Here is a 115343-nt window from a genome sequence, read left to right on the forward strand (position 1 = left end):
CACGCGACGCGCGGCATCGTCGAAGACGCGCTGGTCGATACCTTCGTAGCGGCCGCACGCAAAGACGATCCGCTTCTCCTTCGACCAGCGTTGCGCGGTGGCCTGATCGAAGCGGCGACCGGCGGGCGTCGGGACGACGAGCAGCACGTCGGGATCGGTCCCACCGTCGGGTCCGGCGAGCACGTCGTCGAGCGCCGGTCCCCACACGGTGGGTTTCATGACCATGCCAGGGCCGCCCCCGTAGGGCGCGTCGTCGACGGCCTTGTGCACGTCGTGCGTCCAGTCGCGCAGGTTGTGCACACCGACGGAGATGAGCCCCTTGTCGATCGCCTTGCCGAGCAGAGCGACGCGCAGGGGTTCGAGATATTCGGGGAAGATGGTGACGACGTCGAGCCGCACGGACTACTGCTTCCCCTCGGTCGACTTCTTCTTCTTGGACGGCGGTTCCCCGAAATCGGGGTCGAGGAGCCCGTCGGGCGGATCGATCTCGATCACGCCGTCCCGGACCGACACCGTCGGCACGATCTCGGTGACGAACGGGACGAGCAGCTCCCCGCGTTCCTGGCCGGCCGGCCGGATCGACAGCAGTTCGCCGGCGGCCGTGTGCAGGACCTCGCGGACGGTGCCGACCTCGGTTCCACCGTCGGGACGCCCGGCGACGATCCGCACCGTCAACCCTTCGAGTTCGTGGTCGTAGAACTCGTCCGGGTCGTCGGAGGGCGGAAGGTCGGCGCTGTCGACGACGAACAGCACCCCGCGCAGTGCGTCGGCGGCGTCGCGACCGTCGATGCCCTGCAGGCGCAGCAGAAGCCGCCCGGAGTGTTCCCGGGCGGCTTCCACTGTGTACTCGTGCAGGTGCTTGTCGCGAGGCTTACGGCCACGCAGGACCGCGCCGACAGCGAAGCGCTCCTCGGGTTCGTCGGTGCGAACCTCGACGACGACTTCGCCTCGGATGCCGTGCGACTTGGCCACACGGCCCACGACGAGCTCCATCGACGCTCGCCTAGCGGTCGGTGTCGACGACGTCGACACGGATACCCCGGCCACCGATTCCGGTGACGAGGGTCCGCAGCGCGGTCGCGGTGCGACCGCCGCGGCCGATGACCTTGCCGAGGTCGTCGGGGTTGACGTGCACCTCGACGGTGCGGCCCCGACGACCCGCGATCAGGTCGACGCGGACGTCGTCGGGATGGGCGACGATTCCACGAACGAGATGCTCGACGGCATCGGCGACCACGGCGCTCATTACTCGGCGGCCTCGGTGGACTCGGCCTCGGTGGACGCCTCGGCGGACTCTTCCTTGGCAGCCTTCTTCTTCTTGGGCGTGACGGCCTCGGCAGCCGGCTCGTTCTCGGCCTGCGCGAGGGCGGCCTGGAACAGCTCGAGCTTGGACGGCTTCGGCTCCGCCTTCTTCAGCGTGCCCTCGGCGCCCGGCAGGCCCTTGAACTTCTGCCAGTCACCGGTGATCTTGAAGAGGTTGAGGACCGGCTCGGTCGGCTGGGCGCCGACGTTCAGCCAGTACTGCGCACGCTCCGAGTCGATCTCGATCAGCGAAGGCTCTTCCTTCGGGTGGTACTTGCCGATGGTCTCGATGGCCCGGCCGTTGCGGCGGGTGCGCGAGTCCGCGACGACGACGCGGTACTGCGGGTTGCGGATCTTGCCGAGACGGGTGAGCTTGATCTTGACAGCCACTGCTGTGTTCTCCTTCGGGGTGCGCCGAGGCGCGTGTCACGTGCAATTCGGACGACGCGCCCTTCTGGCACGCCCGGTTTTGCCTCTAGCCTGTGACCGCCGCGCGGTACGTAACCGGATGCGACGACAGCGAACCATTCTGCCAGACGCGTGAGCCAGGACGAAACCGGCACCCGGTGACCCCACGCACCCTCTCTACAGGCGCGCGGGACTGCCCGAGACCACCCGGCCGCGGAGAACCACGAGATCGGGACGGGCCGCCGCCGGGTCGCTGCGCGGATCCTCCCGGTACACGACGAAATCCGCCGACGTCCCCGGCTCGAGACTCGGGTGCCCGAGCCACGCGCGGGCCTTCCAGCTCGCCGCGGCGTACGCCTCGGTGGGGTCGAGACCCACGCGCACGAGCGACGCGATCTCGTCGGCGATGCGCCCGTGCTGCACCTGACCACCGGCATCGGTGCCCGCGTAGATCGGGATGCCGGCCTCGTGGGCGGCGCCGATGGTCTCGTCGAGGCGCGCGTACAGGGCGCGCATGTGCGCTGCGTACACCGGGAATCGCGTCGCCGAATCAGCGATGTCCGGGAAGTTCTCGATGTTGACCAGTGTCGGCACGAGCGCGGTGCCGTGAGCGGCCATCGTCGCGATGGTCTCGTCGGTCAGGCCCGTGCCGTGTTCGATGCAGTCGATCCCCGCCGCGAGCAGTCCGGGCAGGGCGTCCTCACCGAAGACGTGCGCCGTCACCCGCGCGCCCTCGCGGTGGGCCGCGGCGATCGCCTCGACGAGGATCTCGTCGCTCCACAGCGGAGCGAGGTCGCCGACCTCACGGTCGATCCAGTCGCCGATGAGCTTGACCCAGCCGTCGCCGGCCCGGGCCTGACGGGCCACTTCGTCGGGCAGCTGCGACTCGTCCTCGAGGTCGACGGGCAGCCCGCGGATGTAGCGCTTGGGCAGCGCGATGTGCCGGCCGGCCCGGATGATCCGGGGCAGGTCCGCCCGCTGGTCGAGGGCCCGGGTGTCGACGGGCGACCCGGCATCGCGGAGCAGCAGGACACCCGCATCGCGTTCGGTGACGGCCTGCGCGAGCAGACCCTCCTCGTCCTCCGCTCCCCCGCCGAACCGGATACCGACGTGGCAGTGCGCGTCGACGAGACCCGGCAGGATCCAGCCGTCGGCGCAGAGCACCTCGGCGTCGCGGCCGGGCTCGTCCGTGAACGCTCCGTCGGCCCCGACGAACAGCTCGACGGGTTCGCCGTCGGCCAACGACCGGCCCCGCACGACGAAGGAACGCGCATCACCCTCGGTCACGGTCATCCCCCGGCCCGGCTCAGTTCTTGGGGAACTTCAGCTTCGACAGGTCGAAGTTCTCGAGACCCGGAGGAAGCTCGTCGAGGCCCTTCGGCATCTTCGACAGGTCGGGCATCCCGGCGGGCATGCCACCCGGGAGACCGGGGAAGCCGCCGGGCATACCGCCCCGCACCTTCGGCGGCGTCGGTCCGCGACCGCCCTTCTTCCCCTTCTTGCCCTTCTTGCGCTGGTTCTTGCGTGCGCCCGGCATGCCCATCTGGCCGGCCATCGCCGTCATCATCTTCCGGGCCTCGAAGAACCGGTCGACGAGCTGGTTGACGTCGGAGACCTTCACACCGGAACCGTTGGCGATGCGCAGTCGCCGCGAGCCGTTGATGATCTTCGGGTTGGCGCGCTCCTCCGGCGTCATGCCGCGGATGATCGCCTGGATGCGGTCGAGCTGCTTCTCGTCGACGTTGGCGAGGGCGTCCTTCATCTGCCCGGCTCCGGGCAGCATGCCCAGGAGATTGGCGATGGGGCCCATCTTCCGCACGGCCATCATCTGCTCGAGGAAGTCCTCGAGGGTGAGCTCGCCGGAACCGATCTTGCTGGCGGTGGCCTCGGCCTGCTCGGCGTCGAAGACCTGCTCGGCCTGCTCGATGAGGGTGAGCACGTCGCCCATGCCGAGGATGCGGCTGGCCATGCGCTCGGGGTGGAAGACGTCGAAGTCCTCGAGCTTCTCACCGGTGGAGGCGAACATGATCGGCTGGCCGGTGAGCTCGCGGACGCTGAGCGCGGCACCACCGCGGGCGTCGCCGTCGAGCTTGGTGAGCACCACGCCGGTGAAGCCGACACCCTCGCGGAACGCCTCGGCGGTGCTCACAGCGTCCTGACCGATCATCGCGTCGAGGACGAACAGCACCTCGTCGGGCTGCACGGCGTCGCGGATGCCCGCGGCCTGCGCCATGAGTTCCTGGTCGATACCGAGGCGACCGGCGGTGTCGACGATGACCACGTCGTACTGCTTGTTGCGCGCCTCGGCGATGCCCTGCTCGGCCACGGCGATCGGGTCGGCGGCGGTGACTCCGAGTTCGTTCTCGCCTCCGCCGATGGAGGTGCCGGGATGGGGCGCGAAGACCGACACGCCGGCACGCTCACCGACCACCTGCAGCTGGGTCACAGCGCCGGGGCGCTGGAGGTCGCAGGCGACCAGCATCGGGGTGTGCCCCTGCGCCTTGAGCCACTTCGCGAGCTTGCCCGCGAGTGTGGTCTTACCGGCACCCTGCAGACCGGCGAGCATGATGACCGTCGGCGGGGTCTTCGCGAACTGCAGACGACGGGTCTCACCGCCGAGGATCCCGACGAGTTCCTCGTTGACGATCTTGACGACCTGCTGGGCCGGGTTGAGCGCGCCGTGCACCTCGGCACCCTTGGCGCGCACCTTGATCTTCTTGATGAACTCGCGCACCACGGGCAGCGCGACGTCGGCCTCGAGCAGGGCGAGGCGGATCTCACGGCAGGTCGCGTCGATGTCCGCGTCGGACAGCCGCCCCTTGCCGCGCAGGTCCTTCAGGACCCCTGTCAACCTGTCGGAAAGGGATTCGAACACCGAATGCGCTCCTGAGCTCTGACGAAGATGCGGACAATGCTGCGAACCAGGGTAACCGCTCCCGATCCGTCGCGACCGCGGGTGGCCACGCCACAGGGCGGGCCACCCGCGCGGTCACGATCCGTCGGTCACGATCTGTCGGCGGGCGCGGGCGGCTCGGGAGCAGGCAGGACCGACAGCAGTTCCTTCTCGAGATGTTCCCGAGAGACACGGGTGTGGGCACCGGCGAGATCGACGCAGAACGAGTCGATCACCGTCGAACCCAAGGTGCTCACCCGCGCCCACCGCACGTCGGCTCCGACACGCTCGAAGACGTCCGCGAGACGGCACAGCAGACCGATCCGGTCCTCCGACCGGATCTCGAGCACGACCTGGTCCGATTCGGACCCTTCGAACCAGATGATCCGCGGCGGCGCGAGAGCGGCGCTGACTGGAACCGCCCGGGCCGTTCGCTCGGGAAGCCGGCTTTCGCGTTCGGCGCGGTCCTTGGCCTCGAGGGCACCGAGGAGGTCGAGATCGCCGGAGCGAGCCCGCACGAGTTCCTGCCGGAGCAGGGCCGCTTCGGGCGGTGAGCCGAATCTCGGAGCCACGACGAAGCTGTTGACCGTGCTGCCGGCGTGGCTGCCGATCGAGGCCGACAGCACCCGCAGACCGTGCAGCGAGAGCACACCGGCCTCGTCGGAGAGCACGCCCCGCTCGTCGGGCGCGACGAAGGTCGCGGTGAAGCTGCGGCCGTCCTCGCGCGGGTCGAGCGCGACGTGCAGGGCACCGTCCTCGACGAGGTTCGCGAGGACGGGATCGATCGGATCCGGCGCCGGGAGCTCGTCGCCCGCCATCATCATGCGGCAGCGGCGTACGAGTTCCCGGATCAGCGACGCCTTCCAATCCCCCCAGACTCCTGGGCCGGTGGCCTGCGAATCCGCTTCGGCCAACGCGTGGAGCAGGTCGAGCAGCACCGGATCGCCGTCGAGGGCGTCGACGACCGCGGCCACGGTCTCCGGATCGTCGAGGTCGCGGCGGGTCGCGGTGTGCGGCAGGAGCAGGTGGTGCCGCACCATAGAGGTGAGCAGGGCCAGATCCGAGGGCCACAGGCCCATCCGCCGCCCGATCTGCAGGGCCAGTTCGGCACCGACCACGCTGTGGTCGCCGCCGCGTCCCTTGCCGATGTCGTGCAGCAACGCGCCGAGGACGAGCAGGTCCGGCCGGGCGACCCGCGTCGTCAGTTCGCTCGCGTAGACGGCGGTCTCGACGAGGTGCCTGTCCACGGTCCACGTATGGACGGCGTCGCGGGGCGGCAGGTCGCGCACCGCACCCCATTCCGGGAGCAACCGCCCCCACAGTCCGGTGCGGTCCAGCGACTCGATGACGTCGACCGCGCGACGTCCCGAGCCGAGCAACACCAGGAAGTCGTCGAGGGCTTCGCGAGGCCAGGGTTCGCGCAGTTCCGGTGCGTGATCGGCGAGCCGGGTGAGCGTGGCCGCCGAGACCGGCAGTCCGGCCTGCGCGGCGGCCGCCGCGACCCGCGTGATCAGACCCGGATCGCGACGCGGATGCGCGTCGCGCGCGAGGGCGACCTCTCCCCCGTGCTCGACGACCCCTTCGTCGAGGGGACGCCGCACCGGTCCGCGGCGCAGCCGCGACAGGCCCTTGCGCGGCAGCGAATTGGCCGCGGTGCGCAGGCCGACGTCGACGGAGTAGCTGATCGTGCGGGCCGATTCGGTGAGCACCCGTGCGAGATCGAAACGGTCGCCGATCCGCAGCGCCGCGGCGATCTCGTCGGCGTCCTGGGCGCGCAGCTGGTCGCGGGAGCGGCCGGCGACGCGGTGCAGCTCGGTGCGTACGTCGAGCAGTCGCCGGTGGGCGGCCGCGAGGCCTCCGCCCGGGACGTCGGGTCCGAGTCCCGGCATGCCGTCGGTGAGCTGCGCAACGGACAGGGCATTGAGCAACTGCACGTCCCGCAACCCGCCGCGACCGCTCTTGAGGTCGGGTTCGGCCCGGTGGGCGATCTGCCCGCTGCGCTGCCATCGCACCTCGGTCATCTCGATGAGTTCGTCGAAGCGGGACCGGATGCCGGTGCGCCACTGACGTCGCACACCGCCGATGAGCAGATTGCTCAGCTGGGCGTCGCCCGCGATGTGCCGGGCCTCGAGCATTCCCAGTGCGGCTGTCAGATCGGAGGAGAACACCTGGAGGGCCTGGGGCACCGTCCGGACACTGTGGTCGAGCTTGATGTGCGCGTCCCACAGCGGGTACCAGAGCTCGTCGGCGACCTTCGACACGACGGACGGCGCCATGTCGTCGTGGAGGAGGATGAGATCGAGATCGGAGTACGGGAGCATCTCGCGGCGTCCGAGACCCCCGACGGCGACGATGGCGAAGCCTCCCTCGCGCTTGATGCCGAGTTCGGAGCCCTTCGTCGTCAACCAGAATTCGTGCAGGTCCACGAGGGCGTGACGCAGGGCCACGGTGTCGAGGCGGCGGCTGCGGGGGCCGCCGGAGAGCAGGGTGTCGCGGGCTGCCGCGAGATCGGCGGCGCCCGCCGGTGCGGTTGTGCGGGCCGAGGACACCGAAGGCCCCGACCCCGCTGCCGAAGCAGCGGGATCAGGGCCTCGAGTGCCGGACCCCTGGGGGTCAGAGCGCATCCGAACCTCGTTCTCCGGTGCGGACCCGGACCACCGCTTCCACGGGCGTGACCCACACCTTGCCGTCGCCGATCTTCCCGGTACGGGAGGCCTCGACGATGGTCTCGACGACCTTGTCGACAGCGGAGTCGTCGACGACGACCTCGACGCGGACCTTCGGCACGAAGTCGACGGAGTACTCCGCTCCGCGGTAGACCTCGGTGTGGCCCTTCTGGCGGCCGTAGCCCTGCACCTCGCTGACTGTCATTCCGAGCACACCGGCCTGCTCCAGGCCTGCCTTGACGTCCTCGAGCGTGAACGGCTTGATGATCGCCGTGATCAGCTTCATATCCTCATCCTTCCCAGAGCCCGCTGGCCGCTGTCATCCCTGCTCGCTGTCGTGGTCTTCTTATCACTTGAGAGCCGGCGCGAAGTCGTATGCGGATTCCGCATGTTCGGCTTCGTCGATACCGCGGGCCTCTTCCTCGTCGCTCACACGCCAGCCCATGGGCTTGAGTGCGAAGGCGATCACTGCGGTGACGACTGCGGTGAACACCAGGGCGACGACTGCGATGACGATCTGGATGACGAGCTGCTTGTAATCGCCACCGTAGAACAATCCGGTCTCGGTGCCGAGGAAGCCGATGGCGACCGTGCCCCACAGGCCCGACACGAGGTGGACACCCACGACGTCGAGCGAGTCGTCGTAACCGAACTTGTACTTCAGGCCCACGGCGAGGGCGGACAGGATGCCGGCGATGACGCCGAGGGCGATCGATCCGACCGGGCTCAGCGAGCCGGCAGCGGGGGTGATGGCGACCAGGCCGGCGACGGCACCGGACGCGGCACCGAGGCTGGTGGCCTTGCCGTCACGGATGCGCTCGGTGACGAGCCAGCCGAGGATGGCGGCAGCGGTGGCGGTGGTGGTGTTGACCCAGGCCAGACCTGCGAGACCGTCGGCCGCGAAGGCGGAACCGGCGTTGAAGCCGAACCATCCGAACCACAGCAGTGCAGCGCCGAGCATGACGAACGGCAGGTTGTGCGGTCGGAAGGCAGTGCGACCGAAGCCGGCGCGCTTGCCGATGACGACGGCCAGGACGAGAGCGGCGATACCGGCGTTGATGTGGACGACCGTGCCACCGGCGAAGTCGATCGGGGCAACCGAGGCGACCGTCTCACCGTCGACGTCGACGGTGCCGAACAGTGCGGCAGCGATGCTGTCCTCGGAACCCGACAGCAGGCCGCCACCCCACACCATGTGGGCGAGCGGGAAGTAGGCGCAGGTGACCCAGATGGCCGCGAACGCCATCCACGTGCCGAACTTGACGCGCTCGGCCAGCGCACCGCTGATCAGCGCGGTGGTGATGATCGCGAAGGTCACCTGGAAGCCGATGTCGATGATCTGCGGGTAGTCACCGAGACCGGGGAGGAAGCCACCCTCGTCGTCGTAGATGGCGCCCTGCAGACCGAACTGTTCGAACGGGTTCGCGAAGATACCGAGGACGTTCTCCGTGCCGTAGGACATCGACCAGCCCCACAGGACGTAGATCACCGCGATGATCGCCATGGAGCCGAACGACATCATCATCATGTTGAGCACGGACTTGGAGCGGGACATCCCGCCGTAGAAGAACGCCAGGCCCGGGGTCATCAGAAGCACGAGCGACGCTGCTATCAGCATCCACGCTGCGTCGCCGGTGTTCACCACTTCCTCCACTTGCAACCTCCCTGTAGGCCGCGCCGATCGGCGCGTTGTCGAGGGAAAGCTTGCTGCCCGGATGTTTCCGTGGAGGCGCCGTGCTGTTTCGTGGGCGTGAACGCAGGAACCGACCTTGTTTCATCCTTGTTTCACACTTTTCGGACACCGTATTCCCACCGACGGAACCGGCCGCTGCCCGCGTGAGCGGACAGCGGCCGGAGCGACGGAATGCGGTGCGGATCAGCCCGACAGGGCAGCGTCGATCAGCCCAACAGGGCGTCCACGAAGGCTTCCGGTTCGAAGGGGGCGAGATCGTCGGCGCCCTCACCCAGACCCACCAGCTTCACCGGGACGCCGAGTTCGTGCTGCACCTGGAAGACGATGCCGCCCTTGGCGGTTCCGTCGAGCTTGGTGAGCACCACACCGGTGATGTCGACGACCTCGGCGAACACGCGGGCCTGCATCAGCCCGTTCTGGCCGATCGTCGCGTCGAGGACGAGCAGCACCTCGTCGACGGCGGCCTTCTTCTCCACGACGCGCTTGACCTTGCCGAGCTCGTCCATCAGGCCGGTCTTGGTGTGCAGGCGGCCGGCGGTGTCGACGAGGACCGCGTCGACGCCGTTGTCGATGCCCCTCGCGACGGCATCGAACGCCACCGCGGCGGGATCGGCGGCCTCCTTGCCGCGAACGACCTCGGCGCCGACGCGTTCGGCCCAGGTCTGCAGCTGGTCGGCGGCCGCGGCACGGAAGGTGTCGGCGGCACCGAGCAGCACCCGGCGTCCGTCCGCGACGAGCACGCGGGCGAGCTTGCCGGTAGTCGTGGTCTTGCCGGTGCCGTTGACACCGACGACGAGCAGCACGGCGGGATGGTCCTCGTGCGGGAGGGCCCGGATGGAGCGGTCGAGCTCGGGGCGGAGCTCGTCGACGAGCACGCTGCGCAGCACGGCGCGGGCGTCGGCCTCGCTGCGCACGTTGTTCACGACCATCTCCTCACGCAGACGGTCGACGATCTTGGTGGTCGTCGCGGCACCGAGGTCGGCGACGAGCAGCGTGTCCTCGATCTCCTCCCAGGAGTCCTCGTCGAGGTCGCCGCCACCGAGCAGACCGAGCAGGCTCTTGCCGACCGCCGACTGCGAGCGGGCCAGACGGCCGCGCAGGCGGACGAGGCGCCCCGCGGTGGGTTCGATCTCCTCGATCGGGGCTGCCGGAGGAACAGCGGCCGGTCCGGCCGGTTCGACGACCTCGGGTTCGACGACCTCGGGTTCGGTGACCTCGGGTTCAGCGACGGTCTCCGTCGCCGGGGCGGGCTCGACCTCGGGTTCCGGTGTCGGTGCGACTTCCGGTTCGGGGGCGACCTCCGGCTCGACGGACTCGGGAGCGGGACGCTCCGGCTCCGGGGCGACCTCGGGCTCGACCGGCTCGGGTTCGGCCGGCTTCGGTTCTGCAGGCTTGGGCTCGACCTTCGGCGCAGGCGCCGGTTCCGCCTTCGGCTCCGCGGGGGCGGGTGCGCTCGGCGGAGCTTCGGTGATCTCCTCCGGAAGCGGCACCGTGCGGGGCGCGGGCTCCGGCTTCGCCGCAGGCTTCGGTGCCGGTTTCGGCGCCGGCCGGGGGGCCGGCGCCGGTGGCGCGGCCGTGCCCTGCGAGAAACTGAATCCGCTCTGCGCCTTGTAACCGCCCGAGCGGTCCTTGGTCTCGGCGGAATCGAGCTGCGGGGTCTCGGGCGCCTTCAGCGACACCTGCCGCCGCCGGTAGAGGGTCAGACCGACGACGAGCGCGACGAGAACGACCGCCAGCGCGGCGGCGATGACTATCCAGGCTCCGGTACTCACGCACCCATACTGTCAGGCCTGGAGCTCTTCCTCCGGTTCGGGGACCGGTGTCGCGATCTCGCGTCCGCGCAGTCGCTGCGAGATGACCCGGGTGATGCCGTCGCCCCGCATGCTCACGCCGTACAGCGCGTCGGCGACCTCCATCGTCGGCTTCTGGTGCGTGATGACGATGAGTTGGGACTTCTCGCGCAGCTGCTCGAACAGCCCGATCAACCGTCGCAGGTTGGTGTCGTCGAGCGCGGCCTCGACCTCGTCCATCACGTAGAAGGGTGAGGGGCGGGCCCGGAAGATCGCGACCAGCATCGCTACCGCGGTCAGGGACTTCTCGCCGCCCGACAGCAGCGACAGGCGCTTGACCTTCTTGCCCGGCGGGCGGGCCTCGACCTCGATGCCGGTGGTGAGCATGTCGCTCGGGTCGGTGAGCACGAGCCGTCCCTCACCACCGGGGAACAGCTTCGCGAAGACCTGTTCGAACTCGCGCTCGACGTCGGCGTAGGCCTCGGTGAACACCTGCAGGATCCGCGCGTCTACCTCCTCGACGACGGCGAGCAGGTCCTTGCGGGCGCTCTTGACGTCCTCGAGCTGGGTCGACAGGAAGTTGTACCGCTCCTCGAGCGCCGCGAACTCCTCCAGCGCGAGCGGGTTGACGCGCCCGAGCGTCGCGAGATCCTTCTCCGCGCGCTTGGCCCGCCGCTCCTGGGTGGCCCGGTCGTAGGGCATCGGTTGCGGAGCGACCACCTGTTCGCCGCGCTCGCGTGCCTGCTCGTACTCGGCCATCTCCAGCGGCGTGGGCGGCAGCGGCACGTCGGGGCCGTACTCGGCGACGAGGTCGTCGAGGGCGATGCCGTGCTGCTCGAGGATGGTCTGTTCGAGCTGCTCGATCCGGAGCGAGGCCTGCGCCCGGGCCACCTCGTCGCGATGCACCGCGTCGGTGAGCTGGTCGCGCTGCGCGGACAGTTCGCGGACGAGTTCGCGGGCCCGTTCGAGCTGCTCGGCACACTCGGCGCGGCGCCGGTTCAGTTCGTCGCGCTGGGCGAGTGCCGTCGCCACGGCCACGTCGAGTTGTTCGGCGAGTCGCTGTCCTGATTCCGCCACCGCCGCGGCGACGGCCGCCGCCTGACGACGCGCGATCCGGGCACGTTCGGCACGAGCACGTGCCTCGCGCTCGGCCTGCGCGGCGCGGCGGAGCGAATCCGCTTTGCCCCGAAGCGCTTCGGCGCGTTCCTCGGCCGTGCGTGCCGCGAGTCGCGCCTCGACCTCGACGGCCCGGACCTCGGCGAGGGCGGCCGCGGCCATCTCCCGCTCGGCGGCGGTGTGATCGGTGCCGGCACCGTCGCTGCTCCCGGCCGAGTCGTCCTCGGCCAGGCGCAGTCGCTCCTCGAGTTCGACCAGCTTCTCCCGCGCCGCGTCGCGTTCCTTCTCGGCCTCGGTGCGCTGGGCCGCGAGGCGTCCGGATTCGGCGTGGGCGGTGCGTGCCGCCTGGCCGAGCCGGCCGAGCTGTTCGTAGACGGCAGACATCGCCGCATCGGACTCGTTGAGGGCGGCGAGGGTCTGTTCGACGTGTTCGGCGCGTTCGGCCTGTTCCGCGAGTGCGCCCGCGAGGGCTGCGGCCAGTTCCTCGGAGCGGCGTTCGGCCTGTTCGAGACCGGCACGGGAAGTGTCGATCGCCGCCTGGATCTCGAGGGTGCTCGGGGCGCGGTGCGAGCCGCCGACCACCCAGCCCGCGCCGGCGAGGTCTCCTCCGCGCGTCACGGCGCGCAGGTCGGGCCGGGCAGCGCAGACCCCGAGGGCGGTGGGCAGGTCGTCGACCACGACGGTGCGGGCCAGCAGGCCGTCGACGCCTCCGCGCAGGTCGGCGGGACACTCGACGACCTCGCGGAGCCATCGGGCACCGGTCGGCAGGTCGCCGGTGTCGGTGGGGCCGGCTGCGCCGGGCAGGACGAACGCCACCCGGCCCTGGTCGGCGTCGGCGAGCGCTGCGACCGCCGAGATCGCGGCGTCGGCCGACTCCACCTCGAGGGCATCGGCTGCGGCACCGAAAGCGGCTGCGACGGCGGCCTCGTATCCCGGGGACACCCGGAGGCGGTCGGCGAGGCGCCCGACGAGTCCGTCGCCGGACCGCGCGTCGATCAGCCAGGCCGCGCCGTCGGTACGTTCGAGGCCCATCGACAGGGCCTCGATGCGGGCGCCGAGGGAGGCGACCTCCTTGCCCGCGGCGCGTTCGGCCTCCTGCAGTTCGGCGACCCGCTCGTCGGCGAGCCGCTGCGCTTCGAGCGCTCGTTCGTGCTGCGCGTCGGCATCGATCTCACCGGCGTCGAGATCGTCGATGCGTGCCTGAGCGGTCTCGAACTCGGCCTGTGCGGCAACGCCACGGAGGCGGGCCTCCTCGATGGCGACGGTCAGGCGCGCGATCTCCGCGTCGATCGACTCGGCGCGGGTGCGCATCGTCTCGACCTGGCCGGCGAGACGCGCGAGGCCCTCGCGCCGGTCGGCGACGGCACGCACCGCGGCCAGATGCGCGCGTTCGGCGGCTGCTGCGGCCTCCTCCTGCGCGGCGAGCTGCTCACGTGCCGCTTCGAGCGCGCCGTGCGCGATCTCGACGGCCTCGATCAGTTCCGCTTCCTCGGCGGCGATCCGGTCGGCGCGGGCCTCCATCTCGTCGGGATCCTGACCGGAACGGTCCTCGGGTTCGGCGTGCAGGTGGCGGGCGCGTTCCTGCGCGACCCGCACGGTCGCCGAGACGCGCTCGGCGAGGGCGGACAGCCGGAACCAGGTCTGCGACGCCGCTTCGGCACCCGGTGTGAGCTGCGCGAGGGTCTGTTCGTGGCGGGCGAGTTCGGCGTTCGCGTCGTCGAAGGCCGCGAGTACGGTGTCGAGCCGTTCCCGGACCATCTTTTCCTGCTCGTCGTGCCCGGCGAGTTCGGCGCGGCGCGTGACGAGGTCGTCGGCGGCCAGTCGTAACCGCGCGTCGCGCAGGTCGGCCTGGATGGTCTGGGCGCGGCGTGCGACCTCGGCCTGCCGGCCGAGCGGTTTGAGCTGACGGCGCAGTTCTGCGGTGAGGTCGGTGAGGCGAGCGAGGTTGGCCTGCATCGAGTCGAGCTTGCGCAGCGCCTTTTCCTTGCGCTTGCGGTGCTTGAGGACGCCGGCGGCCTCCTCGATGAACGCGCGTCGGTCCTCCGGGCGGGATTCGAGGATCGCGGCGAGGCGGCCCTGGCCGACGATGACATGCATCTCGCGGCCGATACCGGAGTCGGACAGCAGTTCCTGCACGTCCATGAGACGGCAGGAACTGCCGTTGATCTCGTATTCGCCGGCGCCGTCGCGGAACATGCGGCGGGTGACGGAGACCTCGGAGTACTCGATGGGCAGCGCGCCGTCGGAGTTGTCGATGGTGAGCGTGACCTCGGCGCGTCCGAGCGGCGGGCGACCGGCGGTTCCGGCGAAGATGACGTCCTGCATCTTGCCGCCGCGCAGGGCCTTGGCGCCCTGCTCCCCCATCACCCAGGTGAGTGCGTCGACGACGTTCGACTTGCCGGACCCGTTCGGTCCGACCACACAGGTGATGCCCGGTTCGAAACGCAGAGTCGTCGACGAGGCGAAGGACTTGAAGCCCTTCAACGTCAGACTCTTGAGGTACATGGGTGAGAACTCTACCGGCGGGTTGTGACCGCTTTCCTAGGCCGGGTGCACCGCGCGGACCGTCCCGTCGAAACCGGTCGTGTACAGGACGTTCGGGTCCCAGCCCGGTCCCGAACCGAAGGCGAGCGAGGACATCAGCGGGATGCCCTCGGCGATGCGGCAACCGTTCCCGGTCGCCGGATCGACCCGCAGGACCGCGCCGGCGAGGTTGAGGGCGATGTACAGCGCTCCGTCGGGGCCGATCGTGAGGTCGTCGGGCATCGAGAGCAGGCCCGGCCCGGGCAGGTCGATGCTGCGCACGGGTCCTTCGAGGTCGCGTGCGTCGAGGATGTGGAGCCGGTTGACGTTCTCGAAGGTCGTCACGGTGTAGACGGTGTCGCCGTCGACGGCGATGCCGTTGACGGATCCGAGATCGGTACGGACGACGCGGGCGTCGCCACCGCCCGCGGGCACGAGAGTGAGTCCGACCTCGCCGAGATCGCGCGAGGCGAGCATCGAGCCGTCCGAGAGCCGGCCGAGGCCGTTGGGCATGACCAGCCCGGTGCCGTGGGTGCCGCGTTCACCCGTGTCGAGGTCGAGCGTGTCGATCGTGCCGTCGGCGATCCCGGCCAGCCCCGAGACGGTCGTGTTGCCCACGTTCAGGTAGACGGTGGGACCGTCGACGACGATGCCGCCCGGACCGGACACCTCGGGCAGCACGGTGGTGACGCTGCCGTCGGGAGCGATCCGGCGCAACGCTCCCGGACCGATGAAGGAGGTGTCCGAGACGAGCAGACCGCCTCGCTCGTCGAACGCCAGGTTCTCGAGGACACCGAGTCCGGACGCGACCGTCGTGACCGTCCGCGGCGCGCAGGCAGCCGGATCGGCTGCCGCGGGTGCTGCGGCAGCCGGAGCGGCCGCCGCCGGTGCTGCGGCCAGGGGTGCCACTGCCACTGCGGCGATCGCTGCCGCCACCATCGTCGAACGTGCACGCCTGCCCATGCGTCTCCCTTGCCGACCGCGACCGGCACCACCCGGCCGCATCCACCCGATCGCGGCAGGATACCAAGCCGAACGGACAAACAGGACGGATGTCAGCGTTCGACGAAACCGGTGAGGTCGCCGCGCGCGGGATCCCACGATTCGACGACGAGCCGCACCTCACCGGGAGTGTCGCCGGATTTCAGCCACGCCAGGAGCTGTTCGAGTGCCGGCCGGGGGCCTTCGGCGACGACCATCACGCGACCGTCGGGATGATTCGTCGCGTGCCCGACAAGACCGAGCTCGAGTGCGCGGGCACGCGTGAACCAGCGGAAACCGACCCCCTGGACGCGGCCGTGCACCCACGCCGTGAGCCGTTCGACGTCTGCGGGGGCGCTCATCGATCAGTCCTCGGCGGTGATCGTCAGCGAGACCTTGGTGCCCGCCTTGAGGGTGCGGCCCACCGTGCACACCTTGTCGACGGAGCGTTCGACGAGGGCGATGAGCCGGTCCCGCGCAGCAGCGTCGAGCTCCGACAGGTCGAGGACCATCTCCTCCTCGAGGTGCGGGTAGACCTCGTTGTCGCGGTCGGCGGCACCGGAGACACGGATCGTCGCGTCGTAGTCGTCGCCGAGCCGGCGGGACAGCGGGAAGTCCGAGGCCATGCCGGAGCACGCGGCGAGCGCGATCTTGAGCAGCTCGCCCGGGGTGAAGACGCCCTCGACGCTCTCCGAGCCGATGAGCACCTCGGCGCCGCGGGAGCTGCGTCCGGTGTAGCGGCGCGTGCCGGTGCGCTCGACCCACAGCTCGGTGGCGGGAAGGTCGGAAGTCTGGTCAGCCATGGGGGAAATCCTGCCATGTCCCGTCGACGGGGATGTCGCGGAGGATGGTCACGAAGTCCTCGACCGCGGCGGACGACGCGTCGGCACTGCGTCGCAGCACTCCGACCGGTTCGACGGTGCCCGCGGTGGGCACGTCCAGGCGCCGGACCACCCCGTCGGCGAGGTCGTCGCGGGCCGCACGCTCGGTGGTGATCCACACGGCGTCGCTGCGCCGGACCACCCCGCGTGCCACGGCGAGGTCGAGTGTCTCGATGAGCCCGACCGGCAATCGCAGGCCGTGACGCTCGAACAACGCCTCGGTCGCGTGGCGCGGCACGGTGCCACTGGTCGCGACCACCAGGGGGTGTTCGAGTGCGTCGGCGACGGAGACGGAACGCCCGGCGAGAGGATGGCCGGGGCGGACGACGAGGATCAGCGTCTCGGCGTACAGGAGCTCGAACGACAGCCCGACCATCCGGGACGGTTCGGCCATGCGTCCGAGGACGACGTCGAGGGCGCCGGCGGCGAGCGCCGACAACAGGACGGCATTGGGATCGGTGCGGATCCGGATGTCCAGATCAGCGCGCACGCGGCGCAGCTCCACCAGAGCTTCGGGGAGCACGGACCCGGCCACGGTGGGCAGGGCCCCGATCCGCAGCGGCTCGCGGGCGGGTTCGGCCGCTCCCGCCAGTGCGGCCACCGCTGCGTCCAGTGACGTGGTGACGTCCTGCGCGTAGCGCAGGAAGCGGTGACCTGCCGCTGTGAGGCGCGCGCCGTGTCGGCCGCGGTCGAGGAGTTTCGCTCCGGCGAGCACCTCGAGTTCGTTGAGGGTCTTCGTGACGGCCGGCTGACTCAGCTGCAGCAGCTCGGCGGCCCGCCCGACCTGACCTTCGCGCGCGACGGCGACGAAGCATCTCAGGTGCCGGAGGCGGATGCGTCGCGCCTGCTCCGGGACGGACGAGGACGGACCGAACTCGGATTCCATCACCGAAAGTTATGAATATACTGGCGTTTTGTCAATTTACATGAGTTTTTCTTCACCTTATGGTTGTGTCCACAGCTCAGAGATCGGAGATCGCATGTCCACCGGCGAATACGTCGAGCGCGACCACACACTGCACCCACCCGCGCTCACCCCCGGCTACCGCACGTCGGTGCTGCGCGCACCGCGGAACGCGCTCATCACGCCGAAGCCGACCCTGTCGGAGATCACCGGCCCCGTCTTCCGCAGCGACGAGCTCGGCGCCCTCGACAACGACCTGATCCTGAACTTCTCGAAGGACGGCCTACCGATCGGTGAGCGCATCATCGTCCACGGCTTCGTCAAGGACGAGTTCGGCAATCCGGTCGAGGGCGCACTCGTCGAGGTGTGGCAGGCCAACGCCGGTGGCCGGTACCGCCACAAGAAGGACACCTATCTCGCTCCCATCGATCCGAACTTCGGCGGTTGCGGGCGGATGCTCACGGACGCGAACGGCTACTACCAGTTCCGGACGATCAAGCCCGGCGCATATCCGTGGGGCAACAGCCGCAACGCCTGGCGCCCGGCCCACATCCACGTGTCGATCCTCGGCCGTGGGTGGGCACAGCGCTTGATCACCCAGCTGTACTTCGAGGGCGACCCGCTCATCGAGAAGTGCCCGATCGCGCGGACGATCCCCACCGTGGACCAGCTCCGCAGCCTGATCGCCCAGGAGGATCCCGCCTCCAACGCGCCGTTCGACGCCCGCGCCTACCGCTGGGACATCACCCTGCGCGGTCGCCGCGCCACCTTCTTCGAGAACACCGACCTCCCGGGAGCCCCGCGATGAGCCTGCCCACCGACCCCTACCGGCCCGTGCCCCCGCTGCTCCCCCGCGCGATGGTCACGCGTTTCCCGGAGACGCCCTCGCAGACCGGCGGCCCGTACGTCCACATCGGGCTGGCGCCGCAGCAGGCCGGCTTCGACATCTTCGACAACAACTTCGGCAACGTCCTCGTCACCGATGAGACCGAGGGCGAGCGGATCGTGTTGGAGGGCCGCGTCATCGACGGCACCGGCACCCCGGTGCGCGACGCACTGCTCGAGAGCTGGCAGGCGAACGCGCACGGCCGGTACGCCCATCCGGACGACGCGCAGGACAAGGACCTCGACCCGAACTTCCGCGGCTGGGGACGCACCGGCGGCGATTTCGAGACCGGCGTGTTCACGATCGAGACGATCAAGCCCGGAGCCGTCACCAACCCCGACGGCTCGGTCTCGGCACCCCACATCCTGCTCGTGATCTTCGCGCGCGGCATCAACCTCGGCCTGCACACGCGGGTCTACTTCGAGGACGAGGCCGAACTCAATGCCGAGGATCCCGTCCTGAAGGGCATCGAATGGGAGGTGCGGCGCAACACGCTGATCGCATCGCGTTCCGAGCGCGACGGGCGCACCGTCTACACGATCGACATCCGGCTGCAGGACACCCCGGACGGCGGCGCCGAGACGGTCTTCTTCGACATCTGACGAGAACCGTTGCGAACGGCCCGGTATGCGCGTGCGCTACCGGGCCGCTCGCGGTCGGGGCTGACACTTCGGGCAGCTGTACGAGGAGCGGTTCATGAACTTCTCGCGACGGATCGGGGCGCCGCAGCGTCGGCACGGCTCGTTCTCGCGCCCGTAGACGTTCAGGGAGCGCTCGAAGTAACCGGACTCCCCGTTGACGTTGACGTACAGGGCATCGAACGACGTGCCACCCTGGCCGAGAGCCTCCGCCATCACCTCGGTGGCGGCGTCGAGAGCCGACCGGAGCTTCGGACGCGACAGCGCGTCGGTCGGCCGGTTGCCGTGAATCCTTGCGCGCCACAGCGCTTCGTCGGCGTAGATGTTGCCGATGCCGGAGACGACGGTCTGGTCGAGCAGCGCACGCTTGAGCTCGGTGTGCTTGGTGCGCAGCACGGCCACGACCGCGTCCGGGTCGAACCGGGGATCCATCGGGTCGCGGGCGATGTGCGCGACCGGCAGCGGTAGACGATCACCGTCCACCTCCACGAGCGGAGCCAGGGCCCAGCCTCCGAAGGTGCGCTGGTCGACGAAGCGCAGATCGGCGCCGTTGTCGAGGACGGCGCGGATACGCAGATGCTTCTCGTCCGGCACCGTCGGGGGCTGCACGAGCATCTGCCCGCTCATCCCCAGATGCACCACGAGCGCCAGATCGGCCGGTTCGAGCACGAGCCACATGTACTTGCCGCGACGCTCGACCGAGGCGACCTTCTGACCGGTCACCTGCAGTGCGAGATCGCGCGGACCGGGCTCGTGCCGGCGGACGGCACGCGGATGCAGCACCTGCACCGAGTCCACCGTCGCGCCGACGACGTGCGCATCGAGTCCGCGACGGACCACCTCGACCTCGGGAAGTTCGGGCACCTGCGGTCAGTTGCCCTCGGTGGGCGTGTCGGTGGACCCGGACTGCTGATCGGAAGCCTCGGCATCGCCGGTCTCGGCAGCAGTGCCCTCGGTCAGCGCGTTCCACGCGGCCGACGCGGCCTTCTGCTCGGCTTCCTTCTTGGTACGTCCGACACCGGTGCCGTAGGGATTGCCCCCGATGAGGGCGGTGGCGGTGAATTCCTTGTCGTGATCCGGACCGGTGGCGGTGATCTCGTAGGCGGGAACACCGAGACCGCGTTCGGCGGTGAGTTCCTGCAGACTCGTCTTCCAGTCCAGACCGGCACCGAGACGGGGACCGCGTTCGAGCAGCGCGGCGAACAGGCGCAGAACCACTTCGCGCGCGACGTCGATGCCGTGGGCGAGATGGACGGCGCCGAGGAGCGATTCCATGCCGTCGGCCAGAATGCTGGCCTTGTCGCGTCCGCCCGTCAGCTCCTCGCCCTTGCCGAGCAGGAGGTGCACTCCGAGCCCACCTTCTCCGAGGCCGCGCGCCACCTCGGCGAGCGCGTGCATGTTGACGACGCTCGCGCGGATCTTGGCGAGTTCGCCCTCGGACTTGTCCGGGTGGGTGAGGTAGAGCTTTTCGGTCACCGCGAGCCCGAGGACGGCATCGCCGAGGAACTCGAGACGTTCGTTGGTGGGCAACCCGCCGTTCTCGTAGGCGTACGAGCGGTGGGTGAGCGCCAAGGACAGCAGTTCTGCGTCCAGAGGCACGCCGAGGGCGGCGAGGAGAGACTCGTGGCTCTCTTCGCCGCCCTCGGTAGCTGTTTCGGAGGACTTGCTCGTCACGTGAATACCGATTAGACGGGCGCGGTCACCTGACGGCCGTTGTAGGTGCCGCACGACGGGCACGCCACGTGGGGCAGCTTCTTCTCTCCGCAACCCCGGTTCGGGCAGGTGACGAGCGTCGGCGCAGTGGTGTTCCACTGGCTGCGCCGCGACCGGGTGTTGGAACGCGACATTCTGCGCTTGGGGACGGCCACGTCTACTTCTCCTCGTTGTTCAAGCTGTCGATTTGACTGCTGGGTTCTTCGGAGCCCGCGCCGAACTTGGCTGCCAACCCAGCCCAGCGAGGATCCATTGTCTCATGACGGTGCCCGGATTCCGCAATCGCCAGGCGAATGCCGCATTCGGGGCACAATCCCGCACAGTCGTCACTACACAACGGCTGCAGCGGAAGTTCCAGGCCCACCGCGTTCACGAGGACCGGTTCGAGATCGATGAGATCGTTCTCGACGCGGTACACCTCGTCGTCCTCGGTGGTCTGCTCCGTGACGCTGTTCGGGTAGGCGAACAGCTCGGTGAGGTACACGTCCACCGGCTCGGTGAACGACTCGAGGCACCGAGAGCACTCACCGACGGCGTCGGCACGAACACTACCGGTGACCAGGACGCCCTCGGACACCGACTCCAGGCGGAGATCGAGATCGATCTCGGAGCCTTCCTCGATCGCGATCAGATCGAGCCCGATGCGCGAGGGTGACGGCACCTTCCGTTCGACCGTACGCATCGAACCGGGCCGACGGCCCAGGGAGAGCGTGTCGAACACCAGCCCGGAGTCCCGGCCGGAACGGGACGTGCTGGAATCACGGGTGGACACGGGGAACTCACCTTCTTCGGACGACGCAGGACACGACTCGGTCGTGATAGGGCAACCGCTCCATGATACGCGATGGGCGGCAGGAGCGAAAATCCCGCGGGTCAGCGGCGACGGCTCGCCCGGTGATCGGCCTCCGCGAAGTCGGGAGCACCCGACAGCCGCAGCTGCTGCCGGCCGCGGCCGACGGACCGCAGCGTGGTGCCGAGCAGTTCCTCGAACTCCGACAGCTTGCCGTCGATGTACTCGTCGCACTCGGTCCGGAGACGGTCGGACTCGGCGTGGGCCGAATCGATGACTCGCGCCGACTCGGCGTGTGCGGCCTGCACGACCTCGGTCTGCGACACCAGGCGCGCCTTCTCGGCCTCGCCCTCGGCCACGGAACGCTCGTAGGACGCCTGCCCGGACTCGACCAGACGGTCCGCCTCGACGCGGGCACGCCCGGTCACGCTCTCGTACTGCTTGTTGCCCTCGGCGACGAGATCGTCGGCCTCGGCCTGCGCATCGCGCACCAGTTCCTCGGCGTGGGCGCGGGCCTCCTTGACCATCCGGTCCGCCTGGGCCTTCGCGTCCGCGAGCATGCGGTCGGCGTCGGCGCGCGCGTCCTCGAGGAGGGTGCGTGCCTCCTCGTCGGCGTCCCCGACCGTCTTGTCGGCCTGGGCCCGCGCGTCGTTGATCAGCTTGTCGCGGTGATCGAGGACGTCCTGCGCGTCGTCGAGTTCGGGCGGCAGCGCATCGCGCACGTCGTCGAGCAGTTCGAGGACATCGCCGCGCGGTACCACGCAGCTCGCCGTCATCGGAACGCTACGTGCCTCTTCGACGATTGCGACCAGCTCGTCGAGTGCCTCGAATACCCGGTACACGCCCAACCCCAATCACTCGCTCGACACGACCGGTGCGGTCGCGCCGCCGTCCAGTCTGCCGCAGCGCAGGGCACGCTCGTGTGCCCTGCGCTCGGTGTGTCGGGATACGGCCGTCACAGGCCGTGCGGGAGGGGTCGGTCTACTTCGCGGCGGCCCGCTCGGCGAGACGCGCGAGCAGACGATCGTGCACGGAACCCGGCAGCATCTCGGAGACGTCGCCGCCGTAGGTCGCGACCTCCTTGACGAGCGAGCTCGACAGGTAGCTGTAGACCGGGTTGGTGGCGACGAACAGGGTGTCGACGCCGGTGAGCTTGTGGTTCATCTGCGCCATCTGCAGCTCGTAGTCGAAGTCGTTGGCGCCGCGCAGACCCTTGACGATCGCGGTGATCCCCCGTTCGCGGGCGTAGTCGACGAGCAGACCCTGCCAGGCGTCGACCGTGACGTTCGGCAGGTGCGCCGTGGCCTCGGAGAGCATCTCGAGGCGTTCGTCGATCGTGAACATCCCCTGCTTGTTGGGGTTGATCGTGACGGTCACGACGACCTCGTCGAACTGGGCCGAGACCCTGCCGATGACGTCGAGGTGTCCGTTGGTGACCGGGTCGAAGGATCCTGGGCAGACCGCGCGGCTCATGACCCAGCACCGTAGCAGGTGGCGATCTCCACTCTGGTCTCGCCGTAGCGCTTCGACCTGCCGACCTCGAATCCCTGCGGCCACACCGTTTCCGGTGATCGCGACGACCGTTCGACCACGACGATCGAGCCGTCCTCGACCCACCCCCCGGAGACCAGTGCCCCGAGCACGCCGGTGACGGCCTCCTCGGTGACGGCGTAGGGCGGGTCGGCCAGGACGAGGTCGTAGACGCGGTCGGGGGTGCCCGCGAGCACTGCGGACACCGGTGCGGTACGCAGCACCGCACCGGGCAGTCCCACCGTCGCAATGTTCTCGCGGATCACGCCCGCCGCCTTCGCGTCGGACTCGACGAGCATCGCGTGCTCGGCGCCGCGGGACAGCGCCTCGAGGCCGAGCGCCCCCGACCCCGCGTAGAGGTCGAGGACGGCGGCCCCGTCGATGTCCATGCGTGCGTCGAGCGAACTGAACAGGGCTTCGCGCACCCGTTCGGAGGTGGGCCGGGTCCCGCGGGGCGGCACCTTCAGGCGCCGCCCCCCGGCCCGGCCGGCGACGATCCGTGTCACTCGGCGCTGTCTCCCGTGGACACCTCGACGAGCAGGTCGCCACCTTCGACCTGTTGCACCGGTCCGATCGCGACGCGCGTGATGCGTCCGCCGCGCGGCGCGGTGATCGCGGCCTCCATCTTCATGGCCTCGATCGTGGCGACGGTGTCGCCCGCCGAGACGCTGTCACCCTCGGACACGACGAGGGTGACCATGCCGGCGAACGGCGCCGCGACGTGACCGGGATGGTTGCGGTCGGCCTTCTCCGCGGCAGGGATCTCCGCGGCCACCGAGCGGTCGCGCACCGACACCGGGCGCAGCTGCCCGTTGAGGATGCACATGACGGTGCGGTAGCCCTTCTCGTCGGCATCGGAGATCGCCTCGAGACCGATGAGCAGTTCGACGCCCTTGTCCAGGCGCACCCGGTGCTCGTCGCCCTGACGCAGACCGTAGAAGAACTGGTTGGCCGACAGCTCGGTGGTGTCGCCGTAGGTCTCGCGGTGCTGCTCGAACTCCTTCGCGGGGCCCGGGAACAGCAGGCGGTTGAGCATGCGGCGACGCTCGTCGGACGAACCGCCGAGGGCCTTCTCCTCCTCCGGTGCGAGCGGGGTGACCGGCTTGGGATCGGCCCGGCCCGACAGCGCCTTGCTGCGGAAGGGCTCGGGCCAGCCACCGGCCGGGGTCCCGAGATCGCCGCGCAGGAAGCCGATCACCGAATCGGGGATGTCGTACTTGCCGGGCTCGGCGGCGAAGTCGTCGACCGAGACTCCCGCGCCCACGAGGTGCAGCGCGAGGTCGCCGACGACCTTACTCGAAGGCGTGACCTTGATCAGGCGGCCCAGGAGGCGGTCGGCGCCGGCGTAGGCGGCCTCGACCTCCTCGAAGCGGTCGCCGAGACCCAGCGCGATGGCCTGCTGACGCAGGTTCGACAGCTGACCGCCGGGGATCTCGTGGGTGTAGACGCGGCCGGTCGGTGCGGGCAGGCCCGACTCGAACGGTGCGTACACCTTCCGCAGTGCCTCCCAGTACGGCTCGAGATCGCACACGGCCTGCAGGTCGAGGCCGGTGTCGAACTCGCTGTTCGCCGCGGCGGCGACGATCGCCGACAGGGCGGGCTGGCTCGTCGTACCGGCCAGGGCCGCGGACGCACCGTCGACCGCGTCGGCACCGGCGTGCCAGGCCGCGAGGTAGGTGGCGAGCTGACCGCCCGGGGTGTCGTGCGTGTGCACGTGCACCGGCAGATCGAAGTTGCTGCGCAGCGCCGACACGAGCGTCGCGGCGGCCGGGGCGCGCAGCAGACCCGCCATGTCCTTGATGGCCAGCACGTGCGCACCGGCCTCGACGATCTCCTCCGCCAGGCGCAGGTAGTAGTCGAGCGTGTAGATCGTCTCGTTCGGGTTCGACAGGTCACCGGTGTAGGACATCGCGACCTCGGCGAGCGTGGTGCCGGTCTCGCGCACCGCGTCGATCGCCGGTCGCATCTGGTCGACGTTGTTCAGCGCGTCGAAGATGCGGAAGATGTCGATGCCGGTGTCGGCGGCCTCCTGCACGAAGGCACGGGTTACGGCCTCCGGGTAGGGGGTGTAGCCGACGGTGTTGCGTCCGCGCAGCAGCATCTGCAGGTTGATGTTCGGGATCGCCTCGCGCAGTGCCGCGAGTCGCTCCCACGGATCCTCGTGCAGGAAGCGCAGTGCGACGTCGTAGGTCGCGCCGCCCCACGCCTCGATCGACAGCAGCTGCGGCGTCATCCGGGCCACGTGCCCGGCCACGGTCAGCAGGTCCTTGCTGCGCACGCGGGTCGCGAGCAGCGACTGGTGGGCGTCGCGGAAGGTGGTGTCGGTGACGCCGATCGCCTTCTGCTCGCGCAGCGCACGGGCGAAGCCCTCGGGGCCGAGTTCGAGCAGGCGCTGACGCGAACCGGCCGGCGGCGCGGCGTTCAGGTCGATCGCGGGGAGCTTGTCGTGCGGGTACACCGTCGTGGTGCGCTCACCGTGCGGCTTGTTCACCGTCACGTCGGCGAGGTACCGCAGGATCTTGGTGCCGCGGTCGGCGGACGAGCGCAGCGTCAGCAGATGCGGGCGCTCCTCGATGAACGAGGTGTTGACGTTGCCGCCGCGGAAGTCCTCGTCGTCGAGCACCGCCTGCAGGAACGGGATGTTCGTCGCGACACCGCGGATACGGAACTCGGCGACCGCGCGGCGGGCGCGGGCGACGGCGGTCTCGAAGTTGCGGCCGCGGCAGGTGAGCTTGACGAGCATCGAGTCGAAGTGGGCGGAGATCTCCGCGCCCACCGACGTGCCACCGTCGAGACGGATACCGGCACCACCCGGGGTGCGGTAGCCGGTGATGCGGCCGGTGTCCGGGCGGAACCCGTTGGCCGGGTCCTCGGTGGTGATGCGGCACTGCAGCGCCGCGCCGCGGATGGTGATGCCGTCCTGCGACAGGCCCAGTTCGTCGAGCGACTCGCCCGCGGCGATGCGCAGCTGGGACTGCACGAGGTCGACGTCGGTGATCTCCTCGGTGACCGTGTGCTCGACCTGGATACGCGGGTTCATCTCGATGAACACGTGGTTGCCGCGTTCGTCGACGAGGAACTCGACGGTGCCCGCGCACTGGTAGCCGATCTCCTTGGCGAAGGCGACGGCATCGGCACAGATGCGGTCGCGCAACGCGGGATCGAGATTCGGGGCGGGGGCGAGCTCGATGACCTTCTGGTGGCGGCGCTGCACCGAGCAGTCGCGCTCGTACAGGTGGATGACGTTGCCGTGCTTGTCGGCGAGGATCTGCACCTCGATGTGCCGCGGGTTGACCACGGCCTGCTCCAGGAAGACGGTGGGATCACCGAAGGCCGCGTCGGCCTCGCGGGAAGCAGCTTCGATGGCCTCGCGCAGCTGGGAGGGCTCGGCGACCCGGCGCATGCCGCGTCCGCCACCACCGGCGACGGCCTTGACGAAGACCGGGAAGTTCATCGTCTCCGAGGCGGCGAGCAGCTCGTCGACATCCGACGACGGCTCCGACGACGCCAGTACCGGGAGGCCGGCGGCCTTCGCCGAGGCGATCGCGCGGGCCTTGTTGCCCGTCAGTTCGAGGATCTCCGCCGACGGACCGACGAAGGTGATGCCCGCTTCCGCGCACGCTGCGGCGAGGTCCGGGTTCTCGGAGAGGAAGCCGTAGCCGGGGTAGATCGCGTCGGCGCCGGCCGACACGGCCGCTTCGACGATCTTCTCGACCGACAGGTATGCGCGGACCGGATGCCCCTCCTCCCCGATCTGATAGGCCTCGTCGGCCTTCAACCGGTGCAGGGAGTTCCGGTCTTCGTACGGGAACACCGCGACTGTCCCGGCACCCAGTTCGTAGGCGGCACGGAACGCGCGGATCGCGATCTCGCCACGGTTGGCGACAAGCACTTTCGAGAACATTGGTCGACGGTACCGCGCCGTAACATGCCGACTCGGACGCGCGTTCCACATCGTGGGACGAGGCGTCCGGATGGCACGACTGGAACGATGCAGTCGGCTCCGCCGTAACACGGCGTCAACACGCCGGGCACGGCCACCGAAACCTCACCACGGGTTCTGGGGCACGGTGTACGGAACGTAACTCAGGACTTGTCGAGATAGGCCACACGCTCGGCGTCGAGCGCGGCCCGCACCATGCTCGCGAGCCCCGGGTGGTGTTCGAGGCCGGGATCCTTCTCCGTCACCGTCCGGGAGAAGTCGCGGGCCGCCTCGATGACGTCGGCGTCGTCGACGAGCGAGAGCAGCCGCAGCGTCGACACCGTGCCGGACTGGGCGACACCGAGGACGTCGCCCTCCCGGCGCAGCTGCAGGTCGAGCTGGGCGAGTTCGAAACCGTCGGTGGTGCCGGCGACGGCCTCGAGCCGCATCATCGTCGGGGTCGCGGGCTTCGCGTCGGTCACGAGCAGGCACAGACCCTGGTGGCCGCCACGACCGACGCGACCGCGCAACTGGTGCAGCTGGCTGACACCGAACCGGTCGGCGTCGACGATCACCATCACGGTCGCGTTCGGCACGTCGACACCGACCTCGACGACGGTCGTGCACACGAGCACGTCGAGTTCCGCGGCGTTGAAGGCCTGCATCACCGCGTCCTTCTCGTCGCCGGGGAGGCGACCGTGCAGCAGCCCCACCCTCAGATCCCGCAGCGGACCGGAGGTGAGGAACTCGAACTGCTCGAGCACCGAGACGGTCTCGGGCGGGGCCTGCTTGCCCTTCCCCGATCCCGACGGCTCGGACCCGTCCGGATCGAAGAGCGCATCGTCGTCGGAATCACCGTCGCCGATACGGGAACACACCACGTAGGCCTGCCGCCCCTCGGCGACCTCCTCGCGGATGCGCTCCCAGGCGCGGTCGACCCACTTCGGATGCACCTTCGCCGGGACCACGCGGCTGACGATCGGCGACCGCCCGCGGGGCAACTCGCGCAGGGTCGAGACCTCGAGGTCGCCGAGCACCGTCATCGCGATGGTGCGCGGGATGGGCGTCGCGGTCATCACCAGCACGTGCGGGGACGCGCCGTCGCGACCTCGCGAGCGCAGGGCGTCGCGTTGTTCGACACCGAAGCGGTGCTGCTCGTCGATCACCACCAGGCCGAGGTCGAAGAACTGCACCGTGTCCTCGATCAGCGCGTGCGTGCCGATGACGATCCCGGCATCGCCCGTCACCGCCTCGTTGAGTGCGGCCCGTTTGCGCGCGACACCCATCGAGCCGGTCAGCAGGGTCACGCGGGTCGCGAGTTCGTGGGCACCGAGTTCGCCCGCCGCGGCGAGATCGCCGAGCATCTTCGTGAGCGATCGCGCGTGCTGCGCCGCGAGCACCTCGGTGGGTGCGAGCAGCGCGCACTGCCGACCGGAGTCGATCACCTGCAGCATCGCCCGCAGCGCCACGATGGTCTTGCCGGAACCGACCTCACCCTGGAGCAACCGGTTCATGGGGTGCCCACGTGCGAGATCGGCCGCGATCTCGTCGGCCACCGACAGCTGCCCGGCCGTCAGCTCGAAGGGCAGCCGCCGGTCGAACTCGTCGGCGATCCCGCCCTCGCGGCGTGGGCAGGACGGCGCCGACCGCACCTCGACGTCGTGCCGGCGTCCGGCGAGCACGAGCTGCACCGCGGCGGCCTCGTCGAACCGCAGGCGGTCGCGCGCCCGGTCGATCTCCTGCTTCGTGTCGGGCAGGTGGATCGAGCGCAACGCTTCGTCGAGCCCCACGAAGCCGTGCTCGTCGCGCACCCACTCGGGCAGCGGGTCGTCGACGTGATCGAGCTGGTCGAGCACCTGCCGCACACACCGCATGACGGTCCACGACTCGACCTCGCGGGTCGCGCGGTACATCGGGATCAGCGCACGGTCGAAGACCGACATGTCGACCCCCGAGCCGTCCTGCGCGGTGCGTGCGAGACCCGCCAGGGCTCCGGCGCCCCGCACCCGCGCCGGTGTCGCCGAGACCAGGTCCTCGGCGTCGCGCGGTTCGGGCAGCACGAGATAGCTCGGGTGGGTCAGGCTCCACTTGTCGCGGAAGTACTTCACGGTGCCGGAGAACATCGCGCGCACGCCGGGCTTGATGTTGTGCTTGACCCGGTGCGGGTTGAAGAAGGTGACGTCGATGCTGTGACGATCGGAGCGCAGCCGCACCGCGAGGCGTTTGCCGGCGCGGGACTTCATCGGCACCTCCTGCGCCGACTCGACCCGCGCGATGATCGTGATGTGCTGGCCCTCGGTGGGCTGACTCTCGCCGAGCTCGGCGCCCTGGGTGGCGTAGCGGTGCGGATAGTGCCTCAGCAGATCCTCGACGGTGGTCATCCCGAACGCGTCGTGCAAGGCGTCCGCCGTCTTGCGGCCGAGGACATGATCGAGCCGGTCCGCGAGTGTCGCCACTGCCGTCCCTTCCGCTACTCCTGCGGTGGCCTCGCGGCGCACCGGCTACTCGACGCCGAGCTGCAGCAGGTCGCTGCGCTGACCGCCCTGGTAGACCGCCACGTCGATCTCCGGGTGACGGTGATCGAGATGGGCGACCAGTTGCTCGACGAGTCCGTCGGGGGCGTCGGCACCGACCAGCATCGTCACGAGCTCACCGCCCGCGGCGAGAATCCTGTCGAGCAGCGACGCTCCCGCTGTCACCAAATCATGCTCGATCACTACGACATCATGGCCGGCCAGTCCGAGACTGTCGCCGGGTTCGCACGTTCCGACCCAGGTCAGCGCACGTTCGTTCGCGTACCGCAGCGACCCCCACCGCACACACGACGCCGCCTCCGACATCGCGAAGGCGTCGTCGACGGTGGCGCGCATCGGATCGTGCACGGCCAACGAGGCCAGTCCCTGAACGACGGAGGAGGACGGCAGGAACATCACGTCGCGGTCGTCCCGCCGCGCCCGCGCACCCACGGCGACGACGTCCTGTGCAGAGAGCGCACCGTTGGGCAGCACGAGGACGTCCCGGCTCGGCACTGCCCGGATCGCCTCAAGCAGTTCGTCCGGGACGGAGATCTCCTCGGCCCGCAGCACCCGGGCGCCCTCCGCCTCGAACAGTTCGGCGGCGCCCTCGCCGCCCACCACCGCGAGGACCGCCCGGGACTGCTCCCCCGCCGACTCGGCGCGGACCGCGGCGGTGGCCGTGCCGAGCGCCACGGGACCGTCGCCGCATCCGCGACGCGCGGACTCGAGCGCGAAGCACGTGATGTCGATGCGGCTCAGCGAGCCCGCCGCGAGACCGGCCTCCACAGCAGCTCCGGGATCGCAGCAGTGCACATGCACGGACCAGCACCCCGCTTCCCCGGCGACGATCGCGACCGAGTCGCCGAGCGCGTCGAGGGAGGACCGCAGGGCGTCCATACGCGCGTCGTCGGAGTTCCCGACGAGATACATCACCTCGTATTCCTGCTGGTCGCTGTCGGGACGTTCGTCGACGATCTCGGGTTCGACCACGGGACGCGAGGCGCCGGCGAGCACCATCCGGCGGTCGGGACGTGTTCCGGTGGTGACCTCCACCAGGCAGTCGAGCAGCACGAGCAGGCCGAGACCGCCGGCGTCGACCACCCCGGCCTCGGCGAGGACGTCGAGCTGGGTGGTGGTGCGCTGCAGCGCGTCGGCGGCGGCGTCGGCACTCGCGACGGCGACATCGCACACGGTCGCATCCGTCTCCGAGGCGACGCGGGTCGCGCCGTCGGCCGCGGCTTCGAGGACGCTGACGATGGTGCCCTTCGCGGGCGCGCTGAGCGCTCCGGTCACGAGCGTCGCGGCATTGGAGAGGGCCGCGGCCAGGTCACGGGCGCCGACCGTCGTCAGTCCCGCGACCGCGTCGGCGACACCGCGCAGCGCCTGCGCCAGGATGATCCCCGAGTTGCCCCGCGCCCCGGCGAAGGCGCCGCGCGCGAGCCCTTCGGCGACGTCGGATGCGGTGAGCGCGCCGTCCACGGGCCCGCCGATCCGGGCCGCCGCGGCCTGCAGGGTGATCAACAGATTGTTTCCGGTGTCCCCGTCGGGCACCGGGAAGACGTTGAGCGAGTTGATCTCCGCTCGGCGCTGTTCGAGCGCTTCCACACCGAACTCGACCCACCGGCGCAGCGCCCGCCCGTCCACCGTGTCCTCGGCTCCGAGCAACGATTCCACCCCCTTCGCCTCGTCCTGCGGGCATCGTCCACCTCTACGATCGGTACCGTCGAACACGGTGCCGAGCCCTGGCGAACAGGTTAGCCGCGACCCGGCGCACCGTCCGGTTTGGCCAACCGCCCTCGAGTTCGCTAAGCTTGCCGGGTTGCCTCGCACGGGCGGCTCGTTCCCCGTGTTCGCAAGGCGAAACAACAGACAGAAGATCTATCCACTAGACACAAGGAGTTCGCGACATGGCTGCCGTCTGCGACGTATGCGCCAAGGGCCCCGGCTTCGGGAAGTCGGTCTCGCACTCGCACCGGCGTACCAACCGTCGCTGGAACCCGAACATCCAGAGCGTGCGCGCTCAGGTTGCACCGGGCAACACCCGCAAGATGAACGTGTGCACCTCCTGCCTCAAGGCCGGCAAGGTCGTCCGCGGCTGATTCCCGGTCGAGTCGTAGCGAAGGCCCCCTGCGCTGATTGCGCAGGGGGCCTTCGCCGTTCGATCCCCCGGCCGGATATCGTGCGGGAATGACCGAGAATCAAGTTTCCTTCCCCGACAGCGACTCTCTCCGCTCACTGGTGAGCGTGGAGGACCGCGTCCTGCGGATCGCCGTGGCGACCTCCGAGTACGGCACCTCCCTGTCCCCCGCAGGGATGGAGCAGGGCATCGCGGCCCTGCGCGCGGCAGGCCCCGAGATCGGCGCCGTGCTGCTCGTCGGTGAGGGTGCGAACTTCTGCGCGGGCGGAAACGTCCACGGATTCGCCGCGGCCGAGGACCGCGGCGCCCACCTGCTCGACATCGCGAACCTCTTCCACGACTTCGTGCGCGAGCTGGACAAGGCGGCCGTGCCGGTCGTCGCCGCCGTGCACGGCTGGGCTGCCGGCGCCGGGATGAGCCTGGCGCTGCTCGCCGACATCGCGCTCGCCGGCCCCGGCACGAAGATGCGCGCCGCGTACCCGTCGATCGGTTTCTCCCCCGACGGCGGCATGTCGTGGACCCTGCCGCGGATCGTCGGTCCGTCGCGGGCACGGGAGATCATCATGACCGACGCCGTGATCGGCGCCGACGAAGCCGTGCGTCTGGGTCTGCTGAGCCGGCTCGTCGCCGACGGCGAGATCCAGAGCGAGGGGTTGCGACTCGCACGGACCCTCGCGCACGGCCCCACGCAGTCCTACGCCGCCATCCGCTCGCTCGTGGCGGGCTCGGCGGAACGATCGCTGTCCGAGCACCTCGATGCGGAAGCCGCCTCGATCTCCGCGGCCGCGACGTCGCCCACGGGTATCGAGGGTGTCGACGCCTTCGTCGCCAAGCGGCGCCCGGACTGGGATTCGGTCCGCGCCTGATCTCCGGGCGGCGGATCGATGGTCAGGGCAGTCGCCAGTCCACCGGTTCGCCGCCCTGCTCGACGAGCAGAGCGTTCGCGCGGCTGAACGGACGCGACCCGAAGAATCCGCGTGAGGCCGACAGCGGGGACGGGTGCGCCGACTTCACGGTGGGCACACCGCCGAGCATGGGTTCGAGGGTCGCCGCGTCGCGGCCCCACAGGATCGCGACGAGCGGGGTCCCGCGTGCGACCAGCGCGCGGATCGCCTGCTCGGTGACGGCCTCCCAGCCCTTGCCGCGGTGGGAGGCCGGCTGGCCCGGTGCGACGGTGAGGACCCGGTTGAGCAACAGGACGCCGTGTTCGGTCCACGGCGACAGGTCGCCCGTGGAGGGCTGCGGCAGCCCGAGATCGTCGGTGTACTCGCGGTAGATGTTGGCGAGACTGCGCGGGATCGGCCGGACGTCCGGGGCCACCGAGAAGCTCAGTCCCACAGCGTGACCCGGAGTGGGATAGGGATCCTGACCGACGATCAGGACGCGGACGGATTCGAAGGGCTGCGTGAAGGCACGGAGCACGTTCGGACCGGACGGCAGGTAACTGCGGCCCGCGGCGAGTTCGGCGCGGAGGAACTGCCCCATCGCGGTGATGTCACCGGCGACGGGTTCGAGTGCTCGCGCCCAGCCCGGGTCGACGAGTTCGGACAGGGGCCGACCGGAACGGGGCTCGTCCGCTCCCCCGGCCGCGGACTGTGTGTCGACGGTGTCGGCCACCTGTCACTCCTGATCGATGCGGCGGAGGGCGGTCCGGTAGTAGGCGGCGTTCGCCGCGTACATCTCGGCGTTGGCGTCGAAGTTGTTCTCGGGGACCTCGTAGCCCTCGCGGACCTTCGCGGGGATACCCATCGCCATGCGGCGGGGCGGCAGTTCGAAGCGCGGCGGGATCAGGGCGCCGGCGGCGACCTGCGCGCCGGCACCGACGACCGAGCCGTTGAGGACGAGCGAACCCGAGCCGATCAGCGCACCGTCACCGATCGTGGCGCCCTCGATGTGCGCGTTGTGCCCGACGACGCAGCGAGCGCCGATGACCGTGGCCTCGATCGCGGTGCAGTGGATGATCGTGCCGTCCTGGATGTTGGTCTTCTCCCCCACGGTGATCGTGCCGTAGTCGCCGCGCAGCACCGCCGAGGGCCACACGGAGGCGCCGGCACCGAGGGTGACGTTGCCGATCACGACCGCGTCGGGATGAACCCACGCGTCGGGATGGATATCGGGGACACGCTCGCCGAGTGCGTAGACAGCCATGACTGCAGAACCTATCTCGAGCGAACCCCACCCGGAGTGGTCGCCCTAGCGATCAGCGCCCGCCGCGAAGCTCTGCCAGCCCCCGGATCCGTTGTGGTGTCGCCCGTCGACGGTGACGCCGGAGCCTTCCAGGACCACGCCGATGGGCCGCCATCCGTCCGGCAGGGTGACCTCGCGAGGGAAGCACGCCGCGAGGGCGTGGTCCTCGCCGCCGGTGAGGATCCATTCCTGCGGGTCGACCGACAGTGCCTCCCCGGCGTCCCGGAGTTGCGTGTCGGGAGCGAGTGCACCCGGGTCGAGATCGATCGCGACCTCCGATGCGGTGCAGATGTGCCCGAGATCGGCGACGAGACCGTCGGAGATGTCGGTACATGCGTGGGCGCCTGCCGCGGCCGCGGCAGGACCTGCGGCGTAGGGCGGTGTGGGCACACGATGCGCCGCGACGAGTTCGGGGAAGTCCCGGTTGCCGGCCAGCAGCAGGGCCAGGCCCGCCGCGGAGCGACCGGTGCGACCGGCGAGGGCGACGACGTCGCCGGGGCGCGCAGTGGAGCGGAGGAGCGGTGGCCGTCCGTCGAGTTCGCCGAGCACGGTGACCGAGACGATCACCTGACCCGCCTGCACGAGATCACCTCCCACGACTCCGGCGCCGATCTCCTCCGCAGCCTCCCCGATGCCCGCCGAGATGCCGTCGAGCACGGCGACGGGTGTCTCGGGTGGGCATCCGAGGCCGACGACGAAGGCGGTGGGACGCGCACCGACCGCGGCGACATCGGCTCCGTTCTGGGCGACCGCCTTGCGTCCGACCTCCTCCGGGCTCGACCAGTCGAACCGGAAGTGACGTCCTTCGACGAGCATGTCGGTCGAGATCGCGATGCGACCGTCGGCCGCGGACACGACCGCCGCGTCGTGGCCCGGCCCGACGAGTGTGCTGTCGGGTTGCCGCCGTGCCCTCACCGCGCGTTCGATCACGGGGAATTCGCCGATGTCGGCGACGGTGGGTCCGGTCGGGTTCGTCACGGTGACGGTCGCCTCTTTCTCGGTCGGCGGTGGGAGAGAGCCGGCACGTGCCCTGCTACGTTCGATCACGCTACCGCCCCCTGTCCCCGAGCCCGGATGCTGGACACGATGAACGACACCTCTGCTTCCGATCGCGAACCCTCCGACGACGTCCCCGTCGAGGCGCCCGGATCGGACGGGACGCGACGCAGTCCCGCTCTGATCGCCACGGCGATCGCACTGCCCGTCGCTCTGCTGGTCGGTGTGGTGGTCGCGGCCGTGATCGTGTCGCAGTCACCGGTGAACACGCCTGTCGGTCTCGGTCCCGTGCCGGCTCCGGAAGCGGAGTCCGAATCCTGCTCGCAGTTGCTCGACGCGCTGCCGGAGGAGCTCGGCGACTACACGCGCGCCGAGCTGGCCGATCCGGCACCGGTGGGTGCGGCGGCCTGGCAGTCGGACGACGGCGAGGAGGTGGTCCTGCGCTGCGGTCTCGACCGGCCCGACCAATTCGACCAGGCGGCGGCGCTGCAGGTGATCGACGACGTGCAGTGGTTCGAGGTGTCGGGGGCCGAGCAGGGCATCCCGGCGAGTACGTGGTTCGCCGTCGACCGTCCGGTCTACGTGGCATTGACCGTGCCCGACGGATCCGGGCCGACCCCGCTGCAGGACATCACGGCGACGATCTCCGCGACGCTCCCGCAGCAGGAGATCGATCCGGCGCCGATCCGCTGAGTCGGACGAACGAGAAAGGTCGGCCCCGGCACCGTGGTGTGGTGCCGGGGCCGACCGTGTTCGTCGCCGCGTCGATCAGGACGCGTGCATGGTCCCCGTGCGCTGGTAGCGCTCGTGGAAGGAGAACGCCTCACCGAGCAGGTGCGGGGTGTGACCTGCTCCGGGGGCAGCTTCTGCACGCTCGATGTAGTCGAGCAGTTCGGCGCGGTAGTCGGGATGCGCGCAGCGCTCCACGACGACCCGCGACCGACGGCGGGGAGACAGGGCGCGCAGATCGGCGAGACCTTGTTCGGTCACGATGACCTGCACGTCGTGCTCGGTGTGGTCGACGTGCGGCACCATCGGGACGATCGACGAGATCGCACCGTCGCGGGCCGTCGACGGGCTCAGGAACATCGACAGGTAGCCGTTGCGCGCGAAGTCGCCGGAGCCACCGATGCCGTTCATGATGCGGGTGCCCATCACGTGGGTGGAGTTGACGTTGCCGTAGACGTCGGCCTCGAGCATGCCGTTCATGGCGATGATGCCGAGTCGGCGCACGATCTCGGGGTGGTTACTGATCTCCTGCGGCCGCAACATGATGTGGTCGCGGTAGAAGTCGATGTTCTCGACGAAGTCGTTCAGTCCCGCTTCGGACAGCGCGAGGGCGGTGGCCGATGCGAACCGGACGGTGCCGTGCTTGACGAGATCGAGCATGCCGTCCTGGATGACCTCCGAGTAGCAGGTCAGCCCCCGGTACGGTCCGCTGTCGAGACCGGCGAGCACCGCGTTGGCGACGTTGCCGACACCAGATTGCAACGGGAGCAGCGTGTCGGCGGGCAGCCGGCCGGCGGCGACCTCGTGCGCGAAGAAGTCCAGGACGTGGTCGGCAATGGCCCGGCTGGTGGCGTCGGGTGCCGTGAGCGCGGTCGCGCTGTCGGGGCGATCGGTCTCGACCACCGCGACGACACGTTCCGGATCGATCCGGAAGTAGGGCTGGCCGATGCGGTCCTCGACGTCGGTGAGGTCGATCGGGCGGCGGTTGGGGGGAAGCGCGGTGCCGTAGTAGACGTCGTGTACGCCGTCCATGGCGGCGGGGATCCACGAGTTGACCTCGAGGATCACCTTCTCGGCGACGTCGAGCCAGGTCTTGTTGTTGCCGATGGAGGTGGCGGGGATCAGCTCGCCCGTCTCGGTGATGCCGGAGATCTCGACGACGGCGACGTCGACGTGTCCGTAGTAGCCCTCCCAGACCTGCTGGGCGACATGCGACAGGTGGATGTCGACGTAGTCCATGCGGCCTTCGTTGATCCGTCCGCGTGCGGTGGGCTCCGCCTGGTACGGCATACGCAGCGCGATTCCGTCGACGTCGGCGAGCATGCGCTCGGTGTCGGAGGCCACCGATGCTCCGGTGAGCAGGTTGATCCGGAAGTCGCCGCCGGTCGCCCGCGTGCGGCGGATGTGTTCGGCGAGGGCCGGGGTCACGGCCTTCGGGGTACCTGCGCTGGCGAAGCCGCTGATGGCAACGGTGTCGCCGGGGCGGATCCACTGGACGGCGTCCTGCGCCGACACGATCTTCTTGCGGTAGGTCTCATGACGTACCCGAGCCTCGGCCGGGGTCACGACGACCGACTCCACAGACGGTGCTGCGGGGGATGAAAGGGCTGCGTACATGACGACGACCATAGCGGCGCGGATGATCCGCTCGTCACACTCGGGCCGGACCGGCGATCGCCGTCACCAATTTGGACACAGAGTGTCACGAGTCGCACTCCAAGATCGATGTAATCGGAAGTTGTTGTTCCGCAAGATTTTACACGATGATTACCGCCACGCGGACTGACACTGGGTGCCACCACCTTTCGCGAGAGCCGCTCCGCCGCCATCTCTACGGTATCCCCGTTCGCCGCCGCATCAGTACCGTTCGCCGCCCCCGACGAACCGTTCACCGCCGCCGTGACGGAACGCCGTCGGGCACGATTGCAGCATGACGAACTCCACCGACCTGTTGCGCGACGATGCCGAGCACCTTCTCCGCGAGCTGGCGGGCCCCGATGCCCGGCTCCGGGACGACCAATGGGTCGCGATCGAGGCACTGGTGGTGCACCGTCGCCGCGCCCTCGTCGTCCAGCGCACGGGCTGGGGAAAGTCGGCTGTCTACTTCATCTCCGCCAAGCTGCTGCGCCGGCAGGGCCGGGGTCCCACGGTGATCGTCTCGCCGCTGCTCGCCCTGATGCGCAACCAGGTCGCGGCCGCCGATCGCGCCGGGGTCCACGCCGCGACCATCAACTCCGGCAACGTCACCGAATGGGCGGAGATCCACGAGCGGATCGCGGCGGGCGAGGTCGACGTCCTCCTCGTCAGCCCCGAACGCCTGAACAACCCCGACTTCCGCGACCAGGTGCTGCCCTCCCTCGCCCGCGACGCCGGGCTGGTGGTCGTCGACGAGGCGCACTGCGTGTCGGACTGGGGTCACGACTTCCGGCCCGACTACCGCCGCATCCGCACCCTCGTCGCCGAGCTCGGCGACGACATCCCGGTGCTGGCGACCACCGCGACCGCCAACGACCGGGTGGTCGCCGACATCGCCGCCCAGCTCGGTGTCGGTGGGAACAGCAGCGACGGCCCGGGTGACACGCTCGTGCTGCGCGGCGGCCTCGACCGTCCGTCGCTGCACCTGTCGGTGGTGCGGATCGACGAGCCGGCACGACGCGCAGCGTGGCTCGCGCAGCATCTGAAGGACCTGCCGGGCTCCGGCATCGTGTACGCGCTGACGGTCTCCGCCGCCCGCGACCTCGCGGCGCTGCTCGCAGACCACGGTTACGCGGTGGCGGCGTACACCGGGCAGACCGAACCGACCGAGCGCGAACAGCTCGAAGCCGATCTCCTCGACAACAAGGTCAAGGCGCTCGTCGCGACCTCGGCGCTCGGCATGGGTTTCGACAAACCCGACCTCGGCTTCGTGGTGCACCTCGGCGCTCCCTCGTCCCCGATCTCCTACTACCAGCAGGTCGGGCGTGCGGGTCGCTCCACCGACCGCGCCGAGGTGGTTCTGCTCCCCGGCCCGGAGGACCGCCGGATCTGGCAGTGGTTCGCCTCGGTCGCCTTCCCGGACGAGGAGCTCGTCCGACGTGTGATCGCAGCACTCGATACCGAACGGCCGGTATCGACGCCCGCCCTCGAACCGCGGGTCGACCTCACGCGCTCCCGCCTGGAGATGGTCCTCAAGGTCCTCGACGTCGACGGAGCAGTGAAGAGGGTCAAGGGCGGCTGGCTCGCCACCGGGCAGCCCTGGGTGTACGACGAGGAGCGCTACGGGCGCCTCGAGGAGGCGCGCACCGCGGAACAGGAGGCGATGCTCGAATACGAGCGCACCACCGAATGCCGCATGGTCTTCCTCCGCCGTCAACTCGACGACCCCGATCTCGACGCTGCAGGCACCGGCTGCGGCCGGTGCGACAACTGCATCGGCTCCCGGTGGGAGACGTCCGTCGGCGACGACGAGGTCGCCCGGACCCGCGCCCGCCTCGAACGCCCCGGCGTCGATCTGCCACCGCGACGGCAGTGGCCTACGGGGATGTCGACCCTCGGGATCGCGCTGTCGGGCCGGATCACGGACGGTCCGCGTCCGGGGCGTGTATTGGGCCGGTTGTCGGATCTGGGGTGGGGACCGCGACTGCGCGAGCTGCTCGACGGGCCGGACCGCGAAGTGCCGAAGGCGGTGGTCGACGCGTCGATCGCGGTGCTCGCGGCGTGGGACTGGGAGGAGCGGCCCACCGCCGTCATGGCCATGGACTCCCCCACGCACCCCCTGCTCGTCGAGTCACTCGCGTCCCGATTGGCACAAATCGGACGATTGCGAGATCTAGGTGTATTGCGACGCCGAAGCGGGAATACGGAGCCCACGGCAGCGAACTCGGCATACCGGGTCGCCGCACTGATCGATGGGTGGGAGCGACCCGACGACGTCGGGTCGGTTGGTCCGATCCTGCTCGTCGATGCGGTGACCGACACCGGCTGGACGTTCACGATGGCGGCGAGAACCCTCGTCGCCGCGGGAGCCGACGCGGTGTTGCCGTACGCACTCGCGAGCCCGAAGTAATCGCCACGAGGAGGACCGACGTAACATGTTTGTGACCGGCATCACAACATGCGCTCGACCTGCACGGACCACAGGGTTCCGATCCCGATTCCGGAGACGGGCGTGATCTCGACACCGGAAGTTGTTAGGTTGAAAGGACATATGAGGCCCGTCAAGGAAAGAAGTACCCCGACCCCCGACTCGGCTGAATCGAATACCGCGACCACTTCTTCGGACGTGGCCGCCACCGAGTCCGGTAGTGAGCCGGCTGCAATCGAATTCCGGCGTCCGCGTATCGCCGACGGTAGACGACTCTGGCAGATCGCGCGTGATTCGCAGGTTCTCGACGTCAATTCCGGTTACGCATATGTGCTGTGGTGTCGCGATTTCGCAGACACATCGGTCGTCGCAACGGACGACACCGATCGCCCCGTGGGATTCGTGACCGGCTACCGCCGCCCCGACTCCCCGAACACCTTGTTCGTCTGGCAGGTGGCAGTCGACGCAGACCAGCGTGGACGTGGAGTGGCCGGCCGTATGCTCAACGCACTGCTCGACCGACTCGAGCCGCTCGGCGTGACCCGTCTGGAAACGACGGTGAGTCCCGACAACGAAGCGTCGATCGCAATGTTCACCGCTCTCGCACGTCGCCGCGGAACGCATATCACTCGCACCGAGTTGTTCGCGCCCGACGATTTCCCCGATTCACATCTGGCCGAGGATCTCTACACCATCGGCGAATGATCGCAGCGCATGTGCGCGCGACATCTTCATAATTCTCGAATAATCACAGGAGGACCACGACATGACCATCCTGGAAAACAAGCCCGAGACCACCGGTAAGCCCGATACTGCGATTTTCTCGCACCTCGAATCCGAGGTTCGGAGTTACAGCCGCGGCTGGCCCGCCGTTTTCGACAAGGCATCGGGATCCTGGCTGCGCAGCGAGGACGGCAAGGACTACCTCGACTTCTTCGCCGGCGCCGGAGCCCTGAACTACGGCCACAACAATCCGGTTCTCAAGTCGGCCCTGGTCGACTACATCATGAGCGACGGCGTCACCCACGGCCTCGACATGCACACCGTCGCCAAGCGCAAGCTGCTCGAGACCTTCGAGTCGCACGTGCTCGCGCCGCGCGGCCTGGACTACAAGGTCCAGTTCCCCGGCCCGACCGGCACGAACGCCGTCGAGGCAGCGCTCAAGCTCGCCCGCAAGGTGACCGGCCGCGAGTCGATCATCAACTTCACCAACGCTTTCCACGGCATGACCCTGGGTGCGCTCTCGGTGACCGGTAACTCGATGAAGCGCGCCGGCGCGGGTGTCCCCCTCGTCCACGCCACGCCGATGCCGTTCGACAACTACTTCAACGGCGTCACCGAGGACTTCCAGTGGTTCTCGCGTGTGCTCGACGACGCGGGCAGTGGCCTGAACCGTCCGGCCGCGGTCATCGTCGAGACCGTGCAGGGTGAGGGCGGCGTGAATGTTGCTCGCCCCGAGTGGCTTCGCGCTCTGGCCGACCTGTGCAAGGAACGCGACATCCTGCTGATCGTCGACGACGTGCAGATGGGTTGCGGCCGCACCGGCCCGTTCTTCTCGTTCGAGATCGCCGGCATCACGCCCGACATCGTGACCCTGTCGAAGTCGATCGGCGGATACGGAATGCCGCTGGCGCTCACCCTGTTCAAGCGTGAGCTCGACGTGTGGGGTCCGGGCGAGCACAACGGCACCTTCCGCGGCAACAACCCGGCCTTCGTGACGGCGGCTGCCGCCCTCGAGCACTACTGGGCCGACGACAAGCTCGAGCGCGACACCCTGCGCAAGGGCGAGCGCATCCGCCAGACCTTCATGAACCTGTCGGACATGTTCGACGGCGTCTCGACCCGCGGCCGCGGTCTGGTCCAGGGCCTGGTCTTCGACAAGCCGGAGGACGCCGACAAGGTCTGCGCCCTGGCCTTCGAGGAGGGCCTGCTCGCCGAGACCTCCGGCCCGTCGGACGAGGTCGTCAAGCTGCTGCCGCCGCTGACCATCACCGACGACGAACTCGAGTTCGGGCTGAACATCCTGGCGGAAGCGACCGCCAAGGTCCGTTCCTGAGCGGTCCCCCGCTCCGCCCGTTCCGAAACTACTTGCAGAAGAAGGACTTTCGACACCCATGATCGTTCGTACGACAGAAGAGATCACCGGCACCGAGCGCGACGTCGTCTCGGAGGACGGCCAGTGGCGCAGCAAGCGCATCATCCTCGCCGGCGACAAGGTGGGCTTCTCGTTCCACGAGACCACCATCGAGCCCGGCACCGTCAACGAGTTCCACTACGCCAACCACGTCGAGGCCGTGTGGCTCGTCGAGGGCACCGGCAAGCTCCAGGACCTCGACAACGACGTGGAGTACGACCTCGCTCCGGGCACGATGTACCTGCTCAACGGACACGAGCGTCACCGCGTGCTCCCCGAGACGCGCATGCGCATGCTGTGCGTCTTCAATCCCCCGGTCACCGGCCGTGAGGTGCACGACGAGAACGGTGTGTACCCGTTGATCGTCGAACCCGCCTGAGTGCGGTAACCACGTGACCGATGCGGGGCGGACGCTTAGAGTCGAGACCATGACTCCCGAGCGTGCGCCCCGCATCGCTGTCGGCCCCGAGCACGACCCCCGTTTCGAACGGGCGGTCTCGGGCGGGGGCGGCGTGCCCTGCGGACTCGAGGACACCCCGGACGCGCTCGTCTGGACGGCCGGGCCGCAGGACTTCCCCGAGGTCCTCCCCGCCTCCGTCCGCTGGGTGCAGCTTCCGTCCGCCGGTGTCGAGTACTGGCTGTCGCAGGGCGTCGTCAAGGCTCATCCTCGCGTCACCTGGACGTCGGCCGCCGCCGCCTACTCCACGACCGTCGCCGAGCACGCGCTCCTGCTCCTGCTCGCCGGGGTCCGGGCCCTACCCGCGCATCTGGCGGCCACCTCGTGGGCACCCGAGAGCCTCGCGCCCGCCGTCGGCACCCTCCGCGGCGCGACGGTCGGGATCATCGGTGCCGGTGGTGTCGGTCGTGCACTGATCCCGATGCTGGCCACGCTGGGCGCACATGCGCTCGCCGTCACCCGCAGCGGTCGTCCCGTGCCCGGGGCCGTCGAGACGTTCCCCGTCGAACGCATCGACGAGATATGGACTCTGGCAGATCATTTCGTCATCTCCGCGACTGCCACCCTCGACGTCGAACGCCTCGTCGGCGCAACCGAACTCGCAGCGATGAAATCCACGGCGTGGGTCGTCAACGTCGCCCGGGGTGATCTCGTCGACACCGACGCCCTCGTCGCCGCCCTACGATCCGGCGCGATCGGCGGTGCAGGGCTCGACGTCACCGACCCCGAACCGCTCCCCGACGATCATCCGTTGTGGACGCTCCCCAACGCCGTGATCACGCCCCACGACGCCAATCCGCCCCCATTGCGCATCCCGGCCTATCTCGAGCACGTGACCGAGAACGTCACGCGGTTCGCGTCCGGCCTCGTGCCGATCGGGGTCGTCGATCCCAGCGCCGGCTACTAGGCCACATCTACCGGACCACAGTTGTCCGACCACAGCGCTCACTCCGACCCCTTGTCCTGCTTCTCGTCGCGTTCCGCCCATTCCAGCAGCGGATCGAGGGCGAAGACCGCGTCGTCGATCCCCGCGTGCAGGTCGCCCAGTTCCTCGAACCGCTTCGGCACGGTCCGGATCGTGAAATCCCGCGGATCGAGGTCGTCGATCTCGTCCCACCGCACCGGCGTGGAGACCGTTGCCTCCGGTACACCGCGGACCGAATAGGCACTGGCGATCGTGTGGTCGCGCGAGTTCTGGTTGTAGTCGACGAAGACCGCCGACGGATCACGTTCCTTGCGCCACCACGCCGTCGTCACGTCCCCCGGCGCGCGTCGCTCCACCTCCCGCGCGAAAGCCCATGCGGCCCTTCGGACATCGTCGAACTCCCACTCCGGTGCGATCCGGACGTAGACGTGCAGGCCGTCGCCGCCCGAGGTCTTCGGCCAGCCCACGGCACCGAGCTCGTCGAGCACCTCGTGCGCCACCGACGCCACGCGCCGCACCCGGTCGAAATCGCAGTCGGGCATCGGGTCGAGGTCGATCCGCCATTCGTCGGGCCGCTCCACGTCGCTGCGCCGCGAGTTCCACGGATGGAACTCCACGGTGGACATCTGCACGGCCCACACCACATCGGCGAGGTGGGTGACGCACAGTTCGTCGGCGTCGCGGTCGTAACGCGGGAAGTGCACCCGCACGGTCTCGACCCAGTCCGGCGCCCCGCGGGGCAGCCGCTTCTGGTGCACCTTCTGCCCTTCGAGTCCGTCGGGGAACCGGTGCAGCATGCAGGGCCGCTCACGGAGCGCCCGGACGATCCCCTCCCCCACGCTCAGGTAGTAGTTCGCGAGATCGAGCTTGGTCGCCCCGATCTCGGGGAAGTACACGCGGTCGGGATGCGTGATACGCACCGGGCGACCGTCCACGTCGAGCTCGACCGCCTCGGAGTCCTTGCTCATCCGCGTCTCCCGTCCCTCCCGCTCGTGCACGCGTCCCGTGCACCATCCTGGCCTCTCGATTCCCGTCTGCGTGCGGAAATACACCCCGGCGCACGATTTCCTCCGCGTGGCACGGCCGGGCGCTAACGTCGAAGCGATGCTGCTGCACTCGGTTGTCGACACGTCCGTCGCCGTCGCCGCCACGCGGTCACGACGCACCAAGATCGATCTGCTGCGGGAATTACTGGAGCGCGCCGAATCCCACGAGGTCGAAGCGGTGGTCTCGTGGTTGTCCGGAGAGATGACCCAGGGCCGCCTGGGTGTCGGCTTCCGCACCCTTGCCGGTCTCTCCGCACCGGTCGCCGACGATCCGACGCTCTCCGTCGACGAGGTGTCCGGTTTCCTCGACCGGCTCGCCGACATCTCAGGTCCGGGATCCACCGCCGCGCGGCAGCAACTGCTCCTGGACCTGTTCGGCCGGGCCACCGAGGGCGAGCAGCGTTTCCTCGTCGCGCTCCTCGGCGGTGAGCTGCGGCAGGGTGCGCTCGAAGGGGTGATGACCGATGCGGTCGCAGCGGCAGCCGGTCTCCCCGTCGAACCGGTCCGCCGGGCGGTGATGTTGTCGGGTCGCCTCGCCCAGGCCGCAGCGGCGGCCTTCGACGGTGGTGTGGACGCGCTGGCGGAGTTCGGCCTGGAACTCGGCCGACCGGTCCGGCCGATGCTCGCCTCGCCCGCCGAGTCGCTCGACGCGGCCCTGACCGAGTTCGACGGGGCGGTGAGCGTGGAGTACAAACTCGACGGCGCACGCATCCAGGTGCACCGCCACGAGGACGCCGTGTGGATCTTCACCCGCACACTGCGCGACATCACCGCGTCGGTTCCCGAACTGGTCGAACTCGTCCGGGCGCTGCCGTGCCGCAGTGTCGTGCTCGACGGCGAGACGCTCGCGCTCACCGATTCCGGCCGTCCCCGACCGTTCCAGGAGACCATGAGCCGGTTCGGCGCCCGCTCCGAACGCGAACTGCTCCTCCACCCGTACTTCTTCGACTGCCTGCACCTCGACGGCGACGACCTGCTCGACGAGCCGCTGTCGGTGCGTCTCGACCGTCTCGCCCATGTCGCGGGTGAGCACCGCATCCCGACGCTGGTCGCCCCGCACGCCGACAGCGCCGAGGCGCATCTCGGTGACTCGCTCGGCAACGGTCACGAGGGTGTGATGGTGAAGTCCCTCACGTCGACCTACACCGCCGGACGCCGGGGCCGAGCGTGGCAGAAGGTCAAGCCCGAGCACACCCTGGACCTCGTGGTGCTCGCCGCCGAGTGGGGTTACGGGCGCCGCACCGGCTTCCTGTCCAATCTGCACCTCGGTGCCCGCGACCCGGACGGTGGTCCGCCGATCATGGTCGGGAAGACGTTCAAGGGACTCACCGACGCGCTGCTGCAGTGGCAGACAGAGGAGTTCCCGCGCTACGAGACACACCGCGACGAGCACACCGTCCACCTGCGACCCGCGATCGTCGTCGAGATCGAGCTCGACGGAGTGCAGACCAGCAGCCGCTATCCGGGCGGGGTGGCGCTGCGCTTCGCACGGGTGCTGCGGTACCGGCCCGACAAGTCCGCTGCCGACGCCGACACCATCGACGCGGTGCGCGCGCTCCTGCCCGCAGCGCCGGTGCCCGGAAGCGGCCTACCGTAGATGGGGTGATCGACGTTCCACTCCGTTCCGACGACCTGCCCGCTCTCCTGCACAGCCGTCGGATCGCGGTTCTCACCGGCGCCGGGCTGTCGACGGACTCCGGTATCCCCGACTATCGCGGACCCGACTCGCCCCCGCGCAACCCGATGACCTACCAGCAGTTCGTCGGCGATGCGGAGTTCCGGCAACGCTACTGGGCGCGCAACCACGTCGGCTGGAAACACATGGACGCCGCCCGCCCCAACGCCGGGCACCGGGCGCTCGCGGCCCTCGAACGCGCCGGTTCCGTCGTCGGTGTGATCACCCAGAACGTCGACCTGCTGCACACGAAGGCAGGCAGCCGGCGGGTCGTCGACCTGCACGGCACCTACGCGCAGGTCCGGTGCCTGTCGTGCGAGCACCGCATCTCGCGGTTCACGCTGCACGAGCGGCTGTGCGCGGCCAATCCGGGATTCGACGACCGGATGCGCGCGACGACAGGTCTCGAGGTCGCCCCCGACGCGGACGCAGTGGTCACCGACACCGAGGACTTCGTCGTAGTGGACTGCGACCGCTGCGGCGGGATGCTCAAACCCGACATCGTGTACTTCGGCGAGACGGTGCCGCGCCCGCGGGTCGAACTCGCCTTCTCGGTGGTCGACGGCTCCGACGCCCTGCTGGTCGCCGGAAGTTCGCTGACGGTGCAGTCGGGGCTGCGTTTCGTGCGCCGCGCCGCACAGCGGAACATCCCGGTGGTGGTGATCAATCGTGGCCCCACGCGCGGGGATGTGCTGGCGACCCTCAAGCTCGAGGCGGGCACCTCGGAGACCCTCGCCTTCCTGGCCGACGCAGTGACTGCACCGAGCCGGTGACGGCGACGACCGCACCGAGCGGGTGACGGCTCTCAGACCACCCGGACGAGGTCATCGGCGTGCACGACGGGCCGCTGGAGATCCGGCGGCAGCTGACCGGTCGAGAAGCCGATCATGAAATCGAGTTCGGACGCGTCGTAGGCCACCACACCGCGCGCGACCGTGCGGCCGTCGGGTGCGACGATGCCGACCACGTCGCCTGCGTGGAAACCGCCACTGGTGCCGGTGATTCCAGCGGCGAGCAGCGAGCGCCGCCGCTCCACCACGGCCCGCACGGCACCCTCGTCGAGATACAGCGAGCCGTGGACGTCGGCGGCGTGCCGCACCCAGAAGCGCCGCGCCGACAGACGCTGCGGGCGGGCCGCGAAGGCCGTGCCGACGTCGGCGGCACCCAGCGCACGATCGGCCTGGGAGGCGGCGGCGAGCAGCACCGGCACGCCGGAGTCCGCCGCGAGACGGGCTGCGGACAGTTTCGACGCCATGCCACCGGTGCCCAGCGCGCCACCAGACCCGGCGACCACACCGTCGAGATCCTCGGGGGTGCGGACCTCGGGGATGAGGTTCGCGGAGCCCTTGCGCGGATCCCCGTCGTACAGACCGTCGACGTCGGACAGCAGGATCAGCGCCTCGGCGCCGATGAGATGCGCGACGAGCGCGGCGAGCCGGTCGTTGTCGCCGAAGCGCAGTTCGACGGTCGCGACGGTGTCGTTCTCGTTGACCACCGGCACCGCACCGAGCGAGCGCAGCCGGTCGAGGGTGCGTTGCGCGTTGCGGTGCTGGGTGCGCCGGCCGATGTCGTCGGCGGTGAGGAGCACCTGGCCCACGGTGCGGTCGTAGCGGGCGAAGGAGGTGCCCCAGGCGTGGGCGAGGGTGAGCTGCCCGACGCTCGCCGCGGCCTGCTTCGTCGCGAGATCACGCGGCCTGCTCGTGAGGCCGAGCGGTGCGAGCCCGGCACCGACCGCACCCGAGGAGACCACGACGACACTCGAGCCCGTGCGGATCCGGGACTCGATGGCGTCGACGAGCCGATCGAGCCGGCCGCGGTCGAGCCCGCCCACCAGGCTCGTGATCGCCGACGAGCCGATCTTGACCACTACGCTGCGGGCGTGGGAGACGACCTCCCGGGTGTCGCTCATGTTCTCCTCGGTACGCTTCGGGCTTCCTGAACGGTGGGAACGCGGGGCCGGTTACTCGAACTCGTCGTCGGTGGCCAGACCGCGGCGCACCTTCTTCGCGTGGCGACGCTCGGCGGCGCCGACGCGGTCGACCTGGTCGAGACGGGCGTCCGTGCCGCGACCGGTGGGCACGACGTCCACGCCGGCCTGCGTCTGCGGTTCCCACTCGAAGCCGACCTCGCCGATGGTGACCCAGCATCCGGGTTCCGCGCCGAGCTTGACGAGCTTGTCCTCGACGCCGAGACGTGCGAGGCGATCGGCGAGATAGCCCACGGCCTCGTCGTTGTCGAAGGCCGTCTGGCGCACCCACCGCTCGGGACGGGTGCCCCGCACGATGAATCCGCCGGGCACCTCGGGATCGCGGACCACGGTGAAGGCCTCCTCGTCGCGGGCGACGGGACGGATCACCGGGCGGGTCGGCGCGGCCGGCGGATGTGCCTCGCGGTACTCGTCGACCATCTTCGCGAGGGCGAACGTCAGCGGACGCAGGCCGTCGCGGCTCACGGCCGAGATCGTGAAGACCGGCCAGCCGCGGGCCTCGAGTTCGGGGGTGACGAACTCGGCGAGTTCCTTCGCGTCGGGCACGTCGGCCTTGTTGAGGATCACGATGCGGGGGCGCTCGGCGAGGTCGCCGAGTCCGCTGTCGCCCGACAGCGCGGGCTGGTAGGCGGCGAGTTCGGCCTCGAGCGCGTCGATGTCGGAGATCGGGTCGCGGCCGGGTTCGAGGGTCGCGCAGTCGACGACGTGCGCGAGCACGGCGCAGCGCTCGAGATGCCGGAGGAAGTCGAGGCCGAGGCCACGTCCCTCACTGGCGCCGGGGATCAGGCCGGGCACGTCGGCGACAGTGAAGGTCGTGTCGCCCGACTGCACCACACCGAGGTTCGGCACGAGGGTGGTGAACGGGTAGTCGGCGATCTTCGGCTTGGCGGCCGACAGCACCGACACGAGCGACGACTTGCCGGCCGAGGGGAAGCCCACGAGGCCGACGTCGGCGACGGACTTCAGTTCGAGGACGAGGTCGAGTTCCTCGCCTTCCTCGCCGAGCAGCGCGAAGCCGGGGGCCTTGCGTGCCTTCGACGCGAGTGCGGCATTGCCGAGACCACCGCGACCGCCGTGCGCGGCGACGAAACGTGTGCCGGTGCCCACGAGGTCGGCGAGGATCCGGCCGTCGCGGTCGAGCACGACGGTGCCGTCGGGAACCTTCAGGACGAGGTCGCCGCCGTTGGCACCGTTGCGGTGGCCGCCGGCGCCTTGGGCACCGTTGGTCGCCTTGGCGTGCTGGTGGAAGTGGAAGTCGAGCAGGGTGTGGACGTTGCGGTCGACTTCGAGGACGACGTCGCCGCCGTTTCCTCCGTTACCGCCGTCGGGGCCGCCGAGCGGCTTGAACTTCTCGCGGTGGACGGAGGCGCAGCCGTTGCCGCCCTTGCCGGCGCTGACGTGCAGCACCACCCGGTCGATGAAGCGGGACATGGGTGGACCTTCTCTCGTCCTAAACAAACCTGGTGATCAACGCAACAAGGGCGGGTCAGGGTGTGCGACCCTGGCCCGCCCCTATTGGGAGTATGTCGCGGGAGCTGGTCCCGCGGTGTCCGTTACCGGACGGCAGATCAGGCGTCTGCCGCAGCCGGAACGATGTTGACGGTCTTGCGACCGCGCTTGGTACCGAACTCGACGGCACCGGCCGCGAGGGCGAACAGCGTGTCGTCGCCGCCGCGTCCCACGTTCACGCCGGGGTGGAAGTGGGTGCCGCGCTGGCGCACGATGATCTCGCCGGCGTTGACGGCCTGGCCACCGAAGCGCTTGACGCCGAGGCGCTGTGCGTTCGAATCGCGACCGTTACGGGAGCTGGATGCGCCCTTCTTGTGTGCCATGACGAACCCTCCTGGGGTTGAAGCTCGAAGCTCGGTTTACTTGATGCCGGTGACCTTGACGACCGTCAGCTTCTGACGGTGGCCCTGGCGCTTGTGGTACCCGGTCTTGTTCTTGAACTTGTGGATGCGGATCTTCGGGCCCTTGGTGTGCTCGACGATCTCGCCGGTGACCGAGACCTTGGCCAGCTTGTCGGCGTCGGTGGTCAGTTCGGATCCGTCGACGACGAGGACCGGGGCAAGCGAGACAGCAGCGCCGGGCTCACCCTCGATCTTCTCGACCTTGACGAGGTCGCCTTCAGCGACCTTGTACTGCTTACCGCCGGTCTTGACGATCGCGTACGTTGCCATCGGACGGCTACCCCTTGCTTCTTCGAACGTGCTCGCGCCACAGTGCTGCGGACGCGACTGGTCTGGTGTGGTTGCTGACTCGGGTCCCGCCGGCATCCTGAATCCGGACGCGGCTGGGCACTATCGCCGAGTAGCGACTGAACAAGATTACGGGAAGGTGACTCCCAGGGTCAAACCGGGTGGCACGGTAGTGCCTGCTTCCGGGCCGGTCGTGACCGGCCCGGAAGCGGAGGGTCACGCTTCGGCGTCCACCGGAGGTCCGGCGGGGCGCCCTGCGGCACGCCGCGAACGCGGCCGCCGCACGATCTCCACCGGCGTCTCGACCGGTGTGCTCGGCCGGGAGTCCGACTCGGCCCCCGTCGACGTGTCGGTCGTCGCGGGGACGACGAACACCTTGGCTGCAGGTCCACCGTCACCGGCGGGCGCTGCGGCCGCCCGTGCGACCCTGCGGGCCCGACGACGACGCGGAGCCGGTTCTGCGGCCTCGACGGAAGCCGCACCGTCGGTGCTCTCCCCCGCGCCGGAGACGGCCGTCCCGGACACGGCAGCCTCGGGAACAGCGGTCTCTGCGACCGCGGATTCGGCCGCTGCGACCTCGGCTTCGATCTCGGCGGGCTCGTCGGAGGCGGTCGTCACCGTGGTGGCGTCCTCCCCTGCGACGGGCTCCTTCGTCGGTGCGGCGACCTTCTCGGGCTCGACGGCCCGCAGCGGCTCGGTGACCTTGACCGGGTCGACGTCGGCCGCCGTCTCGGATGCGGCCTCGGCCGCTGCTGCCGACTCTGCCTCCGGAGCGTCCGCGGCCGGTGTCGAGTTGTGCGCGGCCATGGCGAGCGCCACGGGGTGCGCGGCACGCTTGACGACCTCTTCGGGCGACGGCGTCGCGTGCGCCTCGGCGGCGGGCTCCTGCGAGCTCTTGTCGCGTCCACGCTTGCGCCGCGAACCACCGCCGGACGAACGACCGGAGTCGTCCGAGGACTTCGACTCGATCGGCTCCGAGTGCACGATGAGGCCGCGGCCGCTGCAGTGCTCACAGGTGGTGGAGAACGCCTCGACGAGACCGGTCCCGAGCCGCTTGCGCGTCATCTGGACCAGGCCGAGCGAGGTGACCTCCGAGACCTGGTGGCGGGTGCGGTCCCGGCCGAGAGCCTCGGTCAGGCGCCGCAGCACGAGATCGCGGTTGGACTCGAGCACCATGTCGATGAAGTCGACGACGATCATGCCGCCGATGTCGCGCAGGCGCATCTGGCGGACGATCTCCTCGGCCGCCTCGAGGTTGTTACGGGTGACCGTCTCCTCGAGGTTGCCGCCGGACCCGGTGAACTTGCCGGTGTTGACGTCGATGACGGTCATCGCCTCGGTGCGGTCGATGACGAGCGTGCCGCCGGAGGGCAGCCACACCTTGCGGTCGAGAGCCTTCGCGAGCTGCTCGTCGATGCGGTGCGCGCCGAAGACGTCCACCGAGTTCTCCGAGCGGTAGCGCTCGACGCGGGGCAGCAGGTCGGGTGCGACCGTCCGGATGTAGCTCTCGACGGTGTTCCACGCCGAGTCGCCCTCGATGACGAGCTTGGAGAAGTCCTCGTTGAACAGGTCTCGCACGACCTTCACGAGCAGATCCGGCTCCTCGTAGAGGGTCTTCGGCTGTCCCGATGCGTCGGCCTGCAGCTTCTCGGACTGCTCCCGGATCGCCTCCCACTGCGTCTGCAGACGGGTGACGTCGCGCGAGAGTTCCTCCTCGCTCACGCCCTCGGCGGCGGTACGGATGATCACGCCCGCCTCGGAGGGGACGATCTCGCGGAGGATGTCCTTGAGACGCTTGCGTTCGGTGTCGGGCAGCTTGCGGCTGATGCCCGTGGACGAGCCGCCCGGCACGTACACCAGGAAGCGTCCGGCGAGGCTGATCTGGGTGGTCAGACGCGCGCCCTTGTGACCGACCGGGTCCTTGCTGACCTGCACGACCACCTGGTCGCCGGGCTTGAGGGCCTGCTCGATCTTGCGGGAATTGCCTCCGAGGCCCGCGGCCTCCCAGTTCACCTCACCGGCGTAGAGCACGCCGTTGCGGCCACGCCCGATGTCGATGAACGCGGCTTCCATGGACGGAAGGACGTTCTGCACGCGGCCGAGATAGATGTTGCCGACCATCGACGCCGACCCGGAGGTCGTGACGAAGTGCTCGACGAGGATGCCGTCCTCGAGCACCGCGACCTGCGTCATGCCCGCGTGGGAACCGCCCGTGCGTTCGCGCACGACCATGACCCGGTCGACCGCCTCGCGGCGGGCGAGGAACTCGGATTCGGTGAGGATCGGGGGCCGGCGGCGACCGGCCTCGCGGCCGTCACGCCGACGCTGACGCTTCGCCTCGAGACGCGTGGAACCGCTGATGCCCTGGACCTCGTCCTTGGCGCGGCTCTTCGGACGCGGCTCCCGCTCGTGGACGACCGTGGGAACCGAGTCGTCGTCGGTGCTCGCGGTGTCGGTGTCGGAACCGCGACGACGACGGCGACGGCGGCGGCGGCGGGACGTCCCCCCGCCCTGCTCGTCGTCGGTGTCGTGCTCGTCGCCCGAGGCGGCCTCGTCGGAGGTGCTCTCCTCGGTGCCGGCGGTCTCCTCGGCGTGGGTCTCCGCTGTGGTGGACTCTGCTGCGGTGGACTCCGCTGCAGCGGGCTTCTCCGTCTCCGCGGCGGCGGACTCGGTGTCCTCGCCGGTCGCGGTGGTCTCGTCCTGCTGGTCGGTGTCGGTGCCGTCCCCGCGGCCACGTCCACGACCGCGACGTCCGCGGCGGCGGCGACGCGGCTGGTCGTCCTGGTCTTCCTCGGCCTGCTGCGACGGCGCTTCCTCGGTGGACTCGGCGGCGGCCGGCTCGGCGGTCTGCTGCTCGTCCTCGGCCGGAGCCTGCTCGGTGTCCTTGCCGCGGCGTGCGCGTCGGCGACGCGGGCGGGTCTCCTCCTCCTCGGCCGGCGAGGGCACCTCGGGCTGGAGGAACAGCGGTGCGGCGACCATCGGCTCGGCCGTCGTCGACGGCTCGGGCATCTCGAACAGCGGAGTGCTCTGCTCCACCGACGTGAACAGCCCGGTGGGTCCTCCGACGGAGGGGATGTCGACGGCCTGCGGCGCGGTCTCGTCCGCGGTCTTCTCGGCGGGTCGCAGCTCGTCGCTCTCGACCGGCACGGCCTCGGCGGTCTCCGCCACCTCGGCCGCAGGCTCGGGCGTCGCCTCGGCGGCGGGCTCGGGAGCAGCCTCGGCCTCGGGAGCCGTCTGTGCTGCAGGTTCGGGAGCCGTCCCGGCTTCCTGCACGGTGGGTTCGGCCGTGCCCGTGTCGTCGCTCAACGCGGCGTGCAGGTCCTCCGCGACGTCGCGTGGGAGGGTCGAGTGCGCACTGCGCAGCTCGGTGCCGCGCTCGGCGGCTTTCGCAATCACCTGCTTACTGGTCAGCCCCAGCAGCTTGGCGAGGGCATGGACGCGGATCTTGGCAGGCAGACCGAGGAGGTTCCGTCCCCCTGCGTCCGACGCTTCGATCGAGTTGTTCTCCGGCGGCTCTTGATCGGCCACGTAGGTCTCCTAAGGCCCCCGGGCGCGTCCACCACCGACAACAGCGATGTGAGCGGCCACGCGGGGGCGCAGCTTGTGTACTCGCGCCGGGTGGGCGCGAGTCCTTCCGGTCTCGCATCGCGCGGTCGTCCGGTGCCCGTTTTCACTGCACGGCCGAGCAATGCCTGGCTTGATCGCGGGTCGAGCGCCGGAACATCCAGCGTGCCGCCGAGCGAGGTGTCTCCTTCGTCCTCGGCCACAGCGATGTCGGGCATCGATCCGTGATGTCGTTCGGCCGCTCCGCACGCGGTGTGTGCGGGGCAACCTATGCCAGTATCCCACACGGAGATGCACGGATACGCCAACGGCGCCCCGGAGGGCGCCGTCGGCGGTGTCGGGAGGCGCGAAGCGCGACGCCCGAGAGGTTTCGTGAGCGACACGCCAGGCGCCGCTCGTGCGGGGCTGTTACTTCGCAGCCAGGGCGGGGAACCAGAGAGCGATCTCGCGCTCCGCGGACTCCACCGAGTCGGAGCCGTGGACCAGGTTCTCTCCCGGATCCAGGCCGAGGTCGCCACGGATCGAGCCGGGCACGGCCTTCTCGACCGGATCGGTGCCACCGGCGAGCTGCCGGAACGCCGCGATCGCGCGGGGGCCTTCGAGGACCGCCGCCACGAGGGGGCCACCGGTGATGAACTCGATCAGGGAGGGGTAGAAGGGCTTGCCCTCGTGCTCGGCGTAGTGCGCTCCGGCGACCTCCTCGGTCGCGGTACGCAGCTCGAGAGCCACGATGTCCAGCCCCTTGCGCTCGATGCGCGAGAGGATCTCTCCGACGTGACGGCGTGCGACGCCGTCGGGCTTGATCAGTACCAGGGTCCGCTCAGTCACGCGACAAGCCTAGAGGTCAGTCCCGCTGGCCCGGGAGCAGACCCCTGGATTCGCGATCCCTGATGTCCTTGCGCAGGTAGAAGATGTACGCCCACACCACGGCGAAGAGCACACCCACCGCACCGAACGCGAGGTCGACGAAGAAGCCCAGCACCGCCAGCACCTGCAACGTGATGTTGAACGGGATCGCCCACGACTTCTTCTGTATCCCGGCTCCGAGGAACATGAGAACGGCGAGGCCCACGACATAGGTCGTCGACCACGCGCTCAGTCCCCCGCCGACGGTCGCGATGACCGGCAGCACCAGCAGCACCACGATCGCCTCGAGCACGAGCGTTCCCGCCATCACGCCGCGGAAGCCCTTCCAGGGGTCCGTCGTCGGCGGCCGGAACTTCTGTTCCTCCGGCTTGTCGTTGCTCACGCGGGATCCTTTCCGAACAGACTGCGGGCCGCACCTGCGGTCACCACCGAACCGGTGACCACGACCCCGGCGCCCGACACCGCTTCGCCGGGCTCGCCGACCTCCTCCGCGATCGCGATCGCGGTCTCGATCGCATCCGGGAGCGTCGCCGCGGTGACGACCCGTTCGTCGCCGAATCGGGCGACGGCGATGTTCGCCAGATCGTCGACGTCCATCGCCCGCGGCGACCCGTTGTGGGTGACGACGATCTCGTCGAAGACCGGTTCGAGCGCCTCGATCAGACCCGCGACGTCCTTGTCGGCCATCACGCTCACGACACCCACGAGCTTGCGGAAGTCGAATTCCTGGGCGAGCGCGGCCGCGAGGGCCTTCGCACCGTGCGGGTTGTGCGCGGCGTCGAGGAAGACGGTGGGCGCATTGCGCACCCGTTCGAGCCGGCCCGGCGTGGTCACCGACGCGAACGCGTCGCGCACCGCCTCGACATCGAGCTGCTTGTCGGGGCCCGCCCCGAAGAACGCCTCGACCGCGGCCAGCGCGACCGACGCGTTGTGCGCCTGGTGCTCGCCGTGGAGCGGCAGGAAGATGTCGGTGTAGAGACCGCCGAGACCCTGCAGGTCGATCTGCTGTCCACCGACGGCGACCGCGCGCCGCACCACCGCGAACTCGGAACCCTGGCGGGCCACGGCCGCGTCGGCCTCGACGGCCTGCCGCAGCAGCACGTCCATCGCCTCGGGTTCCTGCTGCGCGATGATCGCCACGGTGTCGCGGGGCACGAGACCGTCGTCGGGTGCCTTCTTGATGATCCCGGCCTTCTCCCCCGCGATCTCCGTGAGGGTGTCGCCCAGATAACCCGTGTGGTCGATCCCGACGGGCGTGATCACCGCGACCTGCCCGGTGACGACGTTGGTGGCGTCCCACCGTCCGCCGAGACCGACCTCGACAACCGCCACGTCGACGGGCGCGTCGGCGAACGCCGCGAACGCCATGGCCGTGGTGACCTCGAACTTGCTCATCTTCGGGCCACCGGCCGCCTCGGACTGCTCGTCGATCATCCGGACGTACGGTTCGATGTCGCGGTAGGTGTCGACGTAGGTCCGCGGCGAGACCGGCGCGCCGTCGATGCTGATCCGCTCGGTGGCGAGCTGCAGATGCGGGCTCGTCGTCCGGCCGACGCGGTGGTGCATGCGGGTGAGCAGCGCGTCGATCATCCGGGTCGTCGACGTCTTGCCGTTCGTGCCGGCGACGTGGATCGACGGGTAGCTGTTCTGCGGCGACCCGAGGATGTCCATGAGCGCGGCGATCCGCGCCAGGGACGGCTCGATCTTCGTCTCCGGCCAGCGCTTGTCGAGCTCGGCTTCGACGAGCGTCAGTTCGGCCAGGTCCACCGGGGACGGCGCCCCCGGGGTGTCGGTGCTCACGCCGCGCCCAGCTCCTTCAGTCGTGCGGTGATCCGTGCGATTTCCTCTTCGGCGATCTGCTTGCGACCGCGGATCTTCTCGACCACCTGGTCGGGTGCCTTCGCGAGGAAGGCCTCGTTCGACAGCTTCGCGGAGGTGCCCGTCAGCTCCTTCTCCGCGGCGGCGAGATCCTTGCGAAGGCGGGCGATCTCGGCGCCGACGTCGATGCTGCCGGAGGTGTCGAGCTCGACGGTGACCGTCGCGCGGCTCAGCCGGACCTCGATCGACGCGGTGGCCGAGAACGACTCCTCCGGCGCGGTCAGGCGCGCGAGCGACTGCGCGGCCGGCACCTGCGCGACGAGATCGGCGTCCTCGACACCGACGAGCCGGGCCGCAACCTTCTGCGACGGCTTGAGGCCCTGATCGCTGCGGAACCTGCGGACCTCGGTGACGAGCTTCTGCAGGTCGGCGACACGCTGCGCCGCGGTCTCGTCGGTGGCGACGCCGGACGCCTCGGGCCAGGACGCGATCACGACGGACTCGCCGCCGGTGAGCACCTTCCACAGCGTCTCGGTGACGAACGGGATGACCGGGTGCAGCAGGCGCAGCAACTGGTCGAGGACGGTGCCGAGCACGACCTTGGTGCCGTCGGCGTAGGCGCTGCCCTCGGCGAGCTGGACCTTGGCGAGCTCGAGATACCAGTCGCAGACCTCGTCCCACGCGAAGTGGTAGAGCGCCTCGCACGCCTTCGAGAACTCGTAGTGGTCGAAGGCCGCGTCGACCTCGGTGCGCACCTGCTCGAGGCGGTCGAGGATCCACCGATCGGCATCGGTGAGCTGGTCGCGGGCCGGGAGCTCGCCGATCACCGCGCCGTTCATCAGCGCGAACTTGGTCGCGTTGAACAGCTTGTTCGCGAAGTTGCGCGACGACTGGGCGTGGTCCTCACCGACGGCGAGGTCGCCACCCGGGTTCGCGCCGCGCGCCAGCGTGAAGCGCAGGGCGTCGGCGCCGAAACGCTCGACCCAGTCGAGCGGGTCGATGCCGTTGCCGCGCGACTTCGACATCTTCTTGCCGAACTGGTCACGGACGAGGCCGTGCAGGAACAGATCCCGGAACGGCACCTGAGCCTGGTGCACCGCGTCGTCGCCCGACACGTAGGTGCCGAACATCATCATGCGGGCGACCCAGAAGAACAGGATGTCGTAGCCGGTGACGAGAACGCTGGTGGGATAGAACTTGTCGAGCTCGGGGGTCTTCTCCGGCCAGCCCATCGTGGAGAACGGCCACAGCCCGGACGAGAACCACGTGTCGAGCACGTCCGGGTCCTGCTCCCAGCCCTCGGGTGCGGTCTCGTCGGGGCCGAAGCACTCGACCTCGCCGTTCGGGCCGTACCAGATCGGGATGCGGTGACCCCACCACAGCTGACGCGAGATGCACCAGTCGTGCATGTTGTCGACCCAGTCGAACCAGCGCGGTTCCTGGCTCGCGGGGTGGATGACGGTGTGGCCGTTGCGCACTGCGTCGCCGGCGGCCTTGGCGAGCTTGTCGACCTTGACCCACCACTGCATCGACAGGCGCGGCTCGATGGTCTCGCCGGACCGCTCGGAGTGGCCGACGCTGTGCAGGTAGGGGCGCTTCTCGGCGACGACACGGCCCTGCGCGGCGAGTTCCTCGCGGATCGCGACGCGCGCCTCGAAACGGTCCATGCCGTCGAAGCGGGTGCCGGAATCGGCGATGCGGCCGGCCTTGTCCATGATCGTGGGCATCGGCAGGTCGTGCCGCAGACCCATCTCGAAGTCGTTGGGGTCGTGCGCAGGCGTGATCTTCACTGCGCCCGTACCGAATTCGGGGTCGACGTATTCGTCGGCGATGATCGGGATCTGCCGCCCGGTGATCGGATGCTCGAGCGTGGTGCCGATGATGTCCTTGTAGCGCTCGTCCTCGGGGTGGACCGCGACGGCGGTGTCACCGAGCATCGTCTCCACGCGGGTGGTGGCGACGACGACGTGCGGCTCGTCGTCGTTCAGGGAGCCGTAGCGCAGGGAGACGAGCTCACCCTCGACCTCCTCGAACTTCACCTCGATGTCGGAGATCGCGGTCTGCAGCACGGGCGACCAGTTGACCAGACGCTCGGCGCGGTAGATCAGGCCCTCGTCGTAGAGACGCTTGAACATCGTCTGCACGGCGCGGGACAGGCCCTCGTCCATGGTGAAGCGGTCGCGCGACCAGTCCACGCCGTCGCCGATGCGACGCATCTGGCCCTGGATCATGCCGCCGGACTCGGCCTTCCACTGCCAGACCTTGTCGATGAAGGCCTCGCGACCGAGGTCCTCCTTCTTCTTACCGTCGGCAGCGAGCTGCTTCTCGACGACGGTCTGGGTGGCGATGCCGGCGTGGTCCATGCCGGGCAGCCACAGCACCTCGTAGCCCTGCATGCGCTTACGGCGGGAGAGCACGTCCATGAGGGTGTGGTCGAGGGCGTGACCCATGTGCAGGCTGCCGGTGACGTTCGGCGGCGGCAGGACGATCGAGTACCCGGGCTTGTCGCTCGTGGGGTCGGCCTCGAAGTAGCCGGCGTCGACCCACTGCTGGTAGAGCTCCGCTTCGACGGCGCTGGGGTCCCAGCTCTTGGGAAGGGCGTCGGCGGGGTTCTGCGAGTTCTCTGGCGCACTGGTCACCCGTCAATCGTAAGCGTCGCGGCGAACCTCCTGGACAGGGGCCACGACAGAGCCGGACAGGGGCCAGGACAGAGTGTGGCCCGACCCCCGACGGGGTATCGCAGTGCCGAGCGGCCGAATGCGCGGACGCCGAACGACAGGACGGAGGACACCGTCATGATGCGGGCATTGATCTTCGCTGCAGGTGCAGCCGCGGGATTCGTCGCGGGGACCCGGGCGGGACGCGAGACGTACGACAAGTTGCTGGGACGTTCGAACGAGCTGTGGCACAACCCGGCGGTCCAGGAAAAGGTCATTCCTGCGGTACAGGACAAGGTGACGGAGGCGGCCGGCGTCGTGAAGGAGAAGGCGCCGCACCTCCAGGAGACGGTCGGTGGTCTCGCAGAGAAGGTCACCCATCGCGGCGGATCGGGTCAGCACTCGTCGACCGGCTCCGGTTCCGGTTCAGCGACGAGCGAGTCGACACCGGCCACCGATGAGCCCACCCGTCCGCCGGCCTCGCCGGGCGACCAGCCACGGCCACCCGAATAGCGGGGCGGCGAACCCCGAGCAGACGTGCTCGGTCAGCCCAGCTCGTCCGGCAGGTCGAGCGGGCGGCCGAGCACGTGCTCGGACAGGAACGCCTCGACGGTCCGGTACCAGATCTTCGAGTGCTGCGGCTTCAGCACCCAGTGGTTCTCGGACGGGAAGTACAGGAAGCGGTGGACGGTGGTGCCGTCGTCCTCGGCGGGCCGTCCCGATTCGTTGAGCAGCTCGTACCACAGGCGCAGGGCCTCGCCGATCGGGACGCGATAGTCCTTGTCGCCGTGGATCACGAGCATGGGCGTGACGATGTCGGCGACGAACAGGTGCGGTGAGTTCTCGACCGCCATCTCCGGGGTCATCTCCCGCTGCCAGTACCAGGCCACGTCGGTGGTCGGGGTGAACTGGTCCAGCGCCCACAGACCCGCGTGGGTGACGACCGCGCGGAATCGGTCGGTGTGCCCGGCGATCCAATTGGCGAGATATCCACCGAACGATCCGCCCATCACCGCGGTCCGCTCCTCGTCGATGTCCTCACGCGCGACCGCGGCATCCGTGACGGCCATCAGATCGGTGTACGGTTCGCTCCCCCACCGCCCCCAGCCACGCCGCACGAAGTCGTCGCCGTAGCCGGTGGACAGTGCGGGATCGGGCAGCAGCACCGCATAGCCGCGGGCGACGAGGAGCCACGGGTTCCAGCGCCACGACCAGGTGTTCCAGCTGCTCAACGGGCCACCGTGCACCCACAGCAGCATCGGCGCGGGGTCGTCGGCGGACGCGGTGTGCGGAATCGCGAACCACGCCCGCACCGGCGTGCCGTCGGGGGCCTGGGTGGTCAGTACCTCGAGACGTCCCGGGAGTTCCGGAAGCGCAGCGGGAGCACGTAACGGCGTGACGGTGCCGGCGTCCGGTCCGGTGAGGTCGATGCGCACGGGGTGCGGCGGCCCTTCGTAGGAGGCTCGCAGCGCGTATGCCCTGTTGCCGTCGGGCGCGATACGGACGTCCGTGTAGGCGGCGTCGTCCGGGGTGAGGCGGTCGGGCTGTGCGGACCCGAGCCTCTGCACGAACACCGGCGCGCGACCGTGATCGTCGGCGGTGAGCACGAGACCCGAACCGTCGGGCAACCACGTGACGGAAGTGGGACGCCTGTCCCACTCCGGGGCCTCGACGGTCGTGGTCCCGGTCGCGATGTCGAGGACGCGGACGGTGATCTGCGGCGGGTTCTCCGCGTCGCCGATCGACTCGTGCAGGTAGGCGAGCCTCGTCCCGTCGCGCGAGATCACCGGGTGCGTCGCGTCGCCGGTCTCGTCGTCGACGAGCGGGGTGCGCAGGCCGGTACCGAGATCGACCCCCACGAGTGTGACGCGCCGCGAGGCGAGCGGACCGGGGACCACCCATGTCGCGGCGGCGAACGAACCGTCGGCAGCGATGTCGACAGAGGCATCCCGCAGCGCCCCCCTGATCCCGGGTGTGAGGTCGGTGAACCCGTCGCCGCTCTTGTCCGGGACGAGCAGGTGCGGCTGGTCGGGTCCGAGATCGTGGTCCCAGTAGCGCACCGGATAGCCTGTGTGCAGCACCGCGGTGACGGCCCCGTCCTTACGGGCGTCCCGGATCCGTCCGTCGTCGGACTCGCTGTGGCCGAGGACGGACGCGACGAGGACGATCCGGTCGGCCTCGGATGCCGCGTGCACCGATGCGAATCCCCCCTTGCGGGACCCGACCTGCTCGGCCTCGCCACCCGACGCGGGCAGTCGCCACAACGACACCGGCGGGTCGTCCTTGCCGCGGGCGGCGGTGAACAGCAGGTCGCCGGTCGCGGTGAAGGTCGGGTTCGATTCACCCGTGGTGCCGTGGGTGAGGCGTCGCGCCGGGGCGTTGCCTTCGGGATCCACCTCCCACAGAGCCGCTGTATACGAGGTGGCCTTGTCGTCGAGCGTCGACTGCGTGATCACCAGACGATTCCCGTCGGGGGACATCGTGAGGGAGGTGACGCGGGGAAGCGCCAGGTAGTCGTCGAGCTCGTGGAAGGCCGTCATGCCTGGACGATATCGGGAGCGACGGTGGGCGGTCCGCAGGTGGCACCTGGTTCGTCTGTAACCTGGTCGTTCGGCGGGTACATCCCGTGGAAACGCCGTCTCCCAGTCCGAACGGAGCACTCACATGGTCGACCTCGCATACGTCATCGCCGGCTCGGAAGCGACCGGTGGCGCCGGTCTGCAGGTCGACCTCAAGACGTTCCAGCAGCTCGGTGTCTACGGCGTGGGCACCACGACGTGCATCGTCTCGTTCGACCCCAAGAACGACTGGGGCCACCGCTTCTTCCCGGTCCCGGCCGACGTGATCGCCGACCAGATCGAAGCTGCCACCGCCGCCCACAACCTCGACGTGGTGAAGATCGGCATGCTGGGCACGCCCGCGACGATCGACGTCGTCGCCGAAGGTCTCGAGAAGCAGAACTGGCGGCACGTCGTGCTCGACCCGGTCCTGATCTGCAAGGGCCAGGAGGCCGGCGCCGCACTCGACACCGACAACGCACTGCGCGCCCAGGTGCTCCCCCACGCCACGGTCGTCACCCCGAACCTGTTCGAGGCGCGCACCCTGTCCGGCATGGACGAGATCACCTCCGTCGACCAGCTCATCGAGGCCGCGCGTCGCATCCACGACCTCGGCCCGAAGTACGTGGTCGCGAAGGGCGGCGTCGAACTCGACGGCGAGGACGCCGTGGACGTGCTGTTCGACGGCTCCGAGGTCACGCTGCTGACGGCCCCGAAGGTCGGCAACGAGCGCGTCTCCGGCGCCGGCTGCACTCTCGCCGCCGCGATCACCGCCGAACTCGCGAAGGGCGCATCGGTCGCCGACGCCGCAGCCCGCGCGAAGGACTTCGTCACGACCGGGATCAAGGGACGCGTGTCCGCCAACACTCCGTTCGACACCGTCTGGCAGGGCGCCTGATCCGAAGGCGGGGAGCATCCGCGATCCGATTCGTCGTCCGCCGCGGCAATTGCGGTAGCGGATGACGAATTCGATCGCGGATCGATACCCGTCAGCGCGGTTGGCGCCACATCCCCCACAGCGTCGGCCCGCCGCCGGGGATGACGATGGCGCGGGTGACCTCGAAACCGAACCGCTCGTAGTAGGGAACGTTCGATTCCTTGCTCGACTCGAGGTAGGCGGGAGCGTGTTCGGCGTCGGCGCGGTCGAGGCCGGCCTTCATGAGGGCTGTGCCGAGGCCTGTCCCCCGCGCAGCGGGTGAGGTGCCGATCGTCGACAGGTACCAGTGCGGTTCGTCCGGATGCGCCGCGTCGAGGGTGACGTTGACCTGCCCTCCCCGCTTCATGTACCGGCCGAGCGCGGCGTAGAGGCCGGGCAGGAGGCGGAGCGAGGTCCACACATCGGTGCGCCATCGTCCGGGCGGTGCCCACATCGCCGCACCTCCGACCGTCCCGCCGGACTCGGCGATGTCGGTGGCTCCCAACGGCACCATGTGGTGCCGGGCGTCGGCGGCGAAGAAACGGGTCATGCGGCGGATACGGTGCTCCTCGTCCGGGAACATCCACACGAAGACCGGATCGTCGAAGAATGCCTCGGCGATCACCCGAGCGAAGACCGGAATGTCGCGGCGCGTGGCGGTTCTCGGTTCGACGGCCATGTCCGCAGCCTACGACGAAGACCTGTCGGACGACCTGCCTTCCGTGGCCAGTTCCTTCGCGAGCGGTGTGGGGAAACGCGGCATCACCCGCACCCCGCCCAGCCAGTCGTCGAGGCGGGCGGCTTCCTCGCGCAGCACCGCGGTGCCTTCGGCGCCGATGTCCTCGAGCAGGTGCAGGCTCACCCCACCCGTGTCGGTCTGCCACCACGTGCCGACGATCCGTCCGTCCCACCAGGCGGTGGGACCGGCGTTGCCGTTGGAGTCGAACAGCGCCTCCTTGTACGGCCCGAGATACCACTCGCGTTCGGTCCACCCCATGACCGTGGGGTCCAGACCGGGCAGCAGCGCACCCCACGGTTCGACCTCGCCCTGCGGTTCGAGGTCGTCGGGCAGCAGGTAACCGGTGCGGCCGTCGAGATCGACCTCCACCACGTCGAGTTCGGCGAGGGCGGCGCGGACGGCGGTGAGGGTGGAGCCGAGCCACCACTTCAGATCCGCCTCGGTGCCGGGACCGAATGCGAGCAGCCACATCCGCACGAGTTCACGCACACCCGTCGCCTCGTCGACGGGGTCGATGGCCGTGCCCAGCCACGACTCGGTGGTCGTCCAGGTGGGGCGCGAGACCCGCCACGACCCCTTGTTCGACGCCCGCACCACTTTCCCCTCGGCGGAGAGCACCGTGAGGACACGAGGCGCGAAGGTGACCAGCCCACCCCAGGATTTGCCGGCACCGAACCCCAGCGCGCCGTCGAGGAGCGGGATCTCGGCCTTGAGCTCGCTCGATGTCACCTCCCGCCCGTCGGCCAGGGCGGCGAGGATGTGGCGGCTCACCTCGTCGAGCCAGCTCTCGCCGTCGTCGTGCAATCCGGCCTTCACGACGTCCTTGACGACCGTGCGCCGTTGTGCGGCGGCGACCCGGGCGCTCGCCCCGGCCTGCACCACCGGGAGGGTGTCGCGCGGGACAACGAAAACGGTGCGTCGCATGGCCATGTGCTTGACCATGGTGCGGTCGTCGTAGAGCACCCTGTCGAGGTCGGCCACGGTGAAGTCGTCGACGCGGGCCCACGCCGACAGGTAGACGGTCGCCGGGTCGGTGCCGTGTAGGCACACCACACTTCTCGCGGCATCGACCGCGTCGGCCGCACGATGCTTCGGGTGCAGGCGGTGCCTGGCGGCAAGTCGTGCTCGGCGTTCGGTTGCGTCGATCCTCCGCTCGGCCATGGCCGACATCGTAGAGGTGGTGTCCGACACAGGAGAGCTACCGCCGAGCCGAATCGAGAACTGCGGGGAGGTTGTGTGCGTGTCCATCAAAAATTCCGCACACAACCTCCCCTTCGTTCTGCGTTCAGGATTGGACGCCCCCGTAGGTACGCAGCCAACGCAGACCCGGTCCGCGGGTACGCGTTATTCCCTTGTACTCGGCCATGTCGTCGGGAAGTTCGTCGAGGACCGAGTGGAGACGCTCGGACCATTCGGGCACCCGGGCGATGTCCTCGAACGACAACAGGTGCGTGCGGATGAGGAACATGATTGCGCCGGAGACGCCGAGACGCACGAGGTGCTGGACCTCGACGCGGAGGTGCAGGCGTCGTCCGACGTCCTCGAGCGGCCCCTCGGCGAGCAGTCGGCGATCGCGGCCCCATTCGGGATAGGTCTCGGTGGACTGGTCGAGTCGCCGGTCGACGCTGAGCGACCAGTTCGTGCGTCGGTAGCACTGTCCCGCCTGCAGTCCCATGAGAAATTGCTCGGCGCGCGGGATCACTCCTTCGGTGTGGACGCGCGGGACGGGCCCGTGGATCTGGCGGAAACTCATGCCGACGTCGAAACGCAGCGACCAGTCGGCCGCGAAGGTGACCAGGCCGGCGTCACCCCACAGCGCACCTTCGCGCTGGTCGAGCAGGACGACATCCTCCTGGATATGCCTGCCGATGAAACGCAGCGGCGGTTCGGACAGCGTCGACCGATCACCGAAGACGAAGGACTGTTCGACGCCGAGCGCGCGGTTGACGAACAGTCGCGCCTCACCGTCGCGCTCGAACGCGAAGGTCTCCGGGTACGCGTCGGCGAGCATCCGCATCAGTGTGACCATCGCGTCCCACTGCGCGATCTCCATGTGCGGCAGGGACTGGAACCGGGTGGGGTCGGCACCGAGGATGCGCTCTCGTTCGGCGAGGTCGTCGAGATAGTGCTCGTCCATGTCGACGGGATGCCGGCCCCATCCGCCGACGGCGGTGTCCACGGGACTTCCGGCGGGTTCGACGTTGGTGCTGTAGCGGTAGGTGTCGCGGACGAACGGGAACGGGAAGCGCGCGATCCGATCAGGCAGGCCGAGGTCGTCGTCGCGGACGACGAGATCGATTGTCGTACTCACAGATCCAGCTCCAATCGGGGTCCGTTCGATCGGGAGACGCACGGCATCATGCAGTCTCCCGCGTCCTTCTCCTCAGCATTCAGGTACAGATCGCGGTGGTCGATCCCTCCGCTCGTCACAGGCAGTCGACATTCACCGCACACGCCCTGTCGGCACAGGCTGGGTACTGCGACGCCACGACTTTCGAGTGCGTCGAGCAGGCTGACGCCCGAGTCGACGGCGACGTCGATGCCGCGGCGGGTCAGGTGGGCGATGAACGGCTCTCCCGGGTCGAGGTCGCCGAGCCCGAAGTGCTCGTAGTGCACACGCGCGTCGGGCCACCCCGCGCGACCGGCACGTTCGCAGAGGTCGTCGACGAGACCGGTCGGACCGCACAGGTAGAGGTGGGTACCGATGGGCTGTTCCAGCAGCGTCTGCCCGATCCGCTCTCGGAAGACCTCTCGCGCCGTGTAGGTGTGCAGGCGAGGTTCGCACAGATCATGCAGTTCGCCGAGGTGGGCACCGTCGCCGGCGCGGAAGGCGTAGTGCACCTCGAACGATCGGCCCCACTGCACGGCCGCGCGGACATGGGACAGGATCGGCGTGATCCCGATCCCACCCGCGACCAGCAGATGGTGCCGGGCCGTGAGGATCGGAGCGAATGCGCTGCGCGGTGTGCCGACCGGGACTCGGTCCCCGACCTGGAGGTCGTGGACCCACTGCGAACCGCCGCGACCGGATTCCTCCAAGCGCACCGAGATCGCGTAGTGGTCGGGTTCGAAAGCGGGACCGGTCAGGGAATACGAGTTGCGACGCGGTCGCCCGCCGGGTCCGGTGCCGCAGGTGAGGACGACGTGACTACCGGGAGTGAAGGAGGGAAGCGTGCGGCCGGCGGGGTCCGCGAGACGGACGTGTCGCACGGTGGGCGTCAGCGCGATCGTCTCCGTGACGGTCAACTGCAGTTCCGTTCCGCCGGCCGATGTGCCCACCGGGACATCGGATGTCAGCGTCATCGGCATTCCTCCGCATCGACGGCGAAGCCGAGATAGGCGGCGTGCAGTCGGGAGACGTGGTGGTGGACGAGGAGTTCCGTGGCGCAGGTCGGGCAGGCACTGGACTGTCCGATCGCGACGTCGGCGATGTGCGTCGAATGGCAGTGCGCGCAGTAGACGGTGCGTGCCGCCGAATCCCCAACAAGGGGAAGGATCTCGTCGTCGAGGAGTCCGGCGGCCACGGCCGCCGATCGCGCCGCCAGCACTGCTGCTTCGGGTCCGACCAGGACGAGGCGCCACCCCACGCGAGCTGCGCTCGCCTGCCGCTCCAGGATCTGTGCGGCCGTGTCACCCCACTCCTCCGGCAGGCGGATCCAGTCGACACGACGACCCCCGAAGGACGACACGAGACTGCGCGCCTGGTCCAGGGCGGCGTCACCGAACGACAGGACGGTCACGTAGCGACCCCCGCCGGCGATGCGTCGTTCCTCGCCCCATCTCGGGACGCTGGTGGTGTCCATGCATACGTTCACGGAGTTCCCCCAAGCACAGACAGCCGGGCATCGGTCCCGAAAACAGTTGCGGTGGAGTTTATGTCGGACATGAGAGCTCCTCGGAACGGACTATGCACATGCGCGCAGTGCAACGAGACAATCGATCGCTGACGTGAAACAAACGGTAATGCGAAGAAACGCCAACCGGAGTTGCCGCGCGGTTAACGCATGTAACCGATTCCTCTCCCGCACCGCGGCAGCCGGCCCGCGCTCCACCCGGCAACCGTGACGGCAATCTCATCGGCACGTAACATGCACGTCATCAACAGGCTGTTTCCTTTCATTTGACACCGATTCACACAGTGAAACTCGTCGAACCCGACCAGTCGAATCCGAGGAGCCCCCATGACGCTGGAAGCCACCGACACGTCCGTGCTGCGCCTCCCGTCCGCGAACGGCCCATCCCCCGAGACCTCCGGATCCCCCACCCTGACCGAACTCGCCCACGCGGCCGGCACCCGCTACATCCTCGCCGTCTTCACCACCCTGTCCGGAAAACCCTGCGCCAAGCTCGTTCCCGTCGAATCCGTCGGAGAGCTCGAGACCGAGGGAGTCGGGTTCGCCGGCTACGCCGCCGGGTCGATGGGCCAGGTCCCGAAGGATCCCGACCTCGTCGCCATCCCCGACGCCGCGTCGTTCACGCCCATCCCGTTCGTGCGCGAGGGTCTCGCTCTCGTCCACTGCGACCCGCACGTCGAAGGCAAGCCCTGGCCGTACGCACCGCGTGTGATCCTCAAGTCCGTGCTGGCACAGGCCGCCGAACTCGGCCTCGAGGTCAACGTGGGCGCCGAGATCGAGTACTTCCTCGTCAACAAGGACGAGAACGGAACGCTGCGCACGGCCGACGCCCTCGACACCTCCCGTCAGCCCTGTTACGACGCCCGCGACGTCACGCGCATGTACGAACACCTGACGTCGATCTCGTCGGCGATGAACACCCTCGGATGGGGCAACTACGCCAACGACCACGAGGACGGCAACGGTCAGTTCGAGCAGAACTTCCAGTACGCCGACGCCCTGACCACCGCCGACCGGGTCGTGACCCTGCGCTACCTCATCTCCGTGCTCGCCGAGCAGCGCGGCATGACCGCGACCTTCATGCCCAAGCCGTTCGCCGACCGCACGGGCTCGGGCATGCACATGCACCTGTCGCTGTGGAGCGACGGTGCCTCGGCGTTCCCCGACGCATCGGACCCGCGCGGCCTGGGCCTGTCGAAGACCGCTTACTCGTTCATCGCCGGCATCCTCGAGCACGCCTGTGCTCTGCAGGGCGTCATCGCGCCGACGGTCAACTCCTACAAGCGCACCGGCGCGACCAGCACGTCCTCCGGCGCCACCTGGTCGCCGCGCTACGCGACCTACGGCGGCAACGACCGCACCCACTACCTGCGGGTCCCCGATTCCAACCGCGTCGAACTGCGCGGCGGCGACGGTTCCGCGAACCCTTATCTCGCCACCGCCGCGACCGTCGGTGCAGGCCTCGACGGCATCGAGCGCAATCTCGACCCCGGCGCTCCCGGTACGGGCGGTTCCACGGAGACCCTGCCGATGACGCTGTTGCACGCGATGGATGCCCTCCAGGCCGATCCTGTCGTCTCCGGCGCCCTCGACGCAGCGGGTGCGGGTGTCGCCGAGTACTTCGCCTCCCTCAAGCGCGAGGAGTTCTTCCACTGGCACAACACCGTGACGCCGTGGGAGATCGACAGCTACCTGACCGCCTTCTGAGAAATCTTCGCCTACTTCCCCACCCCATCGAACAGGAGAGACGACCATGTGCGGAATCGTCGGACTTCATCTGCGGGACACCTCGCTCGAACCCCGGCTGGGCAGCCTGCTCACCGGAATGCTCGGGCAGATGGTGGACCGCGGACCGGATTCGGCGGGCGTCGCCGTCTACGGCAACCCGGTCTTCTCCCCCGCCGGGGAGTCGTCGGTCTCGGTACTCGACGCACCCTCGGACCTCGCCACGATCGTCGGCGACGCACTGGGCGTGACCATCGGGTCGCTCGACCTCGCACCCACCACCGTGCTGCACGCCCCCGTCCCCGCAACCCTGCTCGCCGACACCGTCCGCGCACTGGCCCCCACGGCGACCGTCATCGGTTTCGGTGACGATGTGACGGTCCTCAAGGGCACCGGTGATCCGCGCGTCCTCGCCGAGAACTTCGGCCTGCCGGCCGCATCCGGATGGCAGGGGGTGGGCCACACCCGCATGGCCACCGAATCCGCCGTCACCGCAGCCGGATCACATCCCTTCGCCGTCGGACCGGACCAGTGCCTCGTCCACAACGGCTCGTTCTCCAACCACCTGTCGATCAAGCGCGAACTCGAGGACGAAGGCGTGGTGTTCGACAGCGAGAACGACACCGAGGTCGGCGCACGTTTCGTCGCCAAACACCTGGCGGAGGGCGCCGATCTCGAGAAAGCACTGCGCCTGCTCGGCGAACGCTTCGACGGTTTCTACACCCTGCTGGTGTCCACCTCCGATTCCTTCGCCGTGGTCCGCGATCCGATCGCCTGCAAGCCGGCGATCGTCGCCGAGTGCGACGCCTACGTCGCGATGGCCTCGGAATTCCGCGCCCTGGCAGGACTTCCCGGCATCGCCGACGCCCGCATCTTCGAACCCGAACCGGACCGGGTCTACGTGTGGCGACGCTGACCGGCCACGCGAATCCCGAACCCGCCGTCCCGATCTCATCCCCGGAGGCAATCATGACCACCTACACCCTGCTCCCGACCGCCACCTACGACCTGACGACGACCACCACCCGCGAACTCAATGCGGCACTGCACGCGACGGAGGCACCGGCCTCGGTCGAGGTGGTGAACCCGCAGGGCGCCCACGCACTCGCCTGCGGCCTGAACCGGCCGATCGACGTCCGCATCGACGGCCACGTCGGCTACTACGCCGCCGGGATGAACCAGCACGCCCACGTGACCATCGACGGCAACGCCGGCGTCGGTGTCGCCGAGAATATGATGTCGGGCAGCGTGCGCGTCACCGGCGACGCCTCGCAGTCCGCAGGCGCCACCGCCCACGGCGGGCTGTTGGTGATCGAAGGCAACGCCGCCGCACGCTGCGGCATCTCGATGAAGGGCGTCGACATCGTCGTCGGCGGCGACATCGGGCACATGAGCGCCTTCATGGGGCAGGCCGGCCGACTCGTCGTCCTCGGCGATGCCGGTGAGGCCCTGGGCGATTCGCTGTACGAAGTGCGGATCTACGTGCGGGGCACCGTCGCCTCGCTCGGCGCGGACTGCGTCAAGAAGGAGATGCGCCCCGAGCACATCGCCGAACTGCAGGAACTGCTCGACGCGGCCGGTTTCGATGCCGAGCCGGCCGAGTTCACCCGCTACGGCTCGGCCCGGCAGCTCTACCACTTCCACGTCGACAACGCTTCGGCCTACTGAGAGCCCCCGACGTCCTTCCGCCCGCTCGACCCCGAGGAGACTTCCATGACCTTCCAGCCCGGACTGCGTGAGTCGGCCACCTTCGACCGCAACGTCATCCACGAGATCCAGCGCGCCGCCGCGACCGGCATCTACGACATCCGCGGCTGGGGCGCCAAGCGCAAGGTTCCCCACTTCGACGACCTGCTCTTCCTCGGCGCATCCATGTCGCGTTACCCGCTCGAGGGTTACCGCGAGAAGTGCGAGACCGACGTCGTCCTCGGCGATCGCAACGCGAAGTACCCGCTGCACCTCGACATCCCGGTCACGATCGCCGGAATGAGCTTCGGTGCGCTGTCCGGTCGCGCGAAGGAGGCCCTCGGGCGTGGCGCCAGCGAGGTAGGCACGTCCACCACCACCGGCGACGGCGGCATGACTCCTGAAGAACGCGGGCAGTCCAAGCACCTGGTCTACCAGTACCTTCCGTCGCGCTACGGCATGAACCCCGACGACCTGCGCAAGGCCGACGCCATCGAGGTCGTGCTCGGCCAGGGCGCCAAGCCCGGTGGCGGCGGCATGCTGCTCGGGCAGAAGATCACCGAGCGGGTCGCGGGGATGCGTACCCTGCCGGTGGGCATCGACCAGCGCAGCGCGTGCCGGCACCCCGACTGGACCGGGCCCGACGACCTCGCCATCAAGATCCTCGAACTGCGCGAGATCACCGGCTGGGAGAAGCCGATCTACGTCAAGGTCGGCGCGACCCGCACCTACTACGACGTCAAGCTCGCCGTGAAGTCCGGCGCGGACGTCGTGGTGGTCGACGGGATGCAGGGTGGCACCGCTGCCACCCAGGACGTCTTCATCGAGCACGTCGGCATCCCGACCCTCGCCGCGCTCCCCCAGGCCGTGCAGGCCCTGCAGGAGATGGGTGTGCACCGCACCCCCGGCGGCGTGCAGCTGATCGTCTCGGGCGGCATCCGCTCGGGCGCCGACGTCGCCAAGGCGATGGCCCTCGGCGCCGACGCTGTCGCCATCGGCACGGCCGCGCTGATCGCTCTCGGCGACAACGATCCGAAGTACCAGGCCGAGTACGAGAAGCTGGGCTCCGCGGCCGGTTTCTACGACGACTTCCAGGACGGTAAGGACCCCGCCGGCATCACCACGCAGGATCCCGACCTGCAGGCGCGTTTCGATCCGATCGAGGGTGGCCGTCGCCTCGCGAACTACCTGCGCGTGCTCACCATGGAAGCCCAGACCATCGCCCGCGCGTGCGGCAAGTCGCACCTGCGCAATCTCGAACCGCAGGACCTCGTCGCCGTCACGATGGAGGCCGCCGCGATGGCACGGGTCCCCCTGGCCGGCACCGACTGGATCCCCGGCCGCAGCACCTTCTGACCGTGGCAACAGGCCTGCCACCGTACTTCCCGAGAGGACACAGACATGACCGCCTTCGACACGCTCTGGGCATCGATCCTGGATGTCGGTAAGCATCCGATGACGGGGGGCTATCGCCGATTCGCCTGGAGCGATGCCGATCTCACTCTCCGCGAGTGGTTCCGCGGCTGCGCCGCCGAGCGTGGCATGGACGTCGAAGAGGACCGTAACGGGAACCTGTGGGCCTGGTGGCTCCCCGACGGCTGGGAAGGCGATCCCACTGGCGCCTTCGTCACCGGTTCGCATCTGGACTCGGTGCCCGACGGCGGCGCGTTCGACGGCCCGCTCGGCGTGGTCTCGGCGTTCGCCGCGGTCGATCTGGTCCGTGAGCGCGGCATCGTCCCGACCGTACCGATCGCGATCACCGCCTTCTCCGACGAGGAGGGTGCCCGCTTCGGTGTGGCGTGTGTGGGCAGTCAGCTCACCACCGGCGAGCTCGCTCCGCAGCGCGCCCTCGGCCTGCGTGATCGTGACGGAATCACGCTGGCCGAGGCCATGACCCGTGCCGGCCGCGCGCCCGAACACATCGGCGCCGATCCCACACTCGTCGACCGGGTCGGGGTGTACGTCGAACTGCACGTCGAACAGGGCCGGGCCCTCGACCTCGTCGACGCGCCGGTCGCGGTCGCGTCGTCGATCTGGCCGCACGGCCGGTGGCAGTTCACCTTCACCGGTGAGGCCAACCACGCCGGCGCCACGCGCCTGGTGGACCGCCGCGACCCGATGCTCGCCTACGCCTCGTCGGTGCACAGTGCCCGCTCGTGTGCCGCGGCGGCCGGCGCGGTCGCCACCTTCGGCAAACTCGAGGTACTGCCGAACGGCGCCAACGCGATTCCCTCCGAGATCAAGGCGTGGCTCGACGCCCGCGCCGCGGACGAGGAGACCCTGACGACGCTGGTCGCCGAGATCGAGTCCGAGGCCCGCAAGCACTGCCTGCCCGACGAGATCGGACTCGACGTCTTCGCCGAATCGATCACCCCGATCGTCGAGTTCCCGGCCGGGCCGCGCGAGCGGTTGCGCCGCGCGTTGTCGCATCTCGGGGACATCCCGGTGCTCCCGACCCAGGCAGGGCACGACGCCGGGATCCTCTCCGAGAAGGTTCCCACCGCAATGTTGTTCGTGCGCAACCCCACCGGCGTCTCGCATTCACCGCACGAGTTCGCCGAGGCCGACGACTGCAACATCGGAGCGCAGGCGCTGGCCGACATCATGGCGGACTGGACGACGGCAGCTGGATGGCCGCGCAGGTGATCCGGTCCGACGACCGACGGCGGGTAGCCTGGCGCAACGGCGCAGGGACCACGGAGGAGGTCGCGACCGGACCCGACGGCCCCGCCGGCCGTCCGCTGTGGCGGATCAGCGTGGCCGATCTGGGCTCGGCTCCCAGCGAGTTCTCCGCCTTCCCCGGCACGGATCGCGTCTTCACCGTCATCGGTGAGCACGGCGTCGACCTCGACTCGGACCACGGAACCCAGTCGCTGGATCCGTGGCAGCCGCACCCGTTCGCCGGTGAGAATGCGCCCCACTGCGTCCCCCGAGGCGCCACCCGCGCATTCAATGTCATGACCGAGCGCGGGGCCACCACCGCGGCCGTCGGGTATTTCACGCTCGACACGGCGTTCGACACCGTCGCGGACGGAGTCACGGTCCTCTACGTGCGATCGGGCTCCGTGCAGGCGGGCACGGCACGAGCCGAGCCCGGGGACTGCATCCTGATCCGCGGCGAGGCCATCACCCTACGAGCCTCGTCGGCCACCGGACTACTGGTCCGCATCGAGCCGACTTCCTCCCTCTGACATCGACTCCCCCACCGACCTCCCGATTCGGAGGCCGACCGAACAAAGGATCCTCAGGTGACGGACACGACCAAGTTTCTGATCGTCGGCGGCGGCCTCGAAGGCCTGGCCATCGCCTACTCCCTCGCCGATCGCGGCGAGACCGACGTCCTCGTCCTCGAGCGCGACACCCTCTGCTCGGGCATGACCGGCAAGTCCAGCGGCGTCGTGCGGTGCCACTACGGCACCCCCTCGCTGGCCGCGATGTCCTGGTACGGCGTCGACATCTTCACCCGGGCGACCGAGATCTTCGGCGACGACATGGCATTCCGCCAGTGCGGTTACGTCGTCGGTGTCGCGGAGAACAACGTCAAGCCGCTCGAGGCGAACATCGAGATGATGCAGGGCCTGGGTATCGCCACCGAACTCATCGCCCACGACAAGATGGCCGAACTGTGGCCGGGCCTGAACCTCGACGATTTCGCCCTGTTCGCCTACGAACCTCTCGGTGGTCGCGGCGAGGCCTACATGGCGGGAATGGCGTTCGGGGCGACGGCACGTCGGATGGGCGTGAAGATCCGGCAGAGCACCCCGGTGGTGTCGTTGCTGCAGAATGCCGCGGGCCGGGTCTACGGCGTCACCCTCGCCGACGGATCCGAGGTGCACGCCGAGCAGGTCATCGTCGCCGCGGGACCCTGGACGCCGGCGCTCGTCGCCGGTGTCGGCGTCGACATCGACGTCCGCGCACAGCGTGCGCAGTTGGTCCTCGTCGACCAGGGTGTCCCGACCCCGGAGGTGCCGGTGCTGTCCGATCTGGCGGGCCTGCAGTACATCTGCCGTGAGCCGAACGGCGAACTGCTGGTGGGGAACTCCGATCACCAGGCGCCGGAGTACATCGACCCCGACAAGTACGTCAACCGCGCCGACGACTCGACGATCGAGAAGAACATCATGAAGCTCGGCAACCGCCTGCCCGACATGCCGGACCCGCGGATCACCAGTTCGTACGTCGGCGCCTACGACGTCACCGAGGACTACAACCCCGTCATCGGTCCGGCGCCGGTCGAAGGCCTGTTCCTGGCGACGGGATTCTCCGGGCACGGGTTCAAGATCTCCCCCGCCGTGGGCAGACTGGTCGCCGACCTGCTGATCGACGGGACGACCGATCTTCCGAACGTGAACCCGGACGACTTCCGTTTCTCCCGCTTCGAGGAGGGTGATCTGCTCCTGAGCCTCAACCCCTACGAAGGCGCCGGCGAGATGCGCTGACGCGCACCCGCACAGGGCTCGTGCCCTCCACGGACCCGGCCGATCCCTGTCGTCCGGATCCCTGGAGGGCACCGTCGTGTCCGCATTGCGGCGTTCACCACCGGTGGACACACGCTACGCTGACGATATGGCCAGCCCAGATCGTCCCGTCCTGTACGACGATTCCGGACGCGAAGTCCCGCGTGGCACCCCGACGGGTGTGGATCTCGAGCGCGCGATCGCCCACCAGGTGAGGTCGCTGCGACTGGCCAGCGGCCTGTCCGTCGGCGACATGGCGGCGAAGGTGGGGATCTCCAAGGCGATGCTCTCGAAGATCGAGAACGCCCAGACCTCGTGCAGCCTCTCGACTCTCGCGCGCCTCGCTGCCGGCCTCGACGTCCCCGTCACCTCACTCTTCCGGGGCGCCGACGCGCACCGCGATGCGGTGTTCACCAAGAACGGTCACGGCGCCGAGATCGTCGGCCGCGGTACGCGGGTCGGTCACCACTACGAACTCCTCGGCGCGCTGCGCGGCCAGCACAAGCGACTCGAACCGGTGCTGGTGACCCTCACCGATGCGAGCGATGTCTTCCCCCTCTTCCAGCATCCGGGCACCGAGCTGCTGTACATGCTCGAGGGCGAGATGCTCTACGGCCACGGCGATTCCGAATACCACCTGCAACCGGGCGACGCCCTGCTCCTCGACGGCGAGGGGCTGCACGGGCCGAACGAACTGGTGAAGCTGCCCATCCGGTTCCTCGCCGTCACGGCATATCCCGACAACCACCAACCGTGAACGACCGGCAACCGTGAACACGATGGAGCCCTCACCGCGCGGTGCGGCGAGGGCTCCTGCCGTTCGGTCGGGGAAACTCGCCGGTCAGGACTTGGGCACGATCACGTCGCGATCCTCGGCGAACACCTCGGGGCGCAGCGTCGACGGGCCGGTCGGCGAGAACGAGTCCATCACGTAGGCCGTCTCCCCGTGGACCGGGACGTCGATGCCCCGCATCTCCGTCTCGGCATCGACCCGGATGCCCATGATCTTGTCGAGCACCTTCGCGATCAGGAAGGTCACCGCGAACGAGTAGGCGAAGACGGCGGCCATCGCGACGACCTGGCGGCCGAGGAAGTCGATCCCGCCGCCGAAGAACAGACCGTCGACACCGGCCGGCGCGGCAGCAGTCGCGACGAAGGCGATGAGGGTGGTGCCCACGACGCCGCCCATGAGGTGGATGGCGACGACATCCAGCGAGTCGTCGTAGCCCATGCGGAACTTCCAGCTCACGGCGAAGCAGCCGACGGCACCGGAGACCACGCCGATCAGCAGGGCACCGAGCGGGGACACGAGGCTCGCTGCGGGCGTGATGCCCACGAGTGCGGCGATCACGCCCGAGATGGCACCGAGCGTCGTCGCGTGCTTCTCCTTGATGCGTTCGACGATCAGCCAGCCGAGCAGGCCGGCCATCGCGGCGACGAGCGTGTTGAGGACGACGACACCGGCCATGTGGTTGGCGCCGCCCGCCGAACCGCCGTTGAAACCGAACCAGCCGAACAGCAGGATTCCGCCGCCGAGCACGACGAGGGGCAAGTTGTGGGGACGGGCCACGTGCGGGAATCCACGGCGGCGACCGAGCGCGATGGCGAGTGCCAGCGCCGCGACACCCGAATTCATGTGCACGGCGGTCCCGCCGGCGAAGTCGTGGGCGGCGAGCGTGTTGGCGATCCATCCGCCCTTCGTGCCGGCTTCCTCGTCGTCGAAGGCGAAGACCCAGTGCGCGACCGGGAAGTAGACGATGACGACCCAGATGCCCGAGAACACCAGCCACGCCGAGAACTTCATCCGGTCCGCGACACCACCGGCGATGATCGCCACCGTGATGCCCGCGAAGAGGAGGTGGAAGGCCGCGGTCAGTGCGGCGGGCATCCCTCCGTCCGGGTTCTCCTCGAGCAGCGACCCCAGACCGATGTCGGTGAAGGGATCGCCGATGAGGCCGAGGCCCCCGACGCTGTCACCGAGCACGGCGGCCGGACCGAACAGCACCCACAGGACGGCGGTGACGGCGAATCCACCGAACACCATCATGATCATGTTGAGCGCGCTCTTGACTCCGAGCATGCCGCTGTAGAACAGCGCCAGGCCCGGAACCATCAGTACGACTGCTGTGAACGCCGCCAAAACCCAGGCGGTATCGGCGGCCGCGAGTGCCTGTTCCATATAAGTCCACCCTGTTCGATCCCGGGGTTCACGACCCCTACGTCAGTCGGTGACCCACATTCATCACCGTCCCCTGAGAGTGGACCCACTCTGTAATGTCCCTGCGAGGTGCGGGTGAACTTCGTGTAACGCCACCGCAGTTCACCGGACAGGGCTGCCACTGCGTGCGGGCAGGCAGTATGGAGGACGAGACGCCACATCCCGCCGTGTGCACAACCTGTGCCACGGGGGTACCCCGGCCCTGCCGGGGTTTCGTGGGAACGACGGCTCGAACCGCTGCACGCATCTGGGAGGTAGACGATGGGACGGGTCACGACACGTCGACCGGTACTGCGCATCACTGCGGACAGGGCGACGCGACGTCCCGACACCCTCGCCGTCGAGGAACCGCTCGAGATCAGGGTCGGCGGTGAGTCGCTCACCGTCACGATGCGCACCCCCGGGCACGACGTCGATCTCGTACACGGATTCCTGCTGGCCGAAGGGATGATCGGCAGCCGCGAGGACATCGCCGCCGTCCGCTACTGCGACGGGGTGGACGAGAGCGGCGCCAACACCTACAACGTTCTCGACGTCGCTCTTGCGCCCGGCGTCACCATTCCCGAAGGGACCGGGCGACGCGCGTTCACGACGACCTCCGCGTGCGGGGTGTGCGGGAAGAACTCGCTCGACGAGGTGCGCACGCGCACGCGCTATCCGCTGAAGGACGCCGGCACCACCTCGATCGGTACGCACACCCTCACCGAACTGCCCGACACGCTGCGTCGGCACCAGCAGGTGTTCGAGTCGACCGGCGGTCTGCACGCGGCCGCCCTGTTCACCCCCGACGGGGCGCTGCTGGCCCTGCGCGAGGACGTCGGCCGGCACAACGCCGTCGACAAGGTGATCGGCTGGGCCCTGACCGACAACCGGGTTCCGCTCTCGCACAGCGTGCTCATGGTGAGCGGACGCGCCTCGTTCGAACTCGTACAGAAGGCGGTCATGGCCGGGATCCCCGTGCTCGCGGCAGTCTCGGCGCCGTCGTCGCTGGCCGTCGACCTCGCCGCGGAGTCCGACCTCACCCTCGTGGGCTTCCTCCGCGGCGACACGATGAACGTCTACACCGTCCCCGAACGCATCAAGACCGACTGATCGGCGGCATCAACCGCACGTGCCGTCCTGCGCCTCGCCCGCGCGTACTCCGTCGACGAACGCCCGCACGTCGTCGAAGGACTCTTCGAGAACCGCGCGGTGATCGGCTCCGTCGTACACCCGGTAGCTCAGGTCGGCTCCGTTGTCACACAGCGCCGCGGTCACCTGATCGGTGACCGGACGCAACACCAGCGCGTCGTCGCTTCCCTGCACGACGAGCGTCGGCACCGTCAAGGTGAGCGGTTCGACCTCCTGGCCGGCGTAGTACTCGCGGAGCGGCTCGAGGTCCGCATCGGGAGCGAACACCTGATCCACCGGGACCGTGCTCGCGACCTCGCGGATGTCGTCCATGCACCCGGTGCGTGCTGCGTCGAGCAGGGGTCGCGATGCATCGGTGAGCATCGCGTCGGCGTCGATGCTCGGGTCCGCCGCCTGCGCGCCGAGCAGCAGTACCGGCAGGAATCCGAGTGCCGGACCGATCGCGGGGCCCGCGGTCGCGTAGTACTCGGTCGTCTCACTGGTGCGGCTGCCCGGAGCGAAGGCGACCGCGCCCTGCAGTTCGAGTTCGGGGGCGCGTTCCGCGCCACGTGCCGCCGCATACAGCGCGGCGTGCCCGCCCTGGCTGTGCCCCATAGCGACCCATCGCGTGCCGACACCCGGGTCGAGTTGCCGCGCGGCACGCACGATGTCGACGACGCTGTCGGCTGCGCTGTCGCCGTTCATGTAGGGATGTCCGCCCGGCGTGCCGAGGCCCTCGTAGTCGGTCTGGACCACGGCGTAGCCGTCTGCGACCCACCGGTCGAGCATGGCGGTCGTTCTGCCGACGTAGGAGTGGGCCGGGCCACCGGGTGTGTCGGCGGAGGGCGCACAGGCGTCACCGACTCCGGTTGTGCCGTGTGCCCAGCTGATCACGGGCCAGCCCCCGTCGGGCGCCTCCCCTTCGGGGATCGCGACCGTGCCCGAGACGAGGGTGGGACGCCGATCGGCGCCCTCGGACAGGTAGGTGATCAGATGCGTTCGCGACGCGCTGGGAAGCGCCGCCGTACCGGTGAGGGTGCGTTCGGTGACGAGGGAGCCCGGTCCCCCGGCAGTCTCCTCGGTGTCGTCACCGGAGTCGGAGCAGGACGTGACGCCGAGCATCGACGCTGCGGCGAGTACAGCCATCACACGCCGGGAAGTACGAGAGATCATGAATCCTCCGTTGGGATCTCAGTCCACGTTCGGCGCCCACTGCACGCCGTTGATGTGGCTACCGCCGTCGACGAACAGCGTGTTGCCGGTGAGATAGCGCGAGTCGTCGCTCGCGAGAAAGGCCGCGACGGTACCGATGTCGTCGAGAGGGTCGCCGATGCGACCCATCGGGTTCGCCGCGGCCTGCGTGGCGGCCATCTGCGGGTCCGCCGCCGCGACCCGCTGATATGCCGCGCTCTGCGCACCGGGACAGATCACGTTGCAGCACACCTGTTTCGGCGCCCATTCCCGAGCTGCGGTGCGAGTCATGCTGCGCAGCGCCTCTTTCGCGGCGTTGTACGACACCGAGTACATGTGCGCATTGACACCGTTGAGACTGCACATGTTGATCACGCGGCCGGTCCCGTGTCGGGCGAGCTCCGGGTATGCGCGCTGCATCGCCCAGAAGGCGGCCATCACGGCCATGTCGAAACCCGCCTGCATGCTCTCCTCGGGCGTGTTCTCCAGCCGCGCGAAACCCAATGAACGCCAGGCGTTGTTGACCAGGATGTCGAGACGCCCGAATTCGCGCACCGCGGCATCCACCACGGCGTGCACCTGTTCGCGGTCGGTGACGTCGGTTGGTACGAAATGTGCGGCCACGCCCCAATGCTCGGTGAGCCACCGCGCGGTGGCCGCGCCTGCATCCTCGTCGACCTCGGCGACGACGACGCTCGCTCCCTCACGGGCCAGCGCGCCGGCAACCCCTCGGCCGATCCCCATACCGGCGCCGGTGACGATCGCCACCCGCCCGTCCAATTTCCCCAAGCCCGTTCCTTTCCGATGGTGACGGCGTGTGCGGTGCAGGTCGTCAGCGCGGACGGGGAACCGTCCTGTCGATGAACAGCGCCTCGACGGACACGCACACCGTGCCGTCCGCGGTCCTGATCTCGCCGACCGTGTTGATCTTGCGGCCGTCCTGCTCGACCAGACGACCGGTGATCGTCAGCGGCTCGAACAGCGGGGTCGGCCGGTGGTACCGCACGTTGAGCTGTGCGGTGGCGCCACTGCGCCCGGCCCAGGCGTTCGCCACGCCCAGCGTGTGATCGAGCAGGAGGGCGGAGACTCCGCCGTGCACGTGCCCGGGCGGGCCCTGGTACGGGAAGGTCAGTTCGACGACGCCTTCCACCGATCCGTCTTCGCGACCGGCCAACACCAGCGGCGGAGCGAGCGCGTTCTCCGGCCCGGTGACCGGATCGTGCCGGGTGACGCCCTCCCCGTGCCACATATCGATCAGTCGCTCCCGCACTTCGGGAGCGTGTTCCTCGAGGTGCTCGGCGATATTGTCGAGCTCTTCGGCGACCCGCTCGAGATTCGCGTTGCCACGGTCGGTGCGCAGCAACGCGTCCACCACGCGCCGCGCGGCGGCGGTGGCGCGGTCGACGGCGGTGTCCTGCGGTGCCGAGGTCAGAACCGTACCGTCGGGCGCGTGTCCGACGACGGGGTGGGTGTCCGGGTCGACTCTCATCGAATCTCCATCGTGGCGTGGGTGAGCACCGGTTGCCCGTCGCGCTCGGGACATGTGGCGAGCAGGGTGAGGGTGTCGCCGTCTCGCCAGACCGCCGTCTCGATCGTCTCCCCGGGGTACAGCGTGCCGGCGAAGCGGACCGAGAACGACCGGACCCGGGTCGGGTCTCCATCGAGCACACCGTCGACGACGGCCTTGCACACGACACCGTACGAGGCGAGTCCGTGCAGGATCGGCCGATCGAAACCGGCTGCCTTCGCGAATTCGGGATCGGCGTGCAGCGGGTTCATGTCGGCACTGAGCCGGTACACCAGTGCCTGTTGCGTGCTCGTAGGTGACACCAGGGTCTTGTCGGCGTCCCGTTCGGGCACTGCGTTCGACACATCGGGCCCGGCGTCTCTGCCGAAGCCGCCCTCACCGCGCGCCCAGATCTGCATCGCACTGGTCCACAACGGGTTTCCGTCGGCGTCCACTGCGGACTGTTCGAGCACGATCACGGCGGCCTTGCCCTTGTCCCACACATCGGAGATGCGAGACGAGACGGTCGCCGAACCCGAGATCGGGATCGGGGCGTGCACGGTGACGGACTGGCCACCGTGCAGGATCCTGCGCAGGTCGATGTCGATTCCCGGCAGGCTCAGTCCGGCCGGTGTCACCGCACCGGCAGAGACACCCTGACCGGCGACCATCGCGAAGGTCGGCAGGACCCGCAGGTCCTTCTCGTACACCCACCGCAGTTCGGCGGGATCGAGCGAGTCGACGCCCGCACTCAGACCGAGGTGGTAGAGGATCACATCGCGTTCGGTCCACGAGGCGTCGCGGACGGTGGGCGCAGCGGAGAGCGCGACATCGGTATCGATGGGCATGGGCGTCACTTTCCGGGTTCGGGATCGCGGGGCAGGCCGAGAAGCCTCTCACCGATGATGTTCAGCTGGACGTTGGTCGTCCCACCGGCGATGGACATGCACTGCACGTTGAGGAACATGTGGGTCGCCGAGGTTCGGTCCTGGTCGTCGAGCAACGACGCAGTACCGGCCCAGTCCATCGCGGTCTCCCAGACCTGCTGGAGGTGCTCGACGCCGAGGAGCTTGGCGACGGAGGACTCGGCACCCGGCTGTGCACCGGCCAGGGACCGTAGAGCGGTACGCAGACCCATGAGGCCACCGGACGCGGCATCGCCGAGAACCTTGCCGAGGACGGTGAGTTGTTCGTCGTCCGGCCCACCGGGCATACCGTTCGCGAGCGCCATGAGGGTCTCGCAGCCGGCACCGAAAGTCGAATCGTGCGAGAGGGAGACGCGTTCGTTCGCGAGGGTGGTACGGGCGAGCTTCCATCCGTCCCCGGGCTCGCCGACGAGGCACTCGTCGGGCACGAACACGCCGTCGAGGAACACCTCGTTGAACAGGGCTTCGCCGGTGATCTCCCGCAGCGGCCGGATGTCGAGCCCCTCGGTGTTCCTGATGTCGATCAGGAAGTAGGACAGGCCTTTGTGCTTGGGCGCTTCCGCGTCGGTGCGGGCGAGGCAGATGCCCCAGTCCGCGACCCGCGCCATCGACGTCCACACCTTCTGGCCATCGAGCCTCCATCCGCCGTCCACCTTGACGGCCTTGGTGGACAGGCCCGCAAGGTCGGACCCGGCGCCGGGCTCGGAGAAGAGCTGACACCACACGAGATCCCCGCGCAACGACTGCGGGACGAATCGCTCGATCTGCTCGGTACTGCCGTGCGCGATCAGGGTCGGCACCACCCAGTTGCCGATGATCATGTCGTGCGGTTCGAGTTCGGCGGCGCGCAGTTCCTCGGCGACGACGAGTTGCGTGACGGCGTCGGCGGCCTTCCCCCACGGTTCGGGCAGGTGGGGAGCGGTGTAGCCCTTCTCCGCCAGATACGCCTTCCGCGCTGCGTTCTCCAGCGACTTCGCCGGCTCGAGTTCGGCACGGACGTCGGCGCGGATCCGTTCCGCCTCGGGCGGAAGATCGACGCTCAGCACGCGGCGGGCACCGTCGAGCGTGAGGTGGGCGACCCGGCGCCGCCACGACGCCGTGGAGCCGAGCAGGATCCGGAGGGACTGCGCGCGGCGCATGTACAGGTGCGCGTCGTGCTCCCAGGTGTAGCCGATACCGCCGAGCACCTGGATGCAGTTCTTGGTGACCTGGAAGGCGGCCTCCGGGGCGATGGACGCGGCGACCGCCACGGCCAGCGACGCCTCGTCGTCCGGCACGTCCTCGCGCCGCGCTCGCGCTGCGTCCCAGGCCACGACCCGAGCCTGTTCGGTGAGGCAGAGCATCCGGGCGACGGTGTGCTTGACACCCTGGAACTGTCCGATGACACGGCCGAACTGCTTGCGGACCCGCGCATAGTCCGCGGCGGTGGTGGTCGCCCAGTCCGCGAGACCGGCGGCCTCGGCGGCGAACAAGGTCGCGGCGATATCGACGATCCGATGCGGGTCCGATCTCAGCACGTCCCCGTCGGACAACGTCAGGGCGCTCACGGTGATCTCGGCGTTGCGGCGGATCACGTCGTAGCTGGGCAGGTTCGTGACCTCGACCCGGTCGCGGGTCACGACGACGAATACCCGCTCACCACCGTCGTCGGCCGCGAGCAGGAACACATCCGCGACCTGGCCGCCGAGGGCGACACCGGAGGTTCCCGAGAGCGTGACGGAATCGCCGTCGCGCTCCACGCGCAGGTCCCCCGGCTGCAGGGCGACCGCACCGAACAGCGAACCGTCCGCGAGCCCGTCGAGTTCGCTGCGACGGCCGGCCTCGTCGAGGACCGCGGACACGATCACGGTCGGAAGGAACGGGCCCGGCACCATGGCCCGTCCGAGTTCTTCCGCGACGATCGCCGTTTCGAGTAGTCCGAAACCGGCGCCTCCGACCTCTTCGGGCAGGTGCAATCCCAGCATGCCGAGTTCGGCGAACGAGCTCCAGTACGTCGGGCGGGCTTCCGTCTTCGCTTCGACGGCCGTGCGGATCACGTCGGGTGTGGCGTGTCGTGCCGCCCAGCCGCGCACGGAGTCGCGGAGTTCGCGGTCCTCGTCGCTCAATCCCAGAGTCATTACGGGTCCTTTGGGTAGAAGATGTCCGGCGTCAGATGCGCTCGATGATGGTGGCGGTGGCCAGCGCGCCACCCGCACACATCGTGACCAGTGCAGTCGAACGGCCCGAGCGTTCGAGTTCGTGCAGGGCACTGGTGATCAGTCGCGAACCGGTGGAACCGACGGGATGACCGAGCGCGATGGCACCGCCGTTGACGTTGACCTTGCTCATGTCCGCCTCGTGGACTTGCGCCCAGGACAGCACGACGGAGGCGAAGGCTTCGTTGATCTCGACGATGTCGATGTCGGACAACGACATTCCGGTGCGCTCGAGCACGGCTCGGGTCGCGTCGATGGGGCCGTCGAGGTGGTAGTACGGGTCCGAACCGACGAGCGTCGACGCGAGGATACGGGCACGTGGCCGCAGACCCGCCTCGCGCGCCTTGTCCTCGCTCATCAGCAGTACAGCGGCCGCGCCGTCGCTGACCTGGGAGGAGTTTCCGGCGGTGTGGATTCCGTTCTCGATGACCGGCCGGAGACCGGCGAGTCCTTCCGCGGTGGTTTCGCGAAGACCTCCGTCACGCGTCACGGTCGCGATCTCACCGGTGGGCTCGCCCTCCTTGGTCACGACCGGCGCCTGTACCGGGACGATCTCGCGATCGAACCGGCCTTCGGCCCACGCGACCGCGGCGCGCTGCTGCGACTGGAGCCCCAGGGCGTCGACGTCGTCACGCTTGATGCCGCGCTTGTGGGCGATCCGTTCGGCGGAGGTGAACTGGTCACCCATGTCGATCGACCAGTCGTCCGGATAGGGGTTGCCGGTGCCCGGTGCGTTGGCCTGACCGAGGAACACCCGGCTCATCACCTCGACGCCGCATCCGATTCCCGCGTCGATCTGCCCGGACGCGATCAGTCCGGCCACCATGTGGACCGCCTGCTGCGACGAACTGCATGCGCAGTCGATGGTGGTCGCGGCGGTCGTGTACGGGAGACCTGCGTGGAGCCAGGCCTGGCGGGTCACGTTGTTGGACTGCTCCCCCGCTTGGGTGACGGCGCCCCCGACGAGCTGACCGACCTGGTCGGCAGGCAGCCCGGTGCGGTCGAGAACGGCCTTCTGGGCGGCACCGAGCAACACCGCGGGGTGGACCCCGGCCAGCTGTCCGCGGCGACGACCGATCGGTGTCCGCGCGGCCTCCACGATGACGACGTTCCTCATGCCTACTCCCAGCTCTCGACGTTATTGAAATTTATTCTAGTGACGGTGATCGCGGTTTCCCGCACGGTCCCACCGAGCGGGACCGGCCTTGCGGAATGTGGCCTTCGGGAATCGCCCGTCAGCGCGTACCGGCGGGCAGATCGACCAGCAGAAGGTCGCACGCGACGCGCAGATCGGACTCGACCTCGGGGATCGATATCCGCCCGTTGAGCGCGGACTGGACGAGACCGAACCACAGCGCCACGACCAACCGCACGACGGTCGCGTCCCGCACCGTGGGTTCCGCGATACCCGCGGCGGCCAGGAGCAGTCTGTCGAAGTGCTGGTCGATCTTCGCCACGTCGGGAATGGTGGCGGCGTTCGACGACGCGGCGGATTGGATCATCGCGTTCGCCAGCAACGGAGTGCGCACGAGCGCCCGGGTGGCCTGCAGCAACGCGTCGTATACGACGTCGACAGGCGACGAGGACGACTGCGATCGCCTGGAGAGGTGGATTCCCATCCGATCGATCTGATCCACCATGACCGCGACGAACAGATGGGTCTTGGACGGAAAGTAGCGGTAGAGGGTCCCGATGGCGACACCGGCGAGTTCGGCGACCTCCTGCATCCGGACGCGCTCGAGATCCTTCATCGCGCCCAGGTGCGCAGCAGCATCGATGATCCTGCCGTATCGCGCATGCTGTTCCGCCGAACTCGGTTCTGCGGCGTCCCGGGCCTCCGCAAGTCTGGGCATGCTCGGTTCCTCCCCTTCACGACCGGTGGCGCATCGACCACTGCCGGCGACGAACGTTCCAGGTGGGCACGTCTCGTATCCCGCCTGATCCCGGCCAGTGGGACCTGTCCCGTGGGTGGACCGACCACCACCCGAGACTAGAATGAATACTAATTCCGGCGCGGTGCACTGACGAACCGCCGCAATCGAACAGGAGACGTTCCATGGGTGAATCCGTAAGTCTGGCCGGGCGCGCGGCGGTCGTGACCGGCGCCGGGGCCGGCCTGGGCCGCGCCGAAGCCCTCGCCCTCGCCGAGGCAGGTGCCGCCGTCGTCGTCAACGACATGGGCGACGCGGCGCACGAGGTGGCAGAGGAAATCGTCGCGTCGGGCGGCCAGGCCATCGCCGTTACCGGCGACGTGTCCGACTGGGCTCTCGGCGGACACCTCGTCGAGGAATCCGTCAAGTCGTTCGGGTCCTTCGACATCCTCGTCAACAACGCGGGCATCATCCGCGACAAGATGATCTTCAACCTCACCGAGTCCGACTGGGACGACGTGATCCGGGTCCATCTCAAGGGCCACGCCGCCACCTCCCACGCGGCGGCGGTGCACTGGCGTCAGGCGAGCAAGGCTGCGGGTGGACCGGTCTACGGCCGCGTCGTCAACACCTCGTCGGAGGCCTTCCTCTTCGGTTCCGCCGGACAGCCGAACTATTCCGCCGCGAAGGCAGGCATCACGGCACTGACACTGTCCACGGCGCAGGGCCTGGCGCGCTACGGCGTCACCGCGAATGCGATCTGCCCCCGTGCACGCACCGCGATGACCGCGGAGGCCTTCGGCGAGGCCGGCGCCACGACCGGACTCGATCCCCTGGCGCCGGAGCGCGTGGCCACCCTCGTGCGTTACCTCGCCTCACCGGCGTCCTCGGAGATCACCGGACAGGTGTTCGTGGTGTACGGCAAGATGGTCGCGCTCATGGCAGCGCCGACCGTCGAGAACCGCTTCGACGCAGCCGGTTCGGCATTCACGGTCGAGGAACTCGACGAGCAGCTCTCGTCGTACTTCACCGGCCGCGGCCCGTACGAGACCTACGCCGCCTACAGCATCGCGGAACTCGAGAAGGTCGCGCTGGCCGTCGACTGATCGCTTGACACCACACCCACGAAGGGAGCACGCCATGAGGCTTGCAGACAAGGTCGCGATCGTCACCGGTGGCGCCGGAGGAATCGGGCGCGGCATCGTCAGAGCATTCGTGGACGAGGGTGCCCGCGTCCTGTTCGTCGACATCGACCGGCCCGCGGGTGAAGCCCTCGAAGCCGAGGTCGGCGAAGCCGGGAAATTCCTGTACGCGGACATCTCCGACGAGTCGAGCGCCGAGATGATCGTCGCGTCCGCCGTCGAGCATTTCGGAAAGCTCGACGTGCTCGTCAACAACGCGCACGCGTCCCGGCAGGCGCCACTGCTCGAGACCACTCAGGAGATGCTCGACCTGTCGTTCGGCACGGGCTTCTACCCGACGTTCCGGTTGATGAAGGCAGCACACCCCCAACTCGCCGCGAACAAGGGGTCCGTGATCAACTTCGCGTCCGGGGCAGGGATCGACGGGAGCGCCACGCAGAGTTCGTATGCCGCTGCCAAGGAAGCGATCAGGGCGATCAGCCGGGTCGCGGCGAACGAATGGGCCGCGGAGGACATCAACGTCAACGTCATCTCGCCTCTGGCACTGACCGAGGGTGTGGAGGCGTACATCGCGGCCAACCCCGGCGTCGAGGAGGCTCTGCTGGCGAAGACCCCGATGCACCGGTTCGGCGACCCGCAGGCCGATATCGGCCGTGTTGCGGTCTTCCTGGCCAGTGAGGATGCGTCCTACATGACCGGCCAGACCCTCATGGTCGACGGCGGAACCGTCAAACTACGCTGATTCAGCAGGGGCCGGATTGGGCCGGAACGACGACGAGCGCCTCGGCACTTTCGTGCCGAGGCGCTCGTGCATGGCTGGAGGTTCTCCGGATCAGGCGCTCTTGTCGCGACGCTCCCGATCGGCCTTGCGCGGAACGATCGTCGGAAGGACGTTGTCGTTGACGGTCTCGGCGGTGACCACGACCTTGGCGACGTCGTCGCGGCTGGGGATGTCGTACATCACGGGCAGGAGCACCTCCTCCATGATGGCGCGGAGACCGCGGGCGCCGGTGCCGCGGAGGATCGCCTGGTCGGCGACTGCTTCGAGTCCGTCCTGGGAGAACTCGAGTTCGACGCCGTCCATCTCGAACAGGCGCACGTACTGCTTGACCAGAGCGTTCTTCGGCTCCGACAGGATCTGGACGAGCGATTCCTTGTCGAGATTGGTCACCGACGCGAGGATCGGCAGACGGCCGATGAACTCGGGGATCAGACCGAACTTGATGAGGTCCTCGGGCATGACGTCGGCGAAGTGGTCGGTGGTGTCGATCTCGGCCTTCGACCGCACCTCGGCGCCGAAGCCGATACCGCGCTTGCCGACGCGGTCGGAGACGATCTTCTCGAGACCGGCGAACGCACCCGCCACGATGAACAGCACGTTCGTGGTGTCGATCTGGATGAATTCCTGGTGCGGGTGCTTGCGGCCACCCTGCGGCGGGACGGATGCCTGGGTGCCTTCGAGGATCTTCAGCAGCGCCTGCTGCACGCCCTCGCCCGACACGTCGCGGGTGATCGACGGGTTCTCGCTCTTGCGGGCGATCTTGTCGACCTCGTCGATGTAGATGATGCCGGTCTCGGCGCGCTTGACGTCGTAGTCGGCGGCCTGGATGAGCTTGAGGAGGATGTTCTCGACGTCCTCGCCGACGTAGCCGGCCTCCGTCAGTGCGGTGGCGTCGGCGATAGCGAACGGCACGTTGAGCATCTTCGCGAGCGTCTGCGCGAGATAGGTCTTGCCGCAGCCGGTGGGACCGAGGAGCAGGATGTTGGACTTCGCGAGTTCGACCGTCTCACCGCGGGAGTCGCGGCCCTTGTCGCCGGCCTGGATGCGCTTGTAGTGGTTGTAGACCGCGACGGCCAGCGTGCGCTTGGCGGCGTCCTGGCCGATCACGTAGTTGTCGAGGAAGTCGCGAATCTCGGCCGGCTTGGGCAGCTCGTCGAGCTTGACCTCGCTGGTCTCGGCCAGCTCCTCCTCGATGATCTCGTTGCAGAGATCGATGCACTCGTCGCAGATGTAGACACCGGGGCCCGCAATGAGCTTCTTGACCTGCTTCTGGCTCTTTCCGCAGAAGGAGCACTTGAGCAGATCTCCGCCGTCACCGATACGTGCCATCAGTCAGGTCCCTACTTCCTCGTGTGCGTGCAACCGGTCCCGCAACCACCACACGGGGCGGTCCCGGGGAGCGGGCCCTTTGATCGACCGTACCCGGATGTCGGCGCGCAGGTCGACCGGTTCTGCGCGTTTCCGGTCATATTTGTACAGCACAACATGTGTCGACGATCACAGTCCCGGCGTCGGCGGCTCCGGAAGACACCGTGTCTCCCGGAACCGCCTGCGACGTTCTACTTCTGGGCCGAGAGCTTGCGGTACTCGAGGACCCGGTCGATCAGACCGTATTCGACGGCCTGCTCCGCCGTGAGGATCTTGTCCCGATCGGTGTCCTTGCGGATCTGCTCGGGATCCTTGCCGGTGTGCTTCGAGAGCGTGTTCTCCATGAGGGTACGCATGCGCTCGATCTCGGCGGCCTGGATCTCGAGGTCGGAGACCTGCCCCTGGATGCCACCCGTCGCGGGCTGGTGGATGAGCACGCGAGCGTTGGGCAGCGCCAGACGCTTGCCGGGGGTGCCGGCGGCGAGCAGGACGGCCGCGGCGGACGCGGCCTGGCCGAGGCACACCGTGGTGATGTCGGCGCGGACGTACTGCATGGTGTCGTAGATCGCCATGAGCGAGGTGAACGAACCACCGGGCGAGTTGATGTACATGGTGATGTCGCGGTCGGGATCGAGCGACTCGAGCACCAGCAGCTGGGCCATCACGTCGTTGGCGGACGCGTCGTCGACCTGGACGCCGAGGAAGATGATGCGCTCTTCGAACAGCTTGTTGTACGGGTTGGATTCCTTGACGCCGTAGCTCGAGTGCTCGATGAACGACGGGAGGATGTAGCGGCTCGCGGGCGAGGCAGGAGCGGCGCCGCCGAGCTGGCGCGGATCGAACATGTTGGTCATCGCTTCTCCAAGAATTCGGTGGTGTGAGGGCAGATCGGGCCGGGACCTAGTTGGCGGTGCCGCCGGCCTGCTGCGCCCGGGAGACGACGTGGTCGACGAAGCCGTATTCGAGCGCCTGCTGCGCCGTGAACCAGCGGTCGCGGTCGGAGTCCTTGGTGATCTGCTCCACCGACTGGCCCGTGTGCTCCGCGATGAGCTCGGCCATCTCGCGCTTGGTGTGTGCGAACTGCTCCGCCATGATCGCGATGTCGCTCGCCGTACCACCGATGCCTGCGGACGGCTGGTGCATCATGATCCGCGCGTGCGGGAGTGCGTAACGCTTGCCCTTGGTGCCGGCGGAGAGCAGGAACTGACCCATCGAGGCGGCAAGGCCCATCGCGAAGGTCGCGACATCGCACTCGACGAACTTCATCGTGTCGTAGATCGCCATACCGGCAGTGACCGAACCGCCCGGCGAGTTGATGTACAGGGAGATGTCGCGGGTGGGGTCCTCGGCCGACAGCAGAAGGATCTGCGCGCACAGCTTGTTCGCGATGTCGTCGTCGACCTGGGTGCCCAGGAAGATGATGCGCTCGCGGAGCAGGCGTTCGTACACCGAGTCGCTGAGGTTCAGCCCAGCGGTGGCCGAGGTCATCGCGGGACCGATGGATGTCGCCGGATTCTGAGGAGTCACGGGTACCTGCCTTCTCGTCGATCGTGGGTTGCTGACACTGACACTAACGAAACGGGGCGGCACCGGATGCCCGGTGCCGCCCCTCTTCGCTGAAAGCGGAAATTCGTGCCCCTGGGGTTTCGAATCTCCGTGGGTCCTCCGACTACTCGGAAGCCGAGTCCTCGGTGGTCTCCGCCTCGGCGTTCTCGCCCTCGGCGTCGTCGTCGTTCTTGGTGCCGAACAGCTCGCTGGTGTCGACGGTCGCACCCGTGGTGTCGGTCACGGTGGCGCGATCGACGACGGTGCCGAGCGCCTTGCCGCGGCGGACGTCGGCGAAGACGGCGCCGAGCTGGTTGGCCTGGCTGATCTGCTGGATGAACTGCTCCGGCGGGATGCCGTAGCGCTGCGCCTGGAAGAAGATGCGCTCGGTCAGCTCCTGCTGCTCGACCGTGGTGTTCTCCGCCTCGGCGATCGCGTCGAGGAGCAGCTGGGTCTTCACCGAACGCTCGGCGGACTCGCGTGCTTCCTTGTCGAACTCCTCGCGGCTCGTACCCTGGGCCTCGAGCAGCTCGTTCAGCTTGGTCTCGTCGTGATCGAGCTCGTGGATCGCGTCGTGCAGCGCGCTGTCGACCTCGGCCTGGACGGCGGCCTCGGGGACCGGGATCTCGACGGTCTCGAGGAGAACTTCGAGGACCTTGTCGCGGATCTGGCCGGCCTGCTCGACCTGCTTGACGCGCTGGACGCGCTCGCGGAGGTCGGCCTCGAGCTCGCCGATGGTGTCGAACTCGCTCGCGAGCTGCGCGAACTCGTCGTCGGCCTCGGGCAGCTCGCGCTGCTTGACGGTGTTGACCTTGACGGTGACGACGGCTTCCTTACCGGCGTACTCACCGGCGACCAGCGTGGAGGTGAACTCCTTCGACTCGCCGGCGGACAGGCCGATGATCGCCTCGTCGAGTCCGTCGATGAGCTGGCCGGAGCCGACCTCGTGCGACAGGCCCTCGGTGGCGGCCTCGGGAACCTCGTTGCCGTCGACCGTCGCGGACAGGTCGATGGAGACGAAGTCGCCGTCCTGCACCGGACGCTCGACGCCCGTGAGGGTGCCGAAGCGCTGACGCAGCGACAGCAGCTGCTCGGCGATGTCCTCGTCGGTGATCTCGACGGGATCGACGGTGACGGCGATCTCGGAGAAATCGGGGAGGGTGATCTCGGGACGGACGTCGACCTCGGCGGTGAACGCCAGCTCGACGTTGTCCTCGAGCTTGGTGACGTCGATCTCGGGCTGGCTGATGACCTTGACGTCGTTCGCGGTCACGGCCTCGCTGTAGCGGCTCTGGATGGCCTCGTTGATGACCTGGTCCAGAACGGCGCCGCGGCCGACGCGGGCCTCGAGGATCTTGCGAGGAGCCTTACCGGGGCGGAAGCCCGGGATGCGGACCTGGCCGGCGAGGGCCTTGAAAGCGCGGTCGAAATCAGGCTGGAGCTCCTCGAAGGGCACCTCAACATTGATACGGACTCGCGTCGGGCTCAGCTGCTCGACGGTGCTCTTCACGGACATGCTCCTTCTGTCGTGCTCTCTTGTCGGTCGTTCGTGTCACTACTGAGCGCGCTGACGCTGTTCGATCTGGTCGGGATGACAGGATTCGAACCTGCGACCCTCCGCTCCCAAAGCGGATGCGCTACCAAGCTGCGCCACATCCCGGTCGTGAAGGCACCGCATCCGACCCGCGGGACCCATCGCAGAATCCTACGGCCCCCCGATTATGAAATCCAAAGCGAGGTCCGGTACAGTCACATCTCGCAAGCCGCAGCACCGGTCGACACCGGCGCCGCAGCCGCAACGGGGATGTAGCTCAATGGTAGAGCCCCAGTCTTCCAAACTGGCTACGCGGGTTCGATTCCCGTCATCCCCTCCACGGAGGAAGCCCGCCGGGTGCACACAGCACCGGCGGGCTTCGTCGTTCCGGACCGTCGCCGACGTCCGGTTTCCGGCAGGTGACATGCACATTCCTGGACACATCGTCCCGAAGGGTGTCATCATGCCGTCGAGGTTGAGAAGCAGCCCACCACAGGTCGTCCGAATGCGACCTCGGCTGCAGTCCACTTCGGTTCGACTCGCATCGGCCTCGGTCCTCGCCCTTCTCGTCCGGCCCCGTCCCGTCCGGCCCGCCCATCCGCATTCCGACGACCGCACGAACCACCGCGTCGTGATTCCTCGTCGCGTCCCTCCAGCGGACGCGACCGCGAACGGGTGGGGCGTCGTCGGATGACACCGCAGGGGGTGTCGAGGGACCGGCCTCGCCCCACCTCCGGCCGGCCGGAGTCGGGAACGACTCCGGCCGGTCCCTCTCCCCATCGAATGCCCTTCTCCGGTGTGAAATCCGAGTATCGTCGTCTCACCCCCGTAGGTCAGCGGTCGGTCGAGAAGGCGCCGGCGTCACCGACGGCGCCGGCTGTACCGACGGCGCCTCGCTATGCAGGGAGGCAACGATGCCTCGGCGCCACAGACCGACTCCGGACATGCCCCCGACCTCCGCTCCGACCGTCGGCGTCGAGGAGGAGTTCTTCCTCGTCGACCCGACCTCCGAACGGCTCACCGCGAGCAACGACCTCGTCGTGGCCGCAGCCGCCCGGCTCGGACTCGACATGGACTACGAGCTCAAACGCATCCAGGTCGAGGTGAACACACCGGTCTGCCGCAGCTCGGCCGAGTTGCGTGCGCGTGTCGTCGAGGGCCGGACCATCGCAGCCGCGGCCGCGCGGGAGGCGCACGTGGGTCTGCTCGCGTCGGGTGTGTCGCCCACGCTCCAACAGCTCGCGTCCGTGACGGATGTGCCGCGCTACCGGACGATGGCCGAGCGGTACGGACGTCTCGTCGAGGAGCAGGAGGTCTGCGGCTGCCACGTCCACGTCGGTGTCGCGGACCGCGAAACCGCCGTCCTGGTGTGCAATCACGTCCGGGTGTGGTTGCCCACCCTGCTGGCCGCGACGGCCAACTCGCCCATCCATCGGGGCCGCGACACCGGGTACGCCAGTTGGCGGGCGATCATGGCCTCCCGCTGGCCGTGCGCGGGTCCTCCCCCGCGGTTCACGTCGGCGGAGCACTACGACGCGATCGTCGCCATGATGATCGAGAGCGGCAACATCCTCGATCCGGGCATGGTCTATTGGGACGTGCGTCCCTCGGCGCATCTGCCTACCGTCGAGATCCGGGTGAGCGACGTGCCGGCAACGGTCGACGAGACTGTTCTCCTGGCGATGCTCGTCCGCGCGCTCGTCGCCACCGCCGAACGAGAGGTCCGGGCGGGCATCACTGCTCCTCCGGTCGCCGACGAGGTCGTCCACGCCGCGTACCTGTGCGCTGCTCGCGAGGGGCCGACCGGACGTGCCGTCGACGTGTTCACTGGACGGCCCGCCACCGCGCAACAGTCGTTCCGCGCTTTCCTCCGATACATCCGCCCACAACTCGAGGCGACCGGCGACCACCGGTGCGCGGCGGCGATGTGGGAGACGATCCTCGCCCGCGGCACCGGGGCGATGCTGCAGCGACGCGCGTTCGCCCGCCGTCACGCCGTCGCCGACGTCGTCGACGCACTGCACCGCGCGTTCGTCGACGGACCGCAGACTCCTCCCCTGTCCGGCGGCGCCCACCCCGCCCCGGACGTTCCGGCGCTCTGATCCCGCGACCTGCCGTTTGGAGGTCCTTCCCTCGGGTATTCGCGACCACACGAGCCACGACGAGGGAGCACGTATGCGCGCGATGGTCTATCGCGGCCCGTATCGGGTCCGCGTCGAAGAGAAGGACATTCCCCGGATCGAGCATCCCAACGACGCCATCGTGCGCGTCGAGTTGGCGGCGACCTGCGGTTCCGACCTGCACCTCTACCACGGGATGATGCCCGACACCCGCGTCGGTACGACCTTCGGCCACGAGTTCGTCGGGGTGGTCCACGAGGTCGGTCCGTCGGTGCAGAGCCTGAAACCCGGCGACCGCGTCATGGTCCCGTTCAACGTCTTCTGCGGGTCGTGCTTCTTCTGCGCGCGCGGCCTGTATTCGAACTGCCACAACGTCAACCCCAACGCCACCGCGGTCGGTGGCATCTACGGCTACTCGCACACCTGCGGCGGCTACGACGGTGGCCAGGCCGAGTTCGTGCGGGTGCCGTTCGCCGACGTCAGTCCCACCGTCGTGCCCGACTGGATGGACGGCGAGGACGCTCTGATGCTCACCGACGCCCTGGCGACCGGCTACTTCGGTGCCCAACTGGGCGACATCGTCGAGGGCGACACGGTCGTGGTCTTCGGCGCCGGCCCGGTGGGCCTGTACGCGGCGAAGTCCGCCTGGTTCATGGGGGCCGGCCGGGTCATCGTGATCGACCATCTCGAGTACCGGCTGGAGAAGGCCCGCACCTTCGCACACGCCGAGACCTACAACTTCGCGGAGTACGACGACATCGTCGTCCATCTGAAGAAGATCACCGGCCATCTCGGGGCGGACATCGCCATCGACGCCGTCGGCGCGGAGGCCGACGGGAACTTCCTGCAGCACGTCACCGCCGCGAAGCTGAAGATGCAGGGTGGCTCGCCGGTCGCGCTGAACTGGGCCATCGACGGTGTCCGTAAGGGCGGCACCATCTCGGTGATGGGCGCCTACGGCCCGATCTTCAGTGCCGTGAAGTTCGGCGACGCGCTCAACAAGGGCCTGACGCTGCGAATGAACCAGTGCCCCGTCAAGCGCCAGTGGCCGCGGCTGTTCGAGCACGTCCGCAACGGCTACCTGAAACCGAACGACATCGTCACGCACCGCGTTCCGCTCGAACACATTGCGGAGGCCTACCACATGTTCTCGTCGAAGCTCGACGGGTGCATCAAACCGATCATCGTCGCCGACGGGAGCTGAGGAGGACCATCATGGCCTACACCGCAGACAAGCCCGAACCGCCCGAGACCCCCGACCAGCTGCGTGCCCGTATCCCCGGCTGGGGCGTCGACCTGGATCCGCGCGACCGCCCGTCGGTGCCGAAGGAACGCTTCGCGCCCGAGGCGACGGGCGCGCACTGGGACTTCCCCGAACGCCAGCCGGGACACGAGACCCGCGAACGCTCGATCGAGCACGCCTTCGTCACGCCGGTCTTCGGCACCACCGCGCCGTTGAAGGGACTGTCGGGTGTCGTGCGCAGGCACGCCTACCGCCGGTACAGCGAGGCCCGCGCCGCGCACTGGTTACTTCTGATCGGCGCCGACCGCATCGACGTCGCCGAGAGCCGGGTCCGGGCGCTGCTGCAGGGCCGCCCCGACAATCCGGTGACCGAGAGCGGACTCCGGGCGGAGATCACCGCGCACGATGGGGCATCGCGACGTCGGAGTTCGCGGGCCGACGTCAATCACCAGTGGCTCGATCCGTTCGTCTCGGGAGCACCGTGGATCGCCGCGGCGGGTCTGGGCGCAGTGGCCGTCGGACGTTGGAGAGGACGAGCGCGGCGGTGAGGACCGGCATGTGGGGACATCCCGAATCCAGCAACGACGTGTCACCTTTTCGACTCGATAGTGCAAAGCGAGAGTCAAGCGCGGGTGTGTGTCGTTCACGATATGAGACCGTCCCTGTTGTGAAGGATACCTCCGACGACCTCGCCCGGGACTGCTCCCCCGGCTCCTCGGTCGTCGCCGCCGTCCTTCTCGACGCCACCCCCGACTGGGATCGGGTCGCGGCGGTGCTCGCGCCGGGCAACCACGAGTCGCCGAGCTTCCGGCACCGCGTGGTGGAACTTCCGTTCGGCCTCGACCCGCCGCGCCGTACCGGGCATCCGGACTCGGATCCGCCCTGGCATCTCGAGCGGGTCGAGCTGCCCGCCCCGGCGAGTTTCGAGGAGGTGCTCGCCTACGCCCGCACCGCACCCGAGCCCTCGGGACTCGGGCACCCGCGCTGGGAACTGACCCTGCTCGACGGCCTCGACGGCGGCCAGTCGGCACTGGTGATCCGCCTGCGCCATCTCGGCTCCGTGCCGGCTCCCGGGCAGTCCGACTCCATGTTGTCGTGGGCGAAATCGGTGTCCGAGCAGAGCGCCGAGTCGTTCCGCACCGCCGCGCACGTGTTCACGTCGCTGGGCACCGGATTGATCAATGCCCTGCTCGGACGCACCGGCGACCGCGAGGAGCCCGCACCCCGCGCGCCGCGACTGCACGTGCTCGACGCGGATCTCGCCGCCCTGCGTCACGCCTGCGAACGCGCGGGCTGTCGCGTGTCGAGCGGGTTCTCCGCCGCGATGCTCCTCGCGTGCAGCGAGTACCGCCGTCGACACGGCCGCTCGATCGACGGCCTGCGCGTCGTCGTGCCCGGGCCGGACGGCGGAGCGGTGGCCATGGCACCCGAGGACGAGACGGAGATCCACGCGATGGACGCGGTCGATCTCATGCGACGCATCGACATCTCGTTCCCGTCCTCCGCCGGAGCACAGGCCGACATCGCCGTCGGTCCGCGGGACGTGGTGGTGTCCACGCTCCCGGGTTCCCACGCACCGCTCTACGTCGGTGGCGCGAAGATCGAGCGGTACTACGGCTTCGGCGCGGCCGACGGCGCAATGATGACCGCGTCGGCGATGTCCTACCGCGACACCTGCTGCATGGGCCTGGCGGTGGACCCCACGGTCCTCCCCAACCGCGATTCGTTCGATTCCTGCCTGCAGGAAGGGATGCGCGCGGTCCTCGGGGAGTGACTCCCCGCGTCGGTACGCTGGAGAACAGGACCCTCCCCACCGGAAGGATCGGCCGTGGAACTTCTGCTCATCCTCGCCGCCGTCGGTGCCGTGGTGTACTTCGTCTCCCGCTCCCAGAAGAGCACCACCCGTCACCGCACCGTCACCCTCGACGACGCCAAGGCCGACGCACGGCAGGCGATCGAGCGTCTCGGCGGCCAAATCTACAACCTGACCGGCACCGACGACGCCTCACGCCAAGCGCTGGCGGACGCATCCGAGCGCTTCACCGCCGCCGGCTCCCAGATCGAGCAGGCGAACTCGCCGATGCAGGCGCGTCTCGCGAAACAGACCGCGCTCGAAGGTCTGTACTACATCCGCGCCGCGCGCCTGGCGATGGGCATGGACCCGGGTCCGGAGATCCCGACGCTCGACGGACAGAAGTCCGCCGGCGAGGTCACCGAGAAACGCACCGTCGACTTCGAGGGACGCACCATCGCCGCGTCGCCGTCACCGTCCTCCGCGACACCGAACTACTACCCGGGCGGTCGCGTCGCGGGCCGGCCCGTCCCTGCGGGCTGGTATTCGGAGCCGTGGTGGAAGCCCGCCCTGGTGGCAGGCGCGTGGGGTGTCGGCTCGATGCTGCTCTTCTCGACGATGTTCGCCGGGATGGCCGGTGTCCCCTACGACGCGCAAGCATTCGAATCCGGCGTCGGTGATCCGTCCGCGGAGACAGGCGGGGGCGACGACTTCGGCGGTGGTGACGAATACGGCGGGGGCGACGAGTTCGGAGGCGGTGACGATTTCGGTGGCGGCGACTTCGGTGGCGGGGACGGCGGCGGATTCGATTTCGGCGGCTTCGATTTCTGAGCCGGGTCGACTGAGCCGAATCCCCTGAGTCGGGTCAGCTCGGCTGACAGACCGGGCACCAGAACAGGTTCCGCGCCTGCATGACCGAGTGCAGGACGGGAGTCCCGCAGATCCGGCAGGGTTCGCCGGCACGGCGATAGACGTACGTACGGGGTCTGTTCTTGGCGTAGGCCGGCGCGCCGTGGTCGTGTTCGGGTCGCACGACGTGCATGCGCCCGTGCTCGACACCGACGTTCATCAGCTCGACGAGGTCGGCCCAGATCGCGTCGAACTCACTGCGGGACAGCTTGTTTCCCGGACGTTCCGGATGGATGCCGTGGCGGAAGAGCACTTCGGCGCGGTAGACGTTGCCGACCCCGGCGATGACGGCCTGGTTCATGAGCAACGCCCCGATCGCGGTGCGTGATCTGCCGATGCGGCGCCACGCCCGCTCGGGATCGGCGTCGGGACGCAGCGGGTCGGGACCGAGCCGGGCCTCGATCGACTCGACCTCACCGGGGGTGAGCACCTCGCACGCCGCCGGACCACGCAGGTCGCTGCCGTGGCGCGCGCCGATCATCCGCATCCGCACCTGTCCGACCGGTTCGCCGAGCGGCAACTCGCGGTCGGTGAACTCACCGTAGATACCGAGATGCACGTGGACGGCGAGACCACCCTCGTAGTGGTGGAAGAGATGCTTGCCCCACGCGTCCGCGTGGGTCAGGACGCGTCCGTCCACGGCGGCGGCACCGTCGGCGAACCGCCCCTGCGGACTGGACACCCGCACCGGCGCACCCGAATACCACTCGTGGTGCAGCCGGGCGAGCCGGTGCAGGATGTGTCCTTCGGGCACGGATCAGGCAGGCGCGCCGGGAACCGCCGGGGCCTCGCCGGTCTTCTCGTACTCGGCGAGGATGTCGATGCGGCGCTGGTGACGCTCCTCGTTCGACCACTCGGTCGACAGGAAGGCGTCGACGATCGCGAGGGTCTCCTCGAGGCTGTGCATACGGCCACCGATGCCGATGAGCTGCGCGTTGTTGTGCTCGCGCGCAAGCTTGGCGGTGTCGACGCTCCACGCCAGGGCGCAGCGCGCACCCGGCACCTTGTTGGCGGCGATCTGCTCGCCGTTGCCGCTACCCCCGAGCACGATGCCGAGGCTGCCCTTGTCGGCGACGGTGCGCCGCGCGGCCTCGATGCAGAAGGCCGGGTAGTCGTCGAGGGCGTCGTACTCGAACGCACCGCAGTCGATCGGCTCGTGGCCGTTCTTCTTCAGGTGCTCGATGATCTCATTCTTCCGTTCGAAGCCCGCGTGGTCGGCTCCCAGGTAAACGCGCATGGGCCGAGTCTAACGAGGCCGGTCGGTGTGTCAGACGCCGACGGGTTCGCGGGCCTCCTGGGCCTCGAGTTCGCGCACGATCGGCGGCACGTTCCTGCCGAAGTACTCGACCTCCTCCTGGAAGTGCAGGAAACCGGCGAGGATCAGGTCGACGCCGCGACGACGGTATTCGACGATGCGATGTGCGATCTGCTCGGGCGTGCCGATGAGCTGGGTCTTGAAACCGTCGTTGTACTGGACGAGATCCTCGAAAGTCGAGTCCGCCCACATGCCCTTCTTGTCGCCCGTGGACGAACCGGCCTGCCGGACGGCACTGCGGAAGCCCTCGACGGCCGGCTTGTTCGCCTTCTCCACGATCTCCCGGAGGGTGTCGCGGGCCTCCTTCTCGGTGTCGCGGGCAATGATGAACCCGTTGAGCCCGATCTTCACCTCGCGGTCGTGGGCACGGGCGACCTCGCGCAGCTCGTCGATCTGGGCGGTGATGCCGTCGTAGTCCTTGCCGTTGCTGAAGTACCAGTCGGCGTAGCGACCACCGTTGGCGATGGCGGCGGTGGAGTTGCCACCCTGGAACAGCTCCGGATTCGGGCGCTCGGGGGTGTTGGCCGGCTTCGGCTTCAGTGTGAAGTCGTGGATCCGGTAGAAGTCGCCGCGGAAGTCGACCTCGTCCTCGGTCCAGATCTTGCGGAGCACCTGGAGGAACTCGGCGCTGCGCCGGTAGCGCTCGTCGTGCTCGAGCCACGGCTCACCCATGTGGGTGAACTCGTCCTTGAACCATCCGCTGACGACGTTGACCGCGAACCGGCCACCGGACAGCTGGTCGGCGGTCGCGCCGAGCTTGGCCAGCACGGCCGGCTGCCACAGACCGGGGTGGACGGCGGCGATGACCTTGAGCCGCTCGGTGGCGAGCAGCAGGGCGAGGCTGAAACTCGTCGACTCGTGCTGGAACTCCGCGCCGTAGCTGGCCTCGTACCGCACCTGGCTCAGTGCGTATTCGAAGCCGTTGTTCTCGGCCGTACGGGCGAGCTCGACGTTGTACTCGTAGTCCCAGCTCGTGCGCTGTTCGATGTCCGAGGTGACCAGACCACCACTGACGTTGGGCACCCAGTAGGCGAAAGTGGTCTGATCGGCGATGCGTTCGGTCGACATGTGTTCATCCAAGCCCGGGATCGGTCCCGCGCCCACCATAAGAATCAACGAGATCCGAACAGTGGACCGCCGGAGGCGGGTCGGAGCACACCCCGCCGGAGGCAGGTCGGAGCACACCCCGCCGGAGGCAGGTCGGAGCACACCCCGCCGGAGGCAGGTCGGAGCACACCCCGCCGGAGGCGGGTCAGAGCACGCCGTAGCGCGGCGGGTGGGTGCCGCTGAGGGTCCACCGGCCGATGTGCTGGAGCTTCCACCGGGTCGCGTCGTGCAGGGTGTGCGTGCGGGCGTCGCGCCAGTAGCGCGACAGATTCGCGGCTCCCGATGCGCTGCGGGTGCCGCCGAGTTCGAACAGGATGTTCGCCGTCTCGACGGCGGCGCGGGTCGCGGCGACCTTCGCGGTCGCGACCTCGATGGAGGCCGCGGCGGTGGTCTCTGCGGTCGGGTTCGCGCGTGCGCGGTCGACGGCCCGCCCTGCCTCCGCGAGCAGTGCCTGGGCGGCCCGGACGGTGACGGTGGCCTCTCCGGCGATCTGGACGAGCAGCGGATCGTCCACTGCTCGTTCGACATCCGCCTCGAAGTGCGGCCGTGCGCGACCTGCCTGGACGACGGCCTCGGCGAGTGCGCCGGTCGCGATACCCACGTCGATCGCCGAGTGCAGCAGCTGCGCTTGAGCGCCGTAGGTGGTGGGCGCTTCGAAGATCGGCGTGTACGGCACGACCGCCGCGTCGGGGACCTCGATGTCGTCGAGGGTGACGGTGCCGCTGGCGGTGGTGCGTTGGCCCATGCCGTCCCAGTCGTCGACGACGGTGAGTCCGGCGGTCTCGCGCCGGACGAAGGCGACGGCCTTCGGGGTCGACGCGTCGGTCGCGTCCGGATCGTCGGAAAGACTGGCGCGCACCGCGATCCAGTCGGCGAACAACGCACCGGTGCTGTAGAACTTGCGGCCGGTGAGGACGTAGCCGTCCCTCTGCCGGCGCAGCACCGTGCTGTCGATGTTCACCGCATGCGACCCGCGTTCGCTCTGGGCGTTGGCGAACAGCGCACCGCCGAGCACTTCGCCGTAGAAGAAGCGCTTCTGCTCGTCGCTGCCCTGGGATCGGATCGCCTCGAGGAAGGTGAAGTGCGAGTGCGGGATCTGGGCGATGCTCGGATCCGCCGAGGCGAGGATCCGGAAGATCTCGGCGACCACTTCGTACGGAGCGGCGATGCCGCCGTATTCGGTGGGCACGGTCACCGCGAGCAGTCCGGAGGCCGCGAGCGCGCGGATCTCGTCGCGCGGCAGTTCCCGTTCGGCATCACGACGTGACGCGCCGGCCGCGAACTCGTCGGCGAGCGCGGAGGCGACGCGCAGGGCCTCGTCGGTGTCGGCGAGGCGGGTCGCGGTGCGTGAGGTGGTCATCGCGTCACCTCCGGCGCGAGCGACGCGCTGGTTGTGACGAGCAGGGTACGGGGACAGGGAACAGCCATGATGCATCACGGTAGTCCGCGCCCGACCCGAAGCCGAGAATTGAATTCGGGGTGAGCACAAGTCTGTACGGCGGAGCGTTGCGACCTTCGGTCCCGAGCGTGGCGAACCCCGCCCCGGCAGGTCAGCGGCGCATTGCCCAGACTTTCGGGCCGCCGTCCGGCAGCTCCACGACACCGGTGACGACGAATCCAAGATGTTCGTAGAACGCGACGTTCGCCTCCGAGGAGGTCTCCAGACAGGCCGCGACCCCCTGCCGTTCGGCCGCGCGAAGTCCTGGTTCGAGGACGGCCCGTCCCAGGCCGCGCCCCTGCGAGGCGGGATCGACGCCCACCGTGGCCAGGAACCACGCGGGCTCGCTCGGCTGCAGCTCCGCGGTGGCCTGCTCGGCCAGTTCGGCGGCGTGGGCACGATCGCCCCGCAGTTCCGTCACCCGATCGGCGACGGACACGAACGCCTCCTCGAGTCCGGTGGAGCCGGGCGTCGTCCAGACGGCCACCGCATCGACGTCATCGGAGACCCACACCTCGCCGCAGCGCATGCCGATCTCGGTGAGGAAGAGCCGCTGGAGGTCGCGGACCCGGGTCTCGTGGTCCCGGCCGTCGACGGTGTAGCGGGTGAACGGATAGTCGCGGAACGCTCGTCCGAGCGTTGCCGTCGCTTTCTCGACATCGTGCACCGTCGCCGGCCGGACCACATGATCGTTCGACACGCCGTGGCACTCTACCGAGCGCCACGGCCGCACTCGGTCAGGAGAAGTCGGGCTCCTCGTCGCGGCTGCGCTTGAGTTCGAAGAAGTGCGGGTAGGACGCGAGGGCGACCACGCCGTCCCATACCTTGCCGGCCTCTTCGCCGCGCGGGATCTTCGACAGGACGGGCCCGAAGAAGGCGATGCCGTTGACATGGATGGTGGGGGTACCGACGTCCTGGCCCACCTTGTCCATGCCGGCGTGGTGGCTCGTGCGCAGAGCCTCGTCGTAGGCGTCGCTGTCGGCGGCCTCGGCCAGCGAGGCATCGAGGTCGAGTTCGGCGAGCGACGCGGCGATCACGTCCGCGAAGTCCTTGTTGCCCTCGTTGTGGATGCGGGTGCCCATCGCCGTGTACAGCGGGGAGAGGATGTCGTCGCCGTACTTCTGCGCTGCGGCGATCGCGACGCGCACCGGGCCCCACGCCTTCGTCATCAGCTCGGCGTACTCCTCCGGCAGGTCGCGCCCCTCGTTCAGCACGGCCAGGCTCATGACATGGAAACGCGCGTCGATGTCGCGTACCTTCGTGACCTCGAGGATCCAGCGCGAGGTGATCCAGCACCACGGGCACAACGGATCGAACCAGAAGTCGGCGGTGTCCTTGCCGGTCGTGGACGCGGCAGTCAGGTCGCTCAAGAGATCTCCTCACAAAAATTCGTACGGGCCGGACAACTACGAGCATGTTCAACGCGGTTCCGTCGACGATTCTTCCTGAACCGGGCCGTAGTGCGGGCGGTAGCCGTAACGTCGGAGCCGGGAAGCAGGTCCGGCACGCATCACAGTGGAGGCACCACGATGTCGGGTGAGGAAACGTTTCTGATCGTCGGCGCGGGTCTGGCCGGTGCCAAGCTGGCAGAGGAACTGCGCGCCCGCGACTTTCCCGGGCGCATCCTGCTGATCGGCGCGGAGGAGCACCTGCCCTACGAGCGACCGCCGTTGTCGAAGGACTACTTCGCCGGACGCAAGCAACTCGCCGACTTCACGGTGCACGACGGCGACTGGTACCGCGACCACCGCGTCGAACTGCTGCTCGGCACGAAGGTCACCGCGATCGATCCGGCCGCCCACACGGTGACGTTGCCCGACGGGTCGACGTTGCACTACGACAAGCTCGCTCTCGCAACGGGCTCGACGCCCCGCACGGTCCCGATTCCCGGAGCCGACGCCGAACGCGTGTACGTCATGCGCACCGTCGAGGACTCCGATGCGCTGCTCACCGCGATCCAGGGCGAGACCGACCATGCGGGATGGCTGGCCGTCATCGGCGCGGGATGGATCGGCATGGAGATCGCCGCGAACGCCCGCGGCCGGGGCGCGGGGGTGGTGATCGCGGAGACCGCGAAGCAACCCCTGCTCGGTGCACTCGGCGAGGAGATGGGCGCGGTGTTCGCCGACCTGCACCGCGCACACGGGGTCGATCTGCGGACGAACACCTCGGTGCGCGAGATCGTCGCCTACGACGGTCGCGCGAGCGGCATCCGGTTCGGCGACGACAGTGTGGTGCCCGCCGACGCCGTGCTGGTCGCGGTCGGGGCGCGCCCGAATGTCGACCTGGCCCGCGACGCCGGGCTCGCGGTCGACGACGGCGTGCTCGTCGACGCCTCGATGCGGACGAGCGATCCGGACATCGTGGCCGTCGGCGACATCGCCTCGGCGGAGCACCCGCTGCTCGGCACCCGGGTGCGCGTCGAACACTGGGCCAACGCCCTGAACCAGCCGGCCGTCGCGGCCGCGACGATGCTCGGCCGCGAGGCAACCTACGACCGGCTCCCCTATTTCTTCACCGACCAGTACGACCTCGGCATGGAATACGTCGGGCTCGCTCCCCGCGACGCGCGGGTGGTCACCCGCGGCGACGTGCAGGGCCGGCAGTTCCTCGCGTTCTGGCTCGACGACGAGCAACACGTCCGGGCGGGGATGAACGTCAACATCTGGGATGCCGGGGACGACATCCGCGCTCTCATCGCCTCGGGGCGGCCCGTCGACGTCGGCCGGTTGACGGACACCACGGTGCCGTTGTCCGACGTCGCTCCGTGAGGGTTCGCCGATCATGATGGGATGGACGCCGACCGACATTCCGTCGTGAGAAGGAGTTCTCCCGTGGCACCACCGAATCTGACCCGCGAGCAGGCCGCCGAACGGGCCGCGATCCTGTCCGTCGACAACTACAGCATCGAACTGGATCTCACCGACGGTGCCGGCGCGCCGGGCACCACGACCTTCCGGTCGGTGACCACCGTGCGATTCGACGCGACCGCGGGCGCCTCGACGTTCATCGACCTCATCGCGAAGACCGTGCACTCGGCGACCCTCAACGGCGAACCCGTCGACGTGTCCGGATACTCCGAGGAGACCGGCATCGCCCTCACCGGGCTCGCCGCCCACAACGAACTCGTCGTCGACGCCGACTGCCTGTACACGAACACCGGCGAGGGCCTGCACCGGTTCGTCGACCCCACCGACGACGCGGTGTACCTGTACTCGCAGTTCGAAACGGCCGACGCCAAGCGGATGTTCGCGTGCTTCGACCAGCCCGATCTCAAGGCCACCTTCGACCTGAAGGTCACCGCGCCGCAGGACTGGGCCGTGATCTCCAACGCCGACACCGTGCAGACCGCGGCCGCGCAGCCGGGTCTGCACATCTTCCGCACCACCCCGCGGATGAGCACCTATCTCGTCGCGCTCATCGCCGGTCCGTACGCGGTGTGGTCCGACGAGTACACCGACGAGCACGGCACGATCCCGCTGCGCATCTTCTGCCGAGCGTCGCTCGCGGAGTACATGGACGCCGACCGGCTGTTCACCGAGACCAAGCAGGGCTTCGGCTTCTACCACGCCAACTTCGGGATCCCCTACGCCTTCGGCAAGTACGACCAGCTGTTCGTGCCCGAATTCAACGCCGGGGCGATGGAGAACGCGGGCGCGGTGACCTTCCTGGAGGACTACGTCTTCCGCTCCAAGGTCACCCGCTACTCCTACGAGCGCCGCGCCGAGACCGTCCTGCACGAGATGGCACACATGTGGTTCGGCGACCTCGTCACCATGCGCTGGTGGGACGACCTGTGGCTCAACGAGTCGTTCGCGACGTTCGCGTCGGTTCTGTGCCAGGCCTCGGCCACCGAGTACACCAACGCGTGGACGACCTTCGCGAACGTCGAGAAGTCGTGGGCCTACCGGCAGGACCAGCTGCCGTCGACGCACCCCATCGCCGCCGACATCCCCGACCTCGCCGCGGTCGAGGTCAACTTCGACGGCATCACCTACGCCAAGGGCGCGTCGGTGCTCAAGCAGCTCGTCGCCTATGTCGGGCAGGAGCCCTTCCTCGCCGGTCTGCGCGAGTACTTCCGCGACCACGCCTACGGCAACGCCACCTTCGACGACCTGCTCGCCGCGCTGGAGAAGTCCTCCGGCCGCGACCTGTCGGACTGGGGCGCCCAGTGGCTCAAAACCACCGGTCTGAACATCCTCCGACCGGACTTCGAGGTCGACGACCAGGGACGCTTCACGCGTTTCGCGGTGGTGCAGGAAGGTGCCCAGCCCGGCGCCGGGGAGTTCCGCGTGCACCGCCTCGCGATCGGTGTGTACGACGACGACGGCTCCGGCAAGCTCGTCCGCACGCACCGCGTGGAGATCGACGTCGACGCCGCCGAGCGCACCGAGGTGCCCGATCTGGTGGGTGTGCCGCGCGGCGCGTTCGTCCTCGTCAACGACGACGACCTGACGTACTGCTCGGTGCGTCTCGACGAGGAGTCGCTCGCGACCGTCATCGACCGGGTCGGCGACATCGCCGAGTCGCTGCCGCGCACCCTGGTGTGGTCGGCGGCGTGGGAGATGACCCGTCAGGCCGAGATGAAGGCGCGCGATTTCGTCGCCCTCGTGCAGCGCGGCATCGCCGCCGAGACCGAGGTCGGTGTCGTCCAGCGTCTGCTCATGCAGGCGCACACCGCGCTGGAGAGCTACGCCGACCCCTCCTGGGCCGCGGAGCACGGCCGGGCGGACTTCGCCAACCGCCTGCTCGAACTCGCCCGCGAGTCCGAGGCGGGCTCCGACCATCAGCTCGCGTTCGTCAACGCGCTGACCACCGCGTACCTGTCGCCCTGGCACACCGAGGTGCTCGAGGAGCTGCTGGGCGCGGATCCGGCGACGGTCGGCCTGCCCGGGCTGACGGTCGACACCGATCTGCGCTGGCGGATCGTCCAGGCGCTCGCCGCAGCGGGTGAGGTCGACGCCGAGGGCGTGGAGTCGCCGTTCATCGACGCGGAGGCCGAACGCGACCCGACGGCCGCGGGTGCCCGCCAGGCGGCAGCCGCCCGCGCGGCGCGTCCGCAGGAGGCCGTCAAGGAACAGGTGTGGCAGACGGTCGTGCACGACGACAGCGTCCCGAACATCACGGCGCGCGCCGTGATCGGCGGTTTCGCCCCGGCCGGTCAGGGCGAACTGCTCGAGCCGTACGTCGCGCGGTACTTCGCGGAGGTGCCGGGAGTGTGGGAGCGTCGTTCGAGCGAGGTCGCGCAGACCGTCGTGATCGGGCTCTACCCGTCGTGGTCGATCAGTGAGCAGTCGGTGGCGGCGGCCGACGAGTTCCTCGCCGGCGACCATCCGCCGGCCCTGCGCCGGCTCGTCGTCGAGGGTCGTGCCGGGGTCGTGCGCTCGTTGAAGGCACGCGCGTTCGACGCGTCCTGACGCACCGCCCACACGAGACGCCTGTGGCCCGCTGCCTCTCCTACGCGGAGCGGCAGCGGGCCACAGATGGTCGTGGGCTCCGTATCAGGGAGCGACCATGGCGTTCGCGATGACGCGGACGGCACTGGTGATGCCGTCGAGCAGATTCCCCTGACCGAAGGACGACACGGCCGCAGTGATGCCGAGCTGCAGCACCCGGTCGGTGGCGCGGTCGGCGGCGGTGCGACCCGAGCGGACCTCGATGCTCCGCTGGTTCGGGAAGACGGCGACGAGGACCGAGTTGTCGGCGTCCGGCGTCGTCGGCAGCAGGGCGTCGGTCGCTGCGGCCGGATTCACGTCGTCACCGATGTAGACGGTGAACCGCACGTTGGTGATCCGCGTCGCGTGGGTGAGCGTGTCGTCGAGGGTGATGAGGTCGCGGTCCTTGAACGGCGCACCCGTGAAGGCCTGACCGAGACCGCGCACGGCGGAGATGCGTCCGCTCGCGGTGAGTGCCGCACCGTGCGGCAGGTTCTCCGGCGCGACGGCCGGACGCTGGATCACGTCACCACTTGCCACTTGCGGTACCTCCGATCAGCTCCGCCGAGGTCAGAGCGGCATGACCGTGACCATGATGCGGGTATTTCCAGGGATGGGTCGATTCGTCGGTCGCGGTCCACAGGAGCGGTCCGTGCTCCCATTTCCGGTCGAGCGTGTACGGGTCGTCCGACGGCGTGGAGCCCGGGTACTTGCTCATGACGAAGGACAGCCCACCGAAGACCAAGACGATCAGCAGCGGGATGCCGACGAAGATCAGGGTTGTCTCGAGAATGCTCACAGCCAAACGTTAGCCCAGCCGGGCCCGAAAGGCCTCATACGCCCCGGAGAACGGCCCGATCAGGCCGCGCCCTCCCCCAGATAGGGCAGCCAGGTGGGGTGCAATTCGGGCAGGGTCGCGAGCAGGCGCCAGTGCCGGCCCTTGGGCGGATTCGGCACCACACGCAGGGTCCATCCGAGTTCGGTGAGCAGCTTGTCGGCCTTGCGGTGGTTGCACGGCGCGCAGCACGCGACGCAGTTCTCCCAGGTGTGCTCGCCGCCGCGGCTGCGCGGCACGACGTGGTCGATCGTCTCGGCCTTGCCCCCGCAGTAGGCGCACCGGTTCCGGTCGCGGTGCATGAGCGCGGCCCGGGTGAGCGGCACCCGCGCGTGATACGGAACGCGCACGTAGTTGCGCAGACGGATCACGGACGGCAGTTGCACGGACCATTCGGCCGACCGCACGAGCGGGGCGAGCGGATCGTCGTGCACGGTATCGGCCTTGCCCCCGGCCATCAGGACCACGGCCCTGCGGGCGGGCAGGGCGGTGAGCGGCTCGTAGGTGGCGTTGAGCAGCAACACTCGACGTTTCAACCAGTCGGGTACCGTCGCGGTGCTGTCGTGCACCACGCGCAGTGTGGTAGCCCCCGGCACCCCTGCAGGGGCGTCCGCGGGCGGGAGTTGTCGATGCGAGCTGCTGCTGTGCTTCATACGACCTCCGAAAAGACTGGGAACAGTGGACCACGGATGCTCACGAATCGCACCCGAAATCAGCGGACCGGTCCAGGTCGGGCCGGTGAACATCCGGTGACGGTCCCGCCCGGCACGGCTCGTCGGGCGGTGTGCCGTCGGGAGCGGGCACAATGGACGGTCGAGAGGGACGGTGAACGAATACAGATGAGTGACGAGCAGACCTTCTACGAGGCGGTCGGTGGCGCCGAGACGTTCCGCCGGCTCACTGCACGGTTCTACGAGGAGATCGCACGGGACGAGATCGTCCGGCCCCTGTATCCCGAGGAGGATCTCGGTCCGGCCGAACGGCGCATGCGGATGTTCCTGGAGCAGTACTGGGGCGGCCCGCGCACCTACTCCGAGGAGCGGGGGCACCCGCGGCTGCGCATGCGTCATCATCCCTTCCGGATCGGGCCGCTCGAGCGCGACGCCTGGCTGCGGTGCATGCACACCGCGATCGCGTCGATCGACGAGAAGACGCTCGACGACGAGCACCGCCGGCAGCTCGTCGACTACATGAACATGGCGGCCGACTCGATGATGAATTCCCCCATCTAGGGGTCGGCGTGTCCGGGGTCAGCGGCCCAGCATCCGGCGCAGGCGGTCCTCCACCTTCTGGGTGAACCGCGCCATCGGAGACAGATGACGTCGCAGGACGGCGTGCTTGCGCACGTATTCGGGGACCTCCCACAGCGCGGTGGTACCGGCACGGAAGAGCGCCGCGTCCCCGGCTCGCAAGGTGCGTGGTTCGGAGTCGGCGGACGAGACGATGACCGAGCCCTCCACGATGTGGACGATCTCGTCGACGCCGAAATGCCAGTCGAAGCGACCGGCCGTGCAGTCCCATACGTGTGTGGTGGTGGTGCGGTCGACGCTGGTCGCCCACTGACCGCTGCGTGCCACGGGAGCACCCTCGTGAATCCACGCAGGGTTGATCGGGTCGTCGCGCAACTCCACGTCGTCCAGCCGGACCGCGACGATCGATGTCGTATTCATGCCGTTCGTCCTATCATGCGGCCAGGTCCCGACGGAACGGTCGCGGGCACCGTTCGCCCTGCCTTTCGCCCTGTCGTCTGACACGATGACTCCCGTGGCCCACCCCGCAGCACCGACCTCCGGACGAGGCGACCCGACGGCGCCGTGGTGGCGCGACGCGGTCTTCTACCAGGTCTATCCCCGCTCGTTCGTCGACGCGAACGGTGACGGCATCGGCGACCTCGCGGGTGTGCGCAGCCGCCTCGGCTACCTCGAACTGCTCGGTGTCGACGCGATCTGGCTCAACCCGGTGATGCGTTCACCGATGGCCGATCACGGCTACGACGTCTCCGACCCCCGCGACATCGACCCACTGTTCGGCAACATCGCCGATCTCGAAGCGCTGGTCACCGACGCCCACGCGCGCGGCATCCGGGTGGTGATGGACCTCGTGCCGAACCACGTCAGCGTCGAGCACCGCTGGTTCCGGGCCGCGCTCGAAGCCGGGCCGGGCAGCCGTGAACGCCGGCGCTTCCACTTCCGCGACGGGCGCGGACCGGACGGCAGCGCGCCACCGAACAACTGGCCGAGCGTCTTCGGCGGGCCCGCCTGGACCCGCATCACCGAACCCGACGGCACGCCGGGCCAGTGGTATCTGCACGTCTTCGCTCCCGGGCAGCCCGATCTGAACTGGGACGACGAGGTGGTCGTCGAGGATCTCGACAAGACCCTGCGGTTCTGGCTGGACCGGGGTGTGGACGGTTTCCGCATCGACGTGGCGCACGGCATGGCCAAGCCCGCGGACCTTCCCGACCACGACGGATGGGAGACGAACGAACTGCTCGGGCACTCCCCTGCCGACCCGCGGTTCAACAATCCCGAGGTGCACGACATCCACCGTCGCATCCGGCGGGTCTTCGACGAGTACCCCGACTCGGTGGCGATCGGTGAGATCTGGGTCGACGACCACGAGAGGTTCGCCGAGTATCTCCGCCCGGACGAACTCCACCTCGCCTTCGACTTCCACCTGACCCTGTCGGACTGGGACGCCGACGCCGTCCGCGACGCGATCGAGAAGGGCCTGGCCTCGGTGACGTCGGTGCAGGCCTCACCGACGTGGACGCTGTCGAACCACGACGTCGACCGCGAGGTCACGCGATACGGCGGCGGTGAGGTCGGGCTCGCCCGGGCACGCGCGATGATCCTCGTCGCCCTCGCGCTCCCGGGAGCGGTGTTCGTCTACAACGGCGCCGAACTGGGGTTGCCGAACGTCGACCTGCCCGACGAGGTGCTGCAGGACCCTGTCTGGGAGCGGTCCGGCCACACCGAACGCGGACGCGACGGATGCCGCGTGCCGCTGCCGTGGGAGGGCGGGGCGCCGCCCTTCGGATTCACTTCCGCCGGGTCGTCGTGGCTGCCGCAGCCCCCGGAGTGGTCGGCCCTGACCGTCGAGAAGCAACTCGAGGATGCGGGCTCGACGCTCTCGCTGTACCGGAGGGCGATCGAGATCCGCACGGAGCGAAGGCGACCGATCAGCACGGAGCGAAGGCCATCCGAGGGCAGCGGCGGGATCGGCTGGTACGGAAGTCCGGCCGGGTGCCTGGCGTTCCGCCGTCCCGACGGCCTGACCTGTGTGCTCAATGCCGGCGACGTCGCTGTCGATCTGCCTCCCGGTGAGGTGCTGCTCGCGAGTGCGCCGCTCACCGGACACGTACTGCCACCGGACACCGCCGCGTGGCTGGCGTGAGACCTCGTCAGAGGACGCTCAGACCGAGCCCACCGCCGCGGCGCAGGTAGACCGAGCCGAAGCGGGCGTCGAGGCGCACCCAGGTGGCGTGCGCCCGGACCCGCACCACCTCTGCGGGATCGATGCCCGTCGAGTCGACGCTGTCGCGACCGGCACCGGGCACGAAGCCCATCGCACCGAGCGCGAACACCATGCGCATCGGCACCCCCACGGTCGTTCCGGCGCCGCTCACCTCGAGAACCTCCTGGGCGAGCAACGACGCCGGTGGCCCCTGCGCACCGTGCTCGCGGGTGAGGGCGACGCCGCGTTGCGCGAGTTCGACGAGGATCCGCGCCGGCACGTCGTCGACGTGGACGTAGCCGTCGTCGGGCGGAAGTGCGCCGCGCCAGGCGGAATCCATCGCCCAGCCCGGGTCGACCTCGGTGCGCGGTTCGGCCCCGGCGAGGAGCACGGCCCGCAGCGATTCGGCGGCCACGCAGGTGTCGGCCGGAGCCACGGTTCCGCGGACGACGCGTCCGGCGAGCACCTCGAAACCGGTGCGCGTCCAGACGCCGAGCAGTCCGTCGCCGCGGCGGCGCAACCGCACCACGGCGGCCTCGTCGAGACGCGCGGCCCGGGCCAGGAATGCGGCGAGGTCGACGCTGTCGTCGGGGCCGGCGAGCGTCAGGAGGCGCTCTGCGTGTCGGATCCGGTCGTCGGTCACGTCGGCCTCGTCAATTGCGCTGCCACTGACGCAGGAACTCGCGTTCGTCGTCGCTGAGCCGGCGCAGGCGCTGGGTCTCGATGTCGAACGCCGCGATCTGGGTGGACGCGACCACTGCCGGCGCCGAGTCGACCGGGGCACCGCCCGGTCGCACCTCGTAGCCGATCGTGAAGTCGACGGCCCGCACCTTCTCGGTCCACATCAGCACGTCGAGCGGGCCGTCGTCGTGACGCAACTGCCCGCGATAGCGGACGTGGAGATCGGCGATGACAGCGCCTTCGCGCAGGTCGCGGGTGGGGCGACCGTCGGCGAACAGCCACGGGATCCGTGCTTCTTCGAGGAGCGTGACCATCCGCGCGTGGTTGATGTGCTGGAAGACGTCCATGTCGGACCACCGCACCATCACCTCGGTGTGGAAACCGAACTGTTCGCCCGCACCGCTCACTCGTTACCTCCGATCGGATGCGCCTGTGCGCACCATGCCCCTGATCTGTCGTGCCGCCACCGACAAGGTGGCGAGGTCCAGACTTCCAGACGCGAAGATCTCGTCGAGCGCCGCCCTCGCACGGACGAGCTTGGATCCGTTGGACGACTCCCAGTCCTCGATCATCTCCTCGGTCGATTCCCCGGGTTCGGCGCCGGCGAGCACGTCGAGGACGAGCGAACGCAACGAGCCGTACAGGTCGTCGCGCAGCGCGAGTCGCGCCAGCGAATGCCAGCGGTCGCCCCGCTCCAGCCCGGAGACCGCCGTGAGCAGGCGGTCGACACCGAGGCGCGCGTCGAGGGCGTAGTAGAGGTCGGCGACCTCCGCTTCGTCGCGTTGTTCGATGTCGGCGATGTCGATGACGTCGAGCAGCGGGAACTGGTCGAGGAGCCGGAAGACGACGCCGGTCAGCTCCTCCGGTGCTCCCCGCTCGAGGAGCGGGCGGGTGCGGCGCACGAAGTCCTCGGCGTGGTGCCCGCGCATCCAGTCCGCGACCCGCGGGGCGAGACGCGCGAAGGCGTCGCGGTAGCGGCTGATCTCGGCGCCGACCGCGAGGGGCTGCGGCCGTGTGGCGAGGAGCCGGCGCGACGCCCGGTCGAGCACGCGGCGGGATTCGAGCAACAGGTCGTCCTCGATGTCGACGGGCAGCCCGGCGGCCCGGATCTCGTCCCACAGGGCCGGCAACCCGAAGATGGTGGTGACGGCGGCGTAGGCGCGGATGGCGTCGGTCGCCGTCGCCCCGGCCTCCTCGGCGAGCCGGTAGACGTAGGTGGGGCCACCGTTGTCGACGGTGGTGTTGGCCAGCATGGTCGCGACGATCTGCCGGCGCAGCGGATGCGCCCGGATCCCGGCCCGGAACCGCTCGCGCAGAGCGGACGGGAAGTAGGCGGGCAGGATCGCCGCGAAGGTCTCGCTGTCGGGCAGGTCCGTGGCGAGCAGGTCGTCGACGAGGGCGAGCTTGACGTGGGCGAGGAGCTGTGACAGTTCGGGCGACGTCAGCCCCTCCCCCGCCGCTTCGCGACGGTCGAACTCGGCCTCGTCGGGCAGGGCCTCGAGGTCGCGGTCGAGTCCGCGATCGAGTTCGAGGGCCGCGAGCAGCCGACGGTGCACCCCCAGCAGGGACGGCGCGACGGCCCGTTCGAGGCCGAGCACCGCGTTCTGCGAGATGTTGTCGGCCAGAACGAGTTCGGCGACGTCGTCGGTCATCGACGCGAGCAGCGGATTGCGGTCCTCCTCCGCGAGCTCACCGGCGGTCACCATGGCATCGAGGAGGATCTTGATGTTGACTTCGTGGTCGGAGCTGTCGACACCGGCCGAGTTGTCGATCGCGTCGGTGTTGATCTTCCCGCCGGCGCGGGCGAACTCGATGCGGCCGCGTTGCGTGACACCGAGATTGCCGCCCTCGCCGACGACCCGGGCGCGCAGTTCCCGCCCGTCGACGCGCACGCCGTCGTTGCTCTTGTCCCCCACGTCCGCATGGGTTTCCGTCGACGCCTTCACGTAGGTGCCGACACCGCCGTTCCACAGCAGGTCGACGGGTGCGCGCAGGATCGCGCGGATCAGTTCGGGCGGTGGGAGTTCCGTGACCTCGTCGGGCAGGTCGAGCACGGCACGCACCTCGGGACCGACGGGCACCGACTTGGCCGTCCGGTCCCACACCCCGCCCCCGGCCGCGATCAGCTCTGCCGAGTAGTCCTTCCACGACGACCGCGGCAGTTCGAACAGCCGGCGCCGCTCCTCGAACGACCGCTCCGGATCGGGATCGGGATCGAGGAAGATGTGCCGATGGTCGAAGGCCGCGACGAGCCTGATGTGCCGGCTCAGTAGCATGCCGTTGCCGAAGACGTCACCGCTCATGTCCCCGATGCCGACCACGGTGAAATCGTCCGTCTGCGGGTCGGATCCGAGTTCGCGGAAGTGCCGCCGGACGCTCTCCCACGCACCGCGCGCGGTGATGCCCATCTCCTTGTGGTCGTAGCCGGCGGAACCACCGGAGGCGAAGGCATCGCCGAGCCAGTAGCCGTATTCCGCCGCAACGGAATTCGCGAGGTCGGAGAACGAGGCGGTGCCCTTGTCCGCGGCCACCACGAGATACGGGTCGTCGCTGTCGTGACGCACGACCCGCTGCGGCGGGACCGTCTCGTTACGGGCGGCGTCGAGGTTGTCGGTGATATCGAGTAGACCGGCGATGAAGCACCGGTAGCACCGTTCGCCACGCTCGCGGACGGCACGACGATCCGCCTCGGCGTCGCCGGTCGGACGGGGCGAGTGCTTGACGACGAAGCCGCCCTTCGCCCCCACGGGCACGATCACCGCGTTCTTCACTGCCTGCGCCTTGACCAGGCCGAGCACCTCGGTGCGGAAGTCCTCCCGGCGGTCCGACCAGCGCAGGCCGCCGCGGGCGACGGGACCGAACCGCATGTGGACGCCCTCGACGGCCGGGGCGTAGACGAACACCTCGAAAGCCGGTCGCGGTTGGGGTAATTCGGCGATCCGCCGCGGCTCGAACTTGAGCGACAACGCCCGGCCGTCCGGACGTTCGTGCCCGATTCCGCCGGCCACGTGGAAGTTGGTGCGCAGGGTGGCACGGATCAAGGAGAACAGCCCCCGCAGGATGCGGTCGGTGGCCAGTGCGGTCACCTCCGCGATCG

General features: G+C 69.1%; 104 protein-coding genes and 2 tRNA genes (2 of these 106 only partly in view). 35 read left to right on the plus strand and 71 right to left on the minus strand.

Annotated features, from left to right (window positions below):
* The 15 genes from trmD to B9C99_RS06655 all read right to left on the minus strand — a co-directional run.
* A protein-coding gene (gene trmD / locus B9C99_RS06585; RefSeq protein WP_088897327.1) for a tRNA (guanosine(37)-N1)-methyltransferase TrmD crosses the window boundary here: on the minus strand, positions 1-399 show its 5' portion. It extends 309 nt beyond the left edge of the window; 399 of the gene's 708 nt are visible here — the first part of the coding sequence; the start codon lies at positions 397-399; its stop codon lies beyond the left edge, outside the window.
* Between the two features lie 3 nt (positions 400-402).
* Positions 403-993: a ribosome maturation factor RimM gene (rimM, locus tag B9C99_RS06590; RefSeq protein ID WP_088897328.1), complete on the minus strand. Its 591-nt coding sequence runs from the start codon at positions 991-993 to the stop codon at positions 403-405.
* Positions 994-1003: 10 nt separating this feature from the next.
* A complete protein-coding gene (locus B9C99_RS06595) occupies positions 1004-1246 on the minus strand; it encodes an RNA-binding protein (RefSeq protein ID WP_006550954.1) in 243 nt (80 codons plus the stop codon).
* On the minus strand, positions 1246-1692 hold the full coding sequence (rpsP, locus tag B9C99_RS06600; RefSeq protein WP_088897329.1) for a 30S ribosomal protein S16: 447 nt from the start codon (positions 1690-1692) through the stop codon (positions 1246-1248). The genes B9C99_RS06595 and rpsP overlap by 1 nt, the downstream gene beginning before the upstream one ends.
* A 195-nt stretch (positions 1693-1887) precedes the next feature.
* Positions 1888-3003 (minus strand): amidohydrolase family protein, encoded by a 1116-nt coding sequence (locus B9C99_RS06605; protein ID WP_088897330.1) that lies wholly within the window; start codon positions 3001-3003, stop codon positions 1888-1890.
* Positions 3004-3016: 13 nt separating this feature from the next.
* Positions 3017-4585, minus strand: a complete 1569-nt coding sequence (ffh, locus tag B9C99_RS06610) for a signal recognition particle protein (RefSeq protein WP_059381161.1) — start codon at positions 4583-4585, stop codon at positions 3017-3019.
* Positions 4586-4713: 128 nt separating this feature from the next.
* A complete protein-coding gene (locus tag B9C99_RS06615; RefSeq protein ID WP_088897331.1) occupies positions 4714-7227 on the minus strand; it encodes a [protein-PII] uridylyltransferase in 2514 nt (837 codons plus the stop codon).
* Positions 7217-7555: a P-II family nitrogen regulator gene (locus tag B9C99_RS06620; RefSeq protein ID WP_016694628.1), complete on the minus strand. Its 339-nt coding sequence runs from the start codon at positions 7553-7555 to the stop codon at positions 7217-7219. The genes B9C99_RS06615 and B9C99_RS06620 overlap by 11 nt, the downstream gene beginning before the upstream one ends.
* A 63-nt stretch (positions 7556-7618) precedes the next feature.
* A complete protein-coding gene (locus B9C99_RS06625) occupies positions 7619-8923 on the minus strand; it encodes an ammonium transporter (RefSeq protein WP_016694627.1) in 1305 nt (434 codons plus the stop codon).
* A gap of 245 nt (positions 8924-9168) precedes the next feature.
* The gene (gene ftsY / locus B9C99_RS06630) at positions 9169-10734 is read right to left on the minus strand and encodes a signal recognition particle-docking protein FtsY (RefSeq protein WP_088897332.1); all 1566 of its coding nucleotides are present in this window, start codon (positions 10732-10734) and stop codon (positions 9169-9171) included.
* Between the two features lie 12 nt (positions 10735-10746).
* On the minus strand, positions 10747-14373 hold the full coding sequence (gene smc / locus B9C99_RS06635; RefSeq protein ID WP_088897333.1) for a chromosome segregation protein SMC: 3627 nt from the start codon (positions 14371-14373) through the stop codon (positions 10747-10749).
* 36 nt (positions 14374-14409) lie between these two features.
* A complete protein-coding gene (locus B9C99_RS06640) occupies positions 14410-15354 on the minus strand; it encodes an SMP-30/gluconolactonase/LRE family protein (RefSeq protein WP_088897334.1) in 945 nt (314 codons plus the stop codon).
* Between the two features lie 92 nt (positions 15355-15446).
* Positions 15447-15734: an acylphosphatase gene (locus B9C99_RS06645; protein ID WP_016695896.1), complete on the minus strand. Its 288-nt coding sequence runs from the start codon at positions 15732-15734 to the stop codon at positions 15447-15449.
* Positions 15735-15737: 3 nt separating this feature from the next.
* Entirely contained in the window at positions 15738-16175 is a 438-nt protein-coding gene (locus tag B9C99_RS06650; protein ID WP_016695895.1) for an OsmC family protein, read from the minus strand.
* Positions 16168-17139, minus strand: coding sequence for a LysR substrate-binding domain-containing protein (locus tag B9C99_RS06655; protein WP_088897335.1), 972 nt, complete (start codon positions 17137-17139; stop codon positions 16168-16170). Before B9C99_RS06655 ends, B9C99_RS06650 begins: the two co-directional genes overlap by 8 nt.
* A gap of 94 nt (positions 17140-17233) precedes the next feature.
* Here B9C99_RS06655 and pcaH point away from each other — a divergent pair, with 94 nt between their 5' ends.
* Both pcaH and pcaG read left to right on the plus strand, forming a co-directional pair.
* On the plus strand, positions 17234-17965 hold the full coding sequence (gene pcaH, locus B9C99_RS06660; RefSeq protein WP_006551212.1) for a protocatechuate 3,4-dioxygenase subunit beta: 732 nt from the start codon (positions 17234-17236) through the stop codon (positions 17963-17965).
* A complete protein-coding gene (pcaG, locus tag B9C99_RS06665; protein ID WP_059381151.1) occupies positions 17962-18645 on the plus strand; it encodes a protocatechuate 3,4-dioxygenase subunit alpha in 684 nt (227 codons plus the stop codon). The genes pcaH and pcaG overlap by 4 nt, the downstream gene beginning before the upstream one ends.
* A 36-nt stretch (positions 18646-18681) precedes the next feature.
* Here pcaG and mutM read toward each other — a convergent pair whose 3' ends face one another.
* The 10 genes from mutM to B9C99_RS06715 all read right to left on the minus strand — a co-directional run bounded on the left by mutM (position 18682) and on the right by B9C99_RS06715 (position 30826).
* Positions 18682-19545 (minus strand): bifunctional DNA-formamidopyrimidine glycosylase/DNA-(apurinic or apyrimidinic site) lyase, encoded by an 864-nt coding sequence (gene mutM / locus B9C99_RS06670; protein ID WP_016695891.1) that lies wholly within the window; start codon positions 19543-19545, stop codon positions 18682-18684.
* Between the two features lie 6 nt (positions 19546-19551).
* Positions 19552-20355 carry a ribonuclease III gene (gene rnc / locus B9C99_RS06675; RefSeq protein ID WP_088897336.1) on the minus strand — a complete coding sequence of 268 codons (804 nt, stop codon included), beginning with the start codon at positions 20353-20355 and terminating at the stop codon, positions 19552-19554.
* An 11-nt stretch (positions 20356-20366) separates the two neighbouring features.
* Positions 20367-20549 carry a 50S ribosomal protein L32 gene (gene rpmF / locus B9C99_RS06680; RefSeq protein WP_006551208.1) on the minus strand — a complete coding sequence of 61 codons (183 nt, stop codon included), beginning with the start codon at positions 20547-20549 and terminating at the stop codon, positions 20367-20369.
* Positions 20550-20551: 2 nt separating this feature from the next.
* The gene (locus tag B9C99_RS06685; protein WP_016695888.1) at positions 20552-21166 is read right to left on the minus strand and encodes a DUF177 domain-containing protein; all 615 of its coding nucleotides are present in this window, start codon (positions 21164-21166) and stop codon (positions 20552-20554) included.
* A 101-nt stretch (positions 21167-21267) separates the two neighbouring features.
* Positions 21268-22026 (minus strand): DivIVA domain-containing protein, encoded by a 759-nt coding sequence (locus B9C99_RS06690; protein WP_088897337.1) that lies wholly within the window; start codon positions 22024-22026, stop codon positions 21268-21270.
* Positions 22027-22165: 139 nt separating this feature from the next.
* Complete coding sequence (gene coaD, locus B9C99_RS06695) at positions 22166-22657, minus strand: pantetheine-phosphate adenylyltransferase (protein WP_016691909.1); 492 nt, start codon at positions 22655-22657, stop codon at positions 22166-22168.
* A complete protein-coding gene (rsmD, locus tag B9C99_RS06700; protein WP_016691908.1) occupies positions 22654-23220 on the minus strand; it encodes a 16S rRNA (guanine(966)-N(2))-methyltransferase RsmD in 567 nt (188 codons plus the stop codon). The genes coaD and rsmD overlap by 4 nt, the downstream gene beginning before the upstream one ends.
* On the minus strand, positions 23217-26618 hold the full coding sequence (locus B9C99_RS06705) for a pyruvate carboxylase (protein WP_088897338.1): 3402 nt from the start codon (positions 26616-26618) through the stop codon (positions 23217-23219). The genes rsmD and B9C99_RS06705 overlap by 4 nt, the downstream gene beginning before the upstream one ends.
* A gap of 182 nt (positions 26619-26800) precedes the next feature.
* Positions 26801-29092: an ATP-dependent DNA helicase RecG gene (gene recG / locus B9C99_RS06710; protein ID WP_088897339.1), complete on the minus strand. Its 2292-nt coding sequence runs from the start codon at positions 29090-29092 to the stop codon at positions 26801-26803.
* 45 nt (positions 29093-29137) lie between these two features.
* Complete coding sequence (locus B9C99_RS06715) at positions 29138-30826, minus strand: DAK2 domain-containing protein (protein ID WP_088897340.1); 1689 nt, start codon at positions 30824-30826, stop codon at positions 29138-29140.
* A gap of 233 nt (positions 30827-31059) precedes the next feature.
* Between B9C99_RS06715 and rpmB the strand changes: the two genes are divergently transcribed.
* Positions 31060-31251 (plus strand): 50S ribosomal protein L28, encoded by a 192-nt coding sequence (gene rpmB, locus B9C99_RS06720; protein ID WP_006551201.1) that lies wholly within the window; start codon positions 31060-31062, stop codon positions 31249-31251.
* Between the two features lie 88 nt (positions 31252-31339).
* Complete coding sequence (locus B9C99_RS06725) at positions 31340-32155, plus strand: enoyl-CoA hydratase-related protein (protein ID WP_088897341.1); 816 nt, start codon at positions 31340-31342, stop codon at positions 32153-32155.
* Between the two features lie 22 nt (positions 32156-32177).
* Here the strand turns inward: B9C99_RS06725 and B9C99_RS06730 are convergent, their stop codons facing one another.
* Genes B9C99_RS06730 through B9C99_RS06740 form a run of 3 tightly spaced genes read right to left on the minus strand, consistent with a single transcriptional unit; the run spans position 32178 to position 34454 of the window.
* Positions 32178-32906 (minus strand): uracil-DNA glycosylase, encoded by a 729-nt coding sequence (locus tag B9C99_RS06730; RefSeq protein WP_088897342.1) that lies wholly within the window; start codon positions 32904-32906, stop codon positions 32178-32180.
* Positions 32907-32909: 3 nt separating this feature from the next.
* The gene (locus B9C99_RS06735) at positions 32910-33437 is read right to left on the minus strand and encodes a gamma carbonic anhydrase family protein (protein WP_088897343.1); all 528 of its coding nucleotides are present in this window, start codon (positions 33435-33437) and stop codon (positions 32910-32912) included.
* 45 nt (positions 33438-33482) lie between these two features.
* On the minus strand, positions 33483-34454 hold the full coding sequence (locus B9C99_RS06740) for a thiamine-phosphate kinase (RefSeq protein ID WP_088897344.1): 972 nt from the start codon (positions 34452-34454) through the stop codon (positions 33483-33485).
* A gap of 96 nt (positions 34455-34550) precedes the next feature.
* On the opposite strand from B9C99_RS06740, the gene B9C99_RS06745 reads away from it, so the two are divergent.
* Entirely contained in the window at positions 34551-35165 is a 615-nt protein-coding gene (locus B9C99_RS06745; RefSeq protein WP_088897345.1) for a DUF3515 domain-containing protein, read from the plus strand.
* 75 nt (positions 35166-35240) lie between these two features.
* On the opposite strand, the gene B9C99_RS06750 is transcribed toward B9C99_RS06745, so the two are convergent.
* Positions 35241-36782, minus strand: a complete 1542-nt coding sequence (locus B9C99_RS06750) for an acetyl-CoA hydrolase/transferase family protein (RefSeq protein ID WP_060651092.1) — start codon at positions 36780-36782, stop codon at positions 35241-35243.
* 349 nt (positions 36783-37131) lie between these two features.
* Between B9C99_RS06750 and B9C99_RS06755 the strand changes: the two genes are divergently transcribed.
* From B9C99_RS06755 to B9C99_RS06780, 5 genes are all read left to right on the plus strand, one after another.
* Positions 37132-39246, plus strand: a complete 2115-nt coding sequence (locus B9C99_RS06755) for a DEAD/DEAH box helicase (RefSeq protein WP_088897346.1) — start codon at positions 37132-37134, stop codon at positions 39244-39246.
* Between the two features lie 216 nt (positions 39247-39462).
* On the plus strand, positions 39463-39969 hold the full coding sequence (ectA, locus tag B9C99_RS06765; protein WP_088897347.1) for a diaminobutyrate acetyltransferase: 507 nt from the start codon (positions 39463-39465) through the stop codon (positions 39967-39969).
* Positions 39970-40030: 61 nt separating this feature from the next.
* The gene (ectB, locus tag B9C99_RS06770; RefSeq protein WP_016691896.1) at positions 40031-41320 is read left to right on the plus strand and encodes a diaminobutyrate--2-oxoglutarate transaminase; all 1290 of its coding nucleotides are present in this window, start codon (positions 40031-40033) and stop codon (positions 41318-41320) included.
* Positions 41321-41378: 58 nt separating this feature from the next.
* A complete protein-coding gene (locus B9C99_RS06775) occupies positions 41379-41777 on the plus strand; it encodes an ectoine synthase (RefSeq protein ID WP_016691895.1) in 399 nt (132 codons plus the stop codon).
* A 49-nt stretch (positions 41778-41826) separates the two neighbouring features.
* Positions 41827-42762 (plus strand): D-isomer specific 2-hydroxyacid dehydrogenase family protein, encoded by a 936-nt coding sequence (locus B9C99_RS06780; protein ID WP_088897348.1) that lies wholly within the window; start codon positions 41827-41829, stop codon positions 42760-42762.
* 38 nt (positions 42763-42800) lie between these two features.
* On the opposite strand, the gene ligD is transcribed toward B9C99_RS06780, so the two are convergent.
* A complete protein-coding gene (gene ligD / locus B9C99_RS06785) occupies positions 42801-43748 on the minus strand; it encodes a non-homologous end-joining DNA ligase (RefSeq protein ID WP_026061078.1) in 948 nt (315 codons plus the stop codon).
* Between the two features lie 136 nt (positions 43749-43884).
* Between ligD and B9C99_RS06790 the strand changes: the two genes are divergently transcribed.
* Both B9C99_RS06790 and B9C99_RS06795 read left to right on the plus strand, forming a co-directional pair.
* Entirely contained in the window at positions 43885-45423 is a 1539-nt protein-coding gene (locus B9C99_RS06790) for an ATP-dependent DNA ligase (protein WP_088897445.1), read from the plus strand.
* Positions 45424-45428: 5 nt separating this feature from the next.
* Positions 45429-46274: an NAD-dependent protein deacetylase gene (locus tag B9C99_RS06795; RefSeq protein WP_016691891.1), complete on the plus strand. Its 846-nt coding sequence runs from the start codon at positions 45429-45431 to the stop codon at positions 46272-46274.
* A 32-nt stretch (positions 46275-46306) separates the two neighbouring features.
* On the opposite strand, the gene proB is transcribed toward B9C99_RS06795, so the two are convergent.
* The 9 genes from proB to B9C99_RS06840 all read right to left on the minus strand — a co-directional run bounded on the left by proB (position 46307) and on the right by B9C99_RS06840 (position 58574).
* On the minus strand, positions 46307-47410 hold the full coding sequence (gene proB, locus B9C99_RS06800; protein ID WP_016691890.1) for a glutamate 5-kinase: 1104 nt from the start codon (positions 47408-47410) through the stop codon (positions 46307-46309).
* A gap of 51 nt (positions 47411-47461) precedes the next feature.
* The gene (obgE, locus tag B9C99_RS06805; RefSeq protein WP_016691889.1) at positions 47462-48919 is read right to left on the minus strand and encodes a GTPase ObgE; all 1458 of its coding nucleotides are present in this window, start codon (positions 48917-48919) and stop codon (positions 47462-47464) included.
* A gap of 137 nt (positions 48920-49056) precedes the next feature.
* The gene (gene rpmA, locus B9C99_RS06810; protein WP_006551184.1) at positions 49057-49320 is read right to left on the minus strand and encodes a 50S ribosomal protein L27; all 264 of its coding nucleotides are present in this window, start codon (positions 49318-49320) and stop codon (positions 49057-49059) included.
* Between the two features lie 36 nt (positions 49321-49356).
* Positions 49357-49668 (minus strand): 50S ribosomal protein L21, encoded by a 312-nt coding sequence (gene rplU / locus B9C99_RS06815; protein WP_006551183.1) that lies wholly within the window; start codon positions 49666-49668, stop codon positions 49357-49359.
* A gap of 234 nt (positions 49669-49902) precedes the next feature.
* On the minus strand, positions 49903-53181 hold the full coding sequence (locus B9C99_RS06820; RefSeq protein ID WP_172414891.1) for a translation initiation factor IF-2 N-terminal domain-containing protein: 3279 nt from the start codon (positions 53179-53181) through the stop codon (positions 49903-49905).
* A 477-nt stretch (positions 53182-53658) separates the two neighbouring features.
* Entirely contained in the window at positions 53659-54078 is a 420-nt protein-coding gene (gene ndk, locus B9C99_RS06825) for a nucleoside-diphosphate kinase (RefSeq protein WP_006551181.1), read from the minus strand.
* A 16-nt stretch (positions 54079-54094) separates the two neighbouring features.
* Complete coding sequence (locus tag B9C99_RS06830) at positions 54095-54499, minus strand: DUF4233 domain-containing protein (RefSeq protein WP_016691887.1); 405 nt, start codon at positions 54497-54499, stop codon at positions 54095-54097.
* Positions 54496-55917, minus strand: coding sequence for a folylpolyglutamate synthase/dihydrofolate synthase family protein (locus B9C99_RS06835; RefSeq protein ID WP_026061075.1), 1422 nt, complete (start codon positions 55915-55917; stop codon positions 54496-54498). The genes B9C99_RS06830 and B9C99_RS06835 overlap by 4 nt, the downstream gene beginning before the upstream one ends.
* Complete coding sequence (locus B9C99_RS06840; protein ID WP_088897350.1) at positions 55914-58574, minus strand: valine--tRNA ligase; 2661 nt, start codon at positions 58572-58574, stop codon at positions 55914-55916. Before B9C99_RS06840 ends, B9C99_RS06835 begins: the two co-directional genes overlap by 4 nt.
* A 156-nt stretch (positions 58575-58730) precedes the next feature.
* On the opposite strand from B9C99_RS06840, the gene B9C99_RS06845 reads away from it, so the two are divergent.
* Entirely contained in the window at positions 58731-59105 is a 375-nt protein-coding gene (locus B9C99_RS06845) for a hypothetical protein (RefSeq protein WP_088897351.1), read from the plus strand.
* Positions 59106-59137: 32 nt separating this feature from the next.
* Here the strand turns inward: B9C99_RS06845 and B9C99_RS06850 are convergent, their stop codons facing one another.
* Complete coding sequence (locus B9C99_RS06850; RefSeq protein WP_088897352.1) at positions 59138-61132, minus strand: alpha/beta fold hydrolase; 1995 nt, start codon at positions 61130-61132, stop codon at positions 59138-59140.
* 124 nt (positions 61133-61256) lie between these two features.
* Here B9C99_RS06850 and thiD point away from each other — a divergent pair, with 124 nt between their 5' ends.
* Positions 61257-62048: a bifunctional hydroxymethylpyrimidine kinase/phosphomethylpyrimidine kinase gene (thiD, locus tag B9C99_RS06855; protein WP_088897353.1), complete on the plus strand. Its 792-nt coding sequence runs from the start codon at positions 61257-61259 to the stop codon at positions 62046-62048.
* Positions 62049-62139: 91 nt separating this feature from the next.
* On the opposite strand, the gene B9C99_RS06860 is transcribed toward thiD, so the two are convergent.
* The 5 genes from B9C99_RS06860 to B9C99_RS06880 all read right to left on the minus strand — a co-directional run bounded on the left by B9C99_RS06860 (position 62140) and on the right by B9C99_RS06880 (position 66608).
* A complete protein-coding gene (locus B9C99_RS06860) occupies positions 62140-62745 on the minus strand; it encodes a GNAT family N-acetyltransferase (RefSeq protein WP_016691881.1) in 606 nt (201 codons plus the stop codon).
* A 9-nt stretch (positions 62746-62754) separates the two neighbouring features.
* Positions 62755-63966, minus strand: coding sequence for a winged helix DNA-binding domain-containing protein (locus tag B9C99_RS06865; RefSeq protein WP_088897354.1), 1212 nt, complete (start codon positions 63964-63966; stop codon positions 62755-62757).
* Between the two features lie 124 nt (positions 63967-64090).
* The gene (locus tag B9C99_RS06870) at positions 64091-65116 is read right to left on the minus strand and encodes a DUF3445 domain-containing protein (RefSeq protein WP_088897355.1); all 1026 of its coding nucleotides are present in this window, start codon (positions 65114-65116) and stop codon (positions 64091-64093) included.
* Complete coding sequence (locus B9C99_RS06875) at positions 65113-66108, minus strand: PDR/VanB family oxidoreductase (RefSeq protein ID WP_088897446.1); 996 nt, start codon at positions 66106-66108, stop codon at positions 65113-65115. Before B9C99_RS06875 ends, B9C99_RS06870 begins: the two co-directional genes overlap by 4 nt.
* Positions 66105-66608, minus strand: coding sequence for a dimethylamine monooxygenase subunit DmmA family protein (locus B9C99_RS06880; RefSeq protein ID WP_088897356.1), 504 nt, complete (start codon positions 66606-66608; stop codon positions 66105-66107). The genes B9C99_RS06875 and B9C99_RS06880 overlap by 4 nt, the downstream gene beginning before the upstream one ends.
* Positions 66609-66986: 378 nt before the next feature.
* On the opposite strand from B9C99_RS06880, the gene glnT reads away from it, so the two are divergent.
* The 8 genes from glnT to B9C99_RS06920 all read left to right on the plus strand — a co-directional run bounded on the left by glnT (position 66987) and on the right by B9C99_RS06920 (position 75284).
* Complete coding sequence (gene glnT, locus B9C99_RS06885) at positions 66987-68366, plus strand: type III glutamate--ammonia ligase (protein WP_088897357.1); 1380 nt, start codon at positions 66987-66989, stop codon at positions 68364-68366.
* Between the two features lie 46 nt (positions 68367-68412).
* Positions 68413-69300 (plus strand): glutamine amidotransferase, encoded by an 888-nt coding sequence (locus B9C99_RS06890; protein WP_088897358.1) that lies wholly within the window; start codon positions 68413-68415, stop codon positions 69298-69300.
* Positions 69301-69353: 53 nt separating this feature from the next.
* On the plus strand, positions 69354-70052 hold the full coding sequence (locus B9C99_RS06895) for a protein glxC (RefSeq protein ID WP_088897447.1): 699 nt from the start codon (positions 69354-69356) through the stop codon (positions 70050-70052).
* 45 nt (positions 70053-70097) lie between these two features.
* On the plus strand, positions 70098-71426 hold the full coding sequence (locus tag B9C99_RS06900) for an FMN-binding glutamate synthase family protein (protein ID WP_088897359.1): 1329 nt from the start codon (positions 70098-70100) through the stop codon (positions 71424-71426).
* Between the two features lie 45 nt (positions 71427-71471).
* Positions 71472-72716: an allantoate amidohydrolase gene (locus B9C99_RS06905; RefSeq protein WP_088897360.1), complete on the plus strand. Its 1245-nt coding sequence runs from the start codon at positions 71472-71474 to the stop codon at positions 72714-72716.
* On the plus strand, positions 72701-73261 hold the full coding sequence (locus tag B9C99_RS06910; protein WP_088897361.1) for a HutD family protein: 561 nt from the start codon (positions 72701-72703) through the stop codon (positions 73259-73261). Before B9C99_RS06905 ends, B9C99_RS06910 begins: the two co-directional genes overlap by 16 nt.
* Before the next feature lie 57 nt (positions 73262-73318).
* Positions 73319-74509 carry an FAD-binding oxidoreductase gene (locus tag B9C99_RS06915; RefSeq protein WP_088897362.1) on the plus strand — a complete coding sequence of 397 codons (1191 nt, stop codon included), beginning with the start codon at positions 73319-73321 and terminating at the stop codon, positions 74507-74509.
* Positions 74510-74636: 127 nt separating this feature from the next.
* Positions 74637-75284, plus strand: coding sequence for an XRE family transcriptional regulator (locus B9C99_RS06920; RefSeq protein WP_088897363.1), 648 nt, complete (start codon positions 74637-74639; stop codon positions 75282-75284).
* Positions 75285-75368: 84 nt separating this feature from the next.
* Here B9C99_RS06920 and B9C99_RS06925 read toward each other — a convergent pair whose 3' ends face one another.
* Entirely contained in the window at positions 75369-76706 is a 1338-nt protein-coding gene (locus B9C99_RS06925; RefSeq protein ID WP_088897364.1) for an ammonium transporter, read from the minus strand.
* 300 nt (positions 76707-77006) lie between these two features.
* On the opposite strand from B9C99_RS06925, the gene fdhD reads away from it, so the two are divergent.
* The gene (gene fdhD / locus B9C99_RS06930; RefSeq protein WP_088897365.1) at positions 77007-77837 is read left to right on the plus strand and encodes a formate dehydrogenase accessory sulfurtransferase FdhD; all 831 of its coding nucleotides are present in this window, start codon (positions 77007-77009) and stop codon (positions 77835-77837) included.
* 9 nt (positions 77838-77846) lie between these two features.
* On the opposite strand, the gene B9C99_RS06935 is transcribed toward fdhD, so the two are convergent.
* From B9C99_RS06935 to B9C99_RS06965, 7 genes are all read right to left on the minus strand, one after another.
* Positions 77847-79028 (minus strand): lipase family protein, encoded by a 1182-nt coding sequence (locus tag B9C99_RS06935; RefSeq protein WP_088897366.1) that lies wholly within the window; start codon positions 79026-79028, stop codon positions 77847-77849.
* Positions 79029-79046: 18 nt separating this feature from the next.
* Positions 79047-79835, minus strand: a complete 789-nt coding sequence (locus tag B9C99_RS06940; protein WP_088897367.1) for an SDR family NAD(P)-dependent oxidoreductase — start codon at positions 79833-79835, stop codon at positions 79047-79049.
* Positions 79836-79878: 43 nt separating this feature from the next.
* Positions 79879-80535, minus strand: coding sequence for a PaaI family thioesterase (locus B9C99_RS06945; RefSeq protein WP_016691875.1), 657 nt, complete (start codon positions 80533-80535; stop codon positions 79879-79881).
* A complete protein-coding gene (locus B9C99_RS06950; RefSeq protein WP_088897368.1) occupies positions 80532-81401 on the minus strand; it encodes a MaoC/PaaZ C-terminal domain-containing protein in 870 nt (289 codons plus the stop codon). The genes B9C99_RS06945 and B9C99_RS06950 overlap by 4 nt, the downstream gene beginning before the upstream one ends.
* Before the next feature lie 5 nt (positions 81402-81406).
* A complete protein-coding gene (locus B9C99_RS06955) occupies positions 81407-83596 on the minus strand; it encodes an acyl-CoA dehydrogenase (RefSeq protein ID WP_016691873.1) in 2190 nt (729 codons plus the stop codon).
* A 31-nt stretch (positions 83597-83627) separates the two neighbouring features.
* On the minus strand, positions 83628-84791 hold the full coding sequence (locus B9C99_RS06960) for a steroid 3-ketoacyl-CoA thiolase (RefSeq protein WP_016691872.1): 1164 nt from the start codon (positions 84789-84791) through the stop codon (positions 83628-83630).
* A gap of 118 nt (positions 84792-84909) precedes the next feature.
* The gene (locus B9C99_RS06965; protein WP_026061072.1) at positions 84910-85527 is read right to left on the minus strand and encodes a TetR family transcriptional regulator; all 618 of its coding nucleotides are present in this window, start codon (positions 85525-85527) and stop codon (positions 84910-84912) included.
* Between the two features lie 203 nt (positions 85528-85730).
* On the opposite strand from B9C99_RS06965, the gene B9C99_RS06970 reads away from it, so the two are divergent.
* Together B9C99_RS06970 and B9C99_RS06975 are read left to right on the plus strand one after the other, a co-directional pair.
* Complete coding sequence (locus tag B9C99_RS06970) at positions 85731-86651, plus strand: 3-oxoacyl-ACP reductase (RefSeq protein WP_088897369.1); 921 nt, start codon at positions 85731-85733, stop codon at positions 86649-86651.
* Positions 86652-86685: 34 nt separating this feature from the next.
* Positions 86686-87429 carry an SDR family NAD(P)-dependent oxidoreductase gene (locus tag B9C99_RS06975; RefSeq protein WP_088897370.1) on the plus strand — a complete coding sequence of 248 codons (744 nt, stop codon included), beginning with the start codon at positions 86686-86688 and terminating at the stop codon, positions 87427-87429.
* A gap of 90 nt (positions 87430-87519) precedes the next feature.
* Here the strand turns inward: B9C99_RS06975 and clpX are convergent, their stop codons facing one another.
* The 5 genes from clpX to B9C99_RS07000 form a co-directional block, all read right to left on the minus strand.
* Positions 87520-88797, minus strand: a complete 1278-nt coding sequence (gene clpX / locus B9C99_RS06980) for an ATP-dependent Clp protease ATP-binding subunit ClpX (protein WP_016691868.1) — start codon at positions 88795-88797, stop codon at positions 87520-87522.
* 230 nt (positions 88798-89027) lie between these two features.
* Entirely contained in the window at positions 89028-89690 is a 663-nt protein-coding gene (locus B9C99_RS06985; protein WP_016691867.1) for an ATP-dependent Clp protease proteolytic subunit, read from the minus strand.
* A gap of 46 nt (positions 89691-89736) precedes the next feature.
* On the minus strand, positions 89737-90363 hold the full coding sequence (locus tag B9C99_RS06990) for an ATP-dependent Clp protease proteolytic subunit (protein WP_016691866.1): 627 nt from the start codon (positions 90361-90363) through the stop codon (positions 89737-89739).
* 142 nt (positions 90364-90505) lie between these two features.
* Entirely contained in the window at positions 90506-91891 is a 1386-nt protein-coding gene (gene tig, locus B9C99_RS06995) for a trigger factor (protein ID WP_367301596.1), read from the minus strand.
* Between the two features lie 73 nt (positions 91892-91964).
* A tRNA-Pro gene (locus tag B9C99_RS07000) sits at positions 91965-92041 on the minus strand.
* Positions 92042-92181: 140 nt separating this feature from the next.
* Between B9C99_RS07000 and B9C99_RS07005 the strand changes: the two genes are divergently transcribed.
* The 6 genes from B9C99_RS07005 (at position 92182) to B9C99_RS07030 (ending at position 97901) form a co-directional block, all read left to right on the plus strand.
* A tRNA-Gly gene (locus B9C99_RS07005) sits at positions 92182-92255 on the plus strand.
* A gap of 604 nt (positions 92256-92859) precedes the next feature.
* Positions 92860-94017: a glutamate--cysteine ligase gene (locus B9C99_RS07010; protein ID WP_088897372.1), complete on the plus strand. Its 1158-nt coding sequence runs from the start codon at positions 92860-92862 to the stop codon at positions 94015-94017.
* A gap of 73 nt (positions 94018-94090) precedes the next feature.
* Complete coding sequence (locus tag B9C99_RS07015; protein WP_088897373.1) at positions 94091-95239, plus strand: zinc-dependent alcohol dehydrogenase; 1149 nt, start codon at positions 94091-94093, stop codon at positions 95237-95239.
* A gap of 11 nt (positions 95240-95250) precedes the next feature.
* Positions 95251-95826 (plus strand): hypothetical protein, encoded by a 576-nt coding sequence (locus B9C99_RS07020; protein WP_088897374.1) that lies wholly within the window; start codon positions 95251-95253, stop codon positions 95824-95826.
* Positions 95827-95945: 119 nt separating this feature from the next.
* Positions 95946-97052 (plus strand): wax ester/triacylglycerol synthase domain-containing protein, encoded by a 1107-nt coding sequence (locus tag B9C99_RS07025; RefSeq protein ID WP_088897375.1) that lies wholly within the window; start codon positions 95946-95948, stop codon positions 97050-97052.
* Between the two features lie 54 nt (positions 97053-97106).
* Positions 97107-97901 carry a hypothetical protein gene (locus B9C99_RS07030; RefSeq protein WP_088897376.1) on the plus strand — a complete coding sequence of 265 codons (795 nt, stop codon included), beginning with the start codon at positions 97107-97109 and terminating at the stop codon, positions 97899-97901.
* 34 nt (positions 97902-97935) lie between these two features.
* Here the strand turns inward: B9C99_RS07030 and B9C99_RS07035 are convergent, their stop codons facing one another.
* The 6 genes from B9C99_RS07035 to B9C99_RS07060 all read right to left on the minus strand — a co-directional run bounded on the left by B9C99_RS07035 (position 97936) and on the right by B9C99_RS07060 (position 103200).
* Positions 97936-98733 (minus strand): DNA-formamidopyrimidine glycosylase family protein, encoded by a 798-nt coding sequence (locus tag B9C99_RS07035; RefSeq protein WP_016691859.1) that lies wholly within the window; start codon positions 98731-98733, stop codon positions 97936-97938.
* 3 nt (positions 98734-98736) lie between these two features.
* The gene (locus B9C99_RS07040; RefSeq protein ID WP_016691858.1) at positions 98737-99216 is read right to left on the minus strand and encodes a ribose-5-phosphate isomerase; all 480 of its coding nucleotides are present in this window, start codon (positions 99214-99216) and stop codon (positions 98737-98739) included.
* 30 nt (positions 99217-99246) lie between these two features.
* Positions 99247-100362, minus strand: coding sequence for a dimethylsulfone monooxygenase SfnG (sfnG, locus tag B9C99_RS07045; protein ID WP_088897448.1), 1116 nt, complete (start codon positions 100360-100362; stop codon positions 99247-99249).
* A 184-nt stretch (positions 100363-100546) separates the two neighbouring features.
* Positions 100547-101761, minus strand: coding sequence for an SfnB family sulfur acquisition oxidoreductase (locus tag B9C99_RS07050; RefSeq protein WP_088897377.1), 1215 nt, complete (start codon positions 101759-101761; stop codon positions 100547-100549).
* Positions 101762-101951: 190 nt separating this feature from the next.
* The gene (locus B9C99_RS07055) at positions 101952-102539 is read right to left on the minus strand and encodes a GNAT family N-acetyltransferase (RefSeq protein ID WP_088897378.1); all 588 of its coding nucleotides are present in this window, start codon (positions 102537-102539) and stop codon (positions 101952-101954) included.
* A 37-nt stretch (positions 102540-102576) separates the two neighbouring features.
* A complete protein-coding gene (locus B9C99_RS07060; RefSeq protein WP_172414892.1) occupies positions 102577-103200 on the minus strand; it encodes a DsbA family protein in 624 nt (207 codons plus the stop codon).
* A gap of 168 nt (positions 103201-103368) precedes the next feature.
* Here B9C99_RS07060 and B9C99_RS07065 point away from each other — a divergent pair, with 168 nt between their 5' ends.
* Positions 103369-104610, plus strand: a complete 1242-nt coding sequence (locus B9C99_RS07065) for an FAD-dependent oxidoreductase (protein WP_088897379.1) — start codon at positions 103369-103371, stop codon at positions 104608-104610.
* Positions 104611-104673: 63 nt separating this feature from the next.
* Entirely contained in the window at positions 104674-107256 is a 2583-nt protein-coding gene (pepN, locus tag B9C99_RS07070; RefSeq protein WP_088897380.1) for an aminopeptidase N, read from the plus strand.
* A gap of 84 nt (positions 107257-107340) precedes the next feature.
* Here the strand turns inward: pepN and B9C99_RS07075 are convergent, their stop codons facing one another.
* Genes B9C99_RS07075 through B9C99_RS07085 form a run of 3 tightly spaced genes read right to left on the minus strand, consistent with a single transcriptional unit; the run spans position 107341 to position 108762 of the window.
* A complete protein-coding gene (locus B9C99_RS07075; protein ID WP_088897381.1) occupies positions 107341-107814 on the minus strand; it encodes a DUF5130 domain-containing protein in 474 nt (157 codons plus the stop codon).
* Positions 107801-108073 carry a membrane protein gene (locus B9C99_RS07080; protein WP_016691850.1) on the minus strand — a complete coding sequence of 91 codons (273 nt, stop codon included), beginning with the start codon at positions 108071-108073 and terminating at the stop codon, positions 107801-107803. Before B9C99_RS07080 ends, B9C99_RS07075 begins: the two co-directional genes overlap by 14 nt.
* 59 nt (positions 108074-108132) lie before the next feature.
* Positions 108133-108762, minus strand: coding sequence for an HNH endonuclease (locus tag B9C99_RS07085; protein WP_080597645.1), 630 nt, complete (start codon positions 108760-108762; stop codon positions 108133-108135).
* Positions 108763-108948: 186 nt separating this feature from the next.
* Between B9C99_RS07085 and B9C99_RS07090 the strand changes: the two genes are divergently transcribed.
* Positions 108949-109341: a globin gene (locus B9C99_RS07090; RefSeq protein ID WP_006551125.1), complete on the plus strand. Its 393-nt coding sequence runs from the start codon at positions 108949-108951 to the stop codon at positions 109339-109341.
* Positions 109342-109359: 18 nt separating this feature from the next.
* Here B9C99_RS07090 and B9C99_RS07095 read toward each other — a convergent pair whose 3' ends face one another.
* Positions 109360-109779 (minus strand): cupin domain-containing protein, encoded by a 420-nt coding sequence (locus B9C99_RS07095; RefSeq protein WP_088897382.1) that lies wholly within the window; start codon positions 109777-109779, stop codon positions 109360-109362.
* A 94-nt stretch (positions 109780-109873) separates the two neighbouring features.
* Between B9C99_RS07095 and B9C99_RS07100 the strand changes: the two genes are divergently transcribed.
* On the plus strand, positions 109874-111505 hold the full coding sequence (locus B9C99_RS07100) for a glycoside hydrolase family 13 protein (RefSeq protein ID WP_253250001.1): 1632 nt from the start codon (positions 109874-109876) through the stop codon (positions 111503-111505).
* Positions 111506-111512: 7 nt separating this feature from the next.
* On the opposite strand, the gene B9C99_RS07105 is transcribed toward B9C99_RS07100, so the two are convergent.
* The 3 genes in view from B9C99_RS07105 to B9C99_RS07115 are tightly spaced (at most 25 nt apart) and all read right to left on the minus strand, a layout consistent with a single transcriptional unit that may run on beyond the window.
* Complete coding sequence (locus B9C99_RS07105; RefSeq protein WP_229568305.1) at positions 111513-112193, minus strand: hypothetical protein; 681 nt, start codon at positions 112191-112193, stop codon at positions 111513-111515.
* A 25-nt stretch (positions 112194-112218) separates the two neighbouring features.
* Positions 112219-112653, minus strand: coding sequence for a thioesterase family protein (locus B9C99_RS07110; RefSeq protein WP_016691845.1), 435 nt, complete (start codon positions 112651-112653; stop codon positions 112219-112221).
* Between the two features lie 3 nt (positions 112654-112656).
* Positions 112657-115343, minus strand: the 3' portion of a protein-coding gene (locus tag B9C99_RS07115) for an NAD-glutamate dehydrogenase (protein ID WP_088897384.1). 2122 nt of this gene lie beyond the right edge of the window; the window shows 2687 of its 4809 coding nt (coding positions 2123-4809); its start codon lies beyond the right edge, outside the window; its stop codon occupies positions 112657-112659.

Source organism: Rhodococcus sp. BUPNP1, from assembly GCF_002215235.1.
Taxonomy (GTDB): Bacteria; Actinomycetota; Actinomycetes; order Mycobacteriales; family Mycobacteriaceae; genus Rhodococcus.

Excerpts from the sequence above, each read along its gene's own strand:
- B9C99_RS06780 (WP_088897348.1), top strand. The coding sequence starts at position 41,827 with ATGACTCCCGAGCGTGCGCCCCGCATCGCTGTCGGCCCCGAGCACGAC.
- B9C99_RS07015 (WP_088897373.1), top strand. The coding sequence starts at position 94,091 with ATGCGCGCGATGGTCTATCGCGGCCCGTATCGGGTCCGCGTCGAAGAG.
- B9C99_RS06970 (WP_088897369.1), top strand. The coding sequence starts at position 85,731 with ATGGGTGAATCCGTAAGTCTGGCCGGGCGCGCGGCGGTCGTGACCGGC.
- sfnG (WP_088897448.1), bottom strand. The coding sequence starts at position 100,362 with ATGTCGACCGAACGCATCGCCGATCAGACCACTTTCGCCTACTGGGTG.
- proB (WP_016691890.1), bottom strand. The coding sequence starts at position 47,410 with ATGAGCGACACCCGGGAGGTCGTCTCCCACGCCCGCAGCGTAGTGGTC.
- ectB (WP_016691896.1), top strand. The coding sequence starts at position 40,031 with ATGACCATCCTGGAAAACAAGCCCGAGACCACCGGTAAGCCCGATACT.
- B9C99_RS07010 (WP_088897372.1), top strand. The coding sequence starts at position 92,860 with ATGCCCCCGACCTCCGCTCCGACCGTCGGCGTCGAGGAGGAGTTCTTC.
- B9C99_RS06605 (WP_088897330.1), bottom strand. The coding sequence starts at position 3,003 with ATGACCGTGACCGAGGGTGATGCGCGTTCCTTCGTCGTGCGGGGCCGG.
- B9C99_RS06845 (WP_088897351.1), top strand. The coding sequence starts at position 58,731 with ATGATGCGGGCATTGATCTTCGCTGCAGGTGCAGCCGCGGGATTCGTC.
- B9C99_RS06725 (WP_088897341.1), top strand. The coding sequence starts at position 31,340 with ATGACCGAGAATCAAGTTTCCTTCCCCGACAGCGACTCTCTCCGCTCA.
- B9C99_RS06900 (WP_088897359.1), top strand. The coding sequence starts at position 70,098 with ATGACCTTCCAGCCCGGACTGCGTGAGTCGGCCACCTTCGACCGCAAC.
- B9C99_RS07020 (WP_088897374.1), top strand. The coding sequence starts at position 95,251 with ATGGCCTACACCGCAGACAAGCCCGAACCGCCCGAGACCCCCGACCAG.
- rpmB (WP_006551201.1), top strand. The coding sequence starts at position 31,060 with ATGGCTGCCGTCTGCGACGTATGCGCCAAGGGCCCCGGCTTCGGGAAG.
- B9C99_RS06965 (WP_026061072.1), bottom strand. The coding sequence starts at position 85,527 with ATGCCCAGACTTGCGGAGGCCCGGGACGCCGCAGAACCGAGTTCGGCG.
- smc (WP_088897333.1), bottom strand. The coding sequence starts at position 14,373 with ATGTACCTCAAGAGTCTGACGTTGAAGGGCTTCAAGTCCTTCGCCTCG.
- glnT (WP_088897357.1), top strand. The coding sequence starts at position 66,987 with ATGACGCTGGAAGCCACCGACACGTCCGTGCTGCGCCTCCCGTCCGCG.
- clpX (WP_016691868.1), bottom strand. The coding sequence starts at position 88,797 with ATGGCACGTATCGGTGACGGCGGAGATCTGCTCAAGTGCTCCTTCTGC.
- B9C99_RS06640 (WP_088897334.1), bottom strand. The coding sequence starts at position 15,354 with ATGGGCAGGCGTGCACGTTCGACGATGGTGGCGGCAGCGATCGCCGCA.
- B9C99_RS06595 (WP_006550954.1), bottom strand. The coding sequence starts at position 1,246 with ATGAGCGCCGTGGTCGCCGATGCCGTCGAGCATCTCGTTCGTGGAATC.
- B9C99_RS06890 (WP_088897358.1), top strand. The coding sequence starts at position 68,413 with ATGTGCGGAATCGTCGGACTTCATCTGCGGGACACCTCGCTCGAACCC.
- B9C99_RS06645 (WP_016695896.1), bottom strand. The coding sequence starts at position 15,734 with ATGAGCGCCCCCGCAGACGTCGAACGGCTCACGGCGTGGGTGCACGGC.
- B9C99_RS06620 (WP_016694628.1), bottom strand. The coding sequence starts at position 7,555 with ATGAAGCTGATCACGGCGATCATCAAGCCGTTCACGCTCGAGGACGTC.
- B9C99_RS06905 (WP_088897360.1), top strand. The coding sequence starts at position 71,472 with ATGACCGCCTTCGACACGCTCTGGGCATCGATCCTGGATGTCGGTAAG.
- B9C99_RS07095 (WP_088897382.1), bottom strand. The coding sequence starts at position 109,779 with ATGAATACGACATCGATCGTCGCGGTCCGGCTGGACGACGTGGAGTTG.
- B9C99_RS07090 (WP_006551125.1), top strand. The coding sequence starts at position 108,949 with ATGAGTGACGAGCAGACCTTCTACGAGGCGGTCGGTGGCGCCGAGACG.
- B9C99_RS06755 (WP_088897346.1), top strand. The coding sequence starts at position 37,132 with ATGACGAACTCCACCGACCTGTTGCGCGACGATGCCGAGCACCTTCTC.
- B9C99_RS06935 (WP_088897366.1), bottom strand. The coding sequence starts at position 79,028 with ATGATCTCTCGTACTTCCCGGCGTGTGATGGCTGTACTCGCCGCAGCG.
- coaD (WP_016691909.1), bottom strand. The coding sequence starts at position 22,657 with ATGAGCCGCGCGGTCTGCCCAGGATCCTTCGACCCGGTCACCAACGGA.
- B9C99_RS06925 (WP_088897364.1), bottom strand. The coding sequence starts at position 76,706 with ATGGAACAGGCACTCGCGGCCGCCGATACCGCCTGGGTTTTGGCGGCG.
- B9C99_RS06955 (WP_016691873.1), bottom strand. The coding sequence starts at position 83,596 with ATGACTCTGGGATTGAGCGACGAGGACCGCGAACTCCGCGACTCCGTG.
- B9C99_RS06790 (WP_088897445.1), top strand. The coding sequence starts at position 43,885 with ATGCTGCTGCACTCGGTTGTCGACACGTCCGTCGCCGTCGCCGCCACG.
- B9C99_RS06875 (WP_088897446.1), bottom strand. The coding sequence starts at position 66,108 with ATGACGCTGACATCCGATGTCCCGGTGGGCACATCGGCCGGCGGAACG.
- B9C99_RS06650 (WP_016695895.1), bottom strand. The coding sequence starts at position 16,175 with ATGGCTGACCAGACTTCCGACCTTCCCGCCACCGAGCTGTGGGTCGAG.
- thiD (WP_088897353.1), top strand. The coding sequence starts at position 61,257 with ATGGTCGACCTCGCATACGTCATCGCCGGCTCGGAAGCGACCGGTGGC.
- B9C99_RS07040 (WP_016691858.1), bottom strand. The coding sequence starts at position 99,216 with ATGCGCGTTTACCTGGGAGCCGACCACGCGGGCTTCGAACGGAAGAAT.
- pcaG (WP_059381151.1), top strand. The coding sequence starts at position 17,962 with ATGAGCCTGCCCACCGACCCCTACCGGCCCGTGCCCCCGCTGCTCCCC.
- B9C99_RS06705 (WP_088897338.1), bottom strand. The coding sequence starts at position 26,618 with ATGTTCTCGAAAGTGCTTGTCGCCAACCGTGGCGAGATCGCGATCCGC.
- B9C99_RS06895 (WP_088897447.1), top strand. The coding sequence starts at position 69,354 with ATGACCACCTACACCCTGCTCCCGACCGCCACCTACGACCTGACGACG.
- B9C99_RS06735 (WP_088897343.1), bottom strand. The coding sequence starts at position 33,437 with ATGGCTGTCTACGCACTCGGCGAGCGTGTCCCCGATATCCATCCCGAC.
- obgE (WP_016691889.1), bottom strand. The coding sequence starts at position 48,919 with ATGTCCCGCTTCATCGACCGGGTGGTGCTGCACGTCAGCGCCGGCAAG.
- rplU (WP_006551183.1), bottom strand. The coding sequence starts at position 49,668 with ATGGCAACGTACGCGATCGTCAAGACCGGCGGTAAGCAGTACAAGGTC.
- rpmA (WP_006551184.1), bottom strand. The coding sequence starts at position 49,320 with ATGGCACACAAGAAGGGCGCATCCAGCTCCCGTAACGGTCGCGATTCG.
- B9C99_RS06850 (WP_088897352.1), bottom strand. The coding sequence starts at position 61,132 with ATGACGGCCTTCCACGAGCTCGACGACTACCTGGCGCTTCCCCGCGTC.
- pcaH (WP_006551212.1), top strand. The coding sequence starts at position 17,234 with ATGTCCACCGGCGAATACGTCGAGCGCGACCACACACTGCACCCACCC.
- rimM (WP_088897328.1), bottom strand. The coding sequence starts at position 993 with ATGGAGCTCGTCGTGGGCCGTGTGGCCAAGTCGCACGGCATCCGAGGC.
- B9C99_RS06945 (WP_016691875.1), bottom strand. The coding sequence starts at position 80,535 with ATGAGAGTCGACCCGGACACCCACCCCGTCGTCGGACACGCGCCCGAC.
- B9C99_RS06615 (WP_088897331.1), bottom strand. The coding sequence starts at position 7,227 with ATGCGCTCTGACCCCCAGGGGTCCGGCACTCGAGGCCCTGATCCCGCT.
- B9C99_RS06860 (WP_016691881.1), bottom strand. The coding sequence starts at position 62,745 with ATGGCCGTCGAACCGAGAACCGCCACGCGCCGCGACATTCCGGTCTTC.
- B9C99_RS06745 (WP_088897345.1), top strand. The coding sequence starts at position 34,551 with ATGCTGGACACGATGAACGACACCTCTGCTTCCGATCGCGAACCCTCC.
- B9C99_RS06960 (WP_016691872.1), bottom strand. The coding sequence starts at position 84,791 with ATGAGGAACGTCGTCATCGTGGAGGCCGCGCGGACACCGATCGGTCGT.
- B9C99_RS06880 (WP_088897356.1), bottom strand. The coding sequence starts at position 66,608 with ATGGACACCACCAGCGTCCCGAGATGGGGCGAGGAACGACGCATCGCC.
- B9C99_RS06950 (WP_088897368.1), bottom strand. The coding sequence starts at position 81,401 with ATGCCCATCGATACCGATGTCGCGCTCTCCGCTGCGCCCACCGTCCGC.
- B9C99_RS07065 (WP_088897379.1), top strand. The coding sequence starts at position 103,369 with ATGTCGGGTGAGGAAACGTTTCTGATCGTCGGCGCGGGTCTGGCCGGT.
- B9C99_RS06775 (WP_016691895.1), top strand. The coding sequence starts at position 41,379 with ATGATCGTTCGTACGACAGAAGAGATCACCGGCACCGAGCGCGACGTC.
- B9C99_RS07085 (WP_080597645.1), bottom strand. The coding sequence starts at position 108,762 with ATGAAGCACAGCAGCAGCTCGCATCGACAACTCCCGCCCGCGGACGCC.
- fdhD (WP_088897365.1), top strand. The coding sequence starts at position 77,007 with ATGGGACGGGTCACGACACGTCGACCGGTACTGCGCATCACTGCGGAC.
- B9C99_RS06655 (WP_088897335.1), bottom strand. The coding sequence starts at position 17,139 with ATGGAATCCGAGTTCGGTCCGTCCTCGTCCGTCCCGGAGCAGGCGCGA.
- B9C99_RS07050 (WP_088897377.1), bottom strand. The coding sequence starts at position 101,761 with ATGACCACCTCACGCACCGCGACCCGCCTCGCCGACACCGACGAGGCC.
- ligD (WP_026061078.1), bottom strand. The coding sequence starts at position 43,748 with ATGAGCAAGGACTCCGAGGCGGTCGAGCTCGACGTGGACGGTCGCCCG.
- B9C99_RS06865 (WP_088897354.1), bottom strand. The coding sequence starts at position 63,966 with ATGGCCGAGCGGAGGATCGACGCAACCGAACGCCGAGCACGACTTGCC.
- B9C99_RS06920 (WP_088897363.1), top strand. The coding sequence starts at position 74,637 with ATGGCCAGCCCAGATCGTCCCGTCCTGTACGACGATTCCGGACGCGAA.
- B9C99_RS06975 (WP_088897370.1), top strand. The coding sequence starts at position 86,686 with ATGAGGCTTGCAGACAAGGTCGCGATCGTCACCGGTGGCGCCGGAGGA.
- B9C99_RS06910 (WP_088897361.1), top strand. The coding sequence starts at position 72,701 with ATGGCCGCGCAGGTGATCCGGTCCGACGACCGACGGCGGGTAGCCTGG.
- B9C99_RS06985 (WP_016691867.1), bottom strand. The coding sequence starts at position 89,690 with ATGACCAACATGTTCGATCCGCGCCAGCTCGGCGGCGCCGCTCCTGCC.